This is a genomic window from Lysinibacillus parviboronicapiens, from assembly GCF_003049575.1.
GTDB classification, from domain to species: Bacteria; Bacillota; Bacilli; order Bacillales_A; family Planococcaceae; genus Lysinibacillus; species Lysinibacillus parviboronicapiens.
This window is the reverse complement of the sequence record NZ_PYWI01000004.1, coordinates 115343-197969: the sequence shown is the minus strand read 5'-3', so window position 1 is coordinate 197969 and position 82627 is coordinate 115343. Positions and strand designations below refer to the sequence as shown.

General features: G+C 39.5%; 80 protein-coding genes, 4 pseudogenes and 1 other annotated feature (1 of these 85 only partly in view). Of the genes and pseudogenes, 64 read left to right on the top strand and 20 right to left on the bottom strand.

Going from position 1 to position 82627, the window contains the following annotated elements:
• Nucleotides 1–349: 349 nt before the first annotated feature.
• From C9J35_RS23530 to C9J35_RS06370, 17 genes and pseudogenes are all read left to right on the top strand, one after another.
• Nucleotides 350–517, top strand: coding sequence for a hypothetical protein (locus C9J35_RS23530; RefSeq protein ID WP_167395930.1), 168 nt, complete (start codon nt 350–352; stop codon nt 515–517).
• A gap of 185 nt (nt 518–702) precedes the next feature.
• Nucleotides 703–891, top strand: a complete 189-nt coding sequence (locus C9J35_RS06445; protein ID WP_054768135.1) for a hypothetical protein — start codon at nt 703–705, stop codon at nt 889–891.
• A 139-nt stretch (nt 892–1030) separates the two neighbouring features.
• Nucleotides 1031–2155 (top strand): ABC transporter, encoded by a 1125-nt coding sequence (locus tag C9J35_RS06440; RefSeq protein ID WP_201262048.1) that lies wholly within the window; start codon nt 1031–1033, stop codon nt 2153–2155.
• A gap of 16 nt (nt 2156–2171) precedes the next feature.
• Nucleotides 2172–3383 carry an ABC transporter permease gene (locus tag C9J35_RS06435; RefSeq protein WP_107923862.1) on the top strand — a complete coding sequence of 404 codons (1212 nt, stop codon included), beginning with the start codon at nt 2172–2174 and terminating at the stop codon, nt 3381–3383.
• A gap of 11 nt (nt 3384–3394) precedes the next feature.
• On the top strand, nt 3395–4321 hold the full coding sequence (locus tag C9J35_RS06430; protein WP_107923861.1) for an ABC transporter ATP-binding protein: 927 nt from the start codon (nt 3395–3397) through the stop codon (nt 4319–4321).
• A 32-nt stretch (nt 4322–4353) separates the two neighbouring features.
• Nucleotides 4354–4659, top strand: a pseudogene (locus C9J35_RS06425) (DUF5071 domain-containing protein); the annotation flags it as partial.
• A 204-nt stretch (nt 4660–4863) separates the two neighbouring features.
• Nucleotides 4864–5325, top strand: a complete 462-nt coding sequence (locus C9J35_RS06420; RefSeq protein ID WP_107923860.1) for an SAM-dependent methyltransferase — start codon at nt 4864–4866, stop codon at nt 5323–5325.
• Between the two features lie 397 nt (nt 5326–5722).
• Nucleotides 5723–6952: a M20 family metallopeptidase gene (locus C9J35_RS06415; RefSeq protein ID WP_054768137.1), complete on the top strand. Its 1230-nt coding sequence runs from the start codon at nt 5723–5725 to the stop codon at nt 6950–6952.
• Nucleotides 6949–8043 (top strand): tartrate dehydrogenase, encoded by a 1095-nt coding sequence (locus tag C9J35_RS06410; protein ID WP_438941201.1) that lies wholly within the window; start codon nt 6949–6951, stop codon nt 8041–8043. Before C9J35_RS06415 ends, C9J35_RS06410 begins: the two co-directional genes overlap by 4 nt.
• A 1-nt stretch (nt 8044) precedes the next feature.
• Nucleotides 8045–8791: an SDR family NAD(P)-dependent oxidoreductase gene (locus C9J35_RS06405; RefSeq protein WP_107923859.1), complete on the top strand. Its 747-nt coding sequence runs from the start codon at nt 8045–8047 to the stop codon at nt 8789–8791.
• A 10-nt stretch (nt 8792–8801) separates the two neighbouring features.
• Nucleotides 8802–10256 (top strand): aldehyde dehydrogenase family protein, encoded by a 1455-nt coding sequence (locus C9J35_RS06400; RefSeq protein ID WP_054768139.1) that lies wholly within the window; start codon nt 8802–8804, stop codon nt 10254–10256.
• 15 nt (nt 10257–10271) lie between these two features.
• Complete coding sequence (locus C9J35_RS06395; protein ID WP_107923858.1) at nt 10272–11300, top strand: ABC transporter ATP-binding protein; 1029 nt, start codon at nt 10272–10274, stop codon at nt 11298–11300.
• Entirely contained in the window at nt 11275–12252 is a 978-nt protein-coding gene (locus C9J35_RS06390) for an ABC transporter ATP-binding protein (RefSeq protein WP_107923857.1), read from the top strand. Before C9J35_RS06395 ends, C9J35_RS06390 begins: the two co-directional genes overlap by 26 nt.
• 98 nt (nt 12253–12350) lie before the next feature.
• A complete protein-coding gene (locus tag C9J35_RS06385; protein ID WP_107923856.1) occupies nt 12351–13316 on the top strand; it encodes a P1 family peptidase in 966 nt (321 codons plus the stop codon).
• Between the two features lie 20 nt (nt 13317–13336).
• The gene (locus C9J35_RS06380; protein ID WP_107923855.1) at nt 13337–14890 is read left to right on the top strand and encodes an ABC transporter substrate-binding protein; all 1554 of its coding nucleotides are present in this window, start codon (nt 13337–13339) and stop codon (nt 14888–14890) included.
• Between the two features lie 16 nt (nt 14891–14906).
• The gene (locus C9J35_RS06375) at nt 14907–15848 is read left to right on the top strand and encodes an ABC transporter permease (RefSeq protein ID WP_107923854.1); all 942 of its coding nucleotides are present in this window, start codon (nt 14907–14909) and stop codon (nt 15846–15848) included.
• A gap of 12 nt (nt 15849–15860) precedes the next feature.
• Entirely contained in the window at nt 15861–16688 is an 828-nt protein-coding gene (locus C9J35_RS06370) for an ABC transporter permease (protein ID WP_054768140.1), read from the top strand.
• On the opposite strand, the gene C9J35_RS06365 is transcribed toward C9J35_RS06370, so the two are convergent.
• Entirely contained in the window at nt 16677–18314 is a 1638-nt protein-coding gene (locus C9J35_RS06365) for a PucR family transcriptional regulator (protein WP_107923853.1), read from the bottom strand. The two genes, C9J35_RS06370 and C9J35_RS06365, sit on opposite strands and share 12 nt — an antisense overlap.
• 125 nt (nt 18315–18439) lie before the next feature.
• Here C9J35_RS06365 and C9J35_RS06360 point away from each other — a divergent pair, with 125 nt between their 5' ends.
• Nucleotides 18440–19798 (top strand): aspartate aminotransferase family protein, encoded by a 1359-nt coding sequence (locus tag C9J35_RS06360; RefSeq protein WP_107923852.1) that lies wholly within the window; start codon nt 18440–18442, stop codon nt 19796–19798.
• 44 nt (nt 19799–19842) lie between these two features.
• Here the strand turns inward: C9J35_RS06360 and C9J35_RS06355 are convergent, their stop codons facing one another.
• Nucleotides 19843–20295 (bottom strand): MarR family winged helix-turn-helix transcriptional regulator, encoded by a 453-nt coding sequence (locus tag C9J35_RS06355; RefSeq protein ID WP_107923851.1) that lies wholly within the window; start codon nt 20293–20295, stop codon nt 19843–19845.
• Between the two features lie 330 nt (nt 20296–20625).
• Here C9J35_RS06355 and C9J35_RS06350 point away from each other — a divergent pair, with 330 nt between their 5' ends.
• From C9J35_RS06350 to C9J35_RS23525, 3 genes are all read left to right on the top strand, one after another.
• Nucleotides 20626–21066: a GNAT family N-acetyltransferase gene (locus C9J35_RS06350; RefSeq protein WP_054768142.1), complete on the top strand. Its 441-nt coding sequence runs from the start codon at nt 20626–20628 to the stop codon at nt 21064–21066.
• A gap of 7 nt (nt 21067–21073) precedes the next feature.
• Nucleotides 21074–21703 carry a YczE/YyaS/YitT family protein gene (locus tag C9J35_RS06345; RefSeq protein WP_235616213.1) on the top strand — a complete coding sequence of 210 codons (630 nt, stop codon included), beginning with the start codon at nt 21074–21076 and terminating at the stop codon, nt 21701–21703.
• A 450-nt stretch (nt 21704–22153) separates the two neighbouring features.
• Nucleotides 22154–22318: a hypothetical protein gene (locus tag C9J35_RS23525; protein WP_167395929.1), complete on the top strand. Its 165-nt coding sequence runs from the start codon at nt 22154–22156 to the stop codon at nt 22316–22318.
• A 118-nt stretch (nt 22319–22436) separates the two neighbouring features.
• On the opposite strand, the gene C9J35_RS06335 is transcribed toward C9J35_RS23525, so the two are convergent.
• The 6 genes from C9J35_RS06335 to C9J35_RS06310 all read right to left on the bottom strand — a co-directional run bounded on the left by C9J35_RS06335 (nt 22437) and on the right by C9J35_RS06310 (nt 28349).
• The gene (locus C9J35_RS06335) at nt 22437–22826 is read right to left on the bottom strand and encodes an RDD family protein (RefSeq protein ID WP_107923849.1); all 390 of its coding nucleotides are present in this window, start codon (nt 22824–22826) and stop codon (nt 22437–22439) included.
• 339 nt (nt 22827–23165) lie between these two features.
• Complete coding sequence (locus C9J35_RS06330; protein WP_235616212.1) at nt 23166–24143, bottom strand: carbohydrate kinase family protein; 978 nt, start codon at nt 24141–24143, stop codon at nt 23166–23168.
• Complete coding sequence (locus C9J35_RS06325; protein ID WP_107923847.1) at nt 24140–25018, bottom strand: DMT family transporter; 879 nt, start codon at nt 25016–25018, stop codon at nt 24140–24142. The genes C9J35_RS06330 and C9J35_RS06325 overlap by 4 nt, the downstream gene beginning before the upstream one ends.
• 217 nt (nt 25019–25235) lie before the next feature.
• A complete protein-coding gene (locus C9J35_RS06320) occupies nt 25236–26486 on the bottom strand; it encodes a glutamate-5-semialdehyde dehydrogenase (protein ID WP_107923846.1) in 1251 nt (416 codons plus the stop codon).
• A gap of 21 nt (nt 26487–26507) precedes the next feature.
• Entirely contained in the window at nt 26508–27593 is a 1086-nt protein-coding gene (proB, locus tag C9J35_RS06315; RefSeq protein WP_107923845.1) for a glutamate 5-kinase, read from the bottom strand.
• Between the two features lie 366 nt (nt 27594–27959).
• Entirely contained in the window at nt 27960–28349 is a 390-nt protein-coding gene (locus C9J35_RS06310; protein ID WP_054768144.1) for a hypothetical protein, read from the bottom strand.
• A 381-nt stretch (nt 28350–28730) separates the two neighbouring features.
• On the opposite strand from C9J35_RS06310, the gene C9J35_RS06305 reads away from it, so the two are divergent.
• Both C9J35_RS06305 and C9J35_RS06300 read left to right on the top strand, forming a co-directional pair.
• Entirely contained in the window at nt 28731–29354 is a 624-nt protein-coding gene (locus C9J35_RS06305) for a LysE family translocator (RefSeq protein ID WP_054768145.1), read from the top strand.
• A 15-nt stretch (nt 29355–29369) separates the two neighbouring features.
• Nucleotides 29370–30170: a DUF1835 domain-containing protein gene (locus C9J35_RS06300; protein WP_107923843.1), complete on the top strand. Its 801-nt coding sequence runs from the start codon at nt 29370–29372 to the stop codon at nt 30168–30170.
• Between the two features lie 36 nt (nt 30171–30206).
• Here the strand turns inward: C9J35_RS06300 and C9J35_RS06295 are convergent, their stop codons facing one another.
• Nucleotides 30207–31088: a LysR family transcriptional regulator gene (locus C9J35_RS06295; RefSeq protein ID WP_107923842.1), complete on the bottom strand. Its 882-nt coding sequence runs from the start codon at nt 31086–31088 to the stop codon at nt 30207–30209.
• Nucleotides 31089–31389: 301 nt separating this feature from the next.
• On the opposite strand from C9J35_RS06295, the gene C9J35_RS06290 reads away from it, so the two are divergent.
• Nucleotides 31390–32142, top strand: a complete 753-nt coding sequence (locus C9J35_RS06290) for an alpha/beta hydrolase (RefSeq protein ID WP_107923841.1) — start codon at nt 31390–31392, stop codon at nt 32140–32142.
• A gap of 459 nt (nt 32143–32601) precedes the next feature.
• Nucleotides 32602–33948, top strand: a complete 1347-nt coding sequence (gene brnQ / locus C9J35_RS06285) for a branched-chain amino acid transport system II carrier protein (protein ID WP_107923840.1) — start codon at nt 32602–32604, stop codon at nt 33946–33948.
• Between the two features lie 50 nt (nt 33949–33998).
• On the opposite strand, the gene C9J35_RS06280 is transcribed toward brnQ, so the two are convergent.
• Nucleotides 33999–34757 carry an SDR family oxidoreductase gene (locus tag C9J35_RS06280; protein ID WP_107923839.1) on the bottom strand — a complete coding sequence of 253 codons (759 nt, stop codon included), beginning with the start codon at nt 34755–34757 and terminating at the stop codon, nt 33999–34001.
• Between the two features lie 230 nt (nt 34758–34987).
• Here C9J35_RS06280 and C9J35_RS06275 point away from each other — a divergent pair, with 230 nt between their 5' ends.
• The 12 genes and pseudogenes from C9J35_RS06275 to C9J35_RS06220 all read left to right on the top strand — a co-directional run bounded on the left by C9J35_RS06275 (nt 34988) and on the right by C9J35_RS06220 (nt 44756).
• Nucleotides 34988–35548 carry a TetR/AcrR family transcriptional regulator gene (locus C9J35_RS06275; protein WP_107923838.1) on the top strand — a complete coding sequence of 187 codons (561 nt, stop codon included), beginning with the start codon at nt 34988–34990 and terminating at the stop codon, nt 35546–35548.
• A 126-nt stretch (nt 35549–35674) separates the two neighbouring features.
• Complete coding sequence (locus C9J35_RS06270; protein WP_107923837.1) at nt 35675–36178, top strand: DUF4275 family protein; 504 nt, start codon at nt 35675–35677, stop codon at nt 36176–36178.
• 205 nt (nt 36179–36383) lie between these two features.
• Nucleotides 36384–36698: a PadR family transcriptional regulator gene (locus C9J35_RS06265; protein ID WP_107923836.1), complete on the top strand. Its 315-nt coding sequence runs from the start codon at nt 36384–36386 to the stop codon at nt 36696–36698.
• A 1-nt stretch (nt 36699) separates the two neighbouring features.
• Complete coding sequence (locus tag C9J35_RS06260; protein ID WP_107923835.1) at nt 36700–37236, top strand: DUF2812 domain-containing protein; 537 nt, start codon at nt 36700–36702, stop codon at nt 37234–37236.
• Between the two features lie 15 nt (nt 37237–37251).
• A complete protein-coding gene (locus C9J35_RS06255; protein ID WP_107923834.1) occupies nt 37252–37782 on the top strand; it encodes a DUF2812 domain-containing protein in 531 nt (176 codons plus the stop codon).
• Nucleotides 37783–37794: 12 nt separating this feature from the next.
• Nucleotides 37795–38325 carry a DUF2812 domain-containing protein gene (locus C9J35_RS06250; protein WP_107923833.1) on the top strand — a complete coding sequence of 177 codons (531 nt, stop codon included), beginning with the start codon at nt 37795–37797 and terminating at the stop codon, nt 38323–38325.
• 12 nt (nt 38326–38337) lie between these two features.
• Nucleotides 38338–39243, top strand: coding sequence for an ABC transporter ATP-binding protein (locus tag C9J35_RS06245; RefSeq protein ID WP_107923832.1), 906 nt, complete (start codon nt 38338–38340; stop codon nt 39241–39243).
• Between the two features lie 22 nt (nt 39244–39265).
• Nucleotides 39266–40471: an ABC transporter permease gene (locus C9J35_RS06240; protein ID WP_235616211.1), complete on the top strand. Its 1206-nt coding sequence runs from the start codon at nt 39266–39268 to the stop codon at nt 40469–40471.
• Nucleotides 40472–40842: 371 nt separating this feature from the next.
• Complete coding sequence (locus C9J35_RS06235) at nt 40843–42024, top strand: toxic anion resistance protein (RefSeq protein ID WP_107923830.1); 1182 nt, start codon at nt 40843–40845, stop codon at nt 42022–42024.
• A gap of 168 nt (nt 42025–42192) precedes the next feature.
• Nucleotides 42193–42729: a hypothetical protein gene (locus C9J35_RS06230; RefSeq protein ID WP_107923829.1), complete on the top strand. Its 537-nt coding sequence runs from the start codon at nt 42193–42195 to the stop codon at nt 42727–42729.
• Nucleotides 42730–43192: 463 nt separating this feature from the next.
• A complete protein-coding gene (gene rarD / locus C9J35_RS06225; RefSeq protein ID WP_107923828.1) occupies nt 43193–44098 on the top strand; it encodes an EamA family transporter RarD in 906 nt (301 codons plus the stop codon).
• A 287-nt stretch (nt 44099–44385) separates the two neighbouring features.
• Nucleotides 44386–44756: pseudogene (locus tag C9J35_RS06220) on the top strand (GNAT family N-acetyltransferase).
• Nucleotides 44757–44836: 80 nt separating this feature from the next.
• Here C9J35_RS06220 and tyrS read toward each other — a convergent pair.
• Together tyrS and C9J35_RS06210 are read right to left on the bottom strand one after the other, a co-directional pair.
• Nucleotides 44837–46051 carry a tyrosine--tRNA ligase gene (tyrS, locus tag C9J35_RS06215; protein ID WP_107923827.1) on the bottom strand — a complete coding sequence of 405 codons (1215 nt, stop codon included), beginning with the start codon at nt 46049–46051 and terminating at the stop codon, nt 44837–44839.
• Between the two features lie 75 nt (nt 46052–46126).
• Nucleotides 46127–46368, bottom strand: a binding site (T-box leader).
• A gap of 156 nt (nt 46369–46524) precedes the next feature.
• On the bottom strand, nt 46525–46902 hold the full coding sequence (locus tag C9J35_RS06210) for a hypothetical protein (protein ID WP_153062945.1): 378 nt from the start codon (nt 46900–46902) through the stop codon (nt 46525–46527).
• A gap of 658 nt (nt 46903–47560) precedes the next feature.
• Between C9J35_RS06210 and C9J35_RS06205 the strand changes: the two genes are divergently transcribed.
• Nucleotides 47561–49462, top strand: a complete 1902-nt coding sequence (locus tag C9J35_RS06205; protein WP_107923825.1) for an endonuclease MutS2 — start codon at nt 47561–47563, stop codon at nt 49460–49462.
• Between the two features lie 85 nt (nt 49463–49547).
• Here C9J35_RS06205 and C9J35_RS06200 read toward each other — a convergent pair whose 3' ends face one another.
• On the bottom strand, nt 49548–50795 hold the full coding sequence (locus C9J35_RS06200) for a helix-turn-helix domain-containing protein (protein ID WP_107923824.1): 1248 nt from the start codon (nt 50793–50795) through the stop codon (nt 49548–49550).
• A gap of 127 nt (nt 50796–50922) precedes the next feature.
• Between C9J35_RS06200 and C9J35_RS06195 the strand changes: the two genes are divergently transcribed.
• Nucleotides 50923–52203 carry an MFS transporter gene (locus C9J35_RS06195; protein ID WP_107923823.1) on the top strand — a complete coding sequence of 427 codons (1281 nt, stop codon included), beginning with the start codon at nt 50923–50925 and terminating at the stop codon, nt 52201–52203.
• A 399-nt stretch (nt 52204–52602) separates the two neighbouring features.
• Here the strand turns inward: C9J35_RS06195 and C9J35_RS06190 are convergent, their stop codons facing one another.
• The 4 genes from C9J35_RS06190 to C9J35_RS06175 form a co-directional block, all read right to left on the bottom strand.
• The gene (locus C9J35_RS06190) at nt 52603–53319 is read right to left on the bottom strand and encodes a LutC/YkgG family protein (RefSeq protein ID WP_107923822.1); all 717 of its coding nucleotides are present in this window, start codon (nt 53317–53319) and stop codon (nt 52603–52605) included.
• Nucleotides 53319–54746 carry a LutB/LldF family L-lactate oxidation iron-sulfur protein gene (locus C9J35_RS06185; RefSeq protein WP_107923821.1) on the bottom strand — a complete coding sequence of 476 codons (1428 nt, stop codon included), beginning with the start codon at nt 54744–54746 and terminating at the stop codon, nt 53319–53321. The genes C9J35_RS06190 and C9J35_RS06185 overlap by 1 nt, the downstream gene beginning before the upstream one ends.
• A gap of 115 nt (nt 54747–54861) precedes the next feature.
• On the bottom strand, nt 54862–55578 hold the full coding sequence (locus C9J35_RS06180) for a (Fe-S)-binding protein (protein ID WP_107923820.1): 717 nt from the start codon (nt 55576–55578) through the stop codon (nt 54862–54864).
• A gap of 657 nt (nt 55579–56235) precedes the next feature.
• Complete coding sequence (locus tag C9J35_RS06175; protein WP_107923819.1) at nt 56236–56964, bottom strand: FadR/GntR family transcriptional regulator; 729 nt, start codon at nt 56962–56964, stop codon at nt 56236–56238.
• 586 nt (nt 56965–57550) lie between these two features.
• Between C9J35_RS06175 and C9J35_RS25040 the strand changes: the two are divergent.
• The 5 genes and pseudogenes from C9J35_RS25040 to C9J35_RS06150 form a co-directional block, all read left to right on the top strand.
• Nucleotides 57551–57700: pseudogene (locus tag C9J35_RS25040) on the top strand (biotin/lipoyl-containing protein); the annotation flags it as partial.
• A gap of 276 nt (nt 57701–57976) precedes the next feature.
• Nucleotides 57977–58687 (top strand): cytochrome c biogenesis CcdA family protein, encoded by a 711-nt coding sequence (locus tag C9J35_RS06165; protein ID WP_054768149.1) that lies wholly within the window; start codon nt 57977–57979, stop codon nt 58685–58687.
• 52 nt (nt 58688–58739) lie between these two features.
• A complete protein-coding gene (locus C9J35_RS06160) occupies nt 58740–59108 on the top strand; it encodes a response regulator (RefSeq protein WP_268807910.1) in 369 nt (122 codons plus the stop codon).
• A 25-nt stretch (nt 59109–59133) separates the two neighbouring features.
• Nucleotides 59134–59631: a CcdC family protein gene (locus C9J35_RS06155; protein ID WP_107923817.1), complete on the top strand. Its 498-nt coding sequence runs from the start codon at nt 59134–59136 to the stop codon at nt 59629–59631.
• A 178-nt stretch (nt 59632–59809) separates the two neighbouring features.
• Entirely contained in the window at nt 59810–60001 is a 192-nt protein-coding gene (locus C9J35_RS06150) for a hypothetical protein (protein WP_054768152.1), read from the top strand.
• 76 nt (nt 60002–60077) lie between these two features.
• On the opposite strand, the gene C9J35_RS06145 is transcribed toward C9J35_RS06150, so the two are convergent.
• Nucleotides 60078–60518 carry a DUF2621 domain-containing protein gene (locus C9J35_RS06145; RefSeq protein ID WP_193767047.1) on the bottom strand — a complete coding sequence of 147 codons (441 nt, stop codon included), beginning with the start codon at nt 60516–60518 and terminating at the stop codon, nt 60078–60080.
• Nucleotides 60519–60629: 111 nt separating this feature from the next.
• On the opposite strand from C9J35_RS06145, the gene C9J35_RS06140 reads away from it, so the two are divergent.
• The 5 genes from C9J35_RS06140 (at nt 60630) to C9J35_RS06120 (ending at nt 63069) form a co-directional block, all read left to right on the top strand.
• The gene (locus C9J35_RS06140; protein WP_107923815.1) at nt 60630–60845 is read left to right on the top strand and encodes a DUF1659 domain-containing protein; all 216 of its coding nucleotides are present in this window, start codon (nt 60630–60632) and stop codon (nt 60843–60845) included.
• 32 nt (nt 60846–60877) lie between these two features.
• On the top strand, nt 60878–61102 hold the full coding sequence (locus C9J35_RS06135; protein WP_054768153.1) for a DUF2922 domain-containing protein: 225 nt from the start codon (nt 60878–60880) through the stop codon (nt 61100–61102).
• Nucleotides 61103–61291: 189 nt separating this feature from the next.
• Nucleotides 61292–61414 (top strand): YvrJ family protein, encoded by a 123-nt coding sequence (locus C9J35_RS06130; protein WP_107923814.1) that lies wholly within the window; start codon nt 61292–61294, stop codon nt 61412–61414.
• Nucleotides 61415–61516: 102 nt separating this feature from the next.
• Nucleotides 61517–62122: an SCO family protein gene (locus C9J35_RS06125; protein WP_054768154.1), complete on the top strand. Its 606-nt coding sequence runs from the start codon at nt 61517–61519 to the stop codon at nt 62120–62122.
• 410 nt (nt 62123–62532) lie between these two features.
• Entirely contained in the window at nt 62533–63069 is a 537-nt protein-coding gene (locus C9J35_RS06120) for a DUF1572 family protein (RefSeq protein WP_054768162.1), read from the top strand.
• A 311-nt stretch (nt 63070–63380) separates the two neighbouring features.
• Here the strand turns inward: C9J35_RS06120 and C9J35_RS06115 are convergent, their stop codons facing one another.
• The gene (locus tag C9J35_RS06115; protein ID WP_054768155.1) at nt 63381–63935 is read right to left on the bottom strand and encodes a hypothetical protein; all 555 of its coding nucleotides are present in this window, start codon (nt 63933–63935) and stop codon (nt 63381–63383) included.
• Nucleotides 63936–64281: 346 nt separating this feature from the next.
• Between C9J35_RS06115 and C9J35_RS06110 the strand changes: the two genes are divergently transcribed.
• The 3 genes and pseudogenes from C9J35_RS06110 to C9J35_RS23380 all read left to right on the top strand — a co-directional run.
• Nucleotides 64282–65961, top strand: coding sequence for a methyl-accepting chemotaxis protein (locus C9J35_RS06110; RefSeq protein WP_107923813.1), 1680 nt, complete (start codon nt 64282–64284; stop codon nt 65959–65961).
• Nucleotides 65962–66328: 367 nt separating this feature from the next.
• Nucleotides 66329–68290 (top strand): methyl-accepting chemotaxis protein, encoded by a 1962-nt coding sequence (locus tag C9J35_RS06105; protein ID WP_107923812.1) that lies wholly within the window; start codon nt 66329–66331, stop codon nt 68288–68290.
• Nucleotides 68291–68602: 312 nt separating this feature from the next.
• Nucleotides 68603–68736: pseudogene (locus tag C9J35_RS23380) on the top strand (IS5/IS1182 family transposase); the annotation flags it as partial.
• Nucleotides 68737–68769: 33 nt separating this feature from the next.
• Here C9J35_RS23380 and C9J35_RS06100 read toward each other — a convergent pair.
• Nucleotides 68770–70167 carry an alanine/glycine:cation symporter family protein gene (locus C9J35_RS06100; protein ID WP_107923811.1) on the bottom strand — a complete coding sequence of 466 codons (1398 nt, stop codon included), beginning with the start codon at nt 70165–70167 and terminating at the stop codon, nt 68770–68772.
• Between the two features lie 745 nt (nt 70168–70912).
• Between C9J35_RS06100 and C9J35_RS06095 the strand changes: the two genes are divergently transcribed.
• The 12 genes from C9J35_RS06095 to C9J35_RS06040 form a co-directional block, all read left to right on the top strand.
• A complete protein-coding gene (locus C9J35_RS06095; RefSeq protein ID WP_054768156.1) occupies nt 70913–71632 on the top strand; it encodes an aspartate/glutamate racemase family protein in 720 nt (239 codons plus the stop codon).
• 54 nt (nt 71633–71686) lie between these two features.
• Entirely contained in the window at nt 71687–72742 is a 1056-nt protein-coding gene (locus C9J35_RS06090; protein WP_054768157.1) for a DmpA family aminopeptidase, read from the top strand.
• A 282-nt stretch (nt 72743–73024) separates the two neighbouring features.
• The gene (locus C9J35_RS06085; protein ID WP_235616210.1) at nt 73025–73768 is read left to right on the top strand and encodes a M15 family metallopeptidase; all 744 of its coding nucleotides are present in this window, start codon (nt 73025–73027) and stop codon (nt 73766–73768) included.
• Nucleotides 73765–74559, top strand: coding sequence for a M55 family metallopeptidase (locus C9J35_RS06080; RefSeq protein WP_107923810.1), 795 nt, complete (start codon nt 73765–73767; stop codon nt 74557–74559). Before C9J35_RS06085 ends, C9J35_RS06080 begins: the two co-directional genes overlap by 4 nt.
• A gap of 23 nt (nt 74560–74582) precedes the next feature.
• Entirely contained in the window at nt 74583–75650 is a 1068-nt protein-coding gene (locus C9J35_RS06075) for a dipeptide epimerase (RefSeq protein WP_107923809.1), read from the top strand.
• A gap of 25 nt (nt 75651–75675) precedes the next feature.
• Nucleotides 75676–77499, top strand: a complete 1824-nt coding sequence (locus C9J35_RS06070; RefSeq protein ID WP_107923808.1) for a peptide ABC transporter substrate-binding protein — start codon at nt 75676–75678, stop codon at nt 77497–77499.
• A gap of 111 nt (nt 77500–77610) precedes the next feature.
• Complete coding sequence (locus C9J35_RS06065) at nt 77611–78555, top strand: ABC transporter permease (protein ID WP_107923807.1); 945 nt, start codon at nt 77611–77613, stop codon at nt 78553–78555.
• Nucleotides 78555–79529, top strand: coding sequence for an ABC transporter permease (locus tag C9J35_RS06060; RefSeq protein ID WP_054768158.1), 975 nt, complete (start codon nt 78555–78557; stop codon nt 79527–79529). The genes C9J35_RS06065 and C9J35_RS06060 overlap by 1 nt, the downstream gene beginning before the upstream one ends.
• A 13-nt stretch (nt 79530–79542) precedes the next feature.
• Nucleotides 79543–80604 carry an ABC transporter ATP-binding protein gene (locus C9J35_RS06055; protein ID WP_107923806.1) on the top strand — a complete coding sequence of 354 codons (1062 nt, stop codon included), beginning with the start codon at nt 79543–79545 and terminating at the stop codon, nt 80602–80604.
• Nucleotides 80594–81535 carry an ATP-binding cassette domain-containing protein gene (locus C9J35_RS06050; RefSeq protein ID WP_107923805.1) on the top strand — a complete coding sequence of 314 codons (942 nt, stop codon included), beginning with the start codon at nt 80594–80596 and terminating at the stop codon, nt 81533–81535. Before C9J35_RS06055 ends, C9J35_RS06050 begins: the two co-directional genes overlap by 11 nt.
• A 3-nt stretch (nt 81536–81538) precedes the next feature.
• Nucleotides 81539–82471, top strand: coding sequence for a S66 peptidase family protein (locus C9J35_RS06045; protein ID WP_107923804.1), 933 nt, complete (start codon nt 81539–81541; stop codon nt 82469–82471).
• Between the two features lie 9 nt (nt 82472–82480).
• Nucleotides 82481–82627, top strand: the 5' end (the start) of a protein-coding gene (locus tag C9J35_RS06040) for a serine hydrolase (RefSeq protein WP_054768159.1). Its footprint extends 639 nt past the window's final position; 147 of the gene's 786 nt are visible here — the first part of the coding sequence; it begins with the start codon at nt 82481–82483; its stop codon lies off the right edge, out of view.

Genomic DNA, 82627 nt, shown 5'->3' with positions numbered 1-82627 from the left:
AATTACAAAGTGAGGGATTGGTTGAAATAGAAAAGTTGGCTAATGAATTAAGTATGTTGCAGAAACTCTCAACAAGTATAGAGTTTAAAGCTAAACTTCTTATTTGTAACAACGGTGAAACCATCGAAACATCAACGCCTGATGCAATGTAGCGGTGTAGGCTAATGGCTCTCGGTAAAAGGGTGCTGAAGCTTCAGCAATATTGGGCAGAAATGAGATACCACGAAATTTACCATACAAGGTGCAAATCCTTGTATGTCTCACCTTACATCTTGCAATAAAAGTCTGCATTCATTTGAGTGTGGGCTTTTTATTATGCAATTAACTATGAATTGTGGAGGGATAAACAATGACAGAAGTAAAAGGCATTACCGTTGAAGTAGGGATGAGCACAGATAGAGTTCAACAGAAGTTACGAGCAATCTCAAAGCATGCAGGAGCATTGGCTGATGAACTGGATAGGATTGACTCAATGAATGATGAAGAAGTACCGACACGATTGGAAGGTAGTGAATAACATGGAACCAATCTATGCCAAGTGTAACAAGTCATGTGGGCAAATTTTCTATGTGAAACACCTAAAGAAAGACAAACTTCAACTGTCCTAACTGTGGACGTGAGTATGTCAGTTTTTATACAGATGAAAAAGTTAGGAAACTACAGAAGAAACAACGTGAAATTCAACGCAAGCTAAAGTGGAAAGTGGGTGCACCTGAAGATGATGTACTCCTTGAAGAATTAGTAATGCTATGCGCTGACACTAATTATGAGGATGCTGACAATGATTTAAAGACAACAGTTCTTATTGGGGAGCTGGTGAAGGTACAAATCGTAAGGTGGCTACCATCGGCACATCATCGCCAGCGATTATTGCTTTCAAAAAGAAGTTAATTGAAACCCCTCCAAATGAATATCTTTTCCTTCGAAATATACAAACTTTATATTGAAATCTTTGAAATGTAAGAATTGTAAAAATATTCATAATATCTTATTATATTACTGTAAATGCTTTGATTGAAAAGTGAGGAGGATGAAGGTGCTAAGAGCTTTAAAAGTGGGTCTAGTTATTGAGCGAGCGAATCGGAAAAACTTAGTCGTACTAGTCGCTGTTGTTATTATCGTTTTTGGCTTTATGTTTTATATAAATGCACAAGCCATTGGTAATCAAATTGTCGAGAAAAAGGGTGATTATTATTCAGCACAAGTTATACTTTCCAAGTTTCAAGTTAAAGATGCTTTAGAAACAGGAGACGGAAGCGACTTATATAAAAATTTAGTAAAACAAAAAAGCCATATTGCTTTACAAATAGCAGCATTAACGATGGACAAACAATCTATGTATTATGAGACTTCACTTCAACTCGCAGAACTAAGGCAAGAGGCATTCGAATTAGAAGGTTATGAAAATGTTGCAGAATTATTACCTTCTAAATTGCAAAATTCTATGGACTATCTGTATTTTAAGAGGATGATTGATGAGGGAAAGGATACAATTTCCGATTTATTTCAGTACATGCCGTTTTTATTATTTTTCTTTGTACACATTGGAGCAGGCTGGTACATATTTATTAGCTTCCATACAAGTTCTATTTTACTTGATGACTTTGAGCATGCCAGTATAATTCAGGGCTTTCCTGTCCGATTTGATTACTATATTTTATCTAAATGCATTATTGCTTTTTTATCCATAGTTACAAGCATTTTGCTCATTTTTATTTGTGCAATTCCATTGTGGATCATAAATGGACTTGGAAACCCATTAGAGCCTGTAGGGATATATGTAGGAAAGGCCACATTAATATCTACGAGTCAATATATTGCTATGAGCGTTGGTTATATGATGGTAATTTCAATTTTTGTAATGCTGTTGTCGATTATTTTAAATGTGTTACTGAAAAATATGTATTTAACATTATTTGTACACTTTATTTTATTCTTTTTACCGATGATTTTTCCATCTCTTATTAGTTTAATCCCCTATAATCCTTTTAATTTCATGAACTTCAATGATATTTTACGAGGCTTCCCATTAGATTTAGCGAAGCCTGTTGATATTACTATGAGTTTAGGCTTAATCATGATATGTATAAGTATTATTTTAATGTTATTCGTGATTAAAACATTTTTCACAACAGGAAAAATCAGTAGGGCATAGGGGAGGTATTATAAGCATGTGGAGTTATTTTAAATTTGAATTCAAGCAGTTTTTTACGAATAAAAAAAACTTAGCAATATATTTTTTGCTTGCTTTTGCAACCTTTTTTTATGTATTTAAAATAGCGCCAACTTACAATCCGATTGAAAGTGTTGAATATGAAGAAATTGAGGCGCGCTATTTAACACGTCAGGAATTTTTAGACCATATGGAGGGGCAAGATTTAAATGATGTTCATCCTTCCGTTATTTATGCTATTGAAATATTTAAGGAAGTTAACCCTGTAGATAAAAAAAGATTAGATGCATTAGATGAGGGGGATTTAAAAAAATATGCAGATGTAACTCGCGATTGGTACTACTTTACGAATTCGATTACATATAGAAATGAAGCATTTTCATATAATTCAAAGTATTTTATAAAAAATAACAAGTATGCAGAAGATGATGCTTTCTACGCCTATTTAGAGCAGGTTGTCCGTTATGATACTTATTCGAAAGCAGATTATGAGTTATCATTGGAAATTTTTGAACAACGAACAGCTCTTCAAACGTTCGAACGCTTATTAAAGGGAGTACTTCCAATTATTTTAATTGTCTGTGTACTTCTTTTATCAATTGATATTGTTAAAAAAGATCAACGTCATCGATCTATTTTAAAGGGATTTCCAATTAGTGATTGGAAAAAGCTACTTGTGAAAATGTTAGTTGCACTACTAGGTAGCGTGGGATTATTTGTACCGCTTATAGTTGGCATCTTTATCATAGGCTTACAATCCGGTTTTGGGAATTTTAATTTACCATCTCCTGTGTATGTAGCTCATCTCGATTGGCGTGTGGAAGGTAAATTTGAAATGATGATATTAGGTACGTTTTTAGAACAATCCTTAATTTTGCTTTTCACCTGGTTTATCGTCATTATCAACATTGTGCTGTTATGCAGTATTATATTCCGCAGTGAGATGGTAAATTTCGTTGTTGGCTTGCTCCTTATTTTTGGCGAGAATTTTTATTCCAGCCGTTACGTCGGCTATTTTTGGGACGTTCAATACTATCCGACATCTTACATTCAAGTAGGTCAAATTATTTCAAAAAGGCGAAATTTTTATTATATGAACGAACATTTAGATTTTACTTTAGGACTCCAGCTGTTACTTGGACTAGCAGGGGTTGTCATTTTTTTAATGATACTTATTTCATTGAATAGGCGATATAAGCTAATTAAATAGGGGGGGTAAAGGTGATTGAGCTGCAAAATATTACCGTGCAATTTGGGGGAAATAAAGTGTTAAATGATATTTCAATGACATTTGAGCAAGGTCAAATGATCGGGCTTGTTGCACCAAATGGAACGGGAAAATCAACATTTATGAATGTGTTAATGAATTATGTGAAACCTATGAAAGGAAAGGTAGTATTTAAGGATGGTCTATGTTACTCGAATAAATCAAATGAAGTAAAAATTCATAAAATCGTGTCGATGATGCCAGACCAAAGTGATTTGTATAATCACTTAAGTGGGCGAGAGCATTTAAAAATGTTTGCAACAATGTGGCAAACCGATTTAAAACTGATTGATGAAACAATCGAAGCATTAAATATGGGGCATTATGTGAATAAAAAAACCGGCACGTATTCACTTGGTATGCGCCAACGTCTATGCTTTGCAATGCAAATTGTCACAAATACGGAAATTATGATGATGGACGAAGTAATGAACGGACTTGATCCAAATAATGTAGAAATTATTTCGAAAATATTATTAAAGAAAAAGGCGGAAGGTAAGATTATTATTATTGCCTCCCATTTACTTGATAATTTAGAGAAATATGCAGACCGAATTTTCTTATTTAATAAAGGAAAGCTAGTTGATACCAATCAAGTAATCCAAGGTTTTAGTCAAGCGCATATTAAAACTATTCGAGTAAAAAACATGGAAGATAACACTCAAAAACAACTTTGCGAGCTATTTCCAAATATAAAACTTCAAACACTTACAAACGGAATGTCCCTAATACATTTACCAAGTTCTGAAGCAAGTTTATTAAGTACGCTTACATCTTTTTTAGTTGAGAGAAATGTGGTGGATTTTGCATTTGGTAAAGTTACATTAAATGATTTGTATTCCATATATTATCATGAAGATAGAAATGAGATAGTTAATTAAAAAGAACAACCACTCTTGCAAAGCCTTTAAATAGAGATAAAATATTACCTTTGCTGCCTAATCTCCTCGAATGGATTCAAGATATGAATTGGGGCTGTGGCACCAAGTGTATTAGGATTACTTTTAACTTTTCCGGAAGAATTGTCCCACAGGTGCAAGATGTTTTATCTTCAGATGATAATAGCTGGAAGTGGTTTGTTTTGCACTTTTTGGTTATCGAATTGCCAGTAGAGTCAAGAGTTCAGTTAAAAGAGTATTTAAAAAGAGTGGCTGAAACACCTGTTGAACACGCAGAAGAACTAGGTGAAATGTCAAAAGAGATTTTGGAAACGATCTAAAAAACCACTTATTCAAACTAAAGGGGCGTTTTCTACAACAAGTGAAGACGCTTTTTTACTAACAGAGCAGGTTAGTTTAACAAGGATTTTATTGTATAAGGTTGTTTAATTCTCTTCTTAATATGAGTAGGTGAACAAATTCAAGGAGAATGACTTTTTTGTGGGAATTCTAAAAATAAAGTCCTAATTTGAGGAGAGTTGATTATGCAGTATTCTATACAGCCAGTAGCGATTGTAAATAATAATAGAAAAGAAATCGAGGATGATAATTGGGGTACAATCATATCAACAATTGAACTTACGGAAAATATTAATGAATTATCTTTAAAGGGTATTGACGAATTTTCCCACTTGGAAATCATTTTTTATTTAGATAAGGTTGATAATGAAAAAATTCAGTACGAAGCAAGACATCCTAGAAACAATAAAAATTATCCCGAGGTTGGCATTTTTGCACAAAGAGGAAAAAATCGACCCAATAAATTGGGGGTAACTATTGTAGAACTAATAGATATAAAACAAAGATCATTAATTGTTAAAGGATTAGATGCGATAGACGGAACTCCTATTATTGATATAAAACCTGTAATGAAAGAGTTCTTACCAAAAGGAGATGTGAAACAGCCAAATTGGTCAATATCTTTAATGGATAAATATTGGGATTAAATTAATTACAATTACTTCTAACGTAATTTAACTAATGATTAGCATTGGAAAAAGACCACTACGTGTGATGAACTGCACCCAATTGTTAGATTGTGTCTAACAATTGGGGTGCAGTTCACGATGGGTGGTCTTCTTTATTTCCTTATTATATTTGTTTTTTATGTGCCTATCATCATTACAGCTAAGGTCAGGAGCAGAACCGCCCAGTAGTTCCGACGACTGCTAAAAGAAATTCTGTTATTTATAGAATATTTCGTCGTAAAGTAGCGATTTTCGATTAAACAAAAAGTTAATAGGATTCTATGATTTATTAACATATTGTCTAATATATTGGTAAATAGACAATGTTAAAATAAAATGAATTCTGAATATTCTTTAAAATGAGGGGGGCTTATGAATGACAGTAACAAGCTTGAAGACAACGGAATCCTATGTACGTGATCGAGAAACGGTGATTGCGTTAACACAAAGACTCGTAAAAATTGATAGTGTATTTCGTGAAAATGATCCCACTGGCAATGAACAAGAAATGGCCAATACGGTAGCACAGTATTTACGAGATATTGGCATTGAAACCCATGTGGAGGAAGTTGTACCGGGAAGACCGAATGTGATTGGTATTATCGATTCGGGTAAGCCCGGTAAGACCTTATTATTCGAAGGACATACAGATGTTGTAACAGAAGGGAATCGTGAAGCATGGACATATGATCCATTCGGTGCGGAAATGGTTGATGGTCGGATGTATGGGCGTGGCACCAATGATACAAAAGGAAATCTTGCATGTATGATTACAGCTTGTCAGTCATTGTTACTGGATCAGGAGGAATTTACAGGCAAGATTATTTTATGTATACCGTGTGATGAAGAAGGGCTTATGCTCGGGATTAAAGACTTTATTAAAAAGGGCTGGGCAGATGGGGTAGACGGAGCGATTATTTGTGAGCCTCAAGAAAACAATGTCTGTATCGCACAACGGGGAGCTATTCGCTTAAAGGTTGATATTTTTGGCAAAATGGCGCATGGAGCGATTTCTTGGAGTGGCATTAATCCTAACTGGCGAATGGCTCGCTTTATTGTTGAGCTTGAAAAATTAGAAAAAGAAGAACAGGCACGTCTAGGGCGTGATCCGATGTTAAACTGGCCGTCGATTACGCCGACAATTTTACGCGCACCCGTGAAAGGGGATGCGCAAATTAATGTCATTCCTGATCACTGTATGACAACGCTGGATATTCGGACCGTGCCAGCGCAGGATCATGATGAGTTGCTGGGGAAGATTGAGGCCATTATTAAACGATTGCAAGCAGATGATGCTGACTTTAAGGCGGAGCTTACAGTGCTAGATAATCGTCCAGCGACAGCAACCGCTAAAGAAGAGCCTGTTGTCCAGGCCATTTACGAGGCCGTTGCACAAGTGACGGAAAAAGAGCCGATTTACAACGGTGTGCCTGGAGCAACAGATGGTACATTTCTCCATGTGCATGGCGTACCAATCGTGACAATTGGGGCGGGTGATCGTGAAATCCCACACCAAATTGATGAGTATGTCGATATTGAAGAACTAGCCGAAACAACGGCGATTTATCGCTTAGCGGCATTAAAATTTTTAGCAGGTGATGCATGATGGGCAAACCAATAAAAATCGCGGTTATTCCAGGTGATGGCATTGGCAAGGAAGTGATGGCAGAAGCATTGAAAGTCCTTAGTCAACTTCAGCAGCGAGATTCATCGCTACAAATAGAAACAACGGTTTTCCCATGGAGCTCAGATTATTACATGCAGCATGGTTGCATGATGCCACAAGATGCCCTCGCTACATTAAAGGGCTATGATGCGATATTGTTTGGTGCTATTGGTGATGCGCGTGTACCTGATGATGTCACAGTATGGGAATTAATCATGCCGATTCGCAAACAATTCCAACAATACGTGAATTTTCGGCCGATTAAGGCGTTACCGGGTATTGCCTCACCTCTTGCGAAAGGCAAGGATATAGATTTTGTTATTTTCCGAGAGAATGCGGAAGGGGAATATTCTAATAGTGGTGGCCGTATTTATCTTAACCAACCACAGGAAATGACCATTCAGAATACAATTATGACCCGCATTGGCATTGAAAAAATTGTACAAGCAGCCTGCGATTATGCCCATAAATACGGCAAGTCAAAAATTACGAGTGCCACAAAATCAAATGCCATTATCCATTCGATGAAGTTTTGGGATGAGCATACGCAAAACATCCTTGCGCAAACTTCACCAGCATTAACTTTGGAGTCTATTTATATTGATGCGCTAGTGGCGTACTTCGTTGAACGGCCACAAGATTTTGAAGTGGTCGTTGCTTCGAATTTATTTGGCGATATTTTATCGGATTTAGGGTCTGCAATAGTCGGTGGACTTGGGCTGTCACCATCTGCCAACTTAAATCCAGAAAAAGAGTTCCCATCTATGTTTGAGCCTGTACATGGCTCCGCACCTGATATTGCCGGAAAAGGAATCGCCAATCCAATTGCGCAAATTTGGTCTCTGGCTTTATTGCTAGGTCATATTGGAAGACCAGACGCGGAGGATCTTATTGTGACGGCGATTGAAACGGTATTAACAGAAGGCGTTGTGAAAACAGCGGATATTGGCGGACAGGCGTCAACCGTTCAAATGGGTGATGCGATTTGTCAGGAAATTGCCAACATGAAATTAGTAGCAAGGGGTGTGTAATATGGCAGTAGTGCAACAAGTTATGATTGTGACAGGTGCTGGGGGTGGCATGGGGAAGGCTATTCTGCAACACCAACTCGCACAGGGCAATATTGTTGTGGGGCTAGATTTATCGGTGGCCTCACTTGCCGAGCTCGCGCATGAAAATTTGCAAACATATGAAGCAAACGTCTTGCAGGAGGACCGCATTCAGGCCGTTTTTAAGGAAGTGTATGACACCTATGGACGGATAGACGGACTCGTCAATGCGCTGGGCATTGCACAGGCCGCAACACCGATTGAGGAAGTTTCAATGGATGAGTGGAATCGTTTAATGGACGTCAATGTCAAAAGTTTATTTATTACGACGAAAGCGATTGTGCCCTATATGAAGGAGCGAAAAAAAGGGTCAATTGTAACGATTGCGTCGATTTCCGCGGTGCGCCCACGGCCAGGTTTACAAGCATATATTGCTTCGAAAGGAGCGGCTGAAAGCTTTACAAGAGGGATGGCTATCGAGCTTGCCGCCTACCAAATTCGTGTTAATACGATTCATCCAGGGCCAGCTGATACACAGATGCTATCACAGTTTACAGCACATGGCGCAGATGTGGAACAAACGAAGCAGGATGTCTTTGTCCAATCGGTACCTCTTGGGCGCTTAATCGATCCAAATGATATTGCCGGTGCAGTTAGTTACTTATTATCAGATGGGGCCAGCATGGTGACCGGGACGACTTTACATGTCGACGGAGGCCGAGGCTTATAGGAGGGGTAACATGCAAAAGATTCCAATGTTTATCAATGGTGAGTGGGTTCACGCAGACGGTGAAGAGATATTACATGTCACGAATCCGTCTACAGGTGAGGTACTTGCACAAATCATTAACGCCAGTGAAGCACAGGTAAATGAGGCGGTACGAGCTGCGCGTTCGGCGTTTGAAAGTGAAGAGTGGCGTCAGGTCAAGGCGTTTGAACGTGGTCAACTTCTCGTAGCGTGCGCGCGCTATATCCGCTTGCATGCCGAGGAATGGAGTTTGCTGGAATGTCGCGATGTGGGGAAACCATTGACACAGGCTCGTGCAGATATAGAAGCGGCAGCGCGTTATTTTGAGTTTTATGGTGGTGCTGCCGATAAGATTATGGGTGATACGATTCCGATTGAAGATGGACTTTTAAATGCGGTCGTGCTAGAACCGGTAGGAATTACTGTACATATCGTGCCGTGGAACTATCCGATTCAAATTACAGCAAGAAGTGTGGCTGCTGCGATTGCAACGGGCAATGCGGTGATTGTCAAGAGTGCAGAAGATACGCCATTGACGACACATGCTATGACCGAATGGTTTGCCGATAAATTGCCAAAAGGTATTTTTCAACATATTACGGGATTAGGGCGTGATGTAGGTCCATATTTAACAGCTCATCCTGATATTAATCATATTACCTTTACAGGGTCAGTTCCTACAGGTATTGCTGTCATGAAAGCGGCAGCCGAAAATGTTGTACCTGTGACATTAGAGTTGGGCGGGAAATCGCCAAACATTGTCTTTGCAGATGCGTCGATGGAACAGGCTGTGGAGGGGGTACTACGCGCCATCATTCAAAATGCAGGGCAAACTTGCTCAGCGGGCGCGCGCTTACTCATTGAAGAGCGCGCAAAAGAGTCGTTTATCGCTCAGTTAGTGGAGAAATTTCAAGCATTAACAGTCGGACCAGGTGAAGCGGATGTTGATATGGGGCCACTTTTAAATGAGCGTCAATATAGCAAGATTTCAGCCCTATTACAACAGGCGAAAGACGATGGCTATGTCATCACAGGCGGCAAAACATTGACCATTGCGGGTTATGAGAACGGCTATTATATAGAGCCGACAATCCTAGATGGTGTGGATGCCAACCATGCGCTTGCACAGGAGGAAATTTTCGGACCGGTATTAACCGTTTTGACTTTTACAACAGTCGAAGAAGCGATTACTTTAGCAAACAGTACCGACTATGGCTTAGTGGCAGGTGTGTGGTCAAAGGATTTGGATACGGCACATTATGTGGCAAGTCGCGTCAAGGCTGGACAAGTGTTCGTCAATAATTATGGGGCGGCCGGTGGGATTCAAATGCCATTTGGTGGCTATAAAAAGAGTGGCATAGGTCGTGAAAAAGGCTTTGTCGCATTAAGAAATTACACGCAAATGAAAAATATTGCGATACGCTATGCACCACCCAATCTTACGTGAGAAGGAGGGAAGCGTGTGGAACGAGCAGAAGAGCAGCAAGTGCTGTTAGAAGTAAAGCATTTAAAAATACAATTTCATTTAAAAAATGGTAAGCAGGCAAAAGTAGTCGATGATGTTAGTTTTTCTATCCGTAAAGGCGAAACCGTGGCACTTGTAGGTGAGTCTGGCAGTGGAAAGAGTATTACATCCTTGTCGATTATGCGCTTACTGCCGATACCTCCTGGAGAAATCACAGCAGGCACCATTAAACTGAATGGTAAAAATCTACTAGACTATAAAAGTAAAGAGATGAGTCATATAAGAGGCAATGAAATCGGCATGATCTTTCAAGAACCGATGACATCGTTGGATCCCGTTTTCACGATTGGCAATCAAATGATCGAAGCCATTCGTCGGCATCAAAAGGTATCCAAAAAAGAAGCATGGATACAATCACTAAAGCTCTTACAAGAAGTAGGCATTGCCAATGCAGAAAAGATTATTGCAGAGTATCCGCATCAGCTTTCAGGTGGCATGCGGCAACGTGTCATGATTGCGATGGCGATGTCCAATAATCCTCAGCTATTGATAGCCGATGAGCCGACGACGGCACTGGATGTAACCGTGCAAGCACAAATTCTGAAGATGATGAAGAAAATGAAGGAAGAACATCATTCCGCCATATTGTTTATCACACATGATATGAGTGTTGTGGCCGAAACCGCCGATCGAGTGATGGTGATGTATGCAGGGCAAATCGTTGAAGAAGCGCCGGTTCGTGAGTTATTTCTAAATCCGAAGCATCCTTATACAAGCGCCTTATTAAAAACGATGCCAAGCCTTGACACAGAGGCCACAAGATTACCTACTATTCCAGGCACTGTGCCACCAGCTTATGCATTGCCAGATGGCTGTCGTTTTGCACCGCGCTGTCCGTTTGTGATGGAGCAATGTCAGCATGTGCTGCCAGCGATTTTTCATATTCAAGATGAGCATAAGGTACGTTGTCATTTATTCACAGAGGAAGGGGAGCTTGTACATGGCGGAGAAAGAAGTCTTACTTGAAATCAATCATTTAAAAGCCTACTTTCCTGTGAAGCGAAAGTCGATGAAGGAAGAAAAAAGGGTCGTGAAAGCCGTTGACGATATTTCCATTGAAATTTTCCGTGGTGAGACGCTCGGTATTGTCGGGGAATCCGGCTCAGGGAAATCAACATTTGGGCGTACAATTTTGCAGCTTGTGGAACCGACAGCAGGTGAAATTTTGTATAAAGGGCATCCAATTCAACATTTGAAGGGGAGTAAATTGCAAAAATATCGCAATCAAATGCAAATGATTTTTCAGGACCCATTCGCCTCCCTGAATCCACGAATGCGTATTGGCGCCATTATTGAAGAACCGATGGCGTTACAATTGACGTTCACAAAAGAGCAACGGAAAGAACGGGTGAAGGAGCTTTTGCAAAAGGTTGGTTTACCAGAAGACGCGATGCAAAAATTCCCGCACGAATTCTCTGGTGGACAACGGCAACGTATTGGTATTGCACGTGCACTGGCCATTAATCCAGCGTTTATTATAGCAGACGAACCTGTCTCAGCACTCGATGTATCCGTGCAATCACAGGTCTTGAACCTAATGATGGATTTGCAAGAGGAATTTCAGTTAACGTATTTATTTATTTCGCATGATTTAAGTGTGGTCAAACATATTAGTGATCGTGTAGCCGTCTTGTATTTAGGGCGAGTGGTGGAAATTGGCACGAAAAAGGAATTATATGCACAGCCTCTCCATCCGTATACAAAGGCATTATTATCTGCGATTCCAGTTGTTAATTTTGATGAGCCAAAACAGGTCATGCCATTGCAGGGCGAGCTACCGAGTCCTATGAATCCACCAATTGGTTGTGTATTCCATACGCGGTGTCCATGTGTGATGGAAAAATGTCATCAGCAGCGGCCTACACTGCAAAAAATAAATGAACAACAGCGTGTAGCTTGCTTTTTATATGACAAATAAGCTGAATTTTCGATATTTTCAAATGGGAATTACGCATTTTTTTGCTAATGAGAGCGATGAAACCGAGGCATAAATTGATGGAAAAAGAGGTGTTGACGATGTTTGGCAATATTACCGATGTGCCTGGTGTGAAAGTAGGACATGCAGAAAATAAGGAAGGTATCACAGGCTGCACTGCCATTCTTGTGGAAAATGGTGCTGTATGTGGTGTCGATGTGCGAGGCTCTGCACCGGGCACACGCGAAACAGATGCGCTCGACCCGATTAATGAAATTGAGCGTGTACATGGTATTTGCTTATCGGGCGGCAGTGCATTTGGCTTAGATGCGGCAACAGGAGTGATGCACTTTTTGGAAGATCAGGGTGTTGGCGTTGACGCGAGAATTGTGAAAATTCCAATAGTACCAAGTGCGGTGCTGTTCGATTTATTTATCGGTGATCCACGTACAAGACCGACAGCCGAAATGGGCTATGAGGCGGCAAAAAATGCGGTCGTAGGTGATTTTGCGAATGGCAATACGGGCGCTGGCTATGGTGCAACGGTTGGTAAACTAGCAGGCCCACAATTTTGCATGAAAGGCGGGTTAGGCAGTACCTCAATGACTGGACAAGATGGCCTTGTTGTCGGGGCTATTGTCGCGGTCAATGCCGTCGGGGACATAAAGGACCCAGATACGAGAGAGATACTTGTCGGGGCACGCAATGCTGAAACTGCACAATGGATTGATAGTTGCGCTTATTTAGAAAAGCACGGCCAATCCCAAGCTTTAGCTGGCACGAATACGACAATTGGTGTAATTGCCGTAAATGCAAAATTAACAAAAGCGGAGGCCAAAAAAATCGCACAGCTTACACAAAATGCACTGGCACGTACGATTTATCCTGTCCACACAATGCTGGATGGCGATACGATTTTCGTGCTAGGCACAGGCGATAAAACGTATCCGGTTGACTATATTGGGCATTTAGCAACAAAGGTTATGGAAGAGGCAATTGTAACTGGGGTTAAATCCGCTGACAAATTGGGGAATGTTGAAAGCTATGTAAGTATACAAAGCACATAAGGCAAAGGGGGAGAAACGTGATGAAGCAGCGAAAGAATTGGATTTTATTAATGTTGACATTGATTGTAGTTCTAATCATTAGTGCCTGTTCGAGTGATGGCGGGAAGGATACAAGCCAAGGGACTACAGATGGATCGACAACAGATGTACCGCAAGCAATCGTGGTCCGTGTGAATGATGACCCAGACTTTCTAGATCCACATAAAGCAACAGCATCAATTTCTTACCAAATGATTCTTAATATTTTCGAAGGGTTGATGGCGCCAGAAACGGATGGTTCGTTAAAAGAAGGCTTAGCTGAAAGCTATGAAATTTCCGAAGATGGATTAACCTATACATTTAAAATTCGTTCAGGTGTCAAATTCCACAATGGTGAGGATGTAACGGTGGAAGATATTCAATATTCGTTTGATCGTTTAATGGGCAAGAATGGTGGCGAGAAAATGTCGAATAACTTCGACAATGTGGCGTCTACTGAAGCACCTGATGCTAGCACTTTTGTCATCACATTAAAAGAACCAAATTCAAACTTCTTATATTCATTAACTGCACGGCAATCGGCTATCGTTCCAAAAAGTAATGATGGCAAGCATAATGAAAATCCCATTGGTACAGGGCCATTCGCTTACGTGAAGTATTCTCCAGGGACTAATTTGGCGTTAACGAAGAATGAAAACTACTGGAAAGAAGGTCTCCCTTATTTAGATAAAGTAACGTTTGCATTCCAATCAGACGATCAAGCAGCAATCATGAGCCTTATGGCCAATGAAGTTGACTTAACAAGTGTCCCTTGGCAACGCGTAAGTGAAGTGGAAGGTAGCCATACTTTATCACATCAAAATAACAACTCATCGTTAATCGTGACATTTAACGAAACAAAAGCACCTTTCGATAATGTGAAAGTACGTCAAGCCATGAACTATGCTATTAGTAAATCAGATATTATTGACTCCGTGTTTGCAGGATACGCAGTACCGCTAGGCTCTAATATGAGCCCAGCGATGGGTGACTACCAAAAAATGGGCTTAGAAAAAATGTATGCACAGGATGTAGAAAAAGCGAAAGCATTACTAGCACAGGCTGGCTACCCTGACGGCTTCAAAACAAAAATTACCGTGTCTTCGCACAATGATATGTATTCAAATATTGCACAAATCGTCGTGGCTAATTTAAAGGAAATCGGTGTGGATGTGGAAATTGAAGTCGTGGAGTGGGGTATTTGGCTAGATCGTGTGTATTTTGGTCGCGATTATCAAATGACGACTATTGATTTAACGGGTCGTGCGTCAGCCTATGAAATTTTAAATGATTACATTTCAACGAATGATGGCGAAAACTTCTTCCTGTTTAAAAATGATGAGTATGATCAAATTATGACGGATGTCCTGAAAGAAACGGATCAGGCGAAACAGATTGCCTATTACCAACGTGCACAAGAAATCCTAGCTGAGCAATCGGCAGCAGTGTATATTGCGGATTATCAAATTGTGTGGGGTTCTGACAAGCAAGTAACAGGTCTGAAAAGCTATCCATTCTGGTTCCATGATATGTCTGAGGTCAAGTTCTCTAACTAGAAAGGGATGAGCGCACATGATGTATATAATACGTCGATTCATGCTGTTAATAACAACCATCCTTCTAGTGTCGATGATTACATTTGGTGTTTTTCAAATTTTACCTGGTGATCCCGTTCGAACGATGTTAGGGACAGAGGCGGATCCCACACAAATTGAAAATTTGCGGTCTGAACTTGGCTTGGACCGCCCCCTTTATGAACAATATAGTGATTGGATGAAGGGATTATTGACAGGGGAATTAGGTAATTCAATTCGTTTCTCGATGCCTGTAAAAGATTTATTGTTTGATCGACTTCCTGTAACGATGTCGCTGGCGGGGCTCACCCTCATTATAGTATTAACGGTGTCGTTGCCATTAGGAATGTTTGCGGCACGCAGACAAAATAAGCTAATTGATGTGTCGTTATCGACTGTGACACAAATTGGCATGGCTGTTCCTTCGTTTTGGTTAGGAATGATGCTGATATTATATGTGGGGATGCAATTTAGCTTTTTTAAAATTAGTGGCTATATTCCATGGTCGCAAAGTGTATCTGGAGCGCTTAGTACGCTCATTTTGCCAGCGCTAACGATTGCCATCCCACAAATAGCAGTCAATTTCCGCTATGTACGAACAGCAATTTTAGAGCAAATTCAGCTCGATTACGTGCGTACGATACGCAGTAAAGGGATGTCAGAGCGCAATGTCATGTATAAGCACGTCTTGAAAAATTCCATGATTCCCATTTTGACGGTATTTGGACTGATTATGGCAGAGGTTGTTGCAGGGACAATCATCGTAGAACAAGTATTTTCATTGCCTGGCATTGGTCAGTTGCTGATCACAGCTATCAGTAATCGTGACTTCCCATTAGTGCAGGGAATTGTCATGTATATTACGGTTGCCGTCGTCGTTATTAATTTTATTGTTGATATTTTATATTCCGTATTAGATCCAAGAATTCGATTGCGATGAGAGGTGGATACGATGAAAAATAGTCAGAGATACACGAAACACATAAACTTAATCATTGGTCTGCTTGTTATCGTTGGATTCTTCTTGGTGATGTTGATTAGTTTCTTTTATACACCACATGATGTGAATGCGATGAATATCCCTGATAAACTGCTTGGCCCAAGTAGGTCGTATTTCTTTGGGACGGATGAATTTGGTCGAGATATTTTTAGTCGTATTATGCAAGGTACACAAACGGCCTTTGCGGTTGGGATACTAACGGTGCTAATTGGTACGTCATTCGGTATTTTAATTGGTGGCATAGCAGGCTATGTAGGAGGCTGGATTGATGAAATCTTTATGCGTCTTATGGATGCATTAATGGCCTTCCCTGGCATTATTTTAGCGCTAATGCTTGTGGCAATTTTTGGTCCAGGTATTGTCAATACAGCTATTGCATTAGGGATTATTGCGATACCGGCTATTGCTAGGATTTCACGTAGTGGCTTTGTCCAGCATCGCGATGCTGAATATGTGCTAGCCGCCAAGTTGATTGGCGTGAAGCCGTATAAAATTATGTTCCGCCATATTTTACCGAATATTTCATCGCAAATTATTGTTGCTGCTACCGTTACATTTGCGACGGCCATGCTAGCGGAGGCGGCCCTTAGTTATTTAGGGCTTGGTGTTCAACCACCAAACCCTAGCTGGGGACGTATGCTAAAAGATTCACAAGCGTATTTAGTGAATGCACCGTGGTACACGTTTGCGCCAGGGGGGGCTATCACTATATTAGTACTAGGATTGTATATGTTAAGTAATGCCTTACGCGATTATATGGACCCTCGTTCAAAATCGTAGCAAATCGGGGGCTGTTTTCTTTAATAACTCGTATGCTTTCATGGCCATTTCTAAATTGAGACGATACGGGGCTTGTAAGAAATCAGCACCTAAAATACTTTCGAGCCGCTCAATGCGTTTATATAAGGTTTGGCGAACGATAAATAATTGTTCCGCTGTATCATTTTTAGCACCATTACAGGCTAAATAGACACCAAGCGTTTGATAAAGGTCATGGCCATTTTTTTGATCAATGAGCAATATTTCCTGTAAATAATCTTTCACATATTGTAACAGGGTGGCGTTATCTTGCTGTAACAATAGTCGATACACGCCTAAATCCTTAAAGTAAATAGAGGAAGCAAGCTGATTATGCTGCATTTGAATAACAGATTTTGCTTCTTTATAGCCTTGAGGCACTGACTCAATCGACTGATAGACATTGCTAATACCAAAAGTGATGGCTAGTTGGTCGAAGGGCTGTGGTGCCTTTCGGGAAACAATTTGGTGTATCGCTTGATCAAAACTATCTTGATTTTCCTTCACGTAATCAGCCGCAATATAAAACGCAAGGATGATAATTTCATGCTGACGCACCGAAACGGTCGGGAAAAAACCTAGTTTTTTTAAAATGGAGCGGACATACATGGCATTATGTAGTTGAACTTCCTGCCAGTCTTCCTCCGAAACAGTTTGGGCTTGATAATGAATATTTAGCACGACTACACGATGAAATAAGTTGCGACTTTCAATCGGTAGGTAACTTTGATAATGCTGAATATCAACAGGTTGTCCTTGAATGAGGGCTAAGATAAATTCATCCTCACGACTTTGTTGACGTTCCTGGAGCATTCGATTGCGCATTAATATATGAGCAATGGACATTGTCGCTCGCTCAAGGTTTAAAAGCGTATAATTACTTGGCTTTGGTAGCTTTGTATGCATGCATAAATAGCCCCAAACTTGTCCAAGTCCATTGACAGGAATCATAACGAAATGGTCACGGTGAATGGATAATAAATGGATTGGCTCCTGAACATCATGCTGTTGGCAATGCTCTTCAATCAGCCGCAAATATTTTTTTGCTTCCACGGGATAATAGAAGCTTTTCGTGTCTTCGGAGATAAATAAAAAATGAGCATCCATATCTTGATGGAGCACCTGTAAAATTTTCAAAATACCATTAGGCATTAACGACAGTTCCATAAATGTTTTGGATATGGTATCTAGCTGTGTCAATGCTTGCTGATGTTGATTAATGATGTACGTATGTAAATCCTGCGTAATATCAATAAAGCGTACAATCTTGTCAAAAATAATGATAGGAAAATGATGTTCATCTGCCATGGCAACAAGTTCCGCTGGCACATGGTCAAAATAGTCACCAATTTCAATACACAGGGCGGCCGCATCATTGCGAATCAAATTTTGTAAATAGGCGATTTGCGTTGCGCGCTCTAATTGTAAACCGACACCAGTCGTTAAAATCAGTTCGCCACCATTTATTAACGAATCGAAATCTTTAATTTCTAAAATATGTGTCCATAGCACTTGGCGATTCACACCTTGGTGTCCTGCGATGAGTTTGGCCGATTCAAAATGCTTGCGCTTTAATACATCTCGCACGAGTAAAGGATATTTCGTCATAATCAGCACCTGCCCTTCGAATATACAATAATACTTTATTATGTGAGAGAAATCAGAAAATTACAATACATTAAAACTATTAACATAGGGCAAGGCATAGTTATCAACGAACGGAGGTCATTTAGATGGAGCGAAACGAAAATTTCACCAATACATTACAGCAAAAAGACCGTGAAAACGTTTGGCATCACATTTCGATGTATAACGAAAAAGCACCACCAATGATAGTAGAACACGGTGATGGTGCATGGATAACGGATAGTGGGGGCAATCGTTTTTTAGATGGTATGTCCGGCTTATGGGCTGTCAATGTTGGCTACGGGCGAGAGCGACTTGCACAAGTAGCATATGAGCAAATGAAAAAACTGAGCTATGTACCGATGACACAAAGCCATCAGCCTGCGATCGCGTTAGCGGAAAAATTGAATCGTTTGTTAGAAGAAGACTATATGATTTTTTACTCCAATAGTGGTTCTGACGCCAATGAGGTTGCCTTCAAAATGGCACGTCAATACCATGCTCAAAACAGTGAAGGCGCACGCTTTAAAATTATTTCACGCTATCGTGCATATCATGGGAGTTCACTTGGTGCATTGGCCGCGACAGGGCAGGCACTGCGAAAGTACAAGTATGAGCCCTTAGCGCCAGGCTTTTTGCATGTGGCACCTCCAGATAATTATCGACGACCGAAGGGGCAATCCATTGAGCTCTATAATCTAGAACGTGCCCGAGAAATCGAAGAAAAAATTATTTGGGAGCAAAAAGAAACGATTGCGGCTGTCATCATGGAGCCGATTATTACAGGTGGTGGCGTACTGATTCCCCATGCTACTTATGTCAAGGAGGTAGAACGCATTTGTCAGAAGTATGGCGTGCTGCTCATTATTGATGAGGTAATCTGTGGCTTTGGTCGAACAGGGAGACTATTTGGCCATCAGCATTTTGCTATTAAACCTGATATCATCACGATGGCTAAAGGGTTAACAAGTGCTTATTTACCATTATCCATTACCGCTGTACGAAAAGATATTTATGAAAAATTTAAGGATACAGATGGCTATAGTCATTTCCGACATGTCAATACATTTGGTGGAAACCCGGCAGCATGTGCTGTCGCCCTCGAAAATATTAAAATTCTAGAAGAAGAAAAGCTAGTGCAACGTTCTAAGGATTTAGGCGAACAGCTTTTACATGACTTACAAGACTTATTGGAGTTGCCATTTGTAGGGGATATTCGTGGCTTAGGTTTCCTCGTGGGCATTGAGCTCGTAGAAGATAAACTAACTTTAGAGCCAGCAAAACCTGAACGGGTAGCAAAAATTATCGCAGATTGTAAAGCCAACGGATTGATTATTGGCAAAAACGGCGACACGGTAGAGGGTTACAACAATATACTGACATTAAGTCCACCACTGTGCTGTACAGATGAGGACTTGGAATTTATTAGCGCAGTACTGAAAAAGGTATTTGCCGCAAATGCATAAGCAATAGGCGATTCCCAGTGTTAACTACACAAGGAGTCGCCTTTTTAATAGTGGCGTTGCTGCCCTTTTTTTACATAATCCCAATCAATTTCAATGTTGTGGCGGACGCGTTCTAATAAATGATGAATACAATCTATTTCCTCATCCGAAAAACCATCCAATGCCCGTTCATTCGAATAATCGCCCTCACGTTTTAACAATGGATATAACGCTAAACTTTTCTCAGTTGGAAAGAGATGCTTGTTTTTCTTATTATGTGCATCAAAGCGCTTGTCAACAAAACCCTTGATGACAAGCTTTTGAATAGCACGCGAAGCAGTGGTACGATCCACTTTTAAGAGTTCTGCCACCTTTTCTTGAATGATGCCAGGGTTTTCACAAATACGAATGACATATAAATACTGTCCTTTTGTTAAATCCAGTTCTTTAAACTCAATATTACTGATGGAATCAAGTGCCCGTGCAATCGCGCCAATATCCCGTAAAATCTCTTTCATCATTAGCCTCCTGAAATTTTTGTTGTATTTGCAACAAAAAACGTTCTATACTATATAGTATCATCGATGAAGAAATATTTCACTGCCTAGCAAAAGGGTGGGCCTTCTATTTCTACGATGGAGTCGATTCTATGAATGTAGTAACGAGGCTATCGGCGATGTAATTAATTTTATCAGCGAAGAGACGTGTTCTATCGGCGCTATTGTAGGTTTATTAGCGAAGTGATGAGTTTTATCGACGTGTTCGCCATTTAATCAGCCAAGTAGCCAATTGATTTTGACAAAATTTAAGGGTTATTTGTAGCAAAGAAAGCTAGGAGGAATAGCATTATGAATGCAAAAATAATTACCACAGAATTGGATTTACAAACGGCATTTGCCATTCGTAGAAAAGTATTTATAGAGGAACAACAAATCCCAGAATCTGAAGAATATGATGAATTTGACACACTCGGTGCTGCCTGTGAGCATATTCTTGTATACGTTAATGACCAGCCTGTTGGCACAGGTCGTTTACGGGTTGTGGAAGGCTACGGCAAGCTTGAGCGCATATGTATTGTGCAAGAATTCCGCAAATACGGGCTCGGTAAAGTCATCATTCAAAAATTAGAGGAAATGACACTTGCAAAAGGCTTAGCAAAATCCAAACTAAATGCGCAAGTTTATGCGGAGGGCTTCTATGAAAAATTGGGCTATAAGCGCACAGGTGAGGAATTTATGGATGGTGGCATTCCACATATTTTAATGAAAAAGCAATTCAACATGGCATAGTATGTTGTTGTCAAAGAAATGGAAGTATACGTTATATGGGAGCGGCATTGCCATTCTAACGCTCGGGGTTTGTTTCACAATACAATCACAGCTCGGTACATCGCCGTTTGATGCTTTATTAGTGGGCTTGGCGAAAAACATCGGTTTAACAGTAGGTAGCTGGGAAATTATTACGTCATTTATCATTATTTTTTGTAATGCCTTTATGGCCCGCAAACGGCCCGCATTTTTAGGATTATTAACCGCTTTCGTGACAGGGGTTTGTATTGATGTCTGGCTATTTTTACTTGGCGATATTGTGCATCCGACACATTTCGTAAGCAAAGTGATTTGTTTGGCGATGGGATTACTGATTATCGGTCTTGGTTCGGCCGTTTATTTGCAAGCCAAATTTGCGCCTAATCCCATTGATTTTTCGATGCTGATTATTCGAGATGTCACAGGGAAAAGTATCATGTTTTCTAAAACACTTATCTATCTCGTATTCTTAGCGTTAGCCTTTATTTTTAGCGGTCCAATAGGTGTCGGTACTGTGCTGACAGTCATTTTAGGTGGACCCATTTTAAGTTACTTTATGGCGCTGATTGAGAACAAGCTCGTACATGCGCAGCAACCACATTATCCTCCTTCTTTATAAAAACAGTCTGTGTATCCGCACAGGCTTTTTATAATTTGCGGTTCGAAAAATACAGCAAAGAAATTCACATTTCACAAATACTGTAACTTTTTACAGACTGAATAGTCTACTCAGTTAAAAGGGGTGAGGGGGATGAAGAAATGAATAATGCTTAGTTTTCTAGTTGTTTTGTCAGCCGGTTGTCAATCCTCGATATTTGGTGGGAGTAAGACCATTATTGATTGGGTCGATTTTATTAAATGGGATGGAAAAGGATTATTTAATGTAAATCTGTTGATAGAAGGACCGGACTTGAAGAAGGGGGATGTGCAGTGGATAATCAGCAAGAAGTGCTAAAAGACAGAAGATGTGCCGAAATGAATAGATGGTCATGTTACTCGTCGATTGTTTGTCTTCTCTTGTATGTTGTTTTTCGGAAGGCTGATTATGCAATTTTAGGGTGTCAGCCTATTGTTTTTATGTATAACTGTAATAACATTCTTCGTTGGTTTAATTGGTTTATCCGGAGTGAAAGATTGGAAAGGGATGTTACGGAGTATAACGACAATACTTCTTACAGCAGGATTATCACTTTTTCTAGCGATTCATCTTGTAATCGGCTATTTTTTAGCATAAAGTACGTGCTGGATATCCCGTAAAACAACTAACAATCAGTGAGGGATGAAGAAAACTTTCGCAAACTTTATACCCTCAAGAAATAGGGGCTGACTTCATAAGCCAACCCCTTGTGACATTATATTTCTTTTACGATTGTATGTGAAAAATGGTCGTGTGGAAGGATTCCACCTTGTTGTTTTTCAAATGATTTAGGGTTTTTCACATAATCGAAAGTGCTCACAGTATCTCGATAAGCTATTCGCTTGATAAGTTGATCGGACGTTAATTTTGTGCCATCTTCACTTTCTAGCGCTAGTCCCATTTTTTTGTAACCTATCGTTTGTCCATTTTGACGCAGTTGAGCGTATTCAAGTGCCCACATCACGACTGTTGGTGTGACCAAAGCATGAACGACTTCGTTTTTCACCTTTTTGCGCAGAACATATTCAACACCGACTGTAACAACACTGGAAATGGCCAGGTCTATCAAAAATGCTTTCGTACGTTTTTTTGTAATGGATTGCATGGAAGTCCTCCTCTAATGATAGTCATCTATATTAATACGGATAACCATGCAAGAAGTTCCAATTTAATCGAATTAAAATGTTGGTACGAGGTGTATTGTTGGCTTGACCGTTAATCATCGACATCCTACGTTTATTTTAAACGGCTATCATACCTCAGTTGAATTTGAACACCAAAAGGGTCTTGAACAATGCCGTAAGCTTCTTAGTGCTCTCTTCTAAATTTTATTGATGCCAAAAAGAAGAACGTCTAAATTTTTCTTCATTTTAGATAGCGAAAATTTGATAATACCTTTGCTCCTCTTTCTTAAAAGTTTTGTCCCAGCCTCTTTTGCCTTTTATTAAAACGTAAATGGCAGTTCATGGCTGACAGGGTAGGACGCAATGGCACCGTGTTTGGTAGTTGAGATTCCGGCATAGCGATTGGCGAATGTGAGAAGCGGGCTGGCAAATTGTGTGCAAAAGGCTTCGAGTGTCGCTACAGTTACGTTGTGCTCAAGCAGGGTTGCTAAAACTGCGCCGATAAAGGCATCTCCCGCACCGGTTGTATCAATGGCTTGGACATAGTCCGCCGGTACTTTGACATGTTGCTGTTTCGTATAAAGGGTAGCTCCCTCCGCGCCATGTGTAACAAATATTACTTGTATCTTGCCTCGAAATAATGCCTGAACCGCCTGTTGTTCGTTTTCTAGACGTGTTAAGAACAGTAGCTCTTCAGCAGAAACTTTAACAATATGGGCTGACGGTAAAAACTCTACAATCGTTTTTCGACAGGCTTTGGCATCGTGCCAAAGGGGGAGGCGAATGTTTGGATCAAAAGACACCAGACAATCCGCCAGATGTGCTTGCGCAATCAGTGCCTGATGAGTCTGCTTCATGGGACTTTTCACTAAATTGACGGAGCAAAAGTGAAGAATATCATGTGCGCGCAACAGATTAGTAGGCAATTGCTGTTGTCGATACAGCAAATCCGCAGCATTTCGGCGATAAAATAAAAAGTCGCGGTCCCCATTATCTGTCAAAGAAACAAAGGCAAGACTTGTGTCACCTTCAGTCGTTTGCCTAATATACGTTGTGTCGACACCTGCATGCTGCATGGTTTCGATTAAAAAATCACCAAATGCATCCTGTCCAACCTGAGAGAGTAGGGCAGCCTGTTGGCCGAGCTTGGCACAAACAGCTGCCACATTGGCAGGGGCGCCCCCTGCATGTTTCGTAAAATGCTCAACTGAAGCAAGGGCACCATTTTGTGCAGTCGGAGTAAAATCTATTAATAATTCACCAATGGTATAGAGCTGATTCATGGAATACCTCCTCACTCACGACTTGCCACTCTCGGTTTTGGTATATAGACGGTGTAAATAATACCACCAAAAACTAGTAAAATACCAACCGTTTGTAGCAGGCTCGGCATGAAATCAAGGAATAGCATATCTAGTAAAATAGCGACAACTGGATCTACAAAAACTAAGACCGAAACCAAAATTGTGGAGAGGCTTCGAATACTATCAAAAAATAAATAATAGACAAAACCTGTGTGAATAAAGCCTGTCCCTAAAATATAGAGCCAGTTTGTAGTTGTTAAACCTTCAAATAACGAGAAATCCACAAATGGTAAAAGCATAACGATACCAACCGCGGTTTGTACATATGTTAATGCATAAGAACTAAGATTTGTAATCGTTCTGCTTGTCAGCATAGTAAACGCATAAAACAATGCAGATAGTAGTGCCCAAACAAAACCAGACTGCATAAACTCAGACAGCGAGATAAAATTATTTAAACCAATGATGAAAATACTGCCAATAAAACATGTTAATGTTGCGAGAAGTGCCCGTACAGTCATCTTTTCTTTTAAGAACAAGGCCCCAAAGATTAATACAAAAATCGGCGCTATATTATAGATGGAAATGGCAATCGATATGGACATCTCTTCAAATGCCTTAAATAAAAATACCCAGTTCAAGACGATAAAGACGCCACAAATAAACGTACGCAATACCTCTTTTTTCGCCCATTTCTCTGTCCTATGGCCACCGGTTGCGAGCCACACCCCTCCGATAAAGAGGGTCGCGCAAATACAACGGATAAAGACGAGCTCCAATGCAGGAACCCCCGTATGGATTGTGAAAAAACCAATGGAGCCGAAAATGGCCATCGATACTGTCAATTTGATGATTGCTGAAACGTTCATTGTTAACCTTCTTTCTATAAAAAAGTAAAAATTCTTACTATTGATTAGTTATTTGTACCACATTTGGTTTGGGCAAATGATTGCTCAGTTCAAGCCGTGAACCGCTCGGGCCCCCCGCATAATCGCTCAGGCAGAGCCACCTGTTTGGCACTGGCCAAAAAAGAGAGACAGCCAGCAGCGTATGCCATCTGCCGGCTTCACACAAAATAAAGTTCTACTATTCTCGAATTTGTCCGTTGCCGTGAACGAAATATTTGGTAGAGGTTAAGGCAGGCAATCCCATTGGTCCACGTGCATGTAATTTTTGAGTACTAATGCCGATTTCAGCGCCATAGCCAAATTCAAAACCGTCTGTGAAGCGAGTAGAGGCATTATGGTACACAGCTGCAGCATCCACACTATTTAAAAACGTATCGGCTACTAATTGATCTTCTGTGATGATGGCTTCCGAGTGATTGGTTCCGTATTTATTAATATGCTCGATTGCCTCATAAACGTTTTCAACGAGTTTAACGCTTATTTTTAAATCTAAATATTCAGTTGCATAATCGTCTTCGGTCGCTTGCTGTGCGTAATCAACGGCTTGACAAACGGTTGCATCGCCAATGATGGTTACTCCTGCATGATGTATAGCATTTAGTAACTGCACACCGTGCTCGCTAAACCAATCGTGATGAATCAGCAGACTTTCTGCGGCATTGCAAACAGAAGGGCGTTGCGTTTTCGCGTTAATACAAATTTTTTCTGTTTTTATGTAATCTGCAGTATGATCGACGTAAATATGGCAATTACCAGCACCTGTTTCAAGCACCGGCACGGAAGCCGCATTTACGACTAAATCAATGAGTGCCTTTCCGCCGCGCGGGATTAACACATCTAAGTATTGTTTTAAATGGAACAATTCCTTGACGGTTTCCCGGTTTGTATCTTCGATTAGTTGTACTGCATCAACAGGGATTGCTGTTTTTTCAAGGGCCCGATGAATACTTGCGACAAGTGCCACATTCGAAAATTTAGCAGAGGAACTGCCACGCAAAATCACTGCATTACCAGTCTTCAGTGATAATGTTGCCGCATCAATGGTAACATTTGGACGTGCCTCATAAATCATCCCGATAACACCAAGTGGCACCATGCGCTTTTCAATAACAAGCCCATTTTCTTTATCAATACGCTCAAGAAGTTTACCAACGGGATCATCTAATTTTACGAGCAAGTCGATTGCACTTGCCATAGCCTCAACACGTTCTTTGTTCAGCATAATGCGGTCCAGTGTAGAAGAGGGCATGCCGTTTTCTTTGCCTATTGCTAAGTCTTTTGCATTTTCAGCGATTAAATGTTCTTGATCAAGAATTAATTGCTCAGCAATTTTTGTTAGTGCCTCATTTTTTTCGCACGTTGTTTTAATATTTAATATATAGCTTGCGGCTTTTGCCAGCTTTCCTTTTTGTTGTACTTCACTTGTCATCAAAATTCCTCCCTAATTGCTTTATATTTTTAGCCATTTATCTCGGTGAATCACTTCAATTGGGTATTTTGTTAACTCATCTGTACGTTTACCCATCGCATGTGCTAGTTCAAGGGATGAATACAAGACCTCGCCACGACCAAGTAAACCATTTTCACTGTATACCTCAACCACGTCTCCATGTTCGAAATCACCTTCGACACGAAAAACACCTGCTGGTAACAAGCTTTTGCCATTCGCTAACAGTGCATGTTCGGCACCGCCATCTATAAAAATTTTACCAGAAACTTCCGTAAGTGCAATCCACTGTTTATTATTCGTTAAAACCGCCAGTGCCTCATGCTCTACATACGTACCATCTCCACGACCATCTAAAATTTCGACAAGTTTGCTTGCTCCATGCCCTGTACCTATAAATACTTTGACGCCTGCAGTTAAGGCTGCACGAGCCGCTAATAATTTAGATTCCATACCGCCAGTACCAACCTTTGAACCCGCACCATCTGCAAAGCCTAGCATTTCATCTGTTACCTCTGTCAAACGATCAATGCGCTGCGCATGTGGGTTTTTATTGGGATTTGCATTATACAAACCATTAATATCAGTCAATATAATGAGTTGGTCCGCATGAACCAGTCCACTAACAAGTGCTGACAGCATATCATTATCTCCGAACGTTAATTCACTGACTGACACGGTATCATTCTCATTAATGATTGGGAGCACAGAGCGCTCTAATAGTTCCTCAAAAGTGGCGTAAGCATTTTTATAGCGCTCCTTTTTAGAGAAATCCGTTCGTGTCAATAAAATTTGAGCGGGGACGATATCATAAATGCTAAATAGTGCATGATATGTTTGAATAAGATGGCTTTGACCTACAGCGGCAGCGGCTTGTTTGCCCTTTACCGTCACGGGACGAGAAGGGTAGCCAAGCTGTTTAAAGCCCGCTGCCACGGCACCTGAGGACACTAGCAGTACTTCATGTCCGCATTTTTTTAATTCTGCTATGGCCTGGACATGATCCATTAAACGCACCTTATCAATCTCACCTTTTGCATTTGTTAAGGAGCTGCTGCCGATTTTTACGACGATTCTCTTTCTTTCCATCACAATTCCTCCTGTTTGCCATTTACTGAATAACATAAAAAAACCTTTCCGTCCTAGAACTTAGGACGAAAAAGTTTGCTTTCCGTGGTACCACCTACATTGAATGCCCATAGACATTCCACTTTCCTCATAACGCTGGAGACTGCGCCTAGTTTGGCTAGGACGTTTTACGAAGGAGGTTCTTTAGTCTTTCTTGTACAATGCCTTGCAGCCGATGGGCATCGTTCTCTTGTCAAGCAGTGTCTAGTTACTAGTCTTCGCACGCTTTTTTATAGTAATTGAATAAAGAATGCACTACTTCTGGGTGTCTGTCAAGCTGAAAAGGAAAGTTGATAGAAAGTTGTGAATAAATAACAAGGTTCAAGTCTATTTATACCACCAAATGGCGATGATCAAGGGAAGCATTGCCAAAATCATCACGAAGAAGCTCCATAGAATTTGCTTGCCTGCCGACATATTTTTCGGTTTAATGCTTAGACGTTCATATAATTCGTTGATTGCACGTTGTTCTTTTGCATATAACATGGATTGAAATTCGTCATAATCTTGGATGTAGGTAGATGGGGGTCTTGGGCTGAAACGTAATTTCCGAATATCCTCGGTAATTTCTTTGTTGCCCATCCAATACGTAATAACAGGCGCTAAACCTGAAGTTTGAACGGCCTGTACGTCGATATCATGTGACTTCATTTTATAACAGACTTCACCAAGCTCGTTTTCAAATTCTTTTACAATATCACTGACTGCCACTGTCATACACCTCTTTCTAAACACAATACAGAACTATACATGTCGTTAGTATTCATTATAATGTATTAAAAGAGAAAAGTATTGCGCTAACGAGCATATTTGTGTACCTGCCTGTTGTTTTTGATTCGTTTTCGATGTGATTAAGTCAGCGCTACAATCACGAAACACAAAGCCACACCTGTCGCTGTACAACTGTACTTTCGGAGCACAAAAGATATGTTCCTGTCGCTGTACTCTCGGAACATAAAAGATTTGCTAAAAAGGGCGAAAAAATTCTTTATAAAGTCATAAACTTACATCTAAAGGAGACAAGCTCATGTAGTATAATGAGAATTAAACCATTCTGATAATGGTTCTATTTAAAAGAAATTGAGAGAAGGGGAAATTTTGGAGTTTTCAACGTTATTTGCGTTTTTAGGAGCAGCAATCATTTTAACATTGATGCCAGGACCTGATAATTTATTTGTCCTTGCGCAAAGTATTGCGCAAGATAAAAAGGCAGGAATTGCGACTTCGCTGGGCTTATGTACGGGTTTACTTGTTCATATAAGTGCAGCAGTTGTTGGAATTTCAGCTATTATTTATCAATCGATGGTTATTTTCTCTATCGTTAAATTTGCAGGAGCGGCGTATTTATTGTATTTAGCTTGGCAATCCTTCCGTGCCAAAGGCGATCCCTTTACGTTAGAGCAACAAAATGCCCAAGCCTATGTGACGTTATATAGAAAAGGGATTTTGATGAATATTTTAAACCCGAAGGTATCATTATTTTTTTTAGCGCTATTGCCGCAATTTGTAAATCCATCTCAAGGTCATGTGGCTTTACAAATGCTGATTTTGGGTATTGTATTTTTAGTACAGGCGCTTCTACTATTTTTATTATTTAGTATTTTTGCCGCAAAAGTACGGAAAATTATTATCGGTAAACCCGCTATTGCAAAACGTTTAAACGTTATCCAAGGTGTACTTTTCACCTTTATCGGCATACAAATTGCACTCAGCAAACAATAAAAGGAGGAAATTTTCATGGCAATCTTACATATTACCTTTAGCTTATCGACACAAGGTTCAATTAAACATGCAATCCGTCAAAACCATTTACAACGAGATGAGTCGGTGATTTGTGTCAATGATGTTTTCTCGATTGGACCACTAACGGATTTTGAAGAGCGAAAAAAATGGTTAGAAACTTTTATTTTAAAAGATGAAGCAGAACGTGAATTGTACGAGGACATTCAAAAAGGGTGGGCGAAAAAAATAGCAGGCTTACCTTGTGATGTCGATGTATGGATTTGGTATAGTCAAAATACCCACGAAGAAATTGGGCTCCGTTATGTCATGAGTGAGTTTGTTAATAAATGTAGTATGCTGTATGGCATTGATGTAACAGAAGGTTTAAAGCGCATGCAGCCGAACAGGTCAATACGTGACACTGGACAGCTTCCTTCCCATATGTTAATGAAACTCCGTGCAGATGCAAAGCGTTTTTCTATTGAGGAATGCCAGCGTCTCGCAAAGGAATGGCAAGATTTAAAGAAGGACAATTCTAGCACACTGCGAAGTTTGGAAGAAGGCATTGTCCATATTGCGGAAGATGCCTATGATTCGATGGTCATTGAAGCTGCAAAAGATGTGCGGGCTAGCCAACAAGATGAATGGCTTTCGCCGGTGCGTGTCATTGGCGAAACCTTGGGCAAAATAGATAATTATATTAGTGATGCGTTTGTGGAACATCGAATTTTCTCACTGGCCAAACAAGGTCTTTTTGAGATTGACGGTGACACGACAGATATATATTCATATCAAATCAAATATAGCGGAAAATAATAAAAAGCGGTAAGGTGCCAGCAAGCAGCCTACCGCTTATTTTTTTTCATAAAAATCGAATACAAATTTCTGGAATTGTCGTGCAGAAGGGGAAATGTAACGATTGTCAATCCAGGCCATCCCAATTATCCGTTCACAAACCATGTCCTCCACATGAATTTTGACTACTTTGTTAGGATTTAAGTCTTCGTCATCAGGCAGTAAAGAAACACCAAGTCCGGCGCCTACAAAACCGGCAACCGTTGATACTTCATCGCCCTCAAAAGTGATTTTTGGTTTGATGCCTGCCGCATTTAATAATCGATCAGCGGTCCGGCGCAGTGCATAGCCTTTTTTCAACAGCACAAACGTTTCATGCTCAAGTTCCTTCATTTTAATGCTCTTCCGATTGGCGAGGTGATGGTCAATCGGCACCATGATATACAGTTCATCACGCCACAGCTCCTTCCAGCAAACGGGAGGTTCTGTGTCAATCGCTGCAAGTAAGCATAGGTCTAACTCGCCGGCGAGTAGTTGTTTTAACTGTGAGTGCGAGTAGTTTTGCGTAAAGTGAAAACGGATATGTGGATGCTGTTGGCGAAAAGCACGGATTAAATCAGGCACGATACTTGTCCCCAGAGTATGTAAAAAGCCGAGCGACACATCCCCAAGTTCAGGATTATTAAGCTCTTGTAATTCTAGTACTGCTTTTTCATATTCTTTACGCATGCGTTGAACACGGTATAAAAATAATTCACCATAACGATTTAACATAATGGAACGTCCTTGACGGTCAAATAAAGGTACGCCTAATTCCTCTTCCAATTTAGAGATGGAACGACTAAGTGCAGGTTGAGAAATGGCTAATACATCAGCAGCACGTGTCATATGCTCAAGCTTTGCTACTGTTGCAAAATATTCTAATTGTTGCCACTCCATATTTTTCACCTCCATCTATAGTATTACTGTGAGTTAACTGCATTATAACGGTAAAAGAGAAGGAAGTATAGGTAACGTCAAAAAAATTTAGCAGGTGTACAAAGTAAATTTTAGTGATATCGATTTATGTACTTTTTAAACAGGTTCAAGTGGTTGTTTTAGAAGGGTTCAACCTAACATCAATCATGCACAAAACGCATTGAAACGATAAAAACTATAAATTGTACATTATGAATAAAGGGTGTTAAGATAGACACAGAAATTACACAAATACAAATTTCCGTGAAGGGGATATTATAAAATGAAGTTATCAAAGCCAGAACCTCTAACTATTGAGGGGGGCAAAAAAGCCGTACTATTACTGCATGGATTCACTGGTAGCACAAAAGATGTGAAAAAGCTAGGAGAATTTTTATCCAAACGTGGTTATACCGTTCATGCACCAATTTATAGTGGGCACGGGGTAGAACCGGAAGCGTTACTTGAAACAAAACCAGAGGATTGGTGGAACGATGTAGTGGAAGGCTACAACTTCTTAAAAAATAAAGGCTATGAAGAAATCGCAGTAGTAGGGATTTCACTTGGCGGCGTATTCTCATTAAAAGTAGCAGAAACGTTCCCAGTAAAAGCATGTGTTGCTATGTGTGCACCCATAACACGCGATAACTCAAAAGGCCTATTTACACGTTTATACCATTACGCTCGTTTATATAAACATTTTGAAAACAAATCAAAAGATCAAATCATTTCTGAATTACATGAACTACGTATTACGCCAAAAGATTCATTAGATGGTGTAACTCGTTTAACAACTGAAACACGCGAAGAATTACAAACAATTAAAGCACCGACATTAGTATTACAAGGTTCATTGGATGACGAATTATATCAAGAAAGCGCGCCTTTTATTCTGAATACAGTTGAAACAGATGATAAAGAAATCATTTGGTATGAAAATTCAGGACACATTATTACATTAGACAAAGAACGTGATAAAGTATATGAGGACGTCTATAATTTCTTAGATCACATCGAGTGGTCTGTTGCAAACTAAAATCAATCTGTAGATGGATTATGAATTTTTTCATAATCCATCTTTTTTATTTGTAAGGCTATATTTAATGACAAGGACAAATGGAGGAAAGTTTTGTATGACATCAAATTTAATAAAGCCCTATCTTTGTAAGTGCTATTGTTTTATCGATATATTATTTGACCAAACTATTTTTGGTGTTAATGGATATATATTGAACAGTTGGATAGCGATTTAGGATGCTGCGTATGCAAGTTGTATACCGCATCCAACAAGGAGTTGCTTCATTATTTTGCCTGATTTTTCCGATATTTAACTAATTGAATCGTTTATCCGTTCGTATTTGTACAATTAGCAATAATCTAAGAAAAAACTATTGTTTTTATAATAAATGCCTGATACCATTGTGGAATTGTAGTGAAGAATCATCCTCGTGTAAATCATTTGCTATAGTCAACACATTGAAGGAGCGCATCAATTATGCAAAATAAAATACCTTTTTCTACTTATGCAGTCATTGGCACGATGCTATTTGGGCTGTATTTCGGAGCGGGGAATCTCATTTTTCCAATCCAGCTTGGGCAGTTAGCGGGGACAAACTTTTGGTTTGCGCTCATTGGCTTTCTAGTTACCGCCATCGGTTTACCATTTTTGGGGATTTTAGCGATTGGTTTATCGGGAAGTAACGGACTGCGTGATTTAGCGAGCCGTATCCACCCATTATTTGGCGTTATTTTTTCATTGGCACTGTATTTAACAATTGGTCCTTTTTTCGCCATTCCACGTACAGCAACAGTGCCATTTGTTGTAGGCTTTGAACCATTTATTCAACCAGCACATACAACGCTGTTACTAGGCTTATTTAGCTTTGTATTTTTTGCAATTGTCTATTACTTCTCATTAAATCCTGCGAAAATTATGGATTACATCGGAAAGTATTTAACACCTGCCTTTTTAATCTTCTTATTCCTGTTAATCATGACAAGTATTTTCTCACCAATGGGCCATTTCAAAGAGCCAATGGGCGACTATATTGATTCAGCCTTTATGACCGGCTTTAAAGAGGGCTATAACACAATGGATGCGCTGGCGTCGTTGGCATTCGGGATAGTTGTGATCAATGCCATTAAAAGATCGGGTATTACGGATCGAAAAGAAATTGCGAAGGCTACTTGGAAATCTGGTATTTTTGCCATGGCGTTAATGATGCTGATATATGGATTAATTACGTATATGGGTGCATCGAGTATTGAAGCAATCGGCACCCTTGATAATGGTGGCTTAATATTTGCAGCGGTCGCTAAGCATTATTTCGGTTCATTCGGTGCTATATTGTTGGCGATTATTATTGTGCTGGCGTGTTTAAAAACGAGTATTGGCCTCATCACTTCTTGTAGTGAGTTTTTCCACGAAGTGTTTCCGAAAGTCAGCTACAAATGGTTTGTCTTCATTTTGTGTCTTGTGTCATTTGTAATCGCCAATTTTGGTTTAACTAATATTATTAAATTTGCGATTCCAGTGCTGATGTTCTTATATCCACTTGCGATTGTACTCATCTTACTTGCATTAAGTTCTTCATTATTTAAAAATAAGCAAACGGTTTATGCAACTGCCATGTTCTTTACATTTTTCATTAGTATCATTGATGGCTACAAAGCGTTAGCTGATAGTGTTCCTGCAGCGAAAATCGGTGTGTTGGATGCTGTCACGCAGTTGTACGCTGATTTTTTACCTTTTTATGATATTGGTTTAGGGTGGATTTTACCGGCGCTAGTCGGTGCACTAATCGGGTCTGTAATGGGTGCCAGGCACCTGGGAAAAATATGAAAAAAGGCACGCGCCTAGGAAACATAACTAGGGGCGTGCTTTTTCCATGATTAGTAAGCTGTCCAACCACCATCAACGGCAATTACTTGGCCGTTCACAAAGCTTGCTTCATCGGATCCTAAGAAAATAGCAAGCTGTGCAATTTCCTCTGGCTGTCCAGCACGTGGATTAATCCCTAAACCAAGTGATTGACGAGCCGCGCCGACTTCACTCATATTTGTCATTGTTGAGGCAATGTTTGTGATAACAGCACCTGGTGCAATGCCATTACAACGAATGTTTTTATCTGCATACATAAACGCTGTGTTTTTTGTCAAACCCACAACGGCATGTTTGGAAGCTGTGTAGGCAGCTCCTGCACGTGCCCCATAAAGACCACCAGCAGAAATATTATTGACAAAGACACCATGGCCTTGTGCTAGGAAAATATCTGTTGCTAAACGCATAGAACGCATAACCGCTGTTGTGTTTACAGCAAACACTTTGTCCCAACGTTCGTCTGAAATTTCACCTACAGGTTCCATTCCATCCATAATGCCGGCATTATTTACTAAAATATCTAATTGCCCATAAGTATTTTTCGTTTCATCAAATAAACGTTGTAGGTCTTCTGTTGAAGCAACGTTTGTTTGTATTGCAGTAGCAGTGCCGCCAGCTGCTTGAATGCCATCAACAACTGCCTGCGCACCGTCTAAATTCAAATCTGATACAACGACTTTTGCGCCTTCTTTTGCATAACCTTCCGCAATTGCTTTCCCCATACCTGAAGCTGCACCTGTAACGATTGCTACTTTGCCTTCTAATCTCATTTCGAAAGACCTCCTATTATTATCAATTTAACCCTTGCGATACCATGCTATACACGAGATGCTTAACCTGACTCAATGGATGCGTTAGCACGCAATTATCAGATTATGTATTGAACATGTGTTCATTAAAATAATATAATAGAATTGTAAGCGATTTCAATATGCAGAAATCAGAGAACTGTTCAATAATCAACACATCTGGCAAATCTGTTAAGTAGGAGGTGAAAAATTTGAACAGGAACGATTTACGTGTAGTAAAAACGAAGCAAGCTCTCCATAATGCATTGCTAACATTGTTAAGTGAAAAACCTTTAGAAAGTATTTCAATCGCTGAAATTTGCCGTGAAGCGAAGGTGAATAGAGGTACATTTTACTTACATTACGAACAGAAAGAAAAGCTGTTTGAGGAATACTTTCAGGAAATTATGGCGGATTTAAATAATTCCTATGAGGAGCCATACCGTGCAGTTACAAATTTTAATAAAGACGAACTCGATCCAAATACAGTGCGGATTTTCCACCATATCGAGCGCTTTAAAATGTTTTATCGCATTGTTTTTTCGAAAAATGTGCCACTCACATACTATTACATGTTATTTGATGAAATCCAAGCGCTGTTAAAAAGAGATTTAGCTCAAAACAAAAACACTGGACTTTCCTTAGATTTTTATAGTGCTTATCAGGCAAATGCCATTATCGGCATAATTCTTGAGTGGTATCGTCATGATTTTACGGAAAGTGTTAGCACTTTAAACGAGCAGCTCGTCACCATTTTAAAATTCAAACCATAAAGCATGACGCCTTATGAGGCTTTCACGATGACCGACAGCATGAAGATTATTTATGGGATCCCGAGGTAACATTAGTTCGAGGCTTTAATTTTGCTATAATTGTGTATATCACAGAGGAGGTAAACAATGGTACGAGAAATAATTAATCATATTTTAGATAGCTTACCGCAAGAGGAATTGGAGAAAATTCATTATTTATTACAAGATATTGAGGAGGATTATTTGTTTCGCAAGCGTTTCACCGACAAAGGTGTCATCATCTCAGCATGTGAAGAACCTCAAGCGATTCATACGGCATGGGACAGTATTTTCGCCAAAAATATAAATGAGGAAACAAGGCAAAGTATTTTTTACGAGCAGTTTAAGTGGCATATTTTTAGCTATGAACAACAAGCTTGCCTAAAAAGAGACGAGGCACGTAAAGCGTTTGATGATGTAGCGAAGGACGAATTATTTGTGCTGTATCAATGTATGCCGAATGTGCTTCAATTTAGTGCTGCGCAACATGTCGTTGCAGCAGATTTCGATTCACAGCAAGATATTTATATTGTTAATCGAGATTTTACTTGGACATATGTACATACGCATGAGGAGCAATGTGGTCCTTATTTTTACAACATAAATGCATAATAGCTACGTCACTAGCTGTCCATTAAAGTAAATGGATGGCTTTTTTTATTGCGCTGACACTGAAGTGACGGATAGAACGGCCGGCGTTACGCTTGATGGTCTTCTGTGGAATGTGATTTGTCGTTGACAACTATATCGGCTGCTGATATATTTTAAATATATCGTCAGTCGATATATTGAATGACGATATAGAGGGGGTTTTTTTATGACACAAGATCATCCGCCGTTAACAGAGGGCGTTTATTATATTTTATTGGCATTATTTGAGGCGCGTCATGGCTACGGCATAATGCAACTGGTCGAGGAGATGAGTAAGGGGCGTGTGCGGCTTGGAGCTGGCACAATTTATGGCGCTATTAAAACTTTGCTGGAACGAGAGTGGATTGAGGCATTAGACGGGGATGGACGTAAAAAGGAGTACATCATAACTACAAATGGAAAAAAAATTGTGGAATACGAAATTTTAAGATTAAGGGAACTTTTTGACAATGGCATCCGTATAACGAAAGGAGATGGGTAAGATGCATAAATATCGGTGGGGCGTTAACCCATATGATATAGAGAAATGGATCAATGATATGGCTCTTCAAGGATGGCATCTGCAAAAATTCACATGGACACGTTTTACATTTGAGCGTGGCGAAAAAGGAAGCTATATTTATCGACATGATGAAATAGAGAGACTTGCTGCACCGTACGAGGACGATTACCTAGAATTTCTGCAAGCCGCTGGCATAGAGTTGGTCGATCGCTCAGGCAATATCGTATTTTTCAGAAAATCTGCAAGTGAAGGACCGTTTGAACTTTATACGGACAAGAAAACCAAAATCAGTAATCTGTCTAAAAAAATGACACTGCTCTTGTCGCTCCTGCTACTTAATTTGGTATTTGGCATCACAGGGCTAAGCGGAGACTTTTCAGGGCCGGCTACAGATTGGCTTGGACTCACAGTAAATATAGCTAATGTCCTGATCGTGTTGTTACTTATCATACCTTTTTTCAGGCTAGTTCGATTGCGCAAACAATTAAAGAGGGATCTTGATGTGTTTACAGACTAGAGTGAGGTGATTCTTTTGAAACGAGTTAAATTTCGCTTTTATATCGATCATGAACATGAGGAAAAATGGGTCAACACAATGGCTGAAACAGGTTGGCATTTAAAGAAGTTCTGGCCATTTATTTATATATTTGAACAGGGAAATCCAAGTGAATTCATTTATCGTAACGAAATGGTGATAAAACGGAAGAAAGATTATTATGAGTTTTTAGCGTCCATGGGGGTAGAATGTATTCATTCATTTGGTGTATGGGCGTACTTTCGGAAAAGACGTGAGGATGGACCATTTGAAATATTTTCCGGGAAATTAGAAAAAATCAAATATTTGGCACGTTTAAATACACTGTTTCTGTTCGCGGCTGTAGTGAACATACTTGTGCTGTTAAATAATATTGTCCTACCACTTCTTCACCATGAAATTCACCAAGAAATCCTATGGGCTAGCTCGTTAAATGTGTTGATGATCGCTTTACTTTACGTAGAAATTCAAAGAAATACTAAACGAAAAAAGAAATTGCAAATGCATGCTCATATTTTTGAAGATTAAGAGAGGGATTATATGAAAAGGAGAACATACCGCTTTTTTATGGACTATGAAAAGGAAGAAGCGTGGGTCAATGACATGGCGGCACAGGGCTGGCATCTACAGAAAACATATTTGGGCTATTTTGTATTTGAACAAGGCGAATCAGGTCAATACATCTACCGCAATGAATGGATCAACGGCAGAACGCAGGATTATTTTGATTTTTTACAGTCGATGAATATTGAATGTGTCTCAAAATTTGCAGGCTGGGCTTATTATCGAAAGAAAGCTGTAGATGGTCCATTTGAATTATTTTCAGATGCTCCCTCTAAAATTAATTCTTTAAAGTCGATGAACCGTCTTTTTATACCATTAGCACTCTTAAATGTTGTCATGGGCATTTTAAATATTACTCTTGGCATCACGGGATCATCACAAAGTTTATTGAACACGTGTCTGGGATTTTTCAACATTATCGCTTCAATGTTATTGTGGGTACCCATTTTTAAAATTGTTAAACGTAAAAAACGATTAGAGCAAGCATTACATATATTTGAAGGGTAGGGAGGAAATAAGATGACATTACAATTACAACATGTCACGAAGAAATATAAGGATTTTACAGCAGTCGATAATTTGAATTTCACCATTGAAAAAGGTGAGATTTTTGGACTGATTGGACAAAATGGTGCAGGTAAAACAACGACATTTCGAATGATACTAGATTTGCAGGAAACAACTTCTGGTACGATTTCATGGAATGGTCAACCTGTTAATAGCATCAACCGTGACGTACTAGGTTATTTACCGGAGGAACGCGGAATTTTCCCTACGATGAAGGTCGAAGAGCAATTATACTTTTTCGGTGAACTTCGCGGTATGAACAAGGCAGAGCTAAAAAAGGATATCGATTTTTGGATTAGTCGATTTGAACTGGAAGAAAAACGCAAAGATAAAGCGGAGACACTGTCTAAAGGGAACCAACAAAAAGTACAGCTCATCGCAAGCTTTATCCATAAGCCACAATTTTTAATTTTGGATGAACCATTTAGTGGTCTTGATCCAGTCAATAAAGACTTGCTGAAAGACGCGATTTTACTGCTAAAGGACCAAGGGACGACGATTTTATTCTCCAGTCATCAAATGGATAATGTAGAGGAACTATGTGATCATCTTTGTCTATTGAAACGAGGGGTCTCGCTATTTACAGGTAGTTTATTAGATTTAAAGAAACAATATGGTAAAACAAAGCTGTCAGTGCGCACAAATTGGTCTACTACACAGTTACTGGCACTAGAAGGTGTCAAAGACGTGCGTGTGGAAAAAGAGCAAACAGTGCTTACACTAGAGGAAGAGCATTTCGCGCAAAGCATATTCGACGAGCTATCAAACGGTAAATATATTGAAAAATTCAGCTTAGATTATTTAACATTGGATGAAATCTTCAAAGATAAGGTAGGTGGTAATGTTGTCGAAGTTTAATTTATTGATGAAACAGTTATACATGTCAAAATTAAAATCTAAATCTTTTATTTTGATGACGCTCATATATGTTGCAGGTATGTCAGTAGCCATTTTTTGGTCAGATATAAAAGAACTCTTTACAGGAAATGATGAAGCGCAGCAAATTGCCATTGTCAATGAAACATCAGCCGATTTAAGCGGCATCTTTATTTCAAATGCTGATATGGCGTTTATTCAGGATGAAACGAATTTACAGGTATTAGAGCAGAAAGTGAAGGACGAAGAAATAGCTGCAATTGTTGAAATAAGTGATAAAGATGGGCAATTACATGCTGAAATTTCAACCTTTACGCCGTTAAAACTAAACGATCAATCAACGATTTCTTCGTTACTACAGTACGCGGGTCAACATTATGCCGTACAGCAATTATCGCTATCTCCAGAGCAGGCAGCGCAAATCATGGCAGCAAACACGACTATTACCAATAAAAACTTAAATGAAGAAACATCTGGTGGTAAAAGTGAGGAAGAAAAACAATCAGGGCTATGGGTTTCCTATGCTGTTGGTATTTTAATTTATTTCTTTATTTCCACATTCCTATCAATGATTACAACTGAAATTGCCTCGGAAAAGGGTTCACGTGCCATGGAAATGCTTTTAGTAAGTGTGAAACCTGCTACCCACTTTAAAGCTAAAATTGCTGGTGTACTGCTACTAGCATTCACACAGATGGCAATTATTGCGGGTGTTTTCCTACTCTATGCGAAATTCGTCAAGGGTGGCGTTATTTGGGATATGGCAGGAGACATTGTCAAGGAATTATCTGTAAGCTATGTGTTATATGCAATCCTGTTCTTACTATTAACGATTATTCTTTATTTAATTGTTGGCGCATTATTTGGTTCTTTAGTTTCCAAGGTAGAGGAAGCAGGCCAAGTACTTATGCCGGCAATGATGATTACGTTAATTGGCTTCTACGTCATGTTATCTGGAATTGGCAATCCAGATACAATCGTTATTAAGATTTTCTCTTATATTCCATTTACCTCTGGTATGGTCATGCCAATGCGTATTGGTGCCACTGATATTGGTGTTATGCAACCACTATTTTCGCTTGGGATTCTTGTGCTAACTATTATTGTGGCTTACTTATTTAGCTTATCCTTCTACAAGCGCAGTGTGCTGACATATAGTACAGGTGGCGTTATTCAAAAAATTAAAACCGTGTTAAAAGTGACAACATGATGTAGTAGAGCAGCCGCTTTAGCTGGCTGCTCTTTGGCGTTATATCTAGGCATTTGCATCAACCGCTAAACAGAAATCGAAGTCTATGTGAGGTTTTTCGACAATTCAGTCGTATTTCATTTTCAAACAAGCTATAATTTAAGGAAAGGGGATAATCGGTTGCTCTTTTGGTAGCATATTGCGGCTTTACAGAATGAACATCGACAGATTTTTCAAGATATGCATTCGTTAAGCATGACAGCTGGCAATTGAGGTATATTGATAATTCCCATCCAGTAAATGTCACATATTTTGTAAGACTTGAATAAATGAAACTTTTTTATTTTTTATTCGTATTAAAAAGTAGAGATTAATCGCAGGGGGTATTACTTATGTCTGAATTCAACAACGATTTGTTAAAATCTAAAGATCCATTTGCTACAGAGAATCCATTATTACAGCCCAATCCATTATTGCAGGCTGCGCCAGCACAAGCACCGACACAGGCACCGACGCTTGTTTCAGAACAAGAGCTTTCACAAATTGCGCAAAATCAGCTCGCATTAAAACAAGATCCAGAAGTGCATACATTAGCACAGAAAATAGATGTGAAAGACCAAATTGCTATGTTGGAACTAGGAAAAGAAACGGCAACTGGTATTTCTACATTCTCAGATAAAATGCTCGCAACGATGAAAGCAAGTAAGCTTGAGGAATCGAGTGTGTTGCTCAACAATTTAAATAAAATTATGGATAAATTTGATCCACAAGATTTTACAGACGAAAAAAAGGGTGGCTTCCTGACAAAGCTGTTCAATAAAGGCAAAGAACAATTAGAGCGCATTCTCTCTAAATATGACAGTATGAATAAGGAAATTGACGTCATTTACCGTGAAATTCAAAAATATGAGGTCGAGATGAAACGCAATACTGTAGACCTTGAAACGTTATATGACCAAAACTTAAACTACTTCCAATCATTAAGTAAATTTGTAGCGGCCATTGAAGTGAAGGCAGACGAGGTACGCGCAACATTACCGATGCTGGAGCAAAAAGCGCAAACAGGTGACCAGTTGGCAGCAATGGAATATGAAACGATGCTCCGTGCGGTAGATTTGCTTGAGCAACGACGCTATGATCTAGAAATGGCGCAGCAAGTATCCTTCCAATCTGCACCACAAATTCGTTTAATGCAGCAGGGGAATAATCATTTAATTGGTAAAATTAACTCTGCGTTTGTCACAACAATCCCAATTTTTAAACAAGGTCTCATTCATGCAGTGACATTGAAGCGTCAAAAATTGATTTCAGATTCAATGAGTGAGCTTGACCGTCGTACGAATGAAATGCTAGTACGAAATGCTGAAAATATCAGTAAAAATAGTGTGAATATCGCACGAGCTGCGGGTAGCCCAAGCATTAAAATTGAAACGATTGAAACAACATGGCAAACGATTATGGCGGGTATTCAAGAAACGAAGCAGATTCAAGCAGAAACAACGAAAAACCGTGAAGAAGGCCGTAAACGTATCGAAAAATTACAGCTTGAATATGAAAAATTGAAAAAAATGTAACAGGGAAGCTTCTTGCATAATCAATGCAAGGAGTTTTTTTATTTTGACAAAATGACCATAACTTATTATGATGATATAAATGAGAATGATTATCAAAACCAAAGGAAGCGGAAAGATGTTAATTAAAGTAATACCATTACATGGACAATTTAGTAATGGAGTGAATAAATGATGAACAAAATAGATCCTTTTGCATTGTCTTGTGAAACATTGCAGGATGGCACACTTGCCGTCAAAGCATCAGAGTCCTTGATGCTGTTATCACAAAATCGCTACAAGGAATTAGCGCAAATCGAACAATTATTCAATACCATGGATGTAGATTCAGATAAAAAGCATCATATATTGGAGCAGGATCGGAAAACGTTAAAAAAGCAAAATGCATTACTGACAGAAGAGGTGCAAAAGATTGCACAGCAAAACGCAGTGTTGCAAAAAAAGCTAACGGAATATAATTGCATCGTGGAGGAATTCAAAGAGCTACGTCGCCAAAATACAGAACTCCTAATTGAATTGAGTAAATATACTGCATTGTCCAGAGAAACACTTTCTGGCCCACTGAAATCGATGATTCGAGATTTACGTGAGCAAGGTGTGGGTATAAAAGAAATTCATATTCGCATTAAACGTCAAATCAATCCAGAAATCAGCTATAGTATGGTACGAAAATATATTTCTGAGATTGAAAGTGAAAACAGAGACTAGCTTAGTTAGATAAAACTGGATAGGTGGAACCAATTAATTTATGACACATTCCCAGTTTTGTTGATAATATTTTGCGATTTATCAATAGTTATTAGAGTTTTTGGTCTGCTTTTGCTATTTTAGCAATAACCAATACGCTTATAGTGAAAATGTGCATTTACAGTTTTCCAACAAAGTCCTATAATGAGTCTATTCTTTAACTTTATTCAGCAAGAACGGCCAGTAAGAAACCAACACTTAAGTTGCAAGATGAGAACAAGTGAACGATTACCTAAGCGTAAAAGCCCGAGTGCTGCAACTAACCATCAGTCGAGGATGCAAAAACCTCACTGATTGAAATTTTGCTCAGTGAACATCAATCTTGCCAGTGGTTGCTTTTGGTCTATTGAACAAAGTTATGCTTGCATATATTTACGCGCAGGCGTAAATGATTTATACAACTAGAGTAGGAGAATTATAGATAATGTCGAACGAGAAAAAAGGGATATTGGCAGCATTTTTTGCTTATGTCATTTGGGGTGCCTTCCCGCTTTATTGGAAAATGCTTGAGCATGTGCCAAGCATGGAAATTCTGTTAGGACGCGTGATTTGGTCCTTTGTGTTTACGGTGATAGCAGTAGTACTTATCGGTATGCGTAAAGAGCTACTGGCAGATTTAAAATATTTATGGACGCATCAGAAGCTTTTTTGGCTACTAGCGGGAGCTTCTTTTGTCATTTCAATGAATTGGTATTTATATATTTGGGCTGTAACGCATGAACACTTGATTGAGACAAGCCTAGGTTACTACATTAACCCATTGTTATCAGTTATTTTTGGCGTAGTTTTCTTCAAAGAGACACTTAGCCGTGCACAGTGGGCTGCTACAGGTATTGCCTTTATCGCTGTCATTATTTTGACATTGAACTACGGCTCTATTCCATGGGTCGCATTACTGATAGCATTAACCTTTGCCATTTATGGTGTGCTGAAAAAGAAAATTACCATTGATGCAACTAGAGGTCTTGCGATTGAAACATTGTTTATCCTACCTTTTGCGCTAGGGTATTACATCTATCTATTTACAACAAGCCAAGCTTCTTTCTTACATGTGAATGTACAAACAGATATTTTGATGATTGTAAGTGGTATTGTCACAGCGGTGCCTTTAATTTTATTTGCCAAAGGCGCACAAAATATTCCGCTCTATTTATTGGGCTTTATACAATACGTAGCGCCAACAATTGTCTTAATTTTAGGTGTTGTGCTGTATAAGGAGCCATTTAGCCAAGTAGAATTAATGGCGTTTAGTATTATTTGGATAGCGTTATTATTATTCTCTGGCTCAAAAATCATCGAAACGAGAAGAGCCCATCATAAATCCGCGTAATAAAAGGACTTGTAGAAATTTTCTACAGGTCCTTTTTATGTGTAAAACAGATTGCACATAGGATACCTTACCCGATTCATTCCTTGCTAAGGACGAAAAAATGCCACGCTGTCTATTATGATAGAACGAAGAAATCTATTGATGATAAAATATATTTTTTATGAAATAACATGGCTTTAGGATAACCTAACTAGTCTTTTTGTCAGAAATAGAACTTTGGTTTATGGGAAGGACTGTTTATAGTATGTAAATGAGGTTCTACATCATACAAAACCAACACTAGATCAATTTTATGTTCGAGTGTAGGGTGGGGAGATTATATGAATTTTGATGTGGCAGAGACATCAATTCAACATTCGATCTTTTCGTTATCGTTAAAGATAATAACAATATTCTTGGAATGGGGAGAATTGTTGGAGACGGTGTAATCTATTTTTATATCCAAGACGTCGTTGTTCATCCAGAACATCAAGGACAAGGGATTGGGAAAGACATTATGAATTCATTAGTAAGTTATCTAGAAAAAAATGCACCTGATAAGGCATTTGTCGGGTTATTTGCATCAGCAGGTAAAGGTGAATTTTATGAAAAATATGATTTTTATAACCACTCTCCTAATATGACCGGAATGTTTAAAGTCATCAAGAATAGTAACTAGAACAGGGCACGATTATGGCGAAAAAACATGCATAAAACAATTTTCGTTTAGTGCATGTTTTTGATTTTTTTAGTCGCTCGTTATTTAATAAATTTTAGAAATCGTTTCTTGCCAATTTGTAACACGTCATTGTTCATTAATATATGATCTAAATCGTCCGCTAGAATTTTTTCCCCGTTTAATGATACGCCATTTTGTTTGATTAACCTTACAAATTCGCTTTTACTTTGAACAAAATCCATGGTAATCAGTTCAGGAATGATGTCGGCAATCTTTTCGTGTCCGATTTGAATTATCAGACTAGGAATATTTTCTGGGATTTCTCGTTTTTGAAAGGCGGTTTCAAAATAGACTTTAGCTTCCTTCATCGCATTTTTACCATGATATAACGAGGTAATTATTTCGGCTAATTGTAATTTCACATCACGGGGGTTTTCCCCGTTTTCTAAACGTTCCTGAATCATGTTGATGAACTGAGGATGCTCATCTGTTGCCAATTCAAAATATTTAATGATCAAATGATCGGGCACTTCCATCACTTTTTTAAACATTGTTTCGGGTGCCTCATTGACACCGATATAGTTCCCTAGACTTTTACTCATTTTTTCAACCCCATCTAAACCTTCGAGTAGAGGCATGAAAATGGCAATTTGTTTTTCTAACCCTAAATGCTTTTGTAATGTTCGACCCATTAAAATATTAAAAGTTTGGTCTGTGCCGCCTAACTCAATGTCTGCGGAAATTTCGACGGAATCATACGCTTGCATTAACGGATAGAAAAATTCGTGAATTCCGATAGGCACTTGATTTTTGTAACGTTTTTGAAAATCATCTCGTTCTAAAATGCGCGCTACCGAAGTCGTTGCTGCTAATTGAATAACTTCTTCAAACGTTAATTTTGTTAACCACTCACTATTAAAACGGACCGTTGTTTTATCCTTATCTAATACTTTAAAGATTTGCGCGCAATAGGTGTGGGCGTTTTCCTTAACTACTGCATCACTCAGTGCCACACGACCTTTTGCTTTTCCTGTTGGGTCACCAATGCAACCAGTAAAGTCCCCAATCAAAATGACTACCTGATGTCCTAAATCTTGCATTTGCTTAATTTTGCGTAGAACAACGGCATGACCTAAATGAATATCCGGTGCTGAAGGATCAAGGCCTAATTTAATTGTCAACGGTTCTTTCTTCTCGAATGAACGCGTTAATTTTGCCAGTAATTCTTCTTCATGAACAATTGTGTCTGTCCCTTTCTTAATGATTGCTAATTGCTCTTGTGGTTCTAACAACATCTCTAACAACTCCTTCAAATGTTAATCTGACAGATTCTATAAGAGAAAAACAAAAAACGCCCTTTAGGAATAAACCTAAAGGACGTGTATGAACGTGTTACCACCTTTATTTGAGAGCTATTCACATAACTCTCCTCAATAGGTACGGCTATATGCGATACCTATGCATTGATTACGGGTGCAACCCCGTCGTAGCCTACTATAAGTTCGGTACGCAGCTCCAAGATGTATTCACCTTAACTTTCCTTGCGCCTCTCAACAACCGGCTACTTTCTGTAAGTTCCATTAAAGCTACTCGTTCTCTTCAACGCTTTTACTCTTATACTCCGAAATGCATGAAACAAATCTTCGTTATGCAGATATTGATACTTATTATAACTTTACATCTCTAATTGTCAACCAATTTCGAGTATTCATTGTTTAAGTGCAGTCGCTGATTTATCTTGGTCTAGCAGGTTTAGTGGCAGGGTTATTTATTTATTAGCGGCATTTTGTATTTCGATGTCAAAGGAATGAAAACCGTTTTCTTCTGCTACAATGTTTACAATATTGTGAATTTCTCTTTCTCTTTCTGTATTCATTGCATCACCATCATACATTAACAGTGCAATTATTTGTTTATCTGGGTAAATAGTGTATCCTACGCCTCCAGCCAACGTATAGCCATGCTCGTTTAACCTACTAACAATTTTATTTGAAAGTTCAGTTTCGGTTATTTGTGCATCAATCTTCGCAACTTCCGCCAACAATTTTTGGTGATTGGCAAAATTAACACGACCACTATCATCTGATGTGTTGAAAAAAATATCTAGCATTAAGAATGACCCACATATGAATATGACCGTTACCACAAAAAAGATTCCTTTTTTACGGATAAGGCATCATCCTTTCCTATTCTATATAAATGTTATGCAGGAAGGGTCAGTAAAAGTCTTAGCTCTAGCTTCATAAGCTCAACCGTTTTATAGAGGATTATAAATGAGGATTTCTCCACATGACTTCCTTAATTTTAATGACTAAACGATGTCATTTACTTTCATCGTCAAAAAACGCCAAAACGAAGCAACTTTACTTTTTGATTGGCATATAGTATTATGAATGCAATCAATTAGATGATAATGAAACGAACTATAAATAAATGCGAGGTGCTTTTTGTGAGTGCGGTAGGTTCTAAATAGGCAAAACTAAATGAAGTAAAGAGATGACGATGGGGGATATGTATCAAAACCACCCCTAATTTTGTCATGGATTTATTTCAAAACCTATGAAGATACCTACAATACTTTATAAAGCGTGTAATCTTGAATGAGCGAATACTGAATGTTCGCTTGATTCTATTTGCACATGCCTTGTAACTGTAAAGGAAGCTGTGGTATCCCCACAGCTTTTTTGTGTTTATAAGTAAACTGAATAAGAAAATAACCCAATGCTATAGTTGACAGATCATTGACATCTAATGGGTAGGTATCTTCATTGTGATAGGAAAAATCATCGTGAGGAGAATTGAACATGAATCAAACAACTTTTGAAAAGTTACAATATAACGAATTAAAACAGCTAGTAAAATCTTTTTGTGTCAGTGGGTTAGGGAAGCAATTATTGGATAAGTTGACACCGAGCTCGAATTTGACAGTCGTACACAACCGTTTACACGAAACAACAGAAGCGCGCGCAATCTTGGATGCAGAAGGGCATGTCCCATTTTTAGGCGTCACCAATATTGACCATACACTTAAAAACCTTGAAAAAGGCATTATTCTTGATCCAAGTGAGCTCATAAACGTATCAGATTTTTTAAGAGGATGTAGGAAGATTAAAAAATTTATGCAGGATAAAGAATTTTTTGCACCTTTGTTAGCTTCTTACGCAATTTCGATGTCCGAATTTAAAAGTGTGGAAGAAGAAATTAATTTTTCCATTAAGGCAAATCGGGTGGATGCAGCAGCAAGCAGAGACTTAAAGCGAATTCGCAACCATATCGAAACAACGGAAGAAAAAATTAAAGAACGCTTAGCTAAATTTTTAAATAATAGTGCCAATAAAACGTATATTCAAGAATTCTTTATTAGTAAAAAAGATGATCGTTATACCATTCCCATTAAAGCATCCTTTAAAAATCATGTACCCGGTACAGTTATTGAAATTTCCTCTACAGGGTCGACGGTCTTTATAGAACCTAATACCGTGACAAAATTAAATGGGGAGCTTGCAAGTCTAAAAGCGGAAGAAGCGATAGAAGAATATCAAATTTTAGCGACACTTTCGGGATTGTTGTTGGAGAATATTCAAGCAATCAACATCAATATGGAACTGATTAGCCAATACGATATGGTGTTTGCCAAAGCAAAATTTAGTAAACACATTGGTGGCCTAGCACCCACATTAAATGACCATGGCTATATAAAATTAGTGAATTGTAAACATCCACTTCTAACTGGAGAGGCTGTACCACTTAATTTTGGTATAGGCAAAGATTATCGTAGCCTAATTATAACAGGGCCAAATGCCGGCGGAAAAACGGTAGTTTTGAAAACAATCGGTTTATTAACGTTGGCGGCCATGTCCGGTTTTCATATTAGCGCAGATAAGACGACCGAATTGGCAGTGTTCGACCATATTTTTGTAGATATTGGTGACAATCAAAGCATCGAAAATGCACTTAGTACGTTTTCATCGCATATGAAAAACCTTTCCGAAATTATGCGCGCATCCAATAATAATACGCTTTTACTGTTTGATGAAATTGGAAGTGGAACGGAACCGAACGAAGGGGCGGCACTTGCAATCGCCATTTTAGAGGAATTTTATCAAATGGGTTGTATCACAGTGGCAACTACACACTATGGCGAAATTAAACGTTTTTCAGAAATGCATCATGATTTTATGAATGCCGCCATGCGCTTTAATAGCGACACATTAGAGCCGATGTATAAGCTGATGATCGGTACATCCGGGGACAGTAACGCCCTGTGGATTTCGAGAAAAATGAATATGCGTGAAACTGTGCTACAAAGAGCACAAGCATACATGGAAAATAAGGATTATCACTTACAACGTGTGCATGAAGATAAAATAAGAAAGCCGAAGATTGTCAAAGTACAAAAGCAAGACAATTATGCATTTCAAAAAGGGGACCGTGTGAAATTATTAGATTACAATGACTATGGCATTGTCTATCAAGAAATGGACCCTTACAATAATATCGCCGTGTTCTATCAAGGCAATTTCATGGAAGTCAATGTGAAGCGATTGGCTTTAGAGGTGCAGGCCAACGAATTATATCCAGAAGGCTATGATTTAGATACATTATTTGTGGATTATCAAGACCGAAAGTTACAGCATGATATCGAGCGCGGTTCGAAAAAAGCACTGCGTAAAATACAAAAAGAAATAAGAAAGGATAGGGGATGACATTCTCATAACTAGAAAATGATTTATTTAAAGGGATTGCACTTTTACATATTGCGTGCAATCCCTTTATGTTTAGTGCATATTACTAGACGGAATTAATCTGTGCTTTAATCGTTAAATATGTTTCCTTAATCTTATCTTTATAGGGAAGGTCGACTAAATCCTTGGAATCCATATAGGCTTTTTTGGCGATTTCGTAAGCTGTTGTTAACTCACCAAGCTGTGCATAGTTAAGGGCTTTATAGGAGAAGCACTCATTCATACTTAACAAATCATATGGATGGGAGATGTACATCGGGATTTCTTTATAGTGCTCAAATGCTTCTTTTGCCTCTAAATACTGACCAAGAAAATAGAGGGATTTCCCTTTTTCTGCATAATAAAAATTTTCATCCAGTTTTTGGACATCGCCATGGTGGAGAGCTTTAAAGCGTTCTATTTCCATTAATGCTTGCTGATAATCGCCTGTATAATTATTATAATAATGTGCTCGTAATACGAAGATAAATGCGTCCACATCGACTTGTTCGACAAAAACTCGATATTGCTCCAGCTTCATCATCAGATGTTCAGCCTGTTCGAAGTCCCCATCAATCATGGCACAATAAGCAGCGATACGATACATATCATCAATATGGTAATACAGCTGGTTTTGGTGAGCATTTGTAATGGTTTCATTTATGAGTTGTTTCCCTTCCTCATGCTCTCCAACAGCCAACTGAAGGATGCTAATAAAATAAGCCAATTTACCCATATCACGTGAATCTAACTGATAATTTTCTTGTTTAATTTCCTCTTGTACTTGTAAAATACAGGCGTATGCCGCATCATATTGGCGATTTTCAGCTAATACGGCTAGCTGTAACATATATGTTTTAAACCAATGACTGAGCAAATTTATTTCTTTAAATATTTGTCGTGCTTGTTGCAATGGCCGTTCCCATGTCGATAAACCTGCTTCGTACTGCGCATCTGCATATATATATAGCAAACGCCCAGCCTCATAGCTAAATGGGAGTTCTTCTACGTAGGGCTCAATCATAGCAACCAGTTGTTGATGATTGTCCTTATCTCCACGCTTTACTTGTGCAAACAAGATTTCCACTTGCTCTAAAAGAGGACGTATTGTAGTGGGCGTTACTTGTTCAAGTAGCTCACTTGCTTTTACCCCAAGACGTTCTGCAATATAATTTAGGCTTTCCATAGACGGCTTGGCCTTATCATTTTCAATTTGACTTAACATACCCTTGGTTAGACGGTCGGCGGCAAGTGCTTCTAATGTTAATTTTCGTTCTTTTCGTAATTTGCGAATTCGAGTGCCTAAAGAGTCCACTGCCTCGCCTCCTTTTTATTGTTTAATTATATTAAACTTTTGCTTGCTTGAAAAGAGGGAACTATGCTATATTTTGTTTAATAAAATTAAACTTTTAAATTTAGTTAAAAATATGGAGGGGTTTTTGATGAATGAAGCGGAAAAATATAAGAAGGCGACCTATCATTTATGGACTTTTACCGCCAGTAAAATGATTGCGATGTTAGGGTCGCATGTCCTGTCATTTGGTATTAGTTTGTATATTTTAGCAATGACAGGTTCTGCCATGAGCTTTGCGACGAATATGATTTGTTCCATATTACCGCGCGCACTGGTGGCGCCACTTGCAGGCTATGTCGCAGATAATTATTCAAAAAAACGAACTATTTTATTGGCACAGGCGGGAACAGTTTTGACAATGGGTGGTTTACTACTTTATACGGAGACAGTAGGTATATCAGTCAACGCGATCTATGTGACGACCGTATTCTATACGCTGTGCTCAGCGTTTTCGGGTGTAACGTTTAGCTCGGCAATCGCTACTTTAGTGAATCCAGAGCGTTTACAGCGTGCGATGTCGTTCAATCAAATGTCGATGTCGGTAGCTGCTATTGGTGGACCTGTTATCGGTGGAATGATGTATGGCTTTTTCTCGATGGAAGTATTTTTAATCGTGCATATGGTTGCCTATATCATTGCTTTTTGTTTAGAGGCAACAATGGATTTCAAATTATATAGTAAACGACAAGAGAATGTGGAGAAGGAAAAAATATGGGCAGGACTGGCGAGTGGCTTTCGTTATATCAAGCAACAGAAAGTCATTAAAGTGGTGATGTGGCTGTCTTTATGGATTAATTTATTTTTCTCAGCCATCGTTGTTGGGGGAACCTATATTATTATTGAAATACTGAAAGTGGAGTCAACACATTTTGGCTTTATTCAAGCGTCAGGCGCAATTGGTATGTTAGTAGCTTCACTCTATTTTGCAACACAGGCAGAAGTTAAAATGCCATTGCGATTCTCAAAGATTAGTTTATTGCTTCTATCTGGTAGTTTAGGGCTTGCAGTAATACCATTAGTGACAAATCTTTCGTATATCACGATTTTTATCTTTTACATCGGTCTCTATTTTATTTTCGCTATTTTTGAAATGGGCATTAATATGCCGCTTGGGGTCTTTATGCAAAAGCTCATTTCTGAGGAATATCGTGGGCGCGTGTTCGGGCTGATGGAAACTATGGCCATGTCAATGATGCCGATTGGGATGTTAGTTTACGGCATATTATACGATACGCTTCCAGCGACAGGGATTCTGCTTGTTACGAGTGTCATTATCGTTACCATTACGCTTGTGCTGTTAAGACCAGCTGTGCTAAAAGAGGCCCATCCTGAATTGGTGGAGCCAGTGATGGAAAGCGTTCAACCTTAGAAACATCAACGATAAAAAGCGGGTCGGGGAGGGGAACCTGACGTGATTTTTCAATAAACTTGGAATGAGTACTTGTCTGGTCGTACATCAAACGGAATATAGTTGCTTAAAAGTTTGGTACTTTAAAAGTATCAGGCTTTTTAACGATATTTTATCATGATGGTATAGAGTCTTCAGTTTTTAGTGTAGCAAAGATAGCCTAATAGATTTTTGCTCTAATAGGCGCGCAATCATATACTATATGGCATTTTTAAAAAGGTGTAAGGTTGTATGACAATACGAGGATAGGAGTTTTTCACTTGAACCTTACATCTTTTCGATTAGCTGACCAAAAAAGCCCGATTGCTGCGACTATCAATTAGTGGGGGAAAGGCAAGCCCCCGCTGACTAAAGTTTCACTTATTGATCTTCAATTACAATATAAATGGCTTTAATAGGGCCGTGTACGCCGACGACGAGTATCATTTCAATATCCGCAGAGTTACTAGGTCCTGTGATGAAATTGACGCACGAAGCAACTTTTTCCCCGCTGTGCATTTTTTCACGTATCCAGCGTGCCGCTTGTGTCATTCGTGGAACGATAGTACTTTTAGGAATCAAAATGATAGATTTTTCAGGTAAAAAACTTACAGACCTGCCTTTATCTTTGTCGCTAAATAGCACCGCCGTGCCTGATTCGGCTAGTGTCATTTCACTAATGGTTATGCCGATGTTGGCTTTTTCGGCTTGTATAATGTTTTCTTCAGGTTGTGCAGAGTTCCAAACGTAAAGATCGATGTTTGCTTGTGGCCATTGTTCGTTCATTAACTGAGACAGTCCATATTTTTGGAAGCGGTCATCTTTCCACGTTATCACGGAGCGGCCACCAAAACTGTCGACGACTGTTTGGAGGGTATCCGCAAGTTTTGCGGTATTTGTGATGACTACATTGGTATTGATATTTAGGCATTGCTCTTGTAATACTGCTACTAATTCGTCCTGAGTTGCATCTTTTAGGACACGATCTTGGGGTTGATATTGCCAAATTGGTTGTTCTATATTTTTTGTAGGTGTTCGCCCTAGCTGATGGGCAATTTTATTTAAAAATGTATCGCGGTTTTCAATGATACCCTTCATTATTCTTCGCCTCCTATTGGACGTTTTTTGAACCAATCACGGAAATTTTCTTTGTTTGGTGCTGGAAAATCTCTGTCTGCTGTCCACGCTTTCAATGGGCCTGGACCGTTTGAAATCTTATTATCTTTGGTAAATGGAGACATCACTGGCGAGGCCATTTTTGTCGCCATTTTAAATAAGGATGGGGAGGCAGCGCCAAAACCAAATGCTTTCATTAATAGCTTTTCAGAAACAGGTGCTTTTCCCTCATTTTCCACTATGACTTGACGATGCTTATGAATAAGTTGATGCAACGGGATTTTCACTGGACAAGCGTCCGTACAAGCACCGCATAATGTGGAAGCGTACGGTAATTCTTTGAAATCTTCATAGCCTCCTAGTAATGGCGATAGCACGACGCCGACTGGGCCAGAGTAAATAGAGCCATAGGTATGCCCACCGACATGACGGTAAACCGGGCAAGCATTGACACAGGCCGCACAACGAATACATTGTAGGATTGGTTGGAATTCTCCGCCTAAAATGTCTGAACGTCCGTTATCGACAATGACTAAATGGAACTCCTCTGGTCCGTCCGTATCACCTTCATCTTTTATGCCTGTTAATGTTGTAATATAGCTAGTTAGCTTTTGTCCAACCGCACTTCTTGTTAACAGACTGACGAGTACTTCCATCTCTTCAAAGGTAGGGACAATTCTTTCCATCCCCATAACAGTAATTTGTGTTTTTGGTAAGGCTGTCACTAAATCAGCATTTCCTTCGTTTGTGACAAGTGTAATGGAGCCACTTTCTGCGATGGCGAAGTTACAGCCTGTAATGCCAATATCTGCGGTTAAGTACTCATTACGCAATTTTTCACGAACATAAAGTGCGAGCTCTTCTGGTTTTTCTGTCTTATCGTAGCCTTGCTTGTCTTTAAAAACATCACGAATTTGCTCTTTGTTTTTATGCAGGGCAGGTACAACAATATGGGAGGGAGGTTCATGGTCATCTACCTGTAAAATGTATTCACCAAGGTCAGTCTCAATCACTTCACAGCCAAGTTGCTCTAGTGCTGCGTTTAAATGAATTTCTTCTGTGACCATGGATTTTGATTTTACGATTTTTCTGGCCTGTTTTTCGTTCGCGATTTGTTGGATATAGGCTGTCGCTTCTTGTGCTGTTTGCGCGAAGAAGACATGGCCACCTCTTTTTGACACGTTTTCGCTTAATTCATATAAGTAATAATCTAAGTTTGCTAGCACATGTTGGCGAATTTCTTCACCATGTGAGCGCCATTCCTCCCAATGGCCCAGTTCGTCCGCTTGTTTGAGGCGGCGGGTTTGGAAACGTTCTTGTGCGCTTGATACGGCCCCTCGCATAAACGTATTTGTTAATTCTTTAGAAACCCGATTTTTAAACGGATCATCACTAGTTTTCATTGACATCTGATACCCTCCTTGGAGATGATTAGTGTGTATGTGAATGGTTATTAGTGCCTAGCTTAGTACTCAGCCCAATGCGTCGTGGAGCTATAATAAGTGGCTTTTGCATAGTAGTTGTTTATCGACAGTTTAGAACTTCTGCAATATGCATTACTTTTATTGGTTTGCCTTGTCGATCAATTCGACCACCGATATTGATTAAACAACCAGCATCAGCACCAATTAAAATATCAGCACCTGTTTCTTCTACATTTTGTACTTTTTCACTTACCATTTGCCCTGAAATATTGCCCATTTTTACTGAAAAGGTGCCGCCAAATCCACAGCAACGCTCTTTTCCTGGCAGCTCTATATACTGTAAGCCTTTCACATGGCTTAACAATGTCATGGGTGCCTCTTGCACACCAAGCAATCTCGTCATATGGCAAGAAGAATGATAAGTTGCTGTACCTTCTAAATGAGCACCAACATCTTCTATTTTTAATACATCTACAATAAATTCAGTGAATTCATATGTCTTCGTAGCTAATGCTTTGGCTTTTGGTTCCCAAACAGCATCGCCTTTAAACACTTCTGGATACTCCTTAAACATATAGGCACATGATCCGGAAGGGGAGACTACATATTCCGCATGTTCGAAAGCCAGTATCATTTTTTTCATTGCATTTTTTGACTCTTGCACATAACCACTATTGTAAGCTGGCTGTCCACAGCAAATTTGATTTTCTGGAAAGTCTATCGTACAGCCTAGTCTTTCTAATACTTCTACGACTGCTTTTCCTACATCTCCTTGAAACATATCGACTAAACAAGTCGCAAAAAGTGTTACTTTCATGATCATCGCTCCTTTAATACAGCTTTTCCCCTCATCACTACCAAATCAACTGGTCATCAGATGACTTAGGTGGTGAATATATTGTTTTTATAATACTACAACTTTTCAGACGAAAGAAAGTGTTTATATTAAATTTTCTAAAAATAAAAGCTTTGAAAAAAAGTTTACAGAGACGACTCATACATAAAATCTGGTGAAAACTTGAATTTTACTACCTTCAAAAACGACAAAATCCCCTGAGAGGTGATACGCTCGGGGGATTTTGTCTACCGTCTGCGTGGCCTATTTTACATGGACGTATTCATCATAAATATTCGTGCTTGGGGGAAAAATTTTCTCTTGTTTTTGGCGCGCAGGAAGCCCAAAAATATTTTTCGGGTTAAGATAGTGTAGGCGATACAAGTTGATTGGCGCGTAGGCGGCGAGTGTTGCTGACAGTATTCGCCTTTCACTACAGAGCAAAGCTTCCTGCAGGAACAGCACGTACGGAAAATCTATTTTTATGACAATCCGTTCTGCGGAAAGGGAGTAACTCGAACCCGAAATCAACGGTTTCTTACTATGTATTTTACAAAGAAAAAAGACTGTTGGCAGACCTAAAAGGAATTTGAGTTTGCCTACAGTCCGAGCTCCCCATCATAGAAGAGACAGCCCTTATTAGTTGATGGACTCTGTCCGTTCAAAGTATTGCATGAGTACTTTCTCCACATTACTTAGATGCGAAGCCATGGTTTGTTTCGCTAATTCTTCATTTTGATGTTTAATAGCAAGGAAAATTTGCATATGTTCATCATATAATTTTTCGCTCGTCGTTTTTTTAGAGAACAACCATAGACGTCTTGTTTCTCTCATAGTTTCAATCATTAAACCAGAAACTTGATCTAATAAAGTTGCTAGAAGGGGATTTTGAGAGGCTGTAGAAATTGCTGAATGGAACTGAAAATCTACTTTTTCTCCTAGTTCGCCATCACCTTGTACACGTTTCATTTCGTCCAAAATTTGCATCATGGCTTGCAAATCTTCTTCTGTTCGATGCATCGCAGCACTAGCAGCAGCGCCAACTTCAATAATTTTGCGGATTTCTAGCAGGTGGGAGACATCTTGTTTATTAGTTAACATAGCTGTCGATAAGGGGAAATCAAGTTGGTTGGCCTGAATACTTTTGACAAAGGTGCCCGAACCCTGTTTAATTTCGATTAAGCCCATCGCTTTTAAAGCAGATAGTGCCTCTCTGATAGCAGACCTGCTTACTTGTAACTGTTCGGCTAATTGTTCTACCGAATCTAGGCGATCTCCGGGCTTTAATTCGCCAGCTCGAATTTTTTCATAGAGGATTTCTGCGACTTCTTCATATATTTTTTTTGGTTTAATTTTCTTTAATTCCAAGGAACTACACCTCATTTGTTTCTGTCAATTGCAGTAATGGTAGCTTTATTATACATGATGGTTTGTAAATTACTCACTGATAAATGTCATGCGTGTGAATTTAAGAAATATAAAAAATTAGTAACTATATCGTAACATATATTCATCAGATGACCTAATCTCCTGTTGTGAAATATGTGGATGAAATGAAAGGATTGTCTCTTTGTTTATCCACCTATTTTGTACCGAAAGGGGGGAAGTGTCAGCCATAGGTATTTTTTGCGTGGATGTAACGACACAATCGCTGCTAGATATGATGACAACAGAGCGTTAACCATTGATGCAACTACATAAAGATGAATTTAATGTGGAGATAAATTAAATTTGGGAGTATGAAATTTGACGTTCACACAAGATTTTACAGGCGGTCGGTGGCAGTTTAGCTTGGTCAGCTATCGTCACAATCATTCTAATTCTTTACTTTTTTGGGCGTTTGCAAATAAAAAATGAAAGGCTATGGAGTAACGACATAGCTTGTATCGTTTTAGTTTTAACTGTAATCGCTTTTGAAATTGCTGGGTGGCACTGTGATTATGTCTGCGAACCAAGCATGAAAATGGAAACAACGGTACAAGCATCAAAGGATGGGGTGGTCAAAGAGGTATACGCCACTGCAGGTGATGCGATTTTAACGAGAGATTTATTGATTGTATCGACTTGCATTATAATAGAAGGAACGAAGCAGATTTTAATGTGATGCCAAAAGCACTATTAACGATGCGCTACACCTTGCAGGGTTATGACGGGATCGTCTCGGGATTTATCGAGGCGCTCACGTCTTTTGTCATGATGCTGTGAACGTTGACAGAAAAGGGGCTAGCGGTGCATAATGCAAAAGGACCTTTCAACGTGTTATAACACTTCACGGTTTCAACATGATTTCGCCATGAAACGTTCACAAACAGGAAGGGCGCATTTTACCTAGTTTTTTGGTACGATGGAGGCAGTAACTGTAAGGAGCGAATAATAAAATATGGAAACTGATATTAACGTATTTTTAGCCTTTGGTGCTGGATTTTTAAGCTTTATCTCACCATGTACACTCCCACTGTATCCTGCATTTTTATCATACATAACGGGCATGACATTAGATGAGCTAAAATCCGAGCGAGGCATGATGCAAAAGCGTGCTATTTTGCACACACTATTCTTTTTACTAGGCTTCTCGATTATTTTCATCATGATCGGGCTTGGTGCGTCATTAGCTAAAGAGTTTTTCCTCAATTATCAAACATTATTGCGTCAAGTGGGCGCTATTTTAATCGTCGTTTTTGGCTTAATGATTGTCGGATTACTACAAATTGATTTCCTCATGAAGGATCGTAAATTCCAATTTCAAAACCGACCATCTGGCTATTTTGGATCGGTATTAATTGGTTTAGCCTTTGCGGCAGGATGGACACCGTGTACAGGTCCAATATTAATGTCGATTATTTCACTGGCTGGCGCAAACCCAAGTTCAGGCTTTAGCTATATGTTTGCCTATTATTTAGGCTTTGCGATACCATTTTTCGTGCTGTCTTTCTTTATTTCACGCATGACTTGGATTCGAACACACAGTCAGAAAATCGTGAAAGTTGGCGGTTATATTATGATTGCCGTGGGGATTTTATTATTCTTTGACGGTTTAACGTATATCACGCGTATGTTAGAGCCTATTTTTGGTGGATTTACAGGCTTCTAATCTGCTAAACTAAAGTGGCATACTGTACTTTAACGTGGAAGGAGATGAACACGTGCCTACAGTTTTAGTAGTGGATGATACGCTATTTATGCGTGTTGCAATAAGTAATATGTTTAGTGAATGGGGTTATGAGGTCGTCGGCAAGGCGGTCAATGGTAAGGAAGCTGTAGCAATGTATCGTGAGTTACAACCAGACCTTGTAACAATGGATGTAACAATGCCCGTTATGACAGGTATTGCAGCTGTAAAGAAAATCATCCCCGAATTTCCGAATGCAAAAATTATTATGGTTACAGCTCTAGGTCAACAAAAATTAATCGTTGAAGCAATTGAAAGTGGTGCGAAAGATTTTATCACGAAACCTTTCGAGCCAGAAAAATTAAAGGCTGTAGCAGATCAATTAGTTGGTCAAAGTTGTTAATTTGACATTAGAGGAGGATTTTTACATGTTAAGCAATATACCTTCTCAATATTATGTAATCGGTTCGACCATAATGGCCATTTTGATGGGTAGTTTTGTAATGGTCATACGTATGAGAGCTTCCAAAAAGCCAACAAATGAGAAGAAAATTATCATTCCACCTATCGCGATGTCTTCAGGTGCGTTAATGTTTTTATTTGAACAATTTAGAGTACCGCCAATGCAAATATTAGAGGCTACTGCTGTCGGGATGGTGTTCTCAACCATTTTAATAGCTACTTCTAAATTTGAAGTAAAAGGTCAGGATATATATTTAAAACGTTCAAAAGCCTTCGTTTTTATTTTAATCGGACTTTTAGTTTTCCGCGTTGTGGCGAAAATAATTTTAAGTAGCTCCATAGATGTCGGTGAGTTAGCGGGCATGTTCTGGATTTTGGCATTTGCTATGCTAGTACCTTGGCGAATTGCCATGCTCATGCAATATAAAAAAATAAAGAAAACAGTACCGTTAAAGGTTATGTAATGCAAAGAAAGTGCACTAGCGTATACGCTAGTGTGTTTTTTTATGGATAGACTAGCAGAACTGACGGATAGAGTCGTTGAACCGGCGGATAGATCAGCACAACCGCCGAATAGACCTGCTTTCAAGATTTACTTATGCTATACTAGGAAGCACGTTAAAAAGTGAGGAGTACGACAAGATGAAATATTTTAAACCACAGATGCAACAGCTCGTGAAAGAACATCGTGAACTGCATGACCAATTAAAGAAGCTTATGGCTGAAATGGATTTACAAAAGAATTATGCATTAAAAGCGCTGTATCATGCTGAGGTAGCCGACGGTGGGCGTTATCAGCAAGATTATCAGGCACTGGATCATCTATTTAAGTAGAAATACCTGTTGCCGATTAGCAGAGGCATGACCAATACAAAAAACCCGCACTTGCCAAAAAGTGCGGGTTTTCGTATTAATCAAATAAGTGCTCGTACGGGGATACGTCGATTTGCATCTGATCTAATTTTTTACGTAAAAATTTATGGTCACGCTTCGGAGTTGCTTGAATATAGCCGCGAATAATTAAGTCGTTGTCTATAGCTTTCGCTTTTTCCTCTAAAGCAAGTTCCCCAATTTTCCCCGCAATTTTCTCTTTGGCTACTTGTCTGAATAACTCGGGTACAGGGCTTACAAGTTCATATAAGAACTCCTTTTCAGGTTGTCCCCATAAATGAATCGTTTTATCTAAATAAAATTCTTGCCAATCTAAATCTGATTTGCCATCCTGCTTTGGCAATGCCTTCAAAAACTTACGGAACATGAAAAATCCACCAATGCCCATTAAGGATATAAGGACGACTACCCAAAACAAGATAAACCATAAAAACCAACCTTCTAACTGCAAACCGTTCACCTCTTTACCTTCTCTGACTCTATTATAAAAGCTTGGCCCAAAAAATTCATCCTTATTGTCCCTCTTTTTACAATTTGTCAGTATATATTCTGTAGAAAGGGGGTGGGGTATATGGCAAATACAATTTTTTTAGGTGCCACACTGCGCTTAAAGTATATTGTTGGTCACGATGAGCACAACGAGCCGAAGTTTTCTACAAAAACGTACCAAAATCTTAACGGTTCGCATTCCAATGTGGACTTACTGAATGTAGCAAAGGCAATGGCAAGTCTCTCAACCCAGCCATTAGACAGTGTCGTAAAGCAAGAAACAACAGATTTATCGTAACCGAACACACGAAAAACAAGGAGGTGAACATCATGACCCAAGTACTAGAATTGCAATTCGAAACAACCATGGGGAAAACAGCGACAATTACGATTGATGCACCGAAGCCAAGTATTACAGCATCGGACATTCAACAGGTCATGGCAACGATTATTGCGGGAAACGTTTTTGAAGTAAAAACAGGTGCTTTTGTTGCGATAAAGGGAGCCCGCATCATTGATCGTCAAGTTTCAACATTCGACTTAACTACTGTGTAATTCAAAAATGGTCTTTGCGGAATTAACTGCAAGGGCCATTTTTTAAATCGCAAGGCATTGCGCTTCCTTCAGTGAACATTGTGAAGCTCTCCTGCTAAAAAGCGGAGAGACGAGAGGTCAGTAGCCTATGCTATAGCACGAGTTTGCTAAAAAGCGTACATGCACTTTCTATAGTGGGGGGAAGTATAGATGGAACAATGGTTGAATATGATATCAGATATTGGCTTTCCAATTGTAGTGTCGTTTTATTTATTACACCGCTTGGAAGTAAAACTGGATGCGATTCATGATGTGCTTGTCTCATTAAAGTGAAATTGATTTCACAAAGATGTACGAAAGCTGTCACGTCGAGTGGTTGTCAACGCTTACACCATTCGATAAGATGAAGGTAATGTAAGTAGGGAGTGTGTTAATATGAAAAATAAAGTAACGGGGCTTGTGCTACTACTTGTGTTAGCAACAGTACTTAGTGCATGTGGCAATGTGAAGTTTAAGGCAGATTATAGTATGGAAATGCAAGATTTTGAGCATGTCAATCAACGTGGAGAAAAAGTCTCTTTAGACAGCTTGAAAGGGAAACCATGGTTGGGTATGTATGTTTTCACAAATTGCACTTCAATTTGCCCACCAATGTCATTTAATATGACACAAGTACAAGAAAAGTTAAAAGATAAAGGAATAGAAGATTATAATATTGTGGCCTTTTCAATTGACCCAGAAGTGGATACACCCGAAGTATTAGCAGATTATTTAGCACGTTATAATGTGCCAGATGATTCGAAATGGAATCTTCTTACAGGTTATGCGCAGTCATATATTGAGCAATATGCCCAAAAATCAACGAAAATATGGGTGAAAGATGATCCGAACAGTGACCAAGTCATCCATGGTTCTCAATTTTTCTTAGTCGATAAAGATGGTGTCCTCGTGAAAATGTATAATGGTTATTCTGAGGATGAAGATGTACCAATTGATACAATCGCTGGGGATATAGAAACATATATTGAAGAAAATTTATAACAGAATGCGAGTGCTATTGTTACGTAGCACTCGCTTTTTTTTGTTGCTCCACCCATTATTCTAAACCTTCTCGCTGGCATCGACATAGGCTTTATCATCAATGGTTATATCAAAAAAAGCATTTGGGACACGTCATTAATAAGAAAGTTGGAGCGCTACAAACTTACCTTTACGGGGTGTTTTTTTGTTAAGCATCGTTTATAGTAGGACAAAATGTTTGCACGTACGGAGATTTATGCTCGACCGAACTAACAATGAATAACTGGAAAGGTTGTTGCTATAAAAGATAGAAGCATTTTTTGGGGGTGGAAAATTTTTCTGTCAATGAATTCTGCTACATTCGTCCTTCGTTTATAATTGTAGAGGTAAGCGTAATGTTACAGCTTAAGGAGAAGGAGAGATGTGGTTGTATGAGCATAGGAGAAACTTATTTAAAAGTTGTACTAGAAAGATTTACGAGGGTCAAAGCTGATGGCGATAAAACCATCGCTCAATTAAACAATGAGCAATTGCATTGGGCCTTTAATGAAGATTCGAATAGCATTGCCGTTATTGTCAAACATGTTAGTGGTAATATGATTTCTAGATGGACGGATTTTTTAACGACGGATGGCGAGAAAGCTACAAGGAATCGGGATGATGAATTTAATGATAGTATTGGCTCGAAAGAAGCGATACTAGCGACATGGGAAAAAGGCTGGCAAGTGTTTCTGGATGTACTTCAGGGGTTAACCGAACAGGACTTATTAAGGTCAGTGATGATTAGAGGACAGCAACATACGGTCATAGATGCCATTGAAAGACAAATGGCCCATTATGCTTCACATGTTGGTCAAATTGTCTACATTGGCAAGCAAATCAAGGGCGATGAATGGAAGACGTTAAGTATTCCCCGAGGACAATCCCGGGCATTTACAGAAACGATGTTGAAAGCGCATCAAAAATAACAAAGAGCCGCCTCCCTAAAGTGTTGGCGGCTTCAGCCTATAGACAAACTCAACAAAGAAAGCGAGTTTGTCTACAGGCTTTTCTCTTTTACAGCAACCGCTCAGGTAGCAGCACTAACCGTTCAGGTCAACCGGAGTACCGCTCGTCTGGCGAGCACCAAGCGCTCGGGTCAACTGGGGTGAAGTTGCAGAAGCGGAATGGAAACGCAAAAAATCGTAGCCTGTTAAGGGAGGCCACGATTTTTTGCTATAGTCTGTACAATGTGCTTGCTTGAATCTACTATTATCGTGATGGAATAATTATAGCAGCATTAAGGTAAATAAAGCTGATACATAGCAGTCTCTTCATCAATCGATTGGGCGATGTCAAATGCTTGTTGCTGTGTTTTATGATGATTGATGATTTCGTACATATACCTTGTTAGAAACATGACATTGGCATTGCCATCTATGAAATCAGCAGGACCTAAATATGACGCGCAACCACTTGTAAGAAATGCCTCCGCTAGTTGTTTATCGCCTAATGTACAACCACATGCAATGACCTTTACATCTTGTAGTTTCGAATAATGTAAGACCTCTTGATGATCGAAGAATTCACCTCTCGGCTCACCATCCTCATAGACGTCCTCTCCAAGTTCGGGTAGACAAAATCTTCCTTCATCTCCATGAAAATTTAAGATCAAATAATCCATTTTGTCCTCTCGATCTTCACCAGACAGAACATCAACCAAGTCACTTGGTCGTCCTATCCAATGAACCGTAACCCTTGCGCCGAAATACTCTAGCATAGAGCGTAGCGCGTACGATTCCATATCACAATCTGGCCCAACCACTAAGCTCACATATAACTCTGGTTTACTCATGTGTTTACCCCTTCCTTTATTGCAAGATAGACTTAGTTTACTGCTATAAAGTCATTATAAGATGAGTTATTCTAATTTGGAAATATAATGAATACTTGGTTTGCGATAAGGAGAGAACCGGTAGCAAAGGCGGTCGGGTTTTAGCGAGCAATTGAAGAAGCTAAGCGATCTAACTTTTAATAACTAGTAAAATACTCCTTAGAAAAGTCAATATATTTTGATAGGAGTTTTTATTTTTGTAAAATATTAGATTTTATTTGTTAGAAAAGTAATGAGTATGTAGGAGGATTCGCCAACTTGCGCTATACTCAATATGCTAAATACAATAGCGGAATAGAGGGGTCCTATGAGATTTACAGTAGAACGAAAACTGCAGTTTGCTTTTGGTATTGTTTTAATATTTCTATTATTTATTGCAGGGATTGCGATGTATTATTTGAATGAAAATAAACATACACTTGCTGAAATTGAAGAAAATACCGAATTAATTAATTTATATAATGATATTTCTTTTCAAACAGTGCGAGCGAATGCAGCTATCCGGGGATACATGTTATATGGCAAAGCAGAAATGTTAGATAACCATCATGAAATTCGTAATACCTTACATAAGTCCATTGATCGGATTGCATCATTAGGACAAGATAATGCAGAGTTTGCATTATTTTTACAACAGTTAAGTGAGTGGGAGAAACCCATTGACGAGCAAATCGTGCCGTTATATCAACATGGTGAACAGGCACAAGCACAGCAGCTAGCGTTACCAGTGCTTGGAGAAGGCTCTCAAAAACTAGTTGTTTTTGGGAAAACGATGGCGACAGCGCAACAGGATGAAATGTTGGCACATATCGAAGCTACAAAGCAAAGTGGCGCAAGAAGTGCCAAGGAAATCGCTGGATTAGCAATAATTTCGTTACTAATAAGTATCATCATTGCCACTGTATTTGGTCGACATGTCGCAAAAAATATTCAACAAACTGTTGTCGAAATGGACAAGTTCTCAAATGGCAATTTACAAACTCATTTACAATTTACAACGAAGGATGAATTTGCACAGCTTGCAAGCTCCTTTAATACGATGTCTGAAAAGCTTCGACATACTATGAAGCAAGTCGGCGACTCGTCTGAACAGGTGGCAGCAACATCGGAGCAACTGACAGCCAGCAGCTTGGAAGTGACGCAAGCAACAGAGGTTGTGACAGAATCCATCCAAGATATTGCACAAGGGATTGAAAAACAAGATACATTGACAGGGGATGTAAGGCGTTTATCTTCGCATATCTTGAAAAAAATGAATGAAATTTCAACAAGCATTGATAATGTCAATGATGCAACGGTTGAAACAAAGAATATGGCGAGTACGGGCCGTGCCTCTGTACGGAGTGTCATTGAGCAGATGAATGAAATATCAGATAATAGCGCAGAGCTTAGCACACGTGTGAATGACTTAGATGAAAATACATCGGCCATTGTTTCTGCAGTTAATGTCATCAAAAACATTGCGACCCAAACAAATCTACTGGCGATTAATGCTTCCATTGAAGCGGCACGAAGTGGTGAGCATGGCAAAGGCTTTGCAGTTGTGGCAGAGGAAGTTCGTAAACTAGCAGATGAATCGAATTTAGCGGCTATCGATATTGAAAAGGTTGTGGCACAAATTACAGATAGCACAAGAATTATTGAAGAAGATATGGTTAATAGCAATGACTCTGTAACTGCAGGGCGTGAAAAAGTAAATGTTGCGCGTGACAACTTTCTTCAAATTGATCAGGCCATTGATGATGTACAAACACAGTCAGAAGCCGTTACAGCGGCCATTCGTGCTATCTATTTGGACATTGAAAAACTAGTCAAAGAAATCGATTATATTAGCGAAGTCTCTTTGCAATCAAGTGGCAATGTCCAAAGCGTTGCGGCCTCATCACAGGAGCAAAATGCGGCGATGGAAGAAGTGGCCGCAGCTTCCACGCATCTTGCAAAAATGGCCATTGATTTACAAGAATCCATTCAAACATTTAAATACTGATTCATTTTAGGCCCCGATGCATTACAGACATAGAAGATGCATTGGGGTTATTGGTATGTGCTAAATTACGAAAATAGTGTCATCGCTAAAAAATGCAAAGATTGCAAATACATTAAATTATTTTACTTATGTAAAAAGCTGCAGAAAATGAAAAAAAGTGTTTGAATTTGAGCGTTTTGACCGATAAAATCTAAGGATCAAAATTATTGATTGAGGAGCGAGAAGTAAAAATCATATGTAGATGACAGCGACAATCTTTTCAAGTCTAATCAATACATCAATAAACGGGTATGCACAAAAAAGGCATACGCCAAATAATCATAAGCACAAGTGTTACAAGCTATGAAGACAAAAGGAGAATGGTTGCATGAAAAAAATATTTGGAAGCTTTAAAGGCAAGCTCTATGGATTATTTGCCCTTGTATTACTCATCCCAGTACTTTCAGTGGGGATTTTATCGTATCTCTCAGCAAAAGATTCTATCAAAGATGAAATTTTATTTAGCGCAAATGAAAGTGTTGAGATGTTAAATAAACAGATAGATAAAACGATCAGTGAAAAAATACACGAAGTCGGTGTTTTTAGCGAAGCAATAAATGCCTCTATGTATGAAGAGAGTGAAGCGTCGCTACGAACAATGTTCAATCAATTTATTGCATTAAATCCTGATACATTAAGCATCTATGTTGGAACAGAGGACGGTAGATTTATAGTAGAACCAAAAAAGTATGAATCTACAGATAACCCCTTGGAAAGAGAGTGGTATAAAGAAGCTGTAGCGCTCAAGGGCAAATCTTTTGTGACAAAGCCTTATGTAGATGCGGGAACAGGAGACATGGTCGTTACAGTTGCTCGCCAGGTAAAAGATCAATCAGGAGTTGTGGCAGTAGATATTACACTGACAGAACTTCAAAAAGTAGCTGACTCTATTAATATTGGAAAAAATGGTTATTCCTCTATTTTTGGTGACAATAATATGGTTATTTCTCATCCTACATTAAAACCAGGAGGGGAATTGCAAGAGAAGTTCTTAGATAAAATGTACGAAAGTGATACAGGTACGTACGATTATGTCTATAATGATGATGATCGCATTATGTCTTTTACTACGAATAAATTAACTGGCTGGAAAATTACAGGAACCATTTTTGCTAAAGAAATAGATGAATCAGCAGCTTCGATTTTATCTAATACGATTCTTGTCTTAGTCATTGCGATTATTTTAAGTACCATTGTCGTTTATATTGTGATTAAAGCAATCATTAAACCAATTAGAGCCCTAAAAGATAGCGCCGTAACCATTAGTAAAGGTGATTTAACGGAGAAAGTGACAATTACCTCTAGAGATGAGATTGGGCAATTGGGACAAGCCTTCAATGACATGCAAGATAGTCTTCGTACACTTATTAAAAAAATAGAATTAAACGCAGAAGAAGTTGCATCTTCAGCAGAAGAGTTAACGGCAAATGCCGATCAGACGAGTGAGGCAACGGAAAAAGTGGCCATCTCTATACAAGAAGTGGCGTTAAGCGCAGACACACAAACAACGAATGCAACGAGGAATGCAGAATCGTTAAATGAACTTTCAAAAGCCATCCTTCATGTGGCAGAAATATCGTCCACAGTGACGGATCTGTCTCAATATGCGACTAAACAGGCTGACGAGGGCGGACAAGCAGTGCAAGATACTAAGGATCAAATGAATTCTATTCATTTATCTGTCACTGATTCAAACAATAAAATTCAATCCTTACACGAACGGTCTCAACAAATTTCGTCCATTTTAGATGTCATTACAAGCATAGCCGATCAAACTAATCTACTGGCTCTCAATGCAGCTATCGAAGCGGCAAGAGCAGGGGAGCATGGTAAAGGTTTTGCAGTAGTAGCTGATGAAGTACGCAAGCTGGCCGAGCAATCCCAGCAATCGGCTAGTCAGATTTTTGAGCTCATTCATGGTATTCAAGAAGAAACAGCACAGTCTGTTCACATCATGGCAAGAGTGTCAGAGGACGTACTTAACGGCTTACGTGTATCCGATGAAGCAATCGCCAAATTCCAAGTTATTATGTCAAGGATGAATGACATTACTCCTAAAATGGAAGAAGTTTCTTCTGCATCTGAACAGATGTCGGCGAGTGTGCAAGAGGTAACCGCAATTACGGAAGATTTGGCTTTCTCCGCTAAAGGGAATGCGGCTGCATCAGAAGATGTTGCTGCTTCAACTGAAGAGCAATTAGCTTCCATGGAAGAAATCAATGCATCTGCACAAGCACTATCTCATATGGCAGATGAATTAAAAGGGCTCATCAGCCAGTTTAAATACTAAAAAAACCGCTCTTCATTGTAATGATGAGGAGCGGCTCAGACTGTCAACAAACGTAAAAATTGTGTTTGTTGACAGTCTTTTTTCTTTTACAATTAAATTAAGTAAAGCTGTTGATTTTCACTACGGGCGGATGCTTTCCACGGGCGGAATCGAGCTGCTTCCTTCGCTTCACTCAGTCCAGGATCTTGACTTTTCCGGAGTCACCGCTCTTCGTTCCAATCAACTTCTAACTTCATACTATGTTGATTAAAAGTAAACTTTTGAGGTGATGATCAATGATAACGAAGAATCAAATCAATGAACGTGAACAATTATGTAAAGGATGAACGCACAAAGCAGTGGCGCCATGCAGCGACAGAATGAAAAGGGCCTTGTATTAGGTGCCATTGTGACATCATGTGTTGCAGCCACTTGTTGAAAGGGTTATTCAAAACGTTCAAAAGCCATCGAGAGGGAATTCTCGATGGCTTTTGTTTTGTTTACTTACGATCGTCTTCCCAACAATCTGTATTTTTTAATCCTGGGATTGATTTTGCGAAAAATACAGGGTTTTTACCCAATTTGCGTTGCTGTGTAAAGTCATCTAACACAAGGAAAGCAATCTTACCGAGTAACATAATAACCACAATATTGATCATCGCCATCAGACCCATAAAGAGATCCGCTAAGTTCCAAACAAGTTGTACCTGTGCTACAGAGCCGAACATCACCATGACAAGTACTAAAACACGGTAACCAGTCATCCAACCTTTATGAGCATTAATAAACTCAATATTCGATTCTCCGTAATAGTAATTGCCAATGATAGAACTAAAGGCGAAGAAAATAATTGAAATGGCTATAAAATAAGGCGCCCATCCACCAACATGTTCTGCTAAAGAATTTTGAGTGAGGATGATGCCGTTACTTTCACCTGTGTCATAAAGACCAGCTAAAATAATAATGAATGCTGTAGCCGAACAAATAAGGATTGTATCAAAGAATACACCTAAACTTTGTACGAGACCTTGTTTGGCCGGATGTGAAGTATTGGCAGTCGCAGCTGCATTCGGCACACTACCCATACCAGCTTCATTCGAAAATAAACCGCGACGTACACCTTGCATGATCGCAACGCCAATTGCTCCGCCAGCTGCCTCTTGAAGGCCAAAGGCCTGCGATAAAATTAGCTGAAAGACATGTGGTATTTCAGAGAAATTGGTCACGACAACGTAAAATGCAACAAGTAAATAAAAAACAGCCATCACTGGGACAATTACTTGGGTAAATTTTACAATTCTATGTACGCCACCAAAAATAATCACGGCAGTTAGCAAAACCAAACAGATTCCGATGTAAGAAGGTTTAATCTGAAAAGCTTCTCCGACAGAGGTTGCAATCGTATTAGACTGCACTGCATTAAAGATAAAACCAAAGCTTAGCGTTAAAAGAATACTAAAAATAATGCCTAATTTGCGTTGACCTAAAGCTTTTTCCATATAATAGGCAGGGCCACCACGGAAAGTGTTGCCGTCTTTTACCTTGTAAACCTGTGCAAGCGTACTTTCTATAAATGCTGTAGCCATACCTACAATGGCAATAATCCACATCCAAAATACCGCACCTGGTCCACCTACACCAATAGCGAGTGCCACCCCTGTGATATTACCAGTACCAACGCGAGAGGCTGCGCTAATCGTAAAGGCCTGGAATGGAGAAACGCCAGATTCTCCCTCTCTTTTTTCAACTATTAAACGAAACATTTCGCCAAAGAGACGTATTTGCACAAACTTAGTGCCGAATGAAAAATACAAACCTGCTGCTATTAACAATACGATGAGTATATACGTCCATAAAATATCATTCGTTGAGTTAACAATATCTGAAATCCATTGCATCTATCTTCCCCCTTTTTCAGTACGTTTTAGTCTACACTGTTTTTTTGTGAAAAATCAACTTATTGAAAATACTAAAAAATGTTAATAATCAGATAAATAAGCCTCCCATTTTATAATGATTTCATATAGGAAATAAAATGAAGAGGGAAACCTTGATAGAATTACTCAATTTTAAATTTTTGAATCAGAGCATTTAGTATTTTTTTATTAGTATAAATGTTATTTTTTCTTTCATACCAATATAAATAATTCGTTTTTAATCCCACTGATTGAAGTTTCCCTTTATCCCGCATAAACGGTCAGTAAGACGCGCTTCAAGTGGAGAGGCGATCAACTGACCGTAAAAGCCCGATTGGTTCAACTATCATTTAGTGGGGACCACTGATTGAGTTCCACTTTATCCCGCATAAACGGTCAGTAAGACGCATTTCCAGTGGTGAGGCGATCAACTGACCGTAAAAGCCCGATTGGTTCAACTACCAATCAGTGGGGAAAAAGAGACACCCACTGATTGAAGTTTCACTTTATCCCGCATAAACGGTCAGTAAGACGCGCTTCAAGGGGAGAGGCGATCAACTGACCGTAGAGGCCCGATTGGTTCAACTACCAATCAGTGGGGACCACTGATTGAGTTTCACTTTATCCTATTTGAAAAAAGCTGAAGTAGAGATGGAAAAGTAAAATTCGTGTTTTATTGGGATGAATTTCTAGTATAATATTAGATATTTATACGGAGGGTGATGCAATGAAAACAATTGGATTAATCGGGGGCATGAGCTGGGAGTCTTCAGCTGAATATTATCGACTGATCAATGAAAACGTCAAGCAACAACTAGGCGGTTTGCATTCGGCAAAATGTATTTTGTACAGTGTTGATTTTCAAGAAATCGAACATTATCAAGCGGCAGGTGAATGGGAACAAGCTGGGCATGTGCTTGGAGAAGCGGCACAATCTTTAGAGAGAGCAGGTGCCGATTTCATTGTGATTTGTACGAATACGATGCATAAGGTCATTGACGTGATTGAGGTCAACATTACAATACCTATTCTACATATTGCTGACGCAACAGCCGCACAAATTCAACAGGCGGGTTTACAAAAGATTGCACTGCTTGGAACAAAATATACGATGGAGCAAGACTTTTATAAAGCTAGAGTTGAAGGTTTTGGCATCGAGGTAGTGATTCCAAGTGAGCTAGAGCGTAACAGCGTCAATCGAATCATTTATGAGGAATTATGTTTAGGTAAAATTGACTCTGTTTCAAAATCCTATTATTTACAGGTGATTGAAAAGTTAATAGAGGAAGGAGCACAAGGCATTATTCTTGGTTGTACGGAGATAGGCTTATTGATTAAGCAGGAAGATGTAGCTGTGCCTGTATTTGATACAACGGTAATTCATGCCCATGCCGCAGCGGCAACGGCAATCCCATCCGAAAACGGATTGAATGGCAGGGACGCTTAATCCACAGTCTTTGGGGGCTTCATATTGTCACTAATTTAATGGTGAGGTGATGGCATGCAGAAAAAAGTACGAGACATGGGTATAGTCATTGGTTCGTTACCGATAGGACCGAAAAACTGTATAACAGATGTAGCAGGCGTGCGTGTAGGGCATGTGACGCTTGATGAAAAGTTGAATCAAGACGGTACCTATGCATGTACAGGGGTAACAGCGATTTTACCGCACGGAGGAAATCTATTTCAGCACAAGGTCACCGCTGCAAGCTATGTACTAAACGGCTTTGGCAAGACGACAGGACTTGTACAAGTTAATGAGCTAGGGGTCCTTGAATCACCGATTATGCTAACGAATACATTTGGGGTACCTGCTGTCACACAAGGCACTTTACAATATATGTTAGATGCCAATACAGAGATTGGCAATTCGACAGGGACGATAAATATTGTCGTAGGGGAATGCAATGATAGTTATTTAAATTCTATTCGTGCCTGTCCGGTTTCGCCTGCACATGCGATTGAAGCAATTCACAGTGCATCAGAAGATGTAGCAAGAGAAGGGGCAGTTGGAGCAGGAAAAGGCATGATATGTTTTGGCTATAAGGGCGGCATCGGCACTGCTTCGCGTATTGTCACAGTGGAACAAGAAATAACTTATACAGTTGGCTGTTTGGTGTTAAGCAATTTTGGGCATAGCACTGAGTTTTTAGCCGACCGTTACCAGCTCAAGAGCAATCAGAGTGACTCGACTTTATCGCCAACAGATGGTTCGATAATAATTGTGTTGGCAACGGATGCCCCGCTTAGTAGTCGCCAGCTGTCTCGTGTGATTAAGCGCTGTGGTATTGGTCTTGGGCGTACGGGTAGTCATTTTTCACATGGTAGTGGAGATATTGTCATAGGTTTTACAACGGCCCACCACATTCCACATACGTCGAACCAACATGTAGAAACACGTACGCAGTTGCGTGAGGATCATGCAATTATGAATCAATTATTTACTGCGACGGCAGAAGCGACAGAAGAAGCCATTTTAAATTCTCTATCACAGGCACAAACAACAAAAGGTCGAGATGGTCATGTAGTGGAAGCCTATCAGTTTGATGGTAAGTAATATAGTAAATTGTAAAAAGTTATTGTGACACTTACGTGTTTCAATAGCTTTTTTCTTTGTCTAAAAATTTCTGAAAAATAGGACATTTCGACTTGCTACGTAGATTTTCAACAAGGAAATTGCGCATTTTGTATGAAAATAAGAAAATAACCATTTATTTGTAATAATGCTTTTTTTATCTAGTCAACGAATATTTGGTGTGCTAACATTTACTTTAAAAATACAGAATTATCAAAAAAGAAACATATACTTTGCTTGCTATGCTTTCGAGAGTAGGGGTGCATGATGATGCAAGGGAAATTATTTCAGCCAATTGATGTATTAAAGGCTACCAATAGACAACAGCCTCCATCTATGCAAGAAAATAGCGAACCACTCATACGAGTTGGCGAGGATGATGCTCGAATTTTTGTCAAGCCCATTTATTATTTACAGCACATTCCGCACAGCCTTAAGTCGCTTTATTTGCGTGATGGTGCGTATGAGCGTTTGAAACAAGCAGTCCGGCTTTTGCCTGAAAATTATCGTGTTATTGTGTATGACGGCTATCGTCCATTACAGGTGCAACAATTTTTGTTTACGCAGTTTTCGCAACAAATAAAGAGGCAATATCCTGATTTTACGCAAGAAGAGGTTGTCAAAGAAACGCGAAAGTATGTAGCGTTTCCACGCTTAGGAAATGAACATTTGGCTCCTCATCTAACAGGGGGAGCCATTGATGTAACACTGGGGGATATAAATGGCAAGGCGTTAAATCTTGGTACGGCGTTTGATGAACTAAGTGCAAAATCAGCAACGCGTTATTTCGAACAGCATACAGCAGAAAATTACGAAGCCTGTCTGCATCGTCGTCTGCTGTATAACTGTATGACCATGGTCGGGTTTACAAATTATGCAGAGGAATGGTGGCACTATGACTTGCACAATATCGCCTGGGCAACACGAGTGAATGCCCCAAAAGCCAGTTATGGTGCTATCGAAGCACAGATTCAAGACAATCAAGTAAAGGAGTATCGATATCTATGAAGGTATATATAAGTGCAGATATTGAAGGAATTACGGGTACAACATCATGGAGTGAAACGGAGCTCAATGCGCCGGATAATGAATTTTTTCGCAAGCAAATGACAAAGGAAGTAGAGGCTGCCATAGAGGGCGCTATACTTGGTGGAGCGACAGAGATTTTACTCAAGGATGCGCACGACTCAGCACGTAATCTGGATATTTCCAATCTACCTGTGAATTGCAAGGTCATTCGAGGCTGGACATATGAACCAATGTGTATGGTGGCAGGGCTAGATAACAGCTTTAACCGTGCCATTTTCATCGGGTATCACAGCAAAGGAGGAAGTGCGCGAAACCCATTAGCACATACGCTTTGTGTCTTTGCTGATGTGAAGATAAATGGTGAGTATGCTAGTGAATTTTTAATTAATACGTATGCGGCTGCTCTTCATGGCGTGCCAGTTTCGTTTGTGAGTGGGGATATGGGGCTAACGGAAGAGATTCAAACGCTCAATGCTAACATTGTTACATTTGCCACGAAAGAGGGGGTTGGCAATGCAACGATTAGCGTGAGCCCACAGCTAACACTTAAAGAAACAAAACGCCTTGTTGCAACATCGATGAAAGTGGAGCGAGAGGCTTTACAAGTGACATTGCCTGAGCGCTTTGTGGTAGAAATTATTTACCGGGACCATACACGTGCCTATCGTAATTCATTTTATCCGAATGCAACATTTAAAGCGCATAATACAGTGGAATTCGTGACGGATGATTTTTTTGAAGTGCTACGCCTTTTACAGTTCCTAACATAAGCCAAAAGATAGTAGGTGCATGGATGAAAATTAAAGATATCAGGGTTGCGAAAGTGGAGGCACCACTCATCACGCCATTTAAAACAGCGCTTCGCACAGTGCACAGTATTCATAATATTGCTGTCTATGTGTCTAGCGATAATGGACAAGTCGGCATTGGCGAAGCGGCACCAACAGCAGTCATTACGGGTGAAACACTAGGCTCGATGACACATGCCATCGAACATTATATTAAGCCTGCCATAACCGGGCTGGATATAGAGGAACTTGCGCACATGATGCAACGATTAGAGACAAGCATTTATCAAAATACCAGTGCTAAAGCTGCGGTGGATATGGCGATTTATGATTTATTTGCACAGCACTATCGAGCGCCATTGTATAAATTATTAGGTGGTTACCGCAAGGAGCTAGTGACTGACATTACAATCAGTGTCAATAATACAGAACAAATGGTGAAGGATAGTGTAGCTGCCGTAGCCCGTGGATTTCAAATTCTTAAGGTGAAAGTTGGTAAAGATCCGATTGGCGATGTCGAGCGCGTTGTGGCCATACGACAAGCAGTAGGACAACACATTACATTACGTGTGGACGCCAATCAAGGTTGGACGCCAAAGCAAGCGGTGCGAATTATTGGTGCACTTGAGGATGCAGGCACAAATATAGAATTAGTGGAGCAGCCTGTGCATTATCATGATTTGGCTGGTATGCAGTATGTGACAGCCAATACATTCACGAATATTTTGGCAGATGAAAGTGTTTTCTCTGCCAAAGATGCGTTGACGATTATCGAAAAGCGAGCAGCTGATCTCATTAATATCAAACTCATGAAAACAGGTGGTATCCATCAAGCACAGAAGATTTGCCACATTGCAGAGGCAAATGACATTCCCTGTATGATTGGTTGCATGTTGGAAACAAAAATTAGCGTAAGTGCGGCAGCTCATTTTGCGGCATCACAAAAAAATATAACAATGGTTGATCTAGACGGACCAAGTTTATGTTTGAAAGATCCTATTACAGGTGGTCCAGATTTTGACAACGCTCGCATTACAATGACGGATGCAGTTGGACTAGGATTTTCCATATAAAAAGATTGCTAGGGGGAGGCTTTTTATGAAAAAGTATTGGTTTCTTTTAGTGTGTCTTATCGCATTACTTTGTACAGCTTGCAGTAATGATTCCTCTGATGAAAAAAAATCAGAATACCGAGTTGTTTATTCAGGAGAAATTAAAACCTTAAACTATTTAAAAACTTCTGAAACCAATGAGTTTGCTGTTGCGGCTAACTTAGTCGACGGATTGATTGAATATGATAAGTATGGTGTCGTACAACCAGGCTTAGCAAAAGAATGGACTTCAAATGAAGATGCAACTGTGTGGACATTTAAGCTTCGAGATGACGTGAAATGGGTTACACATGACGGTAAAGAATATGCAGATTTAGTAGCGCAAGATTTTGTGGATGGCTTAAACTATGTACTTGATGCAAAAAATGAATCGTCAACTGTCTGGAGTGCGACCGTTGTGAAAAATGGTGAAGCGTTCTATAACGGTGATATGACAGATTTCTCAAAAGTTGGTATAAAGGCAACAGATAAACATACAGTAGAGTATACTTTAGAAGCACCTACACCCTATTTCCTCTCTATGCTGAACTACGTATGCTTCTTCCCAGTTAATGGTGAGTTTTTAGTTGAAAAAGGCGAAAAGTTCGGGACAACACGTGAAGATTTCCTTTATAACGGTGCGTATATATTGGACAAGTTCGAGCCTCAAAATGAGCGTGTGCTTGTGAAAAACGATACGTATTGGGATCAAGAAAATGTACTGATTGACCGTATACGCTATAAATATAACAAAGAAGCCGCAACAGTAGCGCCAGAACTATTCTTGCGTGGTGAAGTAGATTCGGCCAGCATTCCGACCTCTATCATTGATGAATGGTTTAATGATGACAAGAAAAAATCGCAGGTTCGTCAAACTCAAAATAATTTCTATACGTATTTCTATGCGTTAAACTTTGACCCACAATTCGATGCCGAGTATGAGCCAGAAAACTGGAAAATCGCAGTTAATAATAAGGACTTCCGTAAATCACTTTATCATGCGCTTGACCGTGTCTCAGCCATGCTAACAGTGGAGCCATACAACCCACAAGACATGCTAAGTAATACGGTTACACCGCGAAATTTTGTGGATGTTGCAGGGGTCGATTATACACTTTTAGCGCCATTAGAGCCTATTACAAGTAGCGATTCCTTTAACAAAGATTTAGCACTAGAATTTAAGGAAAAGGCAAAAGCAACTCTTGAAGGGAAAGCGACATTCCCAGTGAAAGTATTAATGCCATATAACTCTGGCAGTCCTGATTGGGCAAACCGTACGCAAGTAATTGAACAGCAAATCGAAAAATTATTAGGTGCTGATTATGTCGATATTATCGTTGAGGCAGGCCCTTCAACAGGCTTCTTATCAGAAGTACGTCGCCCAGGTAAATTTGCATTACTGGAAGCGAACTGGGGTCCAGACTATGCCGATCCATCGACATACACAGAACCTTTCAGTGTAGATGGTACGTATAATAAACCAGAATTAGCAGAGGGCTATAAAGAAGCCAATGGAAAAACGACCTATCAAAATTTAATTGATGAGGCGAAAGCAACTATTGATACAGCTGAACGTTATGATCTATTTGCAAGAGCAGAAAGTTTCTTAATTGAAGAAGCATTCGTCATTCCTTATGCAGTAGGTGGTAGTGGGTATGTCGCTTCCAAATTAAACCCATTTGAAGCACAGTACTCACCATTTGGTGTAACATCTGAAAAATTCAAAGGCCAACAAGTTCTAGACAAGCCCATGAGTAATGATGAGTTCAAGGAAGCTTTAGCAAAGTGGGAGCAAGAACGTGCTGAGGCTTTAGTCAATGCAACAAAATAAGCGCTTGAGATAATCATTGCAAAGTTTTCATGATGAAGGAGATGACCGAAAGAGATTAGTCGGCATCTCCTTCATTCTTTCTCGAATCTAGTCTGTAGGGAGGAATAAACGATGTTGTGGTATATCGGAAAACGGTTGTTACAATCAATCATCACTCTCTTTATCATTATCACGATTGTTTTTTCATTACTACGTTTAATGCCTGAAGAAGGTTATTTAGGCGCTGCGGCAGATAAAATGTCCCCTGCTCAACAGGAGGTGTATTTAAGTAATTTAGGTCTAAGGGACCCATTGCTTGTTCAATTAGGGAATTTTTATACAAACTTATTGCAAGGAGATCTGGGCAAATCAGTTACCTATCGTACAGATGTACCGGTTGTCACGATCATTGCAGATAAAATCATCTATTCGTTACTGTTTGGGCTAGGTGCCGTTGCCCTATCCCTAATTATCGGTGTACCACTTGGGATTTTAATGGCACACATGAAAGGACGCTGGCTTGATCGTTTAGGAACCGGATACATTGTCTTCGTCGTTGCTGTTCCAGCGGCCGTGTACTATTTAGTGATTCAAATGTATGTGACAGAAATTTTCCGTTTGCCAATGCTATTTGATGAATATAGGCCAATTACTTGGATATTACCACTGGTGTCAATGGCTCTCGCACCGACTGCCTCCTATGCAATGTGGATGCGTCGTTATATGGTCGATGAACTAAATAAGGACTATATTAAGCTAGCACGGGCAAAAGGCGTGAAAGAGCGTACATTAATGTTTAGTCATGTCTTAAGAAATGCCTTCATACCGATGGCGCAGTACTTACCTGCAACCATTCTATTTACCATTACAGGCTCTATTTATATTGAATCCTTATATTCCATACCAGGGATGGGGGGCTTACTCGTTGATGCTATCCAACGACAGGATAATACCATAGTCCAAGGACTTGTTCTCGTTTTCTCATCACTAGGAATCATCGGTCTGATTTTAGGGGATATCGCCATGGCACTTGTTGATCCACGTATCAAATTAGGAAAAGGGGAGAGTGTACGCTAATGAGCATATATACAGAAGAAATTAATAATATCTCAGACAAGTCACGTGAAGCGCTGTTTCAGTTTGCTGAAGTAAATGATAGCAAAGCAGAAGAAACAGCCTACTCCAATTATTCTTACTGGCGTTCGACATGGCAATCCTTTTTGAAAAATCGCTTGGCGGTCTTGTTATTAGTCATGGTTTGTCTAATCGTCGCATTTACCATCCTGCAACCGTACCTACCACAGCAAAAATCACCAACTGAAATTTATCTTGATGACCAAACAGGCTTACAAGCGCGCAATATTGCCCCGAACGCTGAATTTTGGTTTGGGACTAACTCAATTGGACAGGATTTATGGTCGCGCATTTGGGCAGGGACTCGTACCTCATTACTAATTGGCTGTGTTGTTGCATTGGTGGAGGCCATTGTTGGCATTACAATTGGCACACTGTGGGGCTTCTCTCGTAAGCTAGAAGTGCCGATTACGCAGCTCTATAATGTGGTGGATAATATTCCGACAACGATTGTTCTTATTTTAATGTCTTATATTTTACGTCCAAGTATTTCGACCATCATCATTGCTATGTGTATCACTGGCTGGGTGGAAATGGCCCGCTTCATACGTAACCAAATTGTGATTTTACGTGACCGCGAGTATAACTTAGCCTCTAAATGTTTAGGAACGCCTGACTACCGCATTATCGTCAAGAATCTATTACCCTATTTAATATCTGTCATTATGCTTCGGATGAGCCTCGCAATTCCTTTTGCAATTGGTGCAGAAGTGTTTTTAACCTATATTGGGTTAGGGCTACCAATCAGTGAACCGTCATTAGGGAATTTAATCAATGAAGGTCGTGTTTTGATGATGTCTGTGGATTTACGATATCAACTGATTTTCCCGAGTATCGTGTTAAGTGTGATTACAATTGCCTTTTATATAATTGGCAATTCCTTTGCGGATGCAGCAGATCCAAAAAATCATGTTTAGAGGGGGGAAGAGGATGGAAGCAACACGTACAAAATCCAGCATTTTATCGATTCAAAGCTTAGTCATTAAATTTACACTTCGAGGTCAGGTACTGACAGCCATTCGTGACATCTCCCTTGAATTATATCAAGGTGAAAGCTTAGCGATTGTTGGCGAATCGGGCTCAGGAAAATCGGTTCTTGTGAAATCCATTATGGGTCTGCTCGATAAAAATGGTTCCATCGAGCAAGGTCGAATTCTTTATAATGATAGGGATTTAGCGCAGTTTACAACAGAGCGAGAATGGTTGCAAATACGAGGGAAAGAAATTGCGATGGTTACACAAGATCCGATGACATCATTAAATCCACTGAAAACGATTGGTAAACAAATTGAGGAATGTGTGGTTTTACACCAAGGCTTAAAGGGCAAAGCCGCTTATGAAGAAACACTTAAATACCTAACTGATGTGGGTATTTATGATGTGGAAAAACGCTATAAGCAATACCCTCACGAATTTTCTGGAGGGATGCGACAACGAATTGTAATAGCGATTGCCCTTGCTTGTCATCCGAAAATATTAATTTGCGATGAACCCACGACGGCACTCGATGTAACGATTCAAGCACAAATTTTGCAGCTATTAAAAAATCTACAACAAAAATATGGGCTAACCACCGTTTATATTACACATGATTTAGGCGTTGTGGCAAAAGTGGCCGATCGTATTGCGGTTATGTACGCAGGTGATGTCATCGAAGTGGGTGCTACACATGAAGTTTTCTTCAATGGCCAACACCCTTACACTTGGGCACTGATTTCATCATTACCACAGCTCGGTTTAAAAGGGCAACAGCTCTATTCCATTAAAGGTACCCCACCAAATCTGTTCAAAGCAATAAAGGGCGATGCGTTCGCACCACGCAATCCATTCGCATTAAAAATTGACTATGAGGAGCGACCACCTTTCTTTCAGGTGAGTAACACACATTATGCACGAACGTGGCTACTAGATCCTCGCGCACCAAAAGTAGAGCTTCCTGAAACATTACTAGCATTTTTTGAGGAGGGGAGGCAACACGCCAATGACGCATAAAGAAGTACTAGTGGCCGTAAAAAACTTAAAAATTGTCTTTGGAAAAGGGAAAAACAAATTCGTTGCGATTGACGATGTAAGCTTTGACATTTTTAAAGGCGAAACATTTGGATTAGTAGGCGAATCAGGCTCAGGGAAAACAACGATTGGTCGTGCCATCATGCGCATCAATGAAGTTACCGACGGACAGATTTTGTACCATGGAAAGAACATTAACGGCAAAATCTCAAAGGACTGGGATCGTGAAATTACACAGAAAATCCAAATGATTTTCCAAGACCCTATGGCATCACTCAATGAACGAGCGAAGGTTGACTATATTATTTCAGAAGGTCTCGTTAATACAAAAAAATTTATAAGCGAGGAAGACCGTCAGCAAAAAGTGCGAAAGGCACTGTTGAATGTTGGATTACTACCCGAATTTGCCAATCGTTTTCCACATGAATTTTCAGGCGGTCAGCGCCAGCGTATCGGCATTGCACGTGCATTAGTGATGGAGCCAGAGTTTATCATTGCGGACGAACCAATTTCAGCGTTAGACGTGTCGATACGGGCACAAGTGTTAAACTTGTTAGCCAATTTACAACAGCAAAATCACTTAACGTATTTATTCATTGCACATGATTTATCCATCGTACGTTTTATTACAGACCGTACAGCAGTTATTTATAAAGGCAATATTGTGGAGTTAGCGGAGACGGAAACGCTATTTTCCAATCCCATCCATCCGTATACACGTGCATTATTATCGGCTGTGCCAGAGCCAAATCCATATAAGGAGCGTGAAAAAATCGTTGAAATCTATGACCCAACACAGCACCGCTATGACCAACAGCCACCAGCGTTTGTGGAAATAGAGAAGGGTCATTTCATACTGGCCAACGAACAAGAAATTGAAAATTACCGTACGACACGAAAAATGGGGGGTTGACCGATGAAAATACCAAAAGCATTAAAAAAAGGCGATACAATTGGCTTAATTAGTGCCTCAGGTGCAACACCGCCTGGTAAATTATATCCGGCAATTGACAGTGTGGAGAAGCTCGGTTTTAAAGTAGTCGTAGGAGAAACATGTCGGGCAAGACATGGCTACTTAGCAGGGGCAGATGAACTTCGTGCCGCTGAAGTTAATCAAATGTTCCGCGATCCTAATATTGATGGCATTTTTTGTATTCGTGGTGGCTATGGAGCGACAAAGATTCTCCCCTACCTTGATTACGATATGATACAAGCGAATCCTAAGGTATTTGCAGGTTATAGCGATGTGACAGCACTCCATATTGTCTTTAATCAAAAATGTGACTTCGTCACATATCATTCGCCGATGCCGTCTACGGAGTTTATTCAATCGGGTATGGATGATTATACATGGGATTCTTTTATCTACCATGTAATGGCCAATGAAAGTAATGGGCTACCTTTTGAAAATCCACCAGGACAGTCAATGACAACACTAGTCACAGGACAAGCAACTGGACGGCTAGTCGGTGGAAATTTAACATTAGTCACGGCATCCCTTGGAACCCCTTATGAAATTGATACGAAGGGAAAGATTCTATTTCTAGAGGATATAGATGAAAACGAACAACGTATAGATCGCATGCTCACACAGTTAAAATTAGCTGGTAAGCTTGAGGCAGTGGCAGGAATAGTATTAGGTGCTTGGACAAATTGTGGTCCTGAAAACCCAGAGCAACCAGAAAATAGCTTATCACTGCACACCATTTTTAATGAAATTTTAGTGCCACTTAAAAAACCGATCTTAATGGATATGACTTGTGGTCATTGCTTACCAACAATGACTCTACCATTAGGGCGAACAATAACCGTTAACACAGAGACACACATGATGAAAATCGTAGGGTAGGTGCAAAGGATGGAGCAAATGCTACGACAGTTACTACAGAAAAGTCCCTACAAAATGCATATGATTGTCAAAGATTTAAGCACAGATGAAATCATCATCAGTGAGCGATACGATGATGTGTTTTCTAGTGCAAGTCTCATTAAAGTGCCCATCCTA

Bases quoted from the DNA above. Each gene is read 5' to 3' on its own strand.
- C9J35_RS23530 (WP_167395930.1), top strand. From the start codon at position 350: ATGACAGAAGTAAAAGGCATTACCGTTGAAGTAGGGATGAGCACAGAT.
- C9J35_RS06440 (WP_201262048.1), top strand. From the start codon at position 1,031: ATGAAGGTGCTAAGAGCTTTAAAAGTGGGTCTAGTTATTGAGCGAGCG.
- C9J35_RS06435 (WP_107923862.1), top strand. From the start codon at position 2,172: ATGTGGAGTTATTTTAAATTTGAATTCAAGCAGTTTTTTACGAATAAA.
- C9J35_RS06420 (WP_107923860.1), top strand. From the start codon at position 4,864: ATGCAGTATTCTATACAGCCAGTAGCGATTGTAAATAATAATAGAAAA.
- C9J35_RS06415 (WP_054768137.1), top strand. From the start codon at position 5,723: ATGACAGTAACAAGCTTGAAGACAACGGAATCCTATGTACGTGATCGA.
- C9J35_RS06410 (WP_438941201.1), top strand. From the start codon at position 6,949: ATGATGGGCAAACCAATAAAAATCGCGGTTATTCCAGGTGATGGCATT.
- C9J35_RS06405 (WP_107923859.1), top strand. From the start codon at position 8,045: ATGGCAGTAGTGCAACAAGTTATGATTGTGACAGGTGCTGGGGGTGGC.
- C9J35_RS06400 (WP_054768139.1), top strand. From the start codon at position 8,802: ATGCAAAAGATTCCAATGTTTATCAATGGTGAGTGGGTTCACGCAGAC.
- C9J35_RS06390 (WP_107923857.1), top strand. From the start codon at position 11,275: ATGGCGGAGAAAGAAGTCTTACTTGAAATCAATCATTTAAAAGCCTAC.
- C9J35_RS06385 (WP_107923856.1), top strand. From the start codon at position 12,351: ATGTTTGGCAATATTACCGATGTGCCTGGTGTGAAAGTAGGACATGCA.
- C9J35_RS06380 (WP_107923855.1), top strand. From the start codon at position 13,337: ATGAAGCAGCGAAAGAATTGGATTTTATTAATGTTGACATTGATTGTA.
- C9J35_RS06375 (WP_107923854.1), top strand. From the start codon at position 14,907: ATGATGTATATAATACGTCGATTCATGCTGTTAATAACAACCATCCTT.
- C9J35_RS06370 (WP_054768140.1), top strand. From the start codon at position 15,861: ATGAAAAATAGTCAGAGATACACGAAACACATAAACTTAATCATTGGT.
- C9J35_RS06365 (WP_107923853.1), bottom strand. From the start codon at position 18,314: ATGACGAAATATCCTTTACTCGTGCGAGATGTATTAAAGCGCAAGCAT.
- C9J35_RS06360 (WP_107923852.1), top strand. From the start codon at position 18,440: ATGGAGCGAAACGAAAATTTCACCAATACATTACAGCAAAAAGACCGT.
- C9J35_RS06355 (WP_107923851.1), bottom strand. From the start codon at position 20,295: ATGAAAGAGATTTTACGGGATATTGGCGCGATTGCACGGGCACTTGAT.
- C9J35_RS06350 (WP_054768142.1), top strand. From the start codon at position 20,626: ATGAATGCAAAAATAATTACCACAGAATTGGATTTACAAACGGCATTT.
- C9J35_RS06335 (WP_107923849.1), bottom strand. From the start codon at position 22,826: ATGCAATCCATTACAAAAAAACGTACGAAAGCATTTTTGATAGACCTG.
- C9J35_RS06325 (WP_107923847.1), bottom strand. From the start codon at position 25,018: ATGAACGTTTCAGCAATCATCAAATTGACAGTATCGATGGCCATTTTC.
- C9J35_RS06320 (WP_107923846.1), bottom strand. From the start codon at position 26,486: ATGACAAGTGAAGTACAACAAAAAGGAAAGCTGGCAAAAGCCGCAAGC.
- proB (WP_107923845.1), bottom strand. From the start codon at position 27,593: ATGGAAAGAAAGAGAATCGTCGTAAAAATCGGCAGCAGCTCCTTAACA.
- C9J35_RS06310 (WP_054768144.1), bottom strand. From the start codon at position 28,349: ATGACAGTGGCAGTCAGTGATATTGTAAAAGAATTTGAAAACGAGCTT.
- C9J35_RS06300 (WP_107923843.1), top strand. From the start codon at position 29,370: ATGGCAATCTTACATATTACCTTTAGCTTATCGACACAAGGTTCAATT.
- C9J35_RS06295 (WP_107923842.1), bottom strand. From the start codon at position 31,088: ATGGAGTGGCAACAATTAGAATATTTTGCAACAGTAGCAAAGCTTGAG.
- C9J35_RS06290 (WP_107923841.1), top strand. From the start codon at position 31,390: ATGAAGTTATCAAAGCCAGAACCTCTAACTATTGAGGGGGGCAAAAAA.
- brnQ (WP_107923840.1), top strand. From the start codon at position 32,602: ATGCAAAATAAAATACCTTTTTCTACTTATGCAGTCATTGGCACGATG.
- C9J35_RS06280 (WP_107923839.1), bottom strand. From the start codon at position 34,757: ATGAGATTAGAAGGCAAAGTAGCAATCGTTACAGGTGCAGCTTCAGGT.
- C9J35_RS06270 (WP_107923837.1), top strand. From the start codon at position 35,675: ATGGTACGAGAAATAATTAATCATATTTTAGATAGCTTACCGCAAGAG.
- C9J35_RS06265 (WP_107923836.1), top strand. From the start codon at position 36,384: ATGACACAAGATCATCCGCCGTTAACAGAGGGCGTTTATTATATTTTA.
- C9J35_RS06260 (WP_107923835.1), top strand. From the start codon at position 36,700: ATGCATAAATATCGGTGGGGCGTTAACCCATATGATATAGAGAAATGG.
- C9J35_RS06250 (WP_107923833.1), top strand. From the start codon at position 37,795: ATGAAAAGGAGAACATACCGCTTTTTTATGGACTATGAAAAGGAAGAA.
- C9J35_RS06245 (WP_107923832.1), top strand. From the start codon at position 38,338: ATGACATTACAATTACAACATGTCACGAAGAAATATAAGGATTTTACA.
- C9J35_RS06240 (WP_235616211.1), top strand. From the start codon at position 39,266: ATGTCAAAATTAAAATCTAAATCTTTTATTTTGATGACGCTCATATAT.
- C9J35_RS06235 (WP_107923830.1), top strand. From the start codon at position 40,843: ATGTCTGAATTCAACAACGATTTGTTAAAATCTAAAGATCCATTTGCT.
- C9J35_RS06230 (WP_107923829.1), top strand. From the start codon at position 42,193: ATGATGAACAAAATAGATCCTTTTGCATTGTCTTGTGAAACATTGCAG.
- rarD (WP_107923828.1), top strand. From the start codon at position 43,193: ATGTCGAACGAGAAAAAAGGGATATTGGCAGCATTTTTTGCTTATGTC.
- tyrS (WP_107923827.1), bottom strand. From the start codon at position 46,051: ATGTTGTTAGAACCACAAGAGCAATTAGCAATCATTAAGAAAGGGACA.
- C9J35_RS06205 (WP_107923825.1), top strand. From the start codon at position 47,561: ATGAATCAAACAACTTTTGAAAAGTTACAATATAACGAATTAAAACAG.
- C9J35_RS06195 (WP_107923823.1), top strand. From the start codon at position 50,923: ATGAATGAAGCGGAAAAATATAAGAAGGCGACCTATCATTTATGGACT.
- C9J35_RS06190 (WP_107923822.1), bottom strand. From the start codon at position 53,319: ATGAAGGGTATCATTGAAAACCGCGATACATTTTTAAATAAAATTGCC.
- C9J35_RS06185 (WP_107923821.1), bottom strand. From the start codon at position 54,746: ATGTCAATGAAAACTAGTGATGATCCGTTTAAAAATCGGGTTTCTAAA.
- C9J35_RS06180 (WP_107923820.1), bottom strand. From the start codon at position 55,578: ATGAAAGTAACACTTTTTGCGACTTGTTTAGTCGATATGTTTCAAGGA.
- C9J35_RS06165 (WP_054768149.1), top strand. From the start codon at position 57,977: ATGGAAACTGATATTAACGTATTTTTAGCCTTTGGTGCTGGATTTTTA.
- C9J35_RS06155 (WP_107923817.1), top strand. From the start codon at position 59,134: ATGTTAAGCAATATACCTTCTCAATATTATGTAATCGGTTCGACCATA.
- C9J35_RS06150 (WP_054768152.1), top strand. From the start codon at position 59,810: ATGAAATATTTTAAACCACAGATGCAACAGCTCGTGAAAGAACATCGT.
- C9J35_RS06140 (WP_107923815.1), top strand. From the start codon at position 60,630: ATGGCAAATACAATTTTTTTAGGTGCCACACTGCGCTTAAAGTATATT.
- C9J35_RS06135 (WP_054768153.1), top strand. From the start codon at position 60,878: ATGACCCAAGTACTAGAATTGCAATTCGAAACAACCATGGGGAAAACA.
- C9J35_RS06130 (WP_107923814.1), top strand. From the start codon at position 61,292: ATGGAACAATGGTTGAATATGATATCAGATATTGGCTTTCCAATTGTA.
- C9J35_RS06125 (WP_054768154.1), top strand. From the start codon at position 61,517: ATGAAAAATAAAGTAACGGGGCTTGTGCTACTACTTGTGTTAGCAACA.
- C9J35_RS06120 (WP_054768162.1), top strand. From the start codon at position 62,533: ATGAGCATAGGAGAAACTTATTTAAAAGTTGTACTAGAAAGATTTACG.
- C9J35_RS06115 (WP_054768155.1), bottom strand. From the start codon at position 63,935: ATGAGTAAACCAGAGTTATATGTGAGCTTAGTGGTTGGGCCAGATTGT.
- C9J35_RS06110 (WP_107923813.1), top strand. From the start codon at position 64,282: ATGAGATTTACAGTAGAACGAAAACTGCAGTTTGCTTTTGGTATTGTT.
- C9J35_RS06105 (WP_107923812.1), top strand. From the start codon at position 66,329: ATGAAAAAAATATTTGGAAGCTTTAAAGGCAAGCTCTATGGATTATTT.
- C9J35_RS06100 (WP_107923811.1), bottom strand. From the start codon at position 70,167: ATGCAATGGATTTCAGATATTGTTAACTCAACGAATGATATTTTATGG.
- C9J35_RS06095 (WP_054768156.1), top strand. From the start codon at position 70,913: ATGAAAACAATTGGATTAATCGGGGGCATGAGCTGGGAGTCTTCAGCT.
- C9J35_RS06090 (WP_054768157.1), top strand. From the start codon at position 71,687: ATGCAGAAAAAAGTACGAGACATGGGTATAGTCATTGGTTCGTTACCG.
- C9J35_RS06085 (WP_235616210.1), top strand. From the start codon at position 73,025: ATGATGATGCAAGGGAAATTATTTCAGCCAATTGATGTATTAAAGGCT.
- C9J35_RS06080 (WP_107923810.1), top strand. From the start codon at position 73,765: ATGAAGGTATATATAAGTGCAGATATTGAAGGAATTACGGGTACAACA.
- C9J35_RS06075 (WP_107923809.1), top strand. From the start codon at position 74,583: ATGAAAATTAAAGATATCAGGGTTGCGAAAGTGGAGGCACCACTCATC.
- C9J35_RS06070 (WP_107923808.1), top strand. From the start codon at position 75,676: ATGAAAAAGTATTGGTTTCTTTTAGTGTGTCTTATCGCATTACTTTGT.
- C9J35_RS06065 (WP_107923807.1), top strand. From the start codon at position 77,611: ATGTTGTGGTATATCGGAAAACGGTTGTTACAATCAATCATCACTCTC.
- C9J35_RS06060 (WP_054768158.1), top strand. From the start codon at position 78,555: ATGAGCATATATACAGAAGAAATTAATAATATCTCAGACAAGTCACGT.
- C9J35_RS06055 (WP_107923806.1), top strand. From the start codon at position 79,543: ATGGAAGCAACACGTACAAAATCCAGCATTTTATCGATTCAAAGCTTA.
- C9J35_RS06050 (WP_107923805.1), top strand. From the start codon at position 80,594: ATGACGCATAAAGAAGTACTAGTGGCCGTAAAAAACTTAAAAATTGTC.
- C9J35_RS06045 (WP_107923804.1), top strand. From the start codon at position 81,539: ATGAAAATACCAAAAGCATTAAAAAAAGGCGATACAATTGGCTTAATT.